The 112,445-nt window shown below is 70.1% G+C and carries 108 protein-coding genes and 3 pseudogenes (1 of these 111 running past the window's edge); 50 read left to right on the plus strand and 61 right to left on the minus strand.

Going from position 1 to position 112,445, the window contains the following annotated elements:
- The first annotated feature begins 1 nt into the window (after position 1).
- Positions 2 to 160, plus strand: coding sequence for an integrase core domain-containing protein (locus QSK26_RS25615; RefSeq protein ID WP_502888750.1), 159 nt, complete (start codon positions 2 to 4; stop codon positions 158 to 160).
- 118 nt (positions 161 to 278) lie between these two features.
- Here the strand turns inward: QSK26_RS25615 and QSK26_RS25620 are convergent, their stop codons facing one another.
- From QSK26_RS25620 to QSK26_RS25640, 5 genes are read right to left on the minus strand one after another with little or no spacing between them, the layout of a single operon-like run.
- Complete coding sequence (locus QSK26_RS25620) at positions 279 to 449, minus strand: hypothetical protein (RefSeq protein WP_285777798.1); 171 nt, start codon at positions 447 to 449, stop codon at positions 279 to 281.
- 17 nt (positions 450 to 466) lie between these two features.
- Positions 467 to 820 carry a hypothetical protein gene (locus QSK26_RS25625; RefSeq protein WP_285777799.1) on the minus strand — a complete coding sequence of 118 codons (354 nt, stop codon included), beginning with the start codon at positions 818 to 820 and terminating at the stop codon, positions 467 to 469.
- Positions 821 to 834: 14 nt separating this feature from the next.
- On the minus strand, positions 835 to 1,509 hold the full coding sequence (locus QSK26_RS25630; protein ID WP_285777800.1) for a DUF2637 domain-containing protein: 675 nt from the start codon (positions 1,507 to 1,509) through the stop codon (positions 835 to 837).
- 6 nt (positions 1,510 to 1,515) lie between these two features.
- Positions 1,516 to 2,904, minus strand: coding sequence for an FtsK/SpoIIIE domain-containing protein (locus QSK26_RS25635; protein ID WP_285777801.1), 1,389 nt, complete (start codon positions 2,902 to 2,904; stop codon positions 1,516 to 1,518).
- A complete protein-coding gene (locus QSK26_RS25640) occupies positions 2,894 to 3,229 on the minus strand; it encodes an SCO3933 family regulatory protein (RefSeq protein ID WP_285777802.1) in 336 nt (111 codons plus the stop codon). Before QSK26_RS25640 ends, QSK26_RS25635 begins: the two co-directional genes overlap by 11 nt.
- A gap of 146 nt (positions 3,230 to 3,375) precedes the next feature.
- On the opposite strand from QSK26_RS25640, the gene QSK26_RS25645 reads away from it, so the two are divergent.
- Complete coding sequence (locus QSK26_RS25645; protein ID WP_285777803.1) at positions 3,376 to 3,765, plus strand: GntR family transcriptional regulator; 390 nt, start codon at positions 3,376 to 3,378, stop codon at positions 3,763 to 3,765.
- 192 nt (positions 3,766 to 3,957) lie between these two features.
- On the opposite strand, the gene QSK26_RS25650 is transcribed toward QSK26_RS25645, so the two are convergent.
- The 3 genes from QSK26_RS25650 to QSK26_RS25660 all read right to left on the minus strand — a co-directional run bounded on the left by QSK26_RS25650 (position 3,958) and on the right by QSK26_RS25660 (position 5,927).
- Positions 3,958 to 5,175, minus strand: coding sequence for a helix-turn-helix domain-containing protein (locus QSK26_RS25650; protein ID WP_285777804.1), 1,218 nt, complete (start codon positions 5,173 to 5,175; stop codon positions 3,958 to 3,960).
- Positions 5,176 to 5,427: 252 nt separating this feature from the next.
- Positions 5,428 to 5,721, minus strand: a complete 294-nt coding sequence (locus QSK26_RS25655) for a hypothetical protein (RefSeq protein WP_285777805.1) — start codon at positions 5,719 to 5,721, stop codon at positions 5,428 to 5,430.
- Positions 5,718 to 5,927: a hypothetical protein gene (locus QSK26_RS25660; RefSeq protein WP_285777806.1), complete on the minus strand. Its 210-nt coding sequence runs from the start codon at positions 5,925 to 5,927 to the stop codon at positions 5,718 to 5,720. The genes QSK26_RS25655 and QSK26_RS25660 overlap by 4 nt, the downstream gene beginning before the upstream one ends.
- 96 nt (positions 5,928 to 6,023) lie before the next feature.
- On the opposite strand from QSK26_RS25660, the gene QSK26_RS25665 reads away from it, so the two are divergent.
- The 5 genes from QSK26_RS25665 to QSK26_RS25685 all read left to right on the plus strand — a co-directional run bounded on the left by QSK26_RS25665 (position 6,024) and on the right by QSK26_RS25685 (position 9,770).
- Positions 6,024 to 6,260 carry a GntR family transcriptional regulator gene (locus QSK26_RS25665; protein ID WP_285777807.1) on the plus strand — a complete coding sequence of 79 codons (237 nt, stop codon included), beginning with the start codon at positions 6,024 to 6,026 and terminating at the stop codon, positions 6,258 to 6,260.
- A 97-nt stretch (positions 6,261 to 6,357) separates the two neighbouring features.
- Complete coding sequence (locus tag QSK26_RS25670; protein ID WP_285777808.1) at positions 6,358 to 7,182, plus strand: DUF6461 domain-containing protein; 825 nt, start codon at positions 6,358 to 6,360, stop codon at positions 7,180 to 7,182.
- Positions 7,183 to 7,442: 260 nt separating this feature from the next.
- Positions 7,443 to 8,066 (plus strand): hypothetical protein, encoded by a 624-nt coding sequence (locus tag QSK26_RS25675; protein ID WP_285777809.1) that lies wholly within the window; start codon positions 7,443 to 7,445, stop codon positions 8,064 to 8,066.
- A 316-nt stretch (positions 8,067 to 8,382) separates the two neighbouring features.
- On the plus strand, positions 8,383 to 9,165 hold the full coding sequence (locus tag QSK26_RS25680) for a nucleotidyltransferase domain-containing protein (RefSeq protein ID WP_285777810.1): 783 nt from the start codon (positions 8,383 to 8,385) through the stop codon (positions 9,163 to 9,165).
- Entirely contained in the window at positions 9,162 to 9,770 is a 609-nt protein-coding gene (locus QSK26_RS25685) for a metallophosphoesterase (protein WP_285777811.1), read from the plus strand. The genes QSK26_RS25680 and QSK26_RS25685 overlap by 4 nt, the downstream gene beginning before the upstream one ends.
- Positions 9,771 to 9,788: 18 nt before the next feature.
- Here QSK26_RS25685 and QSK26_RS25690 read toward each other — a convergent pair whose 3' ends face one another.
- Both QSK26_RS25690 and QSK26_RS25695 read right to left on the minus strand, forming a co-directional pair.
- Complete coding sequence (locus QSK26_RS25690; protein ID WP_285777812.1) at positions 9,789 to 11,222, minus strand: tetratricopeptide repeat protein; 1,434 nt, start codon at positions 11,220 to 11,222, stop codon at positions 9,789 to 9,791.
- A gap of 474 nt (positions 11,223 to 11,696) precedes the next feature.
- The gene (locus QSK26_RS25695) at positions 11,697 to 12,743 is read right to left on the minus strand and encodes a macro domain-containing protein (protein WP_285777813.1); all 1,047 of its coding nucleotides are present in this window, start codon (positions 12,741 to 12,743) and stop codon (positions 11,697 to 11,699) included.
- Positions 12,744 to 13,415: 672 nt separating this feature from the next.
- Here QSK26_RS25695 and QSK26_RS25700 point away from each other — a divergent pair.
- The 4 genes from QSK26_RS25700 to QSK26_RS25715 all read left to right on the plus strand — a co-directional run bounded on the left by QSK26_RS25700 (position 13,416) and on the right by QSK26_RS25715 (position 19,374).
- Entirely contained in the window at positions 13,416 to 14,441 is a 1,026-nt protein-coding gene (locus tag QSK26_RS25700) for a hypothetical protein (protein ID WP_285777814.1), read from the plus strand.
- 645 nt (positions 14,442 to 15,086) lie between these two features.
- Entirely contained in the window at positions 15,087 to 15,425 is a 339-nt protein-coding gene (locus tag QSK26_RS25705; protein ID WP_285777815.1) for a hypothetical protein, read from the plus strand.
- 43 nt (positions 15,426 to 15,468) lie between these two features.
- Entirely contained in the window at positions 15,469 to 18,579 is a 3,111-nt protein-coding gene (locus QSK26_RS25710; protein WP_285777816.1) for a tetratricopeptide repeat protein, read from the plus strand.
- A 144-nt stretch (positions 18,580 to 18,723) separates the two neighbouring features.
- Complete coding sequence (locus QSK26_RS25715; protein ID WP_285777817.1) at positions 18,724 to 19,374, plus strand: HAD family hydrolase; 651 nt, start codon at positions 18,724 to 18,726, stop codon at positions 19,372 to 19,374.
- Positions 19,375 to 19,818: 444 nt separating this feature from the next.
- Here the strand turns inward: QSK26_RS25715 and QSK26_RS25720 are convergent, their stop codons facing one another.
- Entirely contained in the window at positions 19,819 to 20,013 is a 195-nt protein-coding gene (locus tag QSK26_RS25720) for a hypothetical protein (protein ID WP_285777818.1), read from the minus strand.
- A gap of 68 nt (positions 20,014 to 20,081) precedes the next feature.
- Here QSK26_RS25720 and QSK26_RS25725 point away from each other — a divergent pair, with 68 nt between their 5' ends.
- Entirely contained in the window at positions 20,082 to 20,399 is a 318-nt protein-coding gene (locus tag QSK26_RS25725; RefSeq protein WP_285777819.1) for a hypothetical protein, read from the plus strand.
- Positions 20,400 to 20,509: 110 nt separating this feature from the next.
- On the opposite strand, the gene QSK26_RS25730 is transcribed toward QSK26_RS25725, so the two are convergent.
- The 5 genes from QSK26_RS25730 to QSK26_RS25750 all read right to left on the minus strand — a co-directional run bounded on the left by QSK26_RS25730 (position 20,510) and on the right by QSK26_RS25750 (position 24,130).
- Positions 20,510 to 20,836 (minus strand): GIY-YIG nuclease family protein, encoded by a 327-nt coding sequence (locus QSK26_RS25730; RefSeq protein ID WP_285777820.1) that lies wholly within the window; start codon positions 20,834 to 20,836, stop codon positions 20,510 to 20,512.
- Between the two features lie 568 nt (positions 20,837 to 21,404).
- Positions 21,405 to 21,629: a DUF397 domain-containing protein gene (locus QSK26_RS25735; RefSeq protein WP_285777821.1), complete on the minus strand. Its 225-nt coding sequence runs from the start codon at positions 21,627 to 21,629 to the stop codon at positions 21,405 to 21,407.
- A 3-nt stretch (positions 21,630 to 21,632) separates the two neighbouring features.
- The gene (locus QSK26_RS25740) at positions 21,633 to 22,433 is read right to left on the minus strand and encodes a helix-turn-helix domain-containing protein (RefSeq protein ID WP_285777822.1); all 801 of its coding nucleotides are present in this window, start codon (positions 22,431 to 22,433) and stop codon (positions 21,633 to 21,635) included.
- 92 nt (positions 22,434 to 22,525) lie between these two features.
- A complete protein-coding gene (locus QSK26_RS25745) occupies positions 22,526 to 23,266 on the minus strand; it encodes a GntR family transcriptional regulator (protein WP_285777823.1) in 741 nt (246 codons plus the stop codon).
- Positions 23,267 to 23,362: 96 nt separating this feature from the next.
- Positions 23,363 to 24,130: a GntR family transcriptional regulator gene (locus QSK26_RS25750; protein WP_285777824.1), complete on the minus strand. Its 768-nt coding sequence runs from the start codon at positions 24,128 to 24,130 to the stop codon at positions 23,363 to 23,365.
- A 100-nt stretch (positions 24,131 to 24,230) separates the two neighbouring features.
- On the opposite strand from QSK26_RS25750, the gene QSK26_RS25755 reads away from it, so the two are divergent.
- The 3 genes from QSK26_RS25755 (at position 24,231) to QSK26_RS25765 (ending at position 25,789) form a co-directional block, all read left to right on the plus strand.
- Positions 24,231 to 24,623, plus strand: coding sequence for a hypothetical protein (locus tag QSK26_RS25755; protein ID WP_285777825.1), 393 nt, complete (start codon positions 24,231 to 24,233; stop codon positions 24,621 to 24,623).
- A 489-nt stretch (positions 24,624 to 25,112) separates the two neighbouring features.
- Entirely contained in the window at positions 25,113 to 25,544 is a 432-nt protein-coding gene (locus QSK26_RS25760; protein ID WP_285777826.1) for an ATP-binding protein, read from the plus strand.
- Between the two features lie 20 nt (positions 25,545 to 25,564).
- The gene (locus tag QSK26_RS25765) at positions 25,565 to 25,789 is read left to right on the plus strand and encodes a hypothetical protein (RefSeq protein ID WP_285777827.1); all 225 of its coding nucleotides are present in this window, start codon (positions 25,565 to 25,567) and stop codon (positions 25,787 to 25,789) included.
- A 712-nt stretch (positions 25,790 to 26,501) separates the two neighbouring features.
- Here QSK26_RS25765 and QSK26_RS25770 read toward each other — a convergent pair.
- Complete coding sequence (locus QSK26_RS25770) at positions 26,502 to 27,242, minus strand: replication initiator (protein ID WP_352244393.1); 741 nt, start codon at positions 27,240 to 27,242, stop codon at positions 26,502 to 26,504.
- Here QSK26_RS25770 and QSK26_RS25775 point away from each other — a divergent pair.
- Positions 27,130 to 27,426 (plus strand): annotated as a pseudogene (locus QSK26_RS25775) (transposase); the annotation flags it as partial. The gene QSK26_RS25770 and the pseudogene QSK26_RS25775 sit on opposite strands and share 113 nt — an antisense overlap.
- 176 nt (positions 27,427 to 27,602) lie before the next feature.
- Here QSK26_RS25775 and QSK26_RS25780 read toward each other — a convergent pair.
- A complete protein-coding gene (locus QSK26_RS25780) occupies positions 27,603 to 28,574 on the minus strand; it encodes a zinc-binding dehydrogenase (protein WP_285777829.1) in 972 nt (323 codons plus the stop codon).
- A 74-nt stretch (positions 28,575 to 28,648) separates the two neighbouring features.
- Here QSK26_RS25780 and QSK26_RS25785 point away from each other — a divergent pair, with 74 nt between their 5' ends.
- Positions 28,649 to 29,299: a TetR/AcrR family transcriptional regulator gene (locus QSK26_RS25785; protein WP_285777830.1), complete on the plus strand. Its 651-nt coding sequence runs from the start codon at positions 28,649 to 28,651 to the stop codon at positions 29,297 to 29,299.
- 145 nt (positions 29,300 to 29,444) lie between these two features.
- Here QSK26_RS25785 and QSK26_RS25790 read toward each other — a convergent pair whose 3' ends face one another.
- Both QSK26_RS25790 and QSK26_RS25795 read right to left on the minus strand, forming a co-directional pair.
- On the minus strand, positions 29,445 to 29,819 hold the full coding sequence (locus tag QSK26_RS25790) for a VOC family protein (protein WP_285777831.1): 375 nt from the start codon (positions 29,817 to 29,819) through the stop codon (positions 29,445 to 29,447).
- Positions 29,816 to 30,580: an ArsR/SmtB family transcription factor gene (locus tag QSK26_RS25795; RefSeq protein WP_285777832.1), complete on the minus strand. Its 765-nt coding sequence runs from the start codon at positions 30,578 to 30,580 to the stop codon at positions 29,816 to 29,818. The genes QSK26_RS25790 and QSK26_RS25795 overlap by 4 nt, the downstream gene beginning before the upstream one ends.
- A gap of 300 nt (positions 30,581 to 30,880) precedes the next feature.
- Between QSK26_RS25795 and QSK26_RS25800 the strand changes: the two genes are divergently transcribed.
- Positions 30,881 to 32,458 carry a hypothetical protein gene (locus tag QSK26_RS25800; protein WP_285777833.1) on the plus strand — a complete coding sequence of 526 codons (1,578 nt, stop codon included), beginning with the start codon at positions 30,881 to 30,883 and terminating at the stop codon, positions 32,456 to 32,458.
- A gap of 114 nt (positions 32,459 to 32,572) precedes the next feature.
- On the opposite strand, the gene QSK26_RS25805 is transcribed toward QSK26_RS25800, so the two are convergent.
- Positions 32,573 to 33,544, minus strand: a complete 972-nt coding sequence (locus QSK26_RS25805) for a LysR family transcriptional regulator (protein ID WP_285777834.1) — start codon at positions 33,542 to 33,544, stop codon at positions 32,573 to 32,575.
- 79 nt (positions 33,545 to 33,623) lie between these two features.
- Between QSK26_RS25805 and QSK26_RS25810 the strand changes: the two genes are divergently transcribed.
- Both QSK26_RS25810 and QSK26_RS41880 read left to right on the plus strand, forming a co-directional pair.
- Positions 33,624 to 34,205 carry an MFS transporter gene (locus QSK26_RS25810; protein ID WP_285777835.1) on the plus strand — a complete coding sequence of 194 codons (582 nt, stop codon included), beginning with the start codon at positions 33,624 to 33,626 and terminating at the stop codon, positions 34,203 to 34,205.
- A pseudogene (locus QSK26_RS41880) lies at positions 34,118 to 34,339 on the plus strand (MFS transporter); the annotation flags it as partial. The gene QSK26_RS25810 and the pseudogene QSK26_RS41880, both read left to right, overlap by 88 nt.
- A 173-nt stretch (positions 34,340 to 34,512) precedes the next feature.
- Here QSK26_RS41880 and QSK26_RS25815 read toward each other — a convergent pair.
- The 10 genes and pseudogenes from QSK26_RS25815 to QSK26_RS25860 form a co-directional block, all read right to left on the minus strand.
- Positions 34,513 to 34,782: a hypothetical protein gene (locus tag QSK26_RS25815; RefSeq protein WP_285777836.1), complete on the minus strand. Its 270-nt coding sequence runs from the start codon at positions 34,780 to 34,782 to the stop codon at positions 34,513 to 34,515.
- A 222-nt stretch (positions 34,783 to 35,004) separates the two neighbouring features.
- Positions 35,005 to 36,027 carry an HTTM domain-containing protein gene (locus QSK26_RS25820; RefSeq protein WP_285777837.1) on the minus strand — a complete coding sequence of 341 codons (1,023 nt, stop codon included), beginning with the start codon at positions 36,025 to 36,027 and terminating at the stop codon, positions 35,005 to 35,007.
- Positions 36,024 to 36,704 carry a DUF5819 family protein gene (locus QSK26_RS25825; protein ID WP_285777838.1) on the minus strand — a complete coding sequence of 227 codons (681 nt, stop codon included), beginning with the start codon at positions 36,702 to 36,704 and terminating at the stop codon, positions 36,024 to 36,026. The genes QSK26_RS25820 and QSK26_RS25825 overlap by 4 nt, the downstream gene beginning before the upstream one ends.
- Positions 36,705 to 37,015: 311 nt before the next feature.
- Positions 37,016 to 37,486: an aromatase/cyclase gene (locus tag QSK26_RS25830; protein ID WP_285777839.1), complete on the minus strand. Its 471-nt coding sequence runs from the start codon at positions 37,484 to 37,486 to the stop codon at positions 37,016 to 37,018.
- 32 nt (positions 37,487 to 37,518) lie between these two features.
- Positions 37,519 to 38,763: an aspartate aminotransferase family protein gene (locus tag QSK26_RS25835; protein WP_285777840.1), complete on the minus strand. Its 1,245-nt coding sequence runs from the start codon at positions 38,761 to 38,763 to the stop codon at positions 37,519 to 37,521.
- A pseudogene (locus QSK26_RS25840) lies at positions 38,763 to 39,824 on the minus strand (SDR family oxidoreductase). Before QSK26_RS25840 ends, QSK26_RS25835 begins: the two are co-directional and overlap by 1 nt.
- Positions 39,821 to 40,834: a GNAT family N-acetyltransferase gene (locus QSK26_RS25845; RefSeq protein ID WP_285777841.1), complete on the minus strand. Its 1,014-nt coding sequence runs from the start codon at positions 40,832 to 40,834 to the stop codon at positions 39,821 to 39,823. The pseudogene QSK26_RS25840 and the gene QSK26_RS25845 overlap by 4 nt, the downstream one beginning before the upstream one ends.
- Positions 40,835 to 42,026: 1,192 nt before the next feature.
- Positions 42,027 to 43,313: a M1 family metallopeptidase gene (locus QSK26_RS25850; protein ID WP_285777842.1), complete on the minus strand. Its 1,287-nt coding sequence runs from the start codon at positions 43,311 to 43,313 to the stop codon at positions 42,027 to 42,029.
- 20 nt (positions 43,314 to 43,333) lie between these two features.
- A complete protein-coding gene (locus tag QSK26_RS25855) occupies positions 43,334 to 47,158 on the minus strand; it encodes a Pls/PosA family non-ribosomal peptide synthetase (RefSeq protein WP_285777843.1) in 3,825 nt (1,274 codons plus the stop codon).
- Positions 47,159 to 47,366: 208 nt separating this feature from the next.
- Positions 47,367 to 47,930 (minus strand): TetR/AcrR family transcriptional regulator, encoded by a 564-nt coding sequence (locus tag QSK26_RS25860; RefSeq protein WP_285777844.1) that lies wholly within the window; start codon positions 47,928 to 47,930, stop codon positions 47,367 to 47,369.
- Positions 47,931 to 48,008: 78 nt separating this feature from the next.
- Between QSK26_RS25860 and QSK26_RS25865 the strand changes: the two genes are divergently transcribed.
- The gene (locus tag QSK26_RS25865) at positions 48,009 to 48,578 is read left to right on the plus strand and encodes a dihydrofolate reductase family protein (protein WP_285777845.1); all 570 of its coding nucleotides are present in this window, start codon (positions 48,009 to 48,011) and stop codon (positions 48,576 to 48,578) included.
- Positions 48,579 to 48,617: 39 nt separating this feature from the next.
- Here QSK26_RS25865 and QSK26_RS25870 read toward each other — a convergent pair whose 3' ends face one another.
- From QSK26_RS25870 to QSK26_RS25880, 3 genes are read right to left on the minus strand one after another with little or no spacing between them, the layout of a single operon-like run.
- Positions 48,618 to 49,811 carry an ABC transporter permease gene (locus QSK26_RS25870; RefSeq protein WP_285777846.1) on the minus strand — a complete coding sequence of 398 codons (1,194 nt, stop codon included), beginning with the start codon at positions 49,809 to 49,811 and terminating at the stop codon, positions 48,618 to 48,620.
- Entirely contained in the window at positions 49,808 to 50,518 is a 711-nt protein-coding gene (locus QSK26_RS25875) for an ABC transporter ATP-binding protein (protein ID WP_285777847.1), read from the minus strand. Before QSK26_RS25875 ends, QSK26_RS25870 begins: the two co-directional genes overlap by 4 nt.
- A complete protein-coding gene (locus QSK26_RS25880; RefSeq protein ID WP_285777848.1) occupies positions 50,515 to 51,672 on the minus strand; it encodes a peptidoglycan-binding protein in 1,158 nt (385 codons plus the stop codon). The genes QSK26_RS25875 and QSK26_RS25880 overlap by 4 nt, the downstream gene beginning before the upstream one ends.
- Positions 51,673 to 51,817: 145 nt before the next feature.
- On the opposite strand from QSK26_RS25880, the gene QSK26_RS25885 reads away from it, so the two are divergent.
- Positions 51,818 to 52,294 carry a hypothetical protein gene (locus tag QSK26_RS25885; protein WP_285777849.1) on the plus strand — a complete coding sequence of 159 codons (477 nt, stop codon included), beginning with the start codon at positions 51,818 to 51,820 and terminating at the stop codon, positions 52,292 to 52,294.
- Positions 52,295 to 52,321: 27 nt separating this feature from the next.
- On the opposite strand, the gene QSK26_RS25890 is transcribed toward QSK26_RS25885, so the two are convergent.
- The 5 genes from QSK26_RS25890 to QSK26_RS25910 form a co-directional block, all read right to left on the minus strand.
- Positions 52,322 to 53,539, minus strand: coding sequence for a sensor histidine kinase (locus QSK26_RS25890; RefSeq protein ID WP_285777850.1), 1,218 nt, complete (start codon positions 53,537 to 53,539; stop codon positions 52,322 to 52,324).
- Positions 53,536 to 54,189, minus strand: coding sequence for a response regulator transcription factor (locus QSK26_RS25895; protein WP_285777851.1), 654 nt, complete (start codon positions 54,187 to 54,189; stop codon positions 53,536 to 53,538). Before QSK26_RS25895 ends, QSK26_RS25890 begins: the two co-directional genes overlap by 4 nt.
- 59 nt (positions 54,190 to 54,248) lie before the next feature.
- Complete coding sequence (locus QSK26_RS25900) at positions 54,249 to 55,064, minus strand: MBL fold metallo-hydrolase (RefSeq protein WP_285777852.1); 816 nt, start codon at positions 55,062 to 55,064, stop codon at positions 54,249 to 54,251.
- A gap of 99 nt (positions 55,065 to 55,163) precedes the next feature.
- Positions 55,164 to 55,586, minus strand: a complete 423-nt coding sequence (locus QSK26_RS25905) for a hypothetical protein (protein ID WP_285777853.1) — start codon at positions 55,584 to 55,586, stop codon at positions 55,164 to 55,166.
- Positions 55,587 to 55,615: 29 nt separating this feature from the next.
- Positions 55,616 to 56,614, minus strand: coding sequence for a zinc-dependent alcohol dehydrogenase family protein (locus QSK26_RS25910; RefSeq protein WP_285777854.1), 999 nt, complete (start codon positions 56,612 to 56,614; stop codon positions 55,616 to 55,618).
- Between the two features lie 92 nt (positions 56,615 to 56,706).
- Here QSK26_RS25910 and QSK26_RS25915 point away from each other — a divergent pair, with 92 nt between their 5' ends.
- Positions 56,707 to 57,030, plus strand: a complete 324-nt coding sequence (locus QSK26_RS25915; protein ID WP_285777855.1) for an ArsR/SmtB family transcription factor — start codon at positions 56,707 to 56,709, stop codon at positions 57,028 to 57,030.
- 9 nt (positions 57,031 to 57,039) lie between these two features.
- Here QSK26_RS25915 and QSK26_RS25920 read toward each other — a convergent pair whose 3' ends face one another.
- Both QSK26_RS25920 and QSK26_RS25925 read right to left on the minus strand, forming a co-directional pair.
- Positions 57,040 to 57,759, minus strand: coding sequence for a transporter substrate-binding domain-containing protein (locus tag QSK26_RS25920; protein WP_285777856.1), 720 nt, complete (start codon positions 57,757 to 57,759; stop codon positions 57,040 to 57,042).
- Between the two features lie 141 nt (positions 57,760 to 57,900).
- Entirely contained in the window at positions 57,901 to 58,491 is a 591-nt protein-coding gene (locus tag QSK26_RS25925; RefSeq protein WP_285777857.1) for a hypothetical protein, read from the minus strand.
- Positions 58,492 to 58,883: 392 nt separating this feature from the next.
- On the opposite strand from QSK26_RS25925, the gene QSK26_RS25930 reads away from it, so the two are divergent.
- The 3 genes from QSK26_RS25930 (at position 58,884) to QSK26_RS25940 (ending at position 61,295) form a co-directional block, all read left to right on the plus strand.
- Positions 58,884 to 59,666 carry a SigE family RNA polymerase sigma factor gene (locus tag QSK26_RS25930; protein ID WP_285777858.1) on the plus strand — a complete coding sequence of 261 codons (783 nt, stop codon included), beginning with the start codon at positions 58,884 to 58,886 and terminating at the stop codon, positions 59,664 to 59,666.
- Positions 59,663 to 60,871 carry a TolB-like translocation protein gene (locus QSK26_RS25935; protein WP_285777859.1) on the plus strand — a complete coding sequence of 403 codons (1,209 nt, stop codon included), beginning with the start codon at positions 59,663 to 59,665 and terminating at the stop codon, positions 60,869 to 60,871. The genes QSK26_RS25930 and QSK26_RS25935 overlap by 4 nt, the downstream gene beginning before the upstream one ends.
- A gap of 133 nt (positions 60,872 to 61,004) precedes the next feature.
- Entirely contained in the window at positions 61,005 to 61,295 is a 291-nt protein-coding gene (locus tag QSK26_RS25940; RefSeq protein ID WP_285777860.1) for a YiaA/YiaB family inner membrane protein, read from the plus strand.
- Positions 61,296 to 61,298: 3 nt separating this feature from the next.
- Here QSK26_RS25940 and QSK26_RS25945 read toward each other — a convergent pair whose 3' ends face one another.
- Both QSK26_RS25945 and macS read right to left on the minus strand, forming a co-directional pair.
- Positions 61,299 to 61,949, minus strand: a complete 651-nt coding sequence (locus QSK26_RS25945; RefSeq protein ID WP_285777861.1) for a response regulator — start codon at positions 61,947 to 61,949, stop codon at positions 61,299 to 61,301.
- A 37-nt stretch (positions 61,950 to 61,986) separates the two neighbouring features.
- A complete protein-coding gene (gene macS, locus QSK26_RS25950; RefSeq protein ID WP_285777862.1) occupies positions 61,987 to 63,102 on the minus strand; it encodes a MacS family sensor histidine kinase in 1,116 nt (371 codons plus the stop codon).
- Between the two features lie 108 nt (positions 63,103 to 63,210).
- Here macS and QSK26_RS25955 point away from each other — a divergent pair, with 108 nt between their 5' ends.
- Positions 63,211 to 63,924 (plus strand): hypothetical protein, encoded by a 714-nt coding sequence (locus QSK26_RS25955; RefSeq protein WP_285777863.1) that lies wholly within the window; start codon positions 63,211 to 63,213, stop codon positions 63,922 to 63,924.
- Between the two features lie 128 nt (positions 63,925 to 64,052).
- Here the strand turns inward: QSK26_RS25955 and QSK26_RS25960 are convergent, their stop codons facing one another.
- The 4 genes from QSK26_RS25960 to QSK26_RS25975 all read right to left on the minus strand — a co-directional run bounded on the left by QSK26_RS25960 (position 64,053) and on the right by QSK26_RS25975 (position 68,314).
- Positions 64,053 to 65,573, minus strand: coding sequence for a PA0049 C-terminal domain-containing protein (locus QSK26_RS25960; protein WP_285777864.1), 1,521 nt, complete (start codon positions 65,571 to 65,573; stop codon positions 64,053 to 64,055).
- Positions 65,574 to 65,907: 334 nt separating this feature from the next.
- Positions 65,908 to 66,552 (minus strand): hypothetical protein, encoded by a 645-nt coding sequence (locus QSK26_RS25965; protein ID WP_285777865.1) that lies wholly within the window; start codon positions 66,550 to 66,552, stop codon positions 65,908 to 65,910.
- Between the two features lie 522 nt (positions 66,553 to 67,074).
- Positions 67,075 to 67,719 (minus strand): NADPH-dependent F420 reductase, encoded by a 645-nt coding sequence (locus QSK26_RS25970; RefSeq protein WP_285777866.1) that lies wholly within the window; start codon positions 67,717 to 67,719, stop codon positions 67,075 to 67,077.
- 181 nt (positions 67,720 to 67,900) lie between these two features.
- On the minus strand, positions 67,901 to 68,314 hold the full coding sequence (locus tag QSK26_RS25975; protein ID WP_352244394.1) for a DUF5701 family protein: 414 nt from the start codon (positions 68,312 to 68,314) through the stop codon (positions 67,901 to 67,903).
- Between the two features lie 198 nt (positions 68,315 to 68,512).
- Between QSK26_RS25975 and QSK26_RS25980 the strand changes: the two genes are divergently transcribed.
- Positions 68,513 to 69,358 (plus strand): NAD(P)H-binding protein, encoded by an 846-nt coding sequence (locus tag QSK26_RS25980; RefSeq protein ID WP_285777867.1) that lies wholly within the window; start codon positions 68,513 to 68,515, stop codon positions 69,356 to 69,358.
- A 44-nt stretch (positions 69,359 to 69,402) separates the two neighbouring features.
- On the opposite strand, the gene QSK26_RS25985 is transcribed toward QSK26_RS25980, so the two are convergent.
- Together QSK26_RS25985 and QSK26_RS25990 are read right to left on the minus strand one after the other, a co-directional pair.
- Positions 69,403 to 70,311, minus strand: a complete 909-nt coding sequence (locus QSK26_RS25985; RefSeq protein WP_285777868.1) for a helix-turn-helix transcriptional regulator — start codon at positions 70,309 to 70,311, stop codon at positions 69,403 to 69,405.
- 92 nt (positions 70,312 to 70,403) lie between these two features.
- Entirely contained in the window at positions 70,404 to 71,057 is a 654-nt protein-coding gene (locus QSK26_RS25990) for a hypothetical protein (protein WP_285777869.1), read from the minus strand.
- 638 nt (positions 71,058 to 71,695) lie between these two features.
- Between QSK26_RS25990 and QSK26_RS25995 the strand changes: the two genes are divergently transcribed.
- The 3 genes from QSK26_RS25995 (at position 71,696) to QSK26_RS26005 (ending at position 73,862) form a co-directional block, all read left to right on the plus strand.
- Entirely contained in the window at positions 71,696 to 72,175 is a 480-nt protein-coding gene (locus QSK26_RS25995; RefSeq protein ID WP_285777870.1) for a hypothetical protein, read from the plus strand.
- Positions 72,176 to 72,265: 90 nt separating this feature from the next.
- Positions 72,266 to 72,589: a hypothetical protein gene (locus QSK26_RS26000; RefSeq protein ID WP_285777871.1), complete on the plus strand. Its 324-nt coding sequence runs from the start codon at positions 72,266 to 72,268 to the stop codon at positions 72,587 to 72,589.
- An 88-nt stretch (positions 72,590 to 72,677) separates the two neighbouring features.
- On the plus strand, positions 72,678 to 73,862 hold the full coding sequence (locus tag QSK26_RS26005; protein ID WP_285777872.1) for a cation:proton antiporter: 1,185 nt from the start codon (positions 72,678 to 72,680) through the stop codon (positions 73,860 to 73,862).
- A gap of 18 nt (positions 73,863 to 73,880) precedes the next feature.
- On the opposite strand, the gene QSK26_RS26010 is transcribed toward QSK26_RS26005, so the two are convergent.
- Complete coding sequence (locus QSK26_RS26010) at positions 73,881 to 74,678, minus strand: alpha/beta fold hydrolase (protein ID WP_285777873.1); 798 nt, start codon at positions 74,676 to 74,678, stop codon at positions 73,881 to 73,883.
- 68 nt (positions 74,679 to 74,746) lie between these two features.
- Between QSK26_RS26010 and QSK26_RS26015 the strand changes: the two genes are divergently transcribed.
- The 3 genes from QSK26_RS26015 (at position 74,747) to QSK26_RS26025 (ending at position 76,487) form a co-directional block, all read left to right on the plus strand.
- Positions 74,747 to 75,397 (plus strand): winged helix-turn-helix transcriptional regulator, encoded by a 651-nt coding sequence (locus tag QSK26_RS26015; protein WP_285777874.1) that lies wholly within the window; start codon positions 74,747 to 74,749, stop codon positions 75,395 to 75,397.
- 148 nt (positions 75,398 to 75,545) lie between these two features.
- Complete coding sequence (locus QSK26_RS26020; RefSeq protein WP_285777875.1) at positions 75,546 to 75,965, plus strand: CoA-binding protein; 420 nt, start codon at positions 75,546 to 75,548, stop codon at positions 75,963 to 75,965.
- Between the two features lie 90 nt (positions 75,966 to 76,055).
- Complete coding sequence (locus QSK26_RS26025; protein ID WP_285777988.1) at positions 76,056 to 76,487, plus strand: MarR family winged helix-turn-helix transcriptional regulator; 432 nt, start codon at positions 76,056 to 76,058, stop codon at positions 76,485 to 76,487.
- A gap of 183 nt (positions 76,488 to 76,670) precedes the next feature.
- Here the strand turns inward: QSK26_RS26025 and QSK26_RS26030 are convergent, their stop codons facing one another.
- Complete coding sequence (locus QSK26_RS26030) at positions 76,671 to 77,231, minus strand: helix-turn-helix domain-containing protein (RefSeq protein ID WP_285777876.1); 561 nt, start codon at positions 77,229 to 77,231, stop codon at positions 76,671 to 76,673.
- A 59-nt stretch (positions 77,232 to 77,290) separates the two neighbouring features.
- Between QSK26_RS26030 and QSK26_RS26035 the strand changes: the two genes are divergently transcribed.
- The 7 genes from QSK26_RS26035 to QSK26_RS26065 all read left to right on the plus strand — a co-directional run bounded on the left by QSK26_RS26035 (position 77,291) and on the right by QSK26_RS26065 (position 85,379).
- Positions 77,291 to 78,259, plus strand: coding sequence for an alpha/beta hydrolase family protein (locus tag QSK26_RS26035; RefSeq protein ID WP_285777877.1), 969 nt, complete (start codon positions 77,291 to 77,293; stop codon positions 78,257 to 78,259).
- Between the two features lie 272 nt (positions 78,260 to 78,531).
- A complete protein-coding gene (locus QSK26_RS26040; protein ID WP_285777878.1) occupies positions 78,532 to 79,278 on the plus strand; it encodes a CPBP family intramembrane glutamic endopeptidase in 747 nt (248 codons plus the stop codon).
- Between the two features lie 374 nt (positions 79,279 to 79,652).
- Entirely contained in the window at positions 79,653 to 80,135 is a 483-nt protein-coding gene (locus QSK26_RS26045) for a hypothetical protein (protein WP_285777879.1), read from the plus strand.
- 184 nt (positions 80,136 to 80,319) lie between these two features.
- Positions 80,320 to 80,910, plus strand: coding sequence for a 2Fe-2S iron-sulfur cluster-binding protein (locus tag QSK26_RS26050; protein ID WP_285777989.1), 591 nt, complete (start codon positions 80,320 to 80,322; stop codon positions 80,908 to 80,910).
- A complete protein-coding gene (locus tag QSK26_RS26055) occupies positions 80,907 to 81,899 on the plus strand; it encodes an FAD binding domain-containing protein (protein ID WP_285777880.1) in 993 nt (330 codons plus the stop codon). Before QSK26_RS26050 ends, QSK26_RS26055 begins: the two co-directional genes overlap by 4 nt.
- Positions 81,896 to 84,007 carry a xanthine dehydrogenase family protein molybdopterin-binding subunit gene (locus QSK26_RS26060; protein WP_285777881.1) on the plus strand — a complete coding sequence of 704 codons (2,112 nt, stop codon included), beginning with the start codon at positions 81,896 to 81,898 and terminating at the stop codon, positions 84,005 to 84,007. The genes QSK26_RS26055 and QSK26_RS26060 overlap by 4 nt, the downstream gene beginning before the upstream one ends.
- Positions 84,008 to 84,164: 157 nt before the next feature.
- Positions 84,165 to 85,379, plus strand: a complete 1,215-nt coding sequence (locus QSK26_RS26065; RefSeq protein WP_285777882.1) for a cytochrome P450 — start codon at positions 84,165 to 84,167, stop codon at positions 85,377 to 85,379.
- A 67-nt stretch (positions 85,380 to 85,446) separates the two neighbouring features.
- Here QSK26_RS26065 and QSK26_RS26070 read toward each other — a convergent pair whose 3' ends face one another.
- The 3 genes from QSK26_RS26070 to QSK26_RS26080 form a co-directional block, all read right to left on the minus strand.
- Positions 85,447 to 88,956, minus strand: coding sequence for a serine/threonine-protein kinase (locus tag QSK26_RS26070; protein WP_285777883.1), 3,510 nt, complete (start codon positions 88,954 to 88,956; stop codon positions 85,447 to 85,449).
- A gap of 187 nt (positions 88,957 to 89,143) precedes the next feature.
- Positions 89,144 to 90,196: a nitrilase-related carbon-nitrogen hydrolase gene (locus tag QSK26_RS26075; protein ID WP_285777884.1), complete on the minus strand. Its 1,053-nt coding sequence runs from the start codon at positions 90,194 to 90,196 to the stop codon at positions 89,144 to 89,146.
- Entirely contained in the window at positions 90,193 to 91,653 is a 1,461-nt protein-coding gene (locus tag QSK26_RS26080; protein WP_285777885.1) for a purine-cytosine permease family protein, read from the minus strand. Before QSK26_RS26080 ends, QSK26_RS26075 begins: the two co-directional genes overlap by 4 nt.
- A gap of 247 nt (positions 91,654 to 91,900) precedes the next feature.
- Here QSK26_RS26080 and QSK26_RS26085 point away from each other — a divergent pair, with 247 nt between their 5' ends.
- Positions 91,901 to 94,774, plus strand: a complete 2,874-nt coding sequence (locus QSK26_RS26085) for an amino acid adenylation domain-containing protein (protein WP_285777886.1) — start codon at positions 91,901 to 91,903, stop codon at positions 94,772 to 94,774.
- Positions 94,775 to 94,854: 80 nt separating this feature from the next.
- Here the strand turns inward: QSK26_RS26085 and QSK26_RS26090 are convergent, their stop codons facing one another.
- Entirely contained in the window at positions 94,855 to 95,142 is a 288-nt protein-coding gene (locus QSK26_RS26090; protein ID WP_285777887.1) for a hypothetical protein, read from the minus strand.
- 225 nt (positions 95,143 to 95,367) lie between these two features.
- On the opposite strand from QSK26_RS26090, the gene QSK26_RS26095 reads away from it, so the two are divergent.
- The 3 genes from QSK26_RS26095 to QSK26_RS26105 all read left to right on the plus strand — a co-directional run bounded on the left by QSK26_RS26095 (position 95,368) and on the right by QSK26_RS26105 (position 98,505).
- Entirely contained in the window at positions 95,368 to 95,823 is a 456-nt protein-coding gene (locus QSK26_RS26095; protein ID WP_285777888.1) for a hypothetical protein, read from the plus strand.
- Positions 95,824 to 95,956: 133 nt separating this feature from the next.
- Complete coding sequence (locus tag QSK26_RS26100) at positions 95,957 to 97,171, plus strand: FxsB family cyclophane-forming radical SAM/SPASM peptide maturase (protein WP_285777889.1); 1,215 nt, start codon at positions 95,957 to 95,959, stop codon at positions 97,169 to 97,171.
- Complete coding sequence (locus QSK26_RS26105; RefSeq protein ID WP_285777890.1) at positions 97,168 to 98,505, plus strand: HEXXH motif domain-containing protein; 1,338 nt, start codon at positions 97,168 to 97,170, stop codon at positions 98,503 to 98,505. Before QSK26_RS26100 ends, QSK26_RS26105 begins: the two co-directional genes overlap by 4 nt.
- A gap of 29 nt (positions 98,506 to 98,534) precedes the next feature.
- On the opposite strand, the gene fxsT is transcribed toward QSK26_RS26105, so the two are convergent.
- Complete coding sequence (fxsT, locus tag QSK26_RS26110; RefSeq protein ID WP_285777891.1) at positions 98,535 to 101,045, minus strand: FxSxx-COOH system tetratricopeptide repeat protein; 2,511 nt, start codon at positions 101,043 to 101,045, stop codon at positions 98,535 to 98,537.
- 812 nt (positions 101,046 to 101,857) lie between these two features.
- On the opposite strand from fxsT, the gene QSK26_RS26115 reads away from it, so the two are divergent.
- The gene (locus QSK26_RS26115; RefSeq protein WP_285777892.1) at positions 101,858 to 103,810 is read left to right on the plus strand and encodes a tetratricopeptide repeat protein; all 1,953 of its coding nucleotides are present in this window, start codon (positions 101,858 to 101,860) and stop codon (positions 103,808 to 103,810) included.
- On the opposite strand, the gene QSK26_RS26120 is transcribed toward QSK26_RS26115, so the two are convergent.
- From QSK26_RS26120 to QSK26_RS26135, 4 genes are all read right to left on the minus strand, one after another.
- Positions 103,748 to 104,347, minus strand: coding sequence for a hypothetical protein (locus QSK26_RS26120; protein WP_285777893.1), 600 nt, complete (start codon positions 104,345 to 104,347; stop codon positions 103,748 to 103,750). The genes QSK26_RS26115 and QSK26_RS26120 overlap by 63 nt on opposite strands.
- Positions 104,348 to 104,420: 73 nt before the next feature.
- Positions 104,421 to 104,798 carry an alpha/beta fold hydrolase gene (locus QSK26_RS26125; protein ID WP_285777894.1) on the minus strand — a complete coding sequence of 126 codons (378 nt, stop codon included), beginning with the start codon at positions 104,796 to 104,798 and terminating at the stop codon, positions 104,421 to 104,423.
- The gene (locus tag QSK26_RS26130; RefSeq protein ID WP_285777895.1) at positions 104,798 to 106,171 is read right to left on the minus strand and encodes a DUF4158 domain-containing protein; all 1,374 of its coding nucleotides are present in this window, start codon (positions 106,169 to 106,171) and stop codon (positions 104,798 to 104,800) included. The genes QSK26_RS26125 and QSK26_RS26130 overlap by 1 nt, the downstream gene beginning before the upstream one ends.
- Before the next feature lie 248 nt (positions 106,172 to 106,419).
- Positions 106,420 to 107,532, minus strand: a complete 1,113-nt coding sequence (locus QSK26_RS26135) for a methyltransferase domain-containing protein (RefSeq protein WP_285777896.1) — start codon at positions 107,530 to 107,532, stop codon at positions 106,420 to 106,422.
- A gap of 28 nt (positions 107,533 to 107,560) precedes the next feature.
- Here QSK26_RS26135 and QSK26_RS26140 point away from each other — a divergent pair, with 28 nt between their 5' ends.
- The 4 genes from QSK26_RS26140 to QSK26_RS26160 all read left to right on the plus strand — a co-directional run bounded on the left by QSK26_RS26140 (position 107,561) and on the right by QSK26_RS26160 (position 112,010).
- Complete coding sequence (locus QSK26_RS26140) at positions 107,561 to 107,902, plus strand: hypothetical protein (RefSeq protein ID WP_285777897.1); 342 nt, start codon at positions 107,561 to 107,563, stop codon at positions 107,900 to 107,902.
- 324 nt (positions 107,903 to 108,226) lie between these two features.
- Positions 108,227 to 108,832 carry a (2Fe-2S)-binding protein gene (locus QSK26_RS26150; protein ID WP_352244390.1) on the plus strand — a complete coding sequence of 202 codons (606 nt, stop codon included), beginning with the start codon at positions 108,227 to 108,229 and terminating at the stop codon, positions 108,830 to 108,832.
- The gene (locus tag QSK26_RS26155) at positions 108,829 to 109,806 is read left to right on the plus strand and encodes an FAD binding domain-containing protein (RefSeq protein WP_285777898.1); all 978 of its coding nucleotides are present in this window, start codon (positions 108,829 to 108,831) and stop codon (positions 109,804 to 109,806) included. Before QSK26_RS26150 ends, QSK26_RS26155 begins: the two co-directional genes overlap by 4 nt.
- Complete coding sequence (locus QSK26_RS26160; protein WP_285777899.1) at positions 109,803 to 112,010, plus strand: xanthine dehydrogenase family protein molybdopterin-binding subunit; 2,208 nt, start codon at positions 109,803 to 109,805, stop codon at positions 112,008 to 112,010. The genes QSK26_RS26155 and QSK26_RS26160 overlap by 4 nt, the downstream gene beginning before the upstream one ends.
- A 257-nt stretch (positions 112,011 to 112,267) precedes the next feature.
- On the opposite strand, the gene QSK26_RS26165 is transcribed toward QSK26_RS26160, so the two are convergent.
- Positions 112,268 to 112,445 carry the end of a MerR family transcriptional regulator gene (locus QSK26_RS26165; RefSeq protein ID WP_285777900.1) on the minus strand. It continues 665 nt past the right edge of the window, so only the last 178 of its 843 coding nucleotides appear in the window; its start codon lies off the right edge, out of view; its stop codon occupies positions 112,268 to 112,270.

Consider the following 112,445-nt stretch of genomic DNA (forward strand, 5'->3'; position numbering starts at 1 on the left):
GTTGCAGGGTGCGCACCACTGGCCCGACGCCTGGACCGCCCGCCTGGCCGTGTTCCGGTGGATCACCCGCTACAACACGGTCCGACGGCACTCCCGCCTCGGCCAACTCAGCCCGATCGCCTACGAGATGATGGCAGATAGTCTGAGGCCTGCCGCCTGAAATCGGTGTTCGCGTTCATGGGGGAAGCCCCCGGTGCCGTGGCAGTCGTGGCAGGTGTGGTCGTCGCTGGTGAGGCCGGTGCCGTTGCAGGTGGCGCAGCACAGGTGGAGCACCTGGGTCACCGGCTGTTCCTAATCTGCCGGGGGATGATGTCGACGAAGACGCGGTACTTCCCGGTCCGGGCGTGGTCGGGAACGGGATGCGTCACTGAGGTGACGGTGAAGATCTCGCGGATGCGGAACATGCTGTAGGTGATCTCGGCGTGAGTGCCGTCGAGGCGGATGCGCATGGTCAGGTGTCCTTTGGTCAGGCGGCGTGGGTCTGGTCGGTGTCGGTGGTGATGCAGTCGTAGTAGCTGTCGCGGGCGGCGTGCCGGTCGCGGGCGGGGGCGAGAATCGCGGTGATGTCGTAGGTGACCGGTCCGAAGTGGACGGCGGTCCCGTAGTGGCCGTGGGCCGCGGCTTCGGCGTTGATCTGGGTGCCGAGGAGCGCGGCGATCTGGTCCATCTCTTCGCGCATCTGCGGGTCGGTGGTGCGCTTGGGGAAGTAGTGAATGATGGCCTGGGTGCGCGGGACCGGGAGCGCGGGGGTGGTCTCCAGGAAGTCGGCCAGGGCGCGGAGTCCAGTGATGAACGCGGTCCGGTGGTCGTCGCTGGGCATGGGTGGTTGTCCTTTCACAGCGCGTCTGGTGTGAGTTGCAGGTGGCGGAGCAGGCCGGATGCGAGCTGGTGAGAGATGCCGAGGCGGGTGCGGAGCAGGTCGCTGGTGATGGGCTTGCCGTGTTTGGCGCGGTGTTCGTCGATCACGCGCCGGGCGTAGTCCAGGAGCGCTGGGGAGGGTCCCGGAGCGTCGCCCCGTCCGCTGGTGTGGCCGTGTGGGGCGGTTTCGGTGGGGGCCTGGACGAGGGCACTTGCCGGGGATGGCGTGATCGCTGCTGAGGATGCCTCTGGTGCCGGTTGCGGGCGGGGGTCGGCCCCGCGGCGTTCGAGCATGGAGACGGCGATCAGAAAGGCTGCTGCCGGTATTGCGGCTGTGATCCAGCCCCAGGTGGTGGGTTCGGCTTGGTGAAGGTTGGCGGCCAGCGACAGGGTGATCCCGGCGATCAGGACGAGGGTGGGCCAGGAGGTCGGACCGGTCCTTTCGCGTCCGGTCTTCTTGTCGCGTTGGCGTTCGCGGGCGGCCATGACGCAGGTGAGGTCGACGCACACCGCGATGGCCCAAGACATCCAGCCCGTCTGCCCGTGCTCGATCGCGGTGTCTCGGATGTGGGTGAAAGAGCCGGCACCGGCGATGAGCGCCAGGAGCAGGACGGGACCGGAGTCCAGCAGCCAGGCGGCGAGGCGTCGCATCACAACTCAGCCCTTCCGAGGTTCCGGAACGAGATCGGTCATGGGGGTGAGGAACTGAGTGAGGTCGGCATCGGCGACCTCTTCGGTCTGTTCGCCCGCGGTGATCTGCGCCCATGAGGGCGTCAGGTCGGCGTAGATGTGGGCCGCGTGCTCGGCGGCGTGTTCGGAGACGTAGAAGGAACGGGCCCGGTACCACTGGCCGTCCTGGGAGGCGACGATGGCGACGCCGGGTGTCTCGGCGGGGATGGCGCGGGCGGAGTCCAGGGCGGCCGGGTCGAGGTCGCCGAGGGTCATGGTGGCGGTTTCGGGGTCGTTGACGCGGTGGCAGATCCGTCCCGAGCATTGGGCGCGCAGGGCGGTGACGCCGGGGCCGAGGTCGGAGCCGATCCGCTGGCCACAGCAGAACAGGTAGATGCCGAACGCCCGGCCGAGCTGTGCCACGCGTAGGAGTGCGGTGGAGGTGTGGGCGATCTCTTCTTTCTCGCTCTTGTCGGCCATCAGGTACAGCTCGGCCAGCTCATCCACCAGGACCACGACCGGCACCGGCCGCCGCTCCTCAGGAAGCTGCCAGATGTTGCGCGCCCCGGCCGTACGGCAGATGGCCATCCGCTCGACCATTAGGCCCACCAGGTCATCCAGCAGGCCCACGCACTCGACGCGGGAGGTGGCCAGCGCCGACAGGCGAGGCTCGTACGGGGTGAACTCAACGCCCCCTTTGAGGTCGAAGCCCACCAGCGCGACCGGTTGAGGGGCTAAGCCCACGATGAGGGCGTTGGCGAGGTTGGACTTGCCGGATTGGGTGGCTCCGGCGTTGAGCCAGTGCGGCACGGTGCGGAAGTCGATGACCCACGGGGCGCCGGTCTCCAACCGGCCCACCGTCACCTGAAGCAACTCGGCCGACGCGGGCAGTTCCGCGACCCGGACGAGCGGATCCCGGACGGTGGCGGCGAGCGTGACCCGACCGCGCTTGGATGAGGAGACGCGGACGGCGTGCACGCCCCAGGAGTGGGCGAGCCGTTCGGCGACTTCGGCGTAATCGGCCGGGATCTGCCCTTCGAGCAGGCGCAGCGTGACCCGCCAGCCGTACCGGGTAGGCAGTGGCAGCCACATCCACGGCTTGGTGTCGACGGCGATGCGCTGCCATTTGCGGCGCACGCGGACGACGCCGGTGGAGGCGACCAGGCCGGGGACGGTGGTGAACCAGAAGCGATGACGTTTCTTGGTCAGTCCGCAGCCGAGGGCGATCTTGCGCCAGGACGCCCGTACGGAGACGGCGGTGAGCGGGAATCCGACGCACAGCCAGAAGGAGCGGTAGTGGAAGTGGTGCCAGGCCCAGAGCCCGGCCGCTGCGGCGGCCAGGACTCCGAGCACCAGGAGCAGACCGTCAGAGGACACTGGCGGCCTCCACAGGGGAGGGCAGGAGCGCCGAGGCGCGGTAGGAGATGCCCCACCGGCCAGACAGCTCCCACACGTACCCGACGAGCCCGACCGGAGTGACCGTGTCGCCGGGGCTGACGGGAGGCTCGCCGACGACACCGACCTTGAGTAGCTCGATCTTTCCGGCGGTGTCCTCGACGGAGCACAGGACCTCGTAAACCGTGTTGCCGTTCTTGTCGGTCTTGATCTCGCCGGTGTCCTTGTTCACGATGCGCGGGCACGGGGCCTTGACGCAGATGAACTGGAGCCGGGACACGTCGACGGGGATCGGGATGTTGCGCATGAGCTGGAGACCTCCACGAGAGTGATTGTTCTAGCTACTAAGATACCTAGGTATCTAGCTCTATAAACCGATACAGCTAACTTCCTTTCGAAGTTCGTTACAACTTGCCCAGAGACCTAGATGCCTAGAACCTCTACAGTGAACCTATGGGCAACACCGATCGGCGCCGGCCGTACCTGCGGATCGCCGAGGCCATCCGTAACGAGATCGTGGATGGCCGGTACGGCGTGGGGGAGCAGCTTCCCGTGGCCCGGGAACTCGCCAACAGGTACGGCGTCGCCATGATGACCATCGGTAACGCGCTCGCGGTGCTGCGCGACGAAGGTCTGATCGAGACCCGGCAGGGATCAGGCAGCTTCGTGATCGGCACGCCGGAAACCGGCGACGACCGTCAGGCCGTCACCGAGGAGCGTAGTGAAGAGTTCCGCGTGTTGTCCGAGCAACTCCGGGAGATCCGTGAGCATGTACAGAAGCTCAGCTTCAGGCTGGACGACCTAGACGCTCGGACTCGTCGTCCTGATCAACCCGCACAGTGATCCCGAGCGCCCGCCGCTGAAGCTCGGCAAGCTCGGTCGAGATCTCTGCCAGTTCCCGCAGCAAGATCTGTCGCTCGATCTCGTTGAGACCCACGAGTACTGCCCCATTCGTGTAGGCAGGCACGGCGTGCCCTATGGACGATCAAAGGGCGGTGAGCCAAGCGCGGCCAGGCTCACCGGACGAACTCTGGATCAGCCCAGCCTCATCACCTGAGCGAGGTTGGCCACCTCACGCTGGCGAAGATGCTTACCGCTGTCCCTTAGATCACGCACGATGTTGCGGACCAGGGGACGGTTGCGGACGTGCTGTGGAGCGATGCGATCCGCCCTCAGAAGTGCCTCGACAGCCTCGTTCTCCTTACGATTCATGTGGAAGCCCGCCGCAGCACACGTCCAGTAGTGCGCCTGCCGTTCCGACGAGGCGATCTCGGCGATCTCTACCTGTTCGGCGCGTGTGATCACGTCGCGCGGGCGCCCCAGCTCCATGCTGACCTCCACCGCATGGATAGTCGTGTTGACGCGGTTGAACTGGGTCTGGAAGACGTTGCCGTTGGCCGGCAACCGGTCGGCGATGCGCCGGGCCTCGACCAGGTGGCTTTCCGCCTCAGTCTGGTTCCACAGCCGTGCGAACGCCACGGCCGCCCGAAGATGCAAGGCTCCCCACAGCGCTCGCAGCGAGTCGTCACCCCCACCCACGTGTGGCTCAAGCTGATCGAGCGCGGACAGCGCCGCATTCTTGGCCGGATCCAACGAAGCTTCATGAAGCCACACGCCGCACAGATCCCACGAAGCTGCGGCGACGAGCTCGGGTGCCCCCACCTGCTGGGCAGCGACCAACTCCCGTTGTACGGCCGTCCACCCGAGGTCATGGTGCCCGAGAAGATTGGAAGAGACCCGCGCCATATGACAGGCGCGCAGCATCAGCGCCTCTGCCCGATCGCGATCCGGCGAAGCGCCCGAAGTCAGCAACAGCAGATCGGTGATGATGTTGGGCAGGACTTCGCCGAGAGCGGTGAACTTGGCGTCCTGGCGGAGCTGCTCGGCAAGCCGCACGTTCGCTTCCAGGTCCATCAGCGACCGCGGCTCCCGGTTGCCCAGCAGCGCGGCCCCGCCCGGCATCGTTGCCTGCTGAAGCGCCAGACGAAGGCCAGGGATCGCCGAGTGGCCCGAGTCGAGTTCCGCCGTCTCATGGCGGTAGGGCTGGCCCGTCAGTTCGGCCACTTCCACCCCGAGCGCTTCGGCGAGCTGGCCGATGACGCTCATCCGATCAAGCGGCATCCTTCCGTTCTCCACCTTGGAGAGCCAGGAGACCGACCGGCCGAGCTTCTCGGCCAGCGTTGCCTGATCCCAGCCTTTGCGGTGGCGAGCCCGCGCGATGCGCTGCCCCGTCGTCATCTGCTCGGTGGCCATCTCACCCTCTCTCGTCGTCTGGTTCGACGATAAGCCGGGTGATCCGCATCACTGGCAGAAAAACTGCCAGTAGGTAAACGCCTCTAGCCGCAGGCCCGTACTGACCTGCGGAAACAATAAATCCTAAAGTTGTCGCCGTTTGTGCACTGCTTACGGGACAGGTCTTTTCAGGAATTCGCTATGCAACATCTATCACGTTTGTCGGGTCGTCATACCTCCCGGGAATCTGCGGGGACATCTCCGCATGAGCGATCAATAGGCCTGGCCGAGAAGGATGCGCATCCACAACCGCTCGGCGTCGCCGACTTGCAGCCAATCGGTCTCGTGGACGACCACGCTGTCTGATCGGTAGATACGTCGAACGAACACCAGCCCGCCGGCCTGGCACAGCTCATAGCTGATGTTCCGGCAGGAGCAGGTGTGCTCGCGGACCCTGATGCGGTCAGCGCGAGGAGTCGCCTCCTGCCAGGTCAGACGTTCATAGTCCCGCTGCAACGGAGCTACATGCAAGGCGCGACAGGTCTCGGACGCCTCCGGCCTGGTCATCGCCGGTCCTCTTGCCAGCGGAGGAGCGCAATGAAGTCGGGGAGTGCCTCGGCGGCGACGGTCTGCTCAAGCCCTGCCGCGATCTGGGCGTTGGTGAGCCATTCGCCGCGTCGCGTGCCGTAGTAGACGCCGGTGTCGCTGCGGAAGACCGCCCAGGTGGGGAAGGTCTCGCGGATCGCGTCGAGGTTGTAGGCGACGGAGGTCATGACAAGACAGTAGGCCAACCTGTCCTATGCTGTCTACACCATTGCTAGGACTTCCTGTTCTATGTTCGCAGGTGGGGACATACCTAAGGTCGTCTTGTGACCGAATGGGACCCCAGGTTGTACAAGTGGGAACAGATAGCGAACGTCGTCGCCGACCGCATCAAGGACGGCACCTACCCTCCGCTGTCGCTGATCTCCGAAGTGAGGCTCCAGGAGGAGTTCGACGTCGCCCGGGTCACTGTTCGCAAGGCGATGGAAGCACTCAGGGGACAAGGCCTGATCACCACCAAGCCGGGAAAGGGCTCGGTCGTGTCTCCCGCTGACGGGTCTTGATCGCGGAGCGCATTACGACTTTCGAGACGGCGCTGGTTAGCCTGAGCGAGGGCTTGCAGACACTGTCAGAGCCCGCCTGACCGCTAAGTTTTTTGCCATGCCAGATCGTGAGGTCTCCCCGCTACGCGTATCGCAGATCCTCATCTCTAGGGAGTTGAGCCAGCGCATCCGCGCATGGGGAAAGGCTCAAAGAATGGGCGTCAGCGAGCGCGGTCGTATCGCCCCCCAGGTCATCGATGCCTTCCTTACCGCCCACCCCGACGCCTCCGCGACCGCGGGCCGGCTCGAACTGGTCCACGCTGTCGTCCAGGAGCCAGGCGACGGACGCGCGGCCCCCGACGACTACGCCTGGCAAGACGATGAGGCGACGCTAGGTCCTATCTACACTCTGACCTTCGTCCACGCTTTGGACGAGCGCGAGGTCCTGCGCCGCTTCGGGGTTGCGCCACAGAACATCAAACTGCTCACAGATGAGGACGTGTACGAGCGTCTTGAGGCGACCGACGGCATGGGCGACCTGGTCATGACCGTCGGTCTTGGGGCATGGACGGTCGCGCTGGAGAGGGACGCCTGGCAGGGAACGCGTTCCGAGGTGCTTCGAGAGCTGTCGCGGGACGGCGGGCAGGCCATCGCGGTGAGCCGCCATGACTACGCCAGCCACCGCCTGGCCTACGCAGCCGACGGTCAGGTGCTCACCTCCTTCAACCCGGAGTTCCCTTTCACGCGCGAGGGCATCGATCCCGGCCACCTCGACAGGCACTTGTGTGACCTCGGCATCGACCCCAAGGCTGACGATCAAATCGGCAACTGCCTTCCCGCCGCCCTAGCCCTGGGATCAAGGATCAGCGGTGTCATGCTCACTCCCGCGCACCTCGAAGGCCCGCTCCTCGGAGGGAGCGTCACCATCCCGCCCTCGCGCTGACCACCTATCGTGTTGGTTGCCCGCAACGGCCGCACGTGTCATATAGGGCTATCGCAGTATGCGGCGAGCTGGACTGGCGAACCTGTCGAGGCACGCCAGCTCACCAAGATCACTCGAAGCCTGGATGCCGGATGAGAACTTTCTCTCCGTCTTCAAGGGCAGCCCGCCTGCGGCGGCCTGCCGCGCGTCGGGCGGTCGCTGTCCGCGCTGCGGCTCTTCGGCCGGTCGCGGCCAGCACCGCCCGCGCGCCCAATCTCCGGATGAACCGCCAGAAGAAGGCGCATCCAATCGGCAGAAAGCCGCTAAGCTTACACGCCGTGAGCTGGTCACTGAGCCGCCTTAAGCCCCGCGAGCCAGAACTGCTTGATGCGACATTCTTATCGGCTGGACGAGCGCTCTATCTGGCTAACGAATTTGAGTCGAAATGCCAGTTCGTACTAAGGATCTCGAATCTCATTGCAATCGTGGAAGACGATCCAGTCCTGGGCCTACAAGAGGCAATTTCATTGCTTCCTGGCGAAAAAATGCTGGGGCCTACATTGAAGGACCTTACCCAGCATACGTTAGGTGGTTTCGGCTCCCAGGATATTGGCGTTCTCGACAAAGCGCGGAAGGGTCGGAATTTCATTGCCCATGAAGGAGCAGCAATTGGAGTGATGTGGGCTGCAAAAAGCAACCAAATCCTTGATCACATAATCCGTCTGCGTGCTGCCGTTGCAGATCTGGCGCATGGGGATAACTTAATTTCACAGTGGTGTCACGGCATTGAAGAGCCGAAAGAGTCTCTGCCAAGATTCTTCATCGAAGCGTACCCGTCGATGATCGATGAATGGGTCTTTGGCCACTTTGGCGAACTGCTCGATGCCCTTGATTCCGGTGACTAATCAGATTAGGCAGCAGCGCCAGCGCTCGACCACGGCTCTCGATTCCACTCATCTAGTGATCCGGTTGAGGCCGTGACGATCGCCGGCTTCGGTTCTCTCCATGGGGGCTGGGGCGATCGGCTGCCGCGGACCGACTTCGTCGGTCCTTGCCACCGGATGACCAGGCTGGTCAAGCGCGCTGGGAAGCGATGGGCGTGTGGCGCGCGTTGAGAAGCGGTCACTCTGCCACTTCGCCGGGAGTTGGTTGGCGACGCGCGTAGGATTCTAGTCGTTGTTTGTCTCAGAAGCGGGGGCAGGTCGTAGGAGCTGGGGGAACGTGATCCGTGATGATGCGCTCGATGCCCTGCTGGAGATGAACATTCCGGCCAGCGTTCTGGAAGACTTCCCTGAGCTACCTGCAGACGTCGAGGGGTTGTTGGTCTACGGGAGCCGTGCCCGCCGAGACGCCGTGCCCGATTCGGACCTGGATGTGCTGGCCCTGGTGACGACTCAGCGACCCAGCACTGACTCCGGTTACGTGCACGTGAGCTACTACACCCGGAAGCAGCTCTCGACCGGCATCGGCACTCTTTTTGGGGCCCATCTCAAGCGTGACGCCAAGATTGTTTGGGACAGCCACGGCCATCTGACCCGCGCTGTGGAGGACATGGGCGAGGTCGACACCAAGCGACTCCTTGCCCGCGCTTGGAGTCTGTCTAAGCTCTTCACCACCCTGGAGCGAGATTTGCCGAAGTACCTCTCCGGCCTCTTGCGTCAGGCCCGGTACCTGCTACGCAGCTGCCTATACGCACGGGCCATCGCGGATGGTGCTCCCTGCTTCTCAGTGAGGGAGTTGGCCGTCCGGCATGAAGATCCTTACTTGGCTCGACTCCTGGCCTCACGGCAGTCAGGTGAGGCGACGGCAGCAGACCTTGAGCACTGTCTGTCCCGACTGCGCAGGATAATCGGCGAGTTCCCGCCCAACGAACATGGTTCCCTTGAGGCCACAGTCGTCAACGAATGGGGACGTCCCAGCGACATCCTCTCGATGGCGTTCATGGCCCTGGGCGTCACTGGGAAGACCTCCGACTACGCCGAGGTGGAGAAGATTTTGTTGTGAGCGCCGAGATAGCGTTTGTAGGCGACATCCACGGAAATTTGAGCGCTCTCCGGGGGCTATGCGAAGCCCTCGCTGCGCGAGGTGGACCGCACGCGATTTTCCTTGGTGACTACATCAACAAAGGTGCGCAGTCTGCCGAGGTGATGGAAGAGCTCCTTGCCTATTCCGGATCCGGGTACGCGACCCTCCTCAGGGGGAACCACGAGTCAGCGCTGCTCGATGCGTTGGACAACGAAGACTTGACGGCCTTCCTCAAGATGGGCGGAGCAATGACCATTCGGTCGTACGTTGGAACGAAAGTCGGACCCGACGTACTCAGTGAGTTTCGCGCCAGGTTTCCGAGTGAGCATTTAGGCGGGATACGGCGTATGCCCGAGACATACGAGTCGAATGATTTCATCGCGCAGCACACCCCTCCGTCCGCCGTGACGCGCAAGTTCCGGGTGAGTGCACACGTTCCAGTCGGCAAGCTTCCGAGGATCGGCCCCAACTCGGCGCAGCTGGATACCGGTTGTGGGTTCGATTACGGTCGTCTCACGGCTCTACTGTGGCCCAGCCTCGACTACGTCCAGGTTGACGCCCATGGCGCCATCGTGACCAGCTGACGGCGAACCGCCGCTCGGTCATTCGTCCAGCTGATCAAGGAGCCACTGGGCTCGCTGTTCGCCGTCCCTGTTCCCCATCGCCGTGTTCACTTCGAGACAGGCGCGCGCGTGCTCTCCCGCCTCGCGTCCCATACCGGCTGCACGGCAGCATTGTGCAAGCACGAGCAGGGAGATGGCTTCGCCCCGTCTGCTAGCGATCTGCCGGTTCAGAGACAAAGCACGCTCGGCATACGGCATGCCCTCGTCAGGCCGGCCCTGGCGGAGACACACCTGTGCGGCCAACGCCTCGGCATTCGCATGTAGTGCCGTCGGTGGTGTGCCACGCAGAGTCGAGACTACTTCGTTCGCATGAGAAGCCGCGGTTTCCAAGTCCCCCACACGAACCTCAAGCCTTGCCAGATTGACGAGGGACTGGCACACGTCCAGGTCGTTGCCCAAAGCGCGCCTCGAATCGAGAGACTTTTGGAAAGCGCGCCGAGCCGGCCCCAGGTCGCCGATTTTCTGGTGCGCAAGTCCTAGGTCGTCGAGGATCCGACAGCGGACTTTCTGGGCGTAGGCGTCACTCTCGCTAAGAAGTGTTAAGGCTTGCTCGAGCCGTCCTATTGCATCGACGTCGCGTCCCTGCCGACGCAGCACCCCTGCTTGAGCAGCGAAGGCTTCCGCTGCGAGCGGTGCGTACAGGTGTGAGGCTGTACTGACGAAGTGGTCGATGGCGCGCTGCGTCGCGGCGTGAGCCTCGTCGAGCAAACCGTAGCGGGCCAGGAACCGAGCGTAGGCCAGCTGTTCGGCCGGGCCGCCCAACGCGGCTGCCTCCCGGAGGTCCGCCCGTCCAGCCTCAGCCTGACCGAGGTCGACCAACTTTTCGCCGCGCAGGCGCAGGTTCGCAGCCCGCAAGACGTCCTTCCCGGACGACGGCAGCAGGTCGACATGCCTATGGACCTTCGATCCGGCCAGCGCTTTCCAAGCATCGAGGCGGTCAGTCAGCTTCGTCTTGAGCTCACGCATGTCCGCGATGGACTCATACATCATCGCGTGGTGACGGGACATCTGCTCTCGGAGCTTCACGATCCGTTCAGCGGGCGAAGGATGATTGAGAAAGGCCACCCACACGTCCCGCATCGGCTGCTCGGCACGGCCGAGCTCAAGCAGGCCCGTGAAGAGCTCCTCCTCGCTACCGGACGTGTATCCCCACGGACTGCCCGACTCGCTACCCCAAGATCCCTTGAACAACGCGACCAGAAAGTGACTCTCACCAATGAGTTCATTGATTGCCTCCTGTGGCCGCCGGGCAGTTCCTCGCACGCGCTCCCAGCCGACGACTTCGTAGGCAACGTTGCTCTCGCATCTGCAACGAGCGTTGTACTCATCGACGCTGGCGCGAACAACTTCACGCTCGTCTGAGAGATCGCCGGGCGAGGCTAGAAAAATGCGGAGCGGCAACGCGTCAGCCATGGACCCGACGATATCGGGTGCATTCACGAGGCGCCTGCGGGAGAAGAACATATGTGGCCTAATTGAGTGCTCGCAGTCCAAAGCCTCCCGAGCCTCCCAAGAGCTGGGCACTCGCTCGCACGAATCGTGCCCTCTCGCGTTCGGGCGCGCGCACATCCTCCGGGGCATTGAGGGTACTGACGCCAGCGCTAACGACGGTGGCAGATGGCCACGGACGGCGATGGATATGCGGGGATGGGCGCGGTCAGGCCAAGGGATGCCTGTGGGCAGCCCTGAACATTCCTGATCTTGCTACGGATCAGCTGTCAGCGCCCTACTGTAAGCAGGATTTGCGAGTTTGAGCAGAGGAGAACCAATTTGCCCCGGCTCCTGGGCCCGTTTATCGAACCGGACGTGAGAGCTAATCTCCACGTCCGCCCAAGTTCGGACCATCACGTCTTGAACTAGGTCATCGCCGTCGTGGACCGCGTCTAACTAGTTCTCTCTAGAGAGTTCTGGGTCTGCGTCCAGAGCTGATCTACACGCGGCGGCCTGCACGTCGGTGTATGCCAGCAGATAGACAACGCGGATGCGCGACGCCGTGTGGGAACGAAAGTAGGCCACCGTCGCAGCTAGCAGGGAGTTTACGGTCTTGTGCAAGTCGCTGTTGCCCGCGCCGGTCCCAAGAAGAGGCAGGACGACTGAGCGCAGTGTCTCCCCGGCTGTTGCGAGTCGGTCAACCTCGGCGAGGATGTTACGGACACACCGCTCCAAATCCATGACCGGACGGTAACCGGAGCCTGGTTCACCCTCGACGGCAGCGACATGCAGGATCCGCCGGACCTGGTGGCTTTCCTGAAGCTCCCCTGGCCCGGTGACCAGTACCGTGCCAGCCGGCACATGAGAGCGGCCTGTCATGCGTTCGGCGAGTTCCAGGGCGATTGTGTCGCGAACCAGATGGCCGACGTCATCCCTACGGCCGCCGTGGAAGCGAATCGTCGCGGAAATGGTGGGCTCGTCGATGCGTGACATGTCCATCCGGGTATTCTCCGGATTGACCCACACGTCGGTCCCTAGGACATTGGCCAGATTCCCGGTGATTATTCCAACTCGGTGCCGCCGGTCGCCGCGCAACGGCAGTTCATATCTCGTGCACTGGGTGAGAGGGCTCGGACCGTCTACCGGTGGACGCTCGCTAAGCAACTGTCTGTGTAGTGCGGCGTTCTCCCGAGTGGTCTTCTTTAAATTGGCTGCCAGTTCGTCCCATTGGCGCGTCCTAGCCAGCCATGCGAAGGATGCCATCATGAAGAACGCGGCGAAGCCGGCGGCGCCGCCGATCCCGAACCCCAGCGCCCGGCCCTCGGTTAGCGAGTCTGGAAACGCAGAGAATAGAAAGAGTGCCGCAGCCAGAGAGTAGAGAAGAATCACGGGCAGTTGGAGAGCGTACAGTCGCTCGGCGCGACCGGGCGCCGACGACCAGATCTGTAGCGCGATGCCGGAAACGGCGAGTGCCGCGGTGATGACCAAGTGCAGCGGGCTCATCGGTGGCATCGATCCTCTCTGCGTCGTGTCCACGTTGCTCAGTCGCTCCGCGACACTTGTCGGACGCCGATATTATGCGCAGCCGCCCATGACGCAGGTCCTGGAAAACCATAAATATCCGGTCTGCAGGCATTGCTTGCCCCGTGCACTGGCTTCGTGGAGCGGTGCACATGCCCCACTTGCCTGATTACACAAAGTCCGATCGGCAAGAGTTAGGACTTGGAGCTCCGTCTTGGTCATGTCGCGGTGGAGGAGCTTGCCACTGATCCGGTTGAGCTGACGGGAGATCCAGAGATGTTCCTACGCCGACGTCGACGCAGTCCCCAAGCGAGGCGAGCACCTTACCGCAACGCAGTCCGAGGAGGAGCATCAGGGCGTACGCGGCGTAGAGCGGATCATACGTGGCAGGGGCATGAGCACGGTGCCGACCATGGTGTGCGGGATATCCAGAGGCCATCCAAATCCTGCGCGAGCAGGGGTGGGGCGCTCTAAGATCTGCGTGTGGCTTCCGCTCACCGGGCCTCGAGGCCCTGCGGTTCAGCTCCACTTGTCATCGAGCGACGGGGTTCTCCGTCGCCCCGGAACTAGGCTCCGAATTGGCTTGGTCCTGGGCGGCCAGTCAAGCCCCTGTTTTGCCGCCTGTATGCGCTTAAGTGCACTAGAGTTTAGATTGTGCACAAGGTAGACGAGTCAGGTCATGACTGCCTCATCAAGCTTCGTCTCGTTCATAGAGAGGGGGCGTCGATTTTTCTGGTCGACCAAGTCGTCGTTGAGCAGGATGGACGTCACTTCTGGCTACAGCCGCAGTGGATCTACCCGCCACTACTTGGGTTCTGGGAGGGTAGGGCTGGCGCAAGCGTAGGCGTGGTGACGATCGGTCTGAGGAACACTGCCGCCGAGACGCAGATCGAGATCCCGAGTGATGGTCACGTTGTTGCCCTTTCGGATCACGCGCATGTCTACCGGGGCAAGCTCAGGTCGCCGGACGCCCTCAAGCGGCACAAGGCGGGGGCCGCTCGGTTGCGCCCAGACGGCGGTTTCGACCTGCGCTTGTACCACCACACCACAATGGCGGCAAAGATTGCAATCGAATCGAGCGGGGAGGTCCGGGGATCCGCCTGGAACTTCCAGGGGAATAAGCGGCTCGCGAACTGCTCATACGCCTACTTTACAAGTCTGCCGAGTGTCGCGACCGAGGCAGACCTGCATCGAATCGCGATGGCATCGGACGGCAAGTTGCCTCTCCGCCTAGATCAGAGTCTGGACCACGCACCGCCTGATGTGGAGCTTGAGGTGTACCGAGAGAGCACCAGGAACCGCGATCAGACGCTCTGGCTGTGGGTGCCGGCTGAGCATGTCTCGCCGTCGCACATCTTCGTGCACCCGCGATTCACGCTTGAGTATGAAGTTGCGCAGCCATTCATCTACCGCGTCGGCCTCAAGCCTGACGGAGCATATCGGTTTTCCAGGGACAGCGCCTCGCCAGATCAGCCTGACCTGAAACGATTCGACTATGTGATCCTCGGCGACGCTTCGAGCCCCGACGGTTTGGTCGCCCCATACGATGAGGAGAACACCGCTCATACGTTTGAGATCCAGGATCTCGGACCTGAGACCGTCCACAGTTTCTGGCTCTCACACGGGAACCAGCAGCTTTTCTCAGGTGGCGTCGAGAAACAGCAGTTCGCCCAGGAGTGAGCGCCCGACTGCTGTTGTCCTGTTGCCCAGTCGTGTCTGTCGCCACGCGACCACACGTCGGCATTCGCTGTCCGCCGGTAACGCCGATTCTCCGCAGATCTTGCTAACAACACCCCTGGACACCGGTGTACATCTCTGGAGGATAATCAGGCCGTATGAGTCGCTAAGCATGCGCTTCTGACAGCAGAGGACACCCGTGGACGATTTCGAACTGGCTACGGATCAGAAGGCGGCACGGTGGCTGAGGCCGTGACGATCGCGGACTTCGGTACTCGTCGTACGGCCATGGCCGCCGGGTGACCATCGCCGAGGTGACTGCAGCACTGACAGCAACGTCACCACACGCCGACTCATCCGCGTCACCGTCCACGCGCCCCTGACCACGGTCTCGATCAGCCGAGCAGGGTGATTGCTCCGCCTGAAAAGCGGAAGGTCGGGCCTGCCGCGTTGCCTCCGATGCTCGGGCCTGGTGGTCCTGCGCTCCGGGTCGGCTTGCCACCGGATCACCTGCTGAACCGCCGCCGCCAAGCAGGGAAGGGGCGATTGGGTCGCCGAATCAGTATCTGTAGTGATCCGGTCATATCCGGTAATCGCCCGCTGGCTGGTGGACGGTGGTTCATTATGAAGAACATGAGAGGCGGGCGAATGGTGGCGTGGGCCGGCGCGGCGGTGGCGGGAGTCGGTTGCACCCTGGCCGGGGTGCTGTTGGTGCGGGCCGGGCTAGATGACGCCGATAAGTGGGCCAGCATCATCGGCATGTGTATCGCGGCGGCCGGGTTGCCGCTGGCGGTCTACAGCATCGTTCTGGCCCACCGCTCCGCCCTACCCTCTACAACGGAGGAACTGCCGCAGACCCGGGCCCAGCCTAAAGCGCCCCAAGAGGAGGCCGGAGGCGGACCTGTCGTGTCCAACTCCACCATCGAAGGACCCAACATCCAGATCGGCCATGCTGACGGGGACGTGGACATCCGCTATGAGCGCTGAGGCCGCACCCCTCCCCGGCAGGTTGCCCTCCAGCGTCCCGTCGGTGTCCGGCTCGCTGATCGGGGGGCCCAACATCCAGATTGGGCACGCTGCTGGGGATGTGCTGATCGCTCTCGATCGGCCCGGCTACCGGCTGGAGATGCTCGGGGATGCTCCGCCGGTGCGTCTGCCACGTTCTCGGCGCGGTCCCAGTTACCTGCTGGACGTGCAGCGTCAGGTAGTGCCCTACCGGTCCCGCCCCGCCGAGGAAGAGGCCTTGACCGCTTGGCGGGATGTCCCGGATGAACCCGTGTCAGTGATCTTGTTGCATGGCCCCGGGGGGCAGGGAAAGACCCGCCTGGCCGCCCACTTCGCCTCCAGAAGCCACGCCGCAGGGTGGGCGGTGAGCCAGGCGGTGGAGAAAACCCCCCGCCTCCACAACGGCAGTGGCGCCCTCGAGTTGGCCGACAGGCAACCGCTGCTGGTAGTGGTCGACTACGCCGAACGCTGGGACTCGTCCATATTGACCCAAATGATCGACGGCCTAGCCTGGGACCTGCCTGGCCGCACCGTCCGCCTGCTGCTGCTGGCTCGCCCGGGAGAAGACCTGTGGCAGAGCCTATGCGCGCAACTGGACCGTAGTGGCGCCGACCTGGCCGACCCCATCGCCCTGGGCGACTTCACCCCCGCCACCGACCGACCGCAGGCCTACCTCCAAGCCGCCGCCGCGTTCGCCGCACACTTGGAGCACAACGGCCCTGTGCCAGGTCCGCCAGCGGACCTGGACCATCCCGACTATGCCTCAGCGCTGACCTTGCACATGGCCGCCCTGGCCGCCATCTACGCCGCCCAGGAAGAGGCCCCCGCCCCAAATCGGCCAGGTCTGTCGGACTATCTGCTCAACCACGAGATGCGCTACTGGCAGGCGACAACACCCGCTTTCACCTCCCCTGCCGTTATTGAGCGCATGGTGTTCCTAGCCACCGTGTTCGGTCCCCTGGAGGACACTGCCCAGGCACGTAGCCTGCTGCACCGCACCCACCTGGTCGACGGCCCCGCCCAAGCCGGGCTGCTCCTGGACACGCACCGCCGCCTTTACCCCCCTGCAACACCGGCCCGGCCCGGCCACGCGCCCAGTGAGCGGCTGAGCCACAATGGCTGCCTCGCTGGAGGCGGGATTCTGCTGCCCCTACGCCCGGACCGGTTCGGCGAGGACTTCATCGCCCACCACCTGCGCTACCACGCCGTCGAGGCGGCCCAGACCCTGACCACCCTCACTGCTGTTACTGCTGGTAGCTTCAACGACGGGCAGATGGAAGCTGACAGGCTGTCCCGGATGTCGATGCGGCGCTGCCTTATCGTGCTCACCGCCACCGCAGCCCGCCATCCTCAGGCCCGCACGCTGCTACTAGAACTACTGGACCAGCGGCCAGAGCTGGCCCGGTACGCCACCGCCGATCTCGTCGGATTCATCATCGATCACGCCGAGCACTCCCTAGCCATGCGCTTCCATGACGCCCTGCCCGACTACGACACCGACCTGCTCCAAGCCGCCAGCAACCTCGCCCTCCACCTACTGCATACTCTGCCCGCCGATGCATCCCCCGCGTTGCGGGCCCCCCGCCTTTCAGCCCTAGGGATCCGTCTGTCGTACGTGGGGGACATCCGGGGGGCATTAGAGCCTTCGCGGGAGGCGGTGGAGCTCTATCGTCGGTTGGCTGAGGTGGAGCCGGAGGCCTACCTGCCCGGCCTCGCAAACAGTTTGAACAACCTCGGGACCCGGTTGTCGGCGGTCGGGGACATCCGGAGGGCGTTGAAGGCATCGTGGGAGGCGGTGGAACTTTATCGTCAGCTGGATCAGGCGAATCCGGCGGCTCACCTGCCCCGCTTCACGTTGAGCCTGAACAATCTGGCGACCCAATTGTGGGAAGTGGGTGACAAGCGGAGAGCGGTGGAACTCATACGGGAGGTGGTGGAGTCCAATCGTCACTTGGCCGAGGCAGATCCAACGGCCTACCTTCCCGACCTCGCGATGAGCTTGAACAACCTGGGGACTCTCTCCTCGGGGGTAGGGGACATCCGGAGAGCGTTGGGATCGGTGCGGGAGTCGGTGGAGCTTTACCGTCGGTTGGCCGAGGTGGAACCGGAGGTCCATCTACGTGGTCTCGCGATGAGCTTGAACAATCTGGGGAACTGCTTGTCGGGGGTAGGGGACATCCGCGGAGCGGTGGAGCCGGTACAGGAGGCGGTGGAGATCCGGCGACGGTTGGCCGAGGCGGAGCCGAAAGCCTACCTGGCCGACCTGGCGAAAAGCCTGACCACTTTGGGAGCCCGACTGTGGGAGGCAGGGGACAAACACGAGGCGGTGGAACCAGCACGGGAGGCGGTCGAGCTTCACCGTCGGTTGGCCGAGGTGGAGCCAGCGGCCAATCTGCCCGGCCTCGCGATGAGCTTGAGCAACCTGGGGGGCTGCTTGTCGGGGGTTGGGGACAAACAGGGGGCGGTGAGGTCGGTGCGTGAGGCGGTGGAGGTCTATCGTCAGTTGGCTGGAGCGGAGCCGGCGGCCTATCTGCCCAACCTCGCAATCAGCTTGTCCAACCTGGGGGCTCTTTTGTCAGGGGTGGGGGACAAACGGCGGGCGGTGGAACTGGCACGTGAGGCAGTGGAACTTCACCGTCAATTGGCCGAGGCAGAGCCGGAGGCATACCTGCCAGATCTCGCAAGCAGCTTGGCCACCCTGGGGACCTTCTTGTCGGAGGTGGGGGACAAACGGGGGGCGGTGGAACTGGCACGTGAGGCAGTGGAACTTCACCGTCAGTTGGCCGAGGTGGAGCCGGAGGCATATCTGCCTGACCTCGCTCTGAGCCTGTGGACCTATGCACGGGTATGCAACGAGTCTGAAACAGACCTCCCTGCAGGTCTCTCAGCAGCGGAGGAAGCCATCAGCCACTACCGCTGGTTGGCCGGGAAACTCCCTGGGGTCTTTGGCGGCTTCCTGAACGCCGCCCAGAGCACGGCAGCGGAGATCCGGGCCCGGCTTACGCCCGTCATCCGCCGCGATGGCATCGGTAACCTCCTCCGCAACGCCCCGTGCCCGTGCGGATCGGGAAAGAAGTACAAGCGCTGTCATGGCACGACTGGCGGTGCCACGCTGGCGCCGGACAGCGGCGTCTGATCACGGTCTCGATCATCCTGCTGCCGCTCCGCGGTGGTCGACGGCGTACGAGGTGATCAGGGGAGGCGATGGATCCTGATGGAGCCGGTTACTCCACGCATTTGCGGATGATTGAGGAAGGGCGTCCCCATAGGATGAGCCGTTGTGCAGCGGCTCGCTCTCTTCGACCTGGATAACACTCTGGTGGACCTGGACCAGGCGTTTCGGCTGTGGGTCGAGGAGTTCACCGAGGAGTACGGGTTGGGGCGCGAGGTGGTTGACTGGCTGATCGCGCTCGACCGCGCAGGCTACCCCCATCGAGAGACGTTCTTCACGCAGGTGCGTGAGCACTACACCTTGTCTGCCCCGGTCGAGGAGTTGTGGGACGGGTATCGCAGGCGTATGCCCTACCTCGTCCACTGCCCGTCCGAAGTCCTGGCGGGGCTGTCCCGGCTGCGCGCCTCCGGCTGGCTGGTGGCCATCGTCACCAACGGGATGGCCGACAACCAGCTCGGGAAGATCCGGCGGTCAGGGCTCGCCGATGTCGTCGATGCCTGGGCGTTGTCGGGAGCCCAGGGTATCCGCAAGCCCGAGGTCGAGCTGTTTCAGATCGCTGCCACTCGCTGTGGGGTGACGCTCGACGGCGGGGGATGGATGATCGGGGACAACCTCGTCGCGGACATCGCCGGGGGCTGTGCGGCGGGCCTGCGTACGATCTGGATCGACCGAGGAACGTGGCCCGATCACGTCCATGCAGCGGACCATGTGGTCACCGACTTGCTGCAGGCGATGGAAGTCCTGCACAGGCAGCGGTGAGCGCGGCTCACCGGGGGAGTGCCGTACAGCACAGAAGCACAGCAACGCAGCCGCACGCCGCCGGTCCACACCGCCCCTCAGCACACCTCTCAGCAGCCCAAGAAGACTGCGAGCAGGGCCGTGCCCACAGTTCGCATCGAGGGGCGCAGCGTGACGGAATCTGTCAATTTGATCAAGGCGGTTGAGGTGGGCTAATTCTGTGTCGATTTCTCTGTGGTGTCCTTGCCAAGGCCGTCGGACTACGGCAAGTTCACACGGTGCCGGCGCCCGAGCATTCCCGCTTGTGGAGTTGGGTCTCGTTGGCGGGCGCTTGCGTCACCGCCAGTCAGCGCCAGTTTCGTCATGGGCGGCTCCGCCACTAGAGATGCGTGATGGCGTAGCGCCGGAGTAGCGCGGCGTTACGCCTTTCCGTGCTCGTACGGCACCCGCCAAAGCACTTGGTCCTCAGTCGTCGACATCGTCAGCGTCGCCCTCGTAGAAACCCAGGCCTCCGCAACCGGGACACTCGGCGCTGACGCTGGTGGACTCATCGAGTCCGTCTGGGACGTTTACGGTCCCCGTGCCCTCGCAGTCCTCGCACTCGAACCAGTACTCGTCCGGGTCGTCTCCCGGGCCGTCGACGTTGACGCGCTTGCCCACTAATCCTCTTCAGAATCTCGATCTGAATCTAGCGCCTGACAGCGGAAGCACACCTACTCGGTCCCGCCATGACCGGGATGTTGTTGACGATCATGTGCACTGGAATGAACAGAACTTGCGATGCAGCAGCAAACCTCACCAGTTGCCTCGATCCTCGGCTCGATGCGATCTATGACCACCTACTCGACCAGGTCACAAACGGCCCACCGTTACTGCACGGGCCAGATAGCAAGGAAACTGCGGACAAGTACATGGAGAGCTGGATAGCCGCGATCAAGAACCTGGGCGCCGCGGTGGAAACCGATGGCAACGTCGGCCACCAAAGCCACGCTGAGAGCACCTTGGGTGATCCGTCGGCACCTGGTCGAGGCGGCTCAGCAGCCTGATTGCTACATCTGAAAAGCCGAAGGTCGACGGCCCGAACCCGCGGCGCCGAACCCGGTTGCCGCCCTCTTTCACGTGATCATCCGCCTGGCCATGGCCTCGAGGTCGAGGCTCACGACGCCACCATACGGGCCCGTAGCCTCGTGCTCATCCACTCGGCGTACTGGCGGGCCAGCCCAAAGTCCACGTCGGTGAACCACTCGCGCCGTCTTGGGGCTTCGTCGCTGAAGCAGAAGCAGATCTGTCGGAGAATCGTTTCGGCCTTGCCATATCCCTCGAACGGCTCCGACACCCAGTAGTCCTCGATGGTTCGGAGATGCATATGCGCAGGTCGGCGATGCTCGGCCAGCCGTAGTGAGAAGGGTCTGCTGGTCCGGCCAATCTTGATCACGCCGTTGCTGAACAGAACCACGTAGATGACGCCGAGCGTGCCGGTCACGGTGACCTCCATAGGATTGATAGTCGGCTCGGGACGGGACGCTACTCCGGCAGGTTTCCGCTGTCTGGGAAACCGCGAGGGCACAGGCCGAAAGGGCCCACGCCCTGCTTGTCACTCGCGCTATCGGAACGACAGCGGGCAAGCCGCCACGGCTGACGTCCGCTGTTGTGACCCAGGAATCGCAGTTCCTGGCGACGGCAACGTCCCCAGCGCCCTCGGGGATGGCTCGCTCGGCTTGGTGACACGGCGCAGCAGTCATACCAGCACGATCATCGCCGTGGACCGACTGTCTCCGTTGCAGTTCCCGTTGCATTCCGCTCGCGACCACCAGCATCCGCTGATGCCCGCGATGCCCTCTGACCTGCGTGTACGGACATCAGTGGAAGCGCGCGGACACCGCCCAGTGGCCGATACGAGGGCTCGTAATGCGTAGGTCAAGGGTTCGATTCCCTTAGGCGGCTCCACGGTTTGACCAGCAGAAACGCCCCGGACCAGAGGTCCGGGGCGTTTCTCGTGACAGGGATAGTTGACAGGGGAGAGCGTGCAGGCCGGTGCACGCTCTCCGCGATCACTCAAGGGCGAGGCGGCCGACCCCGTCGAACTCGCCGGCCTTCATCCCGCGCCAGAAGGCGAACCACTCCCGGCCGGTGAACCGCAGCACCGGGCCGCCCGGGTCCTTGCTGTCCCGCACGAGGATCATCTCGTCCTGCTCGGCGACCTCTACGCAGTCGTTTCCACCCCCGCTGTAGGACGACTTGCGCCAGACAAGGGAATCACCGTTTTCTATAGTCACTCATTACTCCTTTACGAGGCGGGAGAGGAAGTCTCTCGTATCCGCAGGGGACAATGATGCACCAACTATCCGCTCAAACCGACTTTCGATCTTGGATACGCGGTCTGGTGAATCTTCAAATGTGTCCCCTGCAACACTTTCTACATACGCCACATCTGGATCACACTCCGGGAATCCCAAAATCACAAAGTGCCCTTCTAGTCCAGCATGGATGCCAGCCGAAAAAGGCATGATCTGCAGCGTGATATTCGTACGGCGACTCAGAGCTAGAAGCGCGCCGATTTGCTCCCGCCGTACCGCCGCAGTGGCGACCTGCCGCCGGACGGCCATCTCGTCCAGCACAGCGTGCAACTTCGGTGCGTCCCGCCGGTCCAGGATCGCCCGGCGAGCCATACGAGCTGCCACCCGTCGCTCCACGTCGGCCGCGTCCGCATCGGGCCAGCTGGCCTGGATGACTGCCCGCGCGTACGCCTCTGTCTGCAGGAGCCCGGGAATGAGTTGGGGCTGCCAGGAGCGGATGGTGGTGGCCTCGTCCTCCAGTGCGACGAACGGGCCTGTGAAGGCGTCCCCGTAGCTCGCCCACCATCGCCGCCGGCGGGCGTCGCGCGCCAGCTGCTCCAGCTCGTCCACCCGCTCGGGGGCGACCTGGTAGAGGGCGAGCAGGTCTCCCAGAGCGCCGGGGGCCGGCCGAGTATGGGCCGTCTCGATGCGGCTGAGCTTCGAGGCGCTCCAGCCCACCGTTTTGGCGACCTCTTCCAGGCTTAGGCCCTTAGAGTCACGCAGCGTCCGTAACTCGCGCCCCACCTGCGCATGCGCACGCTGGGTCTATATGAATCGGTCATTTATTATCCATTTGGCTGCGACAAATAGGCGAGGGGTGTCGCGGCGCTGGTACATCATTTCAGCCACAGATCAATGGAGTAGTCCAGTGTGAACCGATCGGCAGGCCGCACGATATCCCGGGCAACCTCGCCGACTCGATCGCCGCACAACATCCGGCGCCGCACGGCCACCACGGGGATGCCCTCGCCGAGCCGGAGGAGCTGTTTCTCCTCTGGGGTCGGCATCCGGGCACCCACAGCCTCCTCGATGCGCGTCACAGGGCGCCCCAGGGAGACCAGGCGGGCGAGCGGTCCGCCGGGCCACGGCCGATCTGCCTCCGCGGCCGCCAGGGCGCCGACCAACTCCGTAGGCATGTAGCTGTGGGCGATCTCCTCGGCGCGGTCGCCGGCGTACCGGACCAGCACCCGGCGCAGCACCGGCGCGCCGGCCTCCACCGCCAGCAGCTCCGCGAGCTCGTCGTCGGCGCCGACGACCCGCCCGGTCACCGTCGTGGTGACGTGCGCCTCGGCGGTAGGGAGGCGGCCATGGGCTACGTCACGGTAGCGCTCCACGTCCAAGCGGCGGACCGGCTGTGCGGATCGGACGATCGTGCCTGCGCGGTAGCGGGTGTCGACGAGGCCGTCCGCGGCCAGCTGTGCGATAGCGCGGCGCACGGTGCCATGGGAGACGCCCCAGGAGTCGATCAGCTCGGCGATCGTCGGCAGCCGGCTGCCGGGCGGATAGGTGCCGTCCTGGATCGCCCGCCGGAGCCTCTCCGCCAGCCGGACAGACACCGGCCGGTCGTCTCGGGGCACTGCTCCTGTCCTTGCCGCTCATTGGATGCGGCTCAGGCTGACAGTCCCTGGTCGGGCGGGCATTTTTGCATGCACAAAGCAGTGTCATCGTGTTTACTACTCAGGCATCGGACGGATGCGGTCTACGCGTACCGCGCGGTCTCCAGGGATGGTGATGGGATCTGCCACCTCAACGACTCGGTTGGCGGCGAGCATCTGTCGCGTGATTGCGAAGACCGGCACGCCCGTGCCGATGCCCAGCATGGCGACCTCTTCGGGGGTGGGCATCCTCACTGCCGTCTCTTCGACGATCTCGTCCACCACGATGCCGAGCGTCCGCAACTGGCCAATGTTCCCGCCGGGCCAGGGTTCGTTCTTCGGGTCGGCTACCGGCGTGCCTTCGACGTCGGCGGCGAGCAGGCAGGAGCGCGACATCTGGCTCGGCTCGCCCTTGGAGTAGAAGACGAACCGGCGTTCCAGCACCCTGACCCCTGGCTCGACGCCGAACAGGTCGGCCAGGTGCGCGGTGGCCTCGACCCACCGGAACGCCTTGTCGAGTCGGTATTGCGACCAGGTGATCCCTTGGTCAGCCGTGAACGAGGTGGCGGGTTCGTGCTGAGGGCCGGCGTCGACGCGGTATCGGTCCATGGAGATGCGCCGGACGGCGGGACGTGCTCGTACGAAGGTGCCGGAACCTCGGCGGGACTCGACCAGGCCCTCAGTGCGGAGCAGGTCGATTGCCCGCCGGATCAGGATCTCCGAAACCTCATACTCGTCGGCCAGAGCGCGGTGGGCGGGTAGACGGTCGCCGGGAGTGAGATCGCCTGAGTGGATCATCTCGCGCAGTTGATCCGCGATCCGCAGATAGGCGTGCGTTTCGGTCACCGACTCTCCAATTTCGTTGTCTTACTTGACAGGAGGCTACATGCTCATGCAGTTCGTATACGAAATCACTAGCTCGTATACGTGATCCTGGAGGGGGCTCGTGCTTGTCCCTCACGACCCGGCCCACGCCGCGCGCCTCACCTACGTGTGGCGTGATGAGCGCTGGCACCTCCTGGACAATCCGCCCACTGTGGTGCTCGTATCCGACACCACGTCCCAGGGCTCTGAATATCCATCTGTGGCGGCTGCCGAGCGCGCGTTCTGGCGTGGCGTCGTCGACAGCATCCTGACTCAGACAGACCGCATCGCGTCCATCACGACGCCCCGGGCAGAGATCGCCGTCGTGCTCGACAAACGATCCCGGGCGGCGCATCTCGTTGAGCGGACGAAGTCCACATGCCTGGCGACGACGTTTGCCGAGCCAGCCGACAGTCTCAGCGCGTGGCGCCAGCGTGCCCGCGAGTTGATCAGCACATGCGAGCACGTTGCATGACGCGGGGCGCCGAGCTCCGCTGAAAAGCGGGCCCGACAGGGCGTGTAGCGACGCCCTGCGGGCCCTTGATCAGGAAAGGACCTCCTGACCCGATGCCTGACCTTACTGGCTCCCGCCGCTTAGCGTCCGCCCGATGCATCCGCATCCGTCACCGCGCTGAGGTGCCCCCGATGCCGATGGGGTGCCGGTGGTGCGGGCATCCGCCGTACGCCCACCGCGGCGAGACGCTGCCCCACCGCCCCCGGCATGACTACGAGCACCCCACCGCGGCGCAGATGCGCGCCCGGATGGTCGCCCGCCGCGCTCGCGGCCTCGTCGGCCGGCTCCCCGCAGCGCCCGCGCCGTCCTCCGTCCGCCCGCCCCAGCCGACGCCGATCGAGGCCGCCGCCACGACCGGCCCGCCCTGGCCCTGCGCCGCGGCGGCGGCCGGCCGCCGGAGATCCCGCTCCCGCCCGGCTGGGCCCACGGCGGCCGTCAGGCGGTGCCGGCATGACCGCCCCGGTCGCCCGCATCGCCACGCGTGAGCTGCGCTGGGCACTGCGCGCCGAACCCCAGGCGGCCGGGGAAGCGCGGCGGCTGGCTCGGAACACGCTGGGACTCTGGGGGCTGGAACACCTGGACGATGTCGAGCTGGTCGTCGGCGAGCTGGTGGCCAACGCGATCGTGCACGGCCGCGGCCCGGTCAGCCTCGCGCTCTTGCACGGCCGGGACTCCCTGCGGGTCGAGGTGGCTGACCAGCGCCCGGACTGGGAGCCCATGGACTCGGACGCGTGGCCGTCCCTGGACGACGAGCACGGCCGCGGGCTCCCGATCGTGTCAGCCTGCACGGACCTGTGGGGGGTGGAGTACGCCCCTCGGCCCGAGGACGGCAAGGTCGTCTGGTGCTCCTGGGTGATTCCTCGCCCGAGGGCTGCCGAGTGAGCCAGGAGCGCCCGGGGCAGGTGCCCGGCCTGGACGAGTACGGCCGCTACATGGGCCCCTTGCCGTCCAGCGCGATCTCAGCTCAGGCGTTCGGGCCCGCTGAGCGCGATCTGTCCTTGAAGGGCCGCGCGGCGGCGATGGCGGACGAGATCGCTGACGAGCTCAAGATCCCGGCCTGGGTGGTTCACCGCTACCTCAAGAGGGCCCGCGAAGAGTGGGCGGCCCGTCCGGCGCCGCCCGCATAGACCGGCGCGGCGGCAGACGATCCAGGAGCCACCCTCACGGCTCCGCCGCCGCGTCTCAACCGTCCTCCGCGGACGTCAGCCACCAGGCGGCGTCCGCGGAGGACAACCAGCAGAGCAGAATCGAACATGTGAGCGAGCGCACTCCGGTGCGCTTTCTTTTCCACCTTGGAAGGACAAATCCGGAATCTATGAGGACAGCGCCTTATTCGGCTCCGCCGGAGCCGTCGCCATCGCCGGCACCACGATCGGCCTGCCTACCCTGCTGACCGTGGTTGTCGCGGTCGTGCTCGCCGGGCTGGGCGTCTACCGGGTCGCCACCCGCAGCCGTAGGGCCGGCCGGTGAGACGGCGTCGCGCCGGTCTGCGCGCGGCGGCCGCGGGGGTGGTGACGCTCGCGGCCGGCCTCGCCTGGATCGCGATCTACAGGACACGTTCGGTGCCGGGGTGGACGCGTGGGCAGGCGTGTACGCGCTCACCACCGGCGTGCTCGTCGTCCTCCTGGTCGTCACCGTCTGGCCGCGGAGCTTCCGGCACCTGCCGCCGGTGCCCGGCCGCGTCGTCGCCATCGTGCCGAGCTACAACGAGGACCCGACGGCGATTACTGCCCGTCAGGAGATGCCCTGGCGGGGAGTACGTATTTTGTACACATCACTTCTCGACCAGTTCTCTTACGCAGCCGAGAGCACAGCGGCTATGCCGACTTCGAGGGGCGGCTACTCTTCGAGCCGGCTGAGCGCGGCTCGGATCATGATGACGGAGTTGTACAAGGCGAGCTCGTCTTCGCTGGCGCCGCTGGTGAGCGCGGACGCCATGTCGGGTGTTGTGACTGCGGCCTGGAATCGCAGTGCTGCTTCGTAGACGTTATCGATGATCCCGGTGCTCACGGCGGCGGCGAGCACTTCGCGGGCTTCTTCGTAGTCGTCGGTGACGCTCATCTGCGCTGGGTCGGCGTAGATGGCGAACTCGGCGGCGTTGGTGGCGTGATCGTAGAGGGCGTTCCACGCGGGGTCGGGGTCGGGCAGTGCCTCGCTCATGGGCGTCATTCTGCTGCTCACCCAGTGCGTGGTGCTGGGGTTTCGTGCTCTTGGCACGAGCGGGTTGAGAGCAACGCCGATGGGGATGGACACGAGCGCACCGAGAGCGAAGAACATCCACTGTTGGCGGTGTTCGGCCCTGTCGGTGGCTTTGGTTTCGCTGGCAGGGATGTTGCGGATCTTCTCGGCGTCGGACTGGTTGATGGAGAGCAGTTCCTGCTGGCGTTCGGCTGCTTTGGTGGCGTACTTGGCGATGTAGCCGGCGACGGCCTGGTCGGTCAGGTCGCCGTCCATGGTGAGTTTGCGGATGTCGTGCTGTGTGCCCCTGCGCAGGACTGTCGCTGGTTCGCTGGCCGTGGAAGGGGCACGGCTCCGGTCGCGTGCTGGATGGCATGGGGCAGCAGTTCGGCGGTGGCCCAGGCAGGTGCGTGAGCTGGTGATCCCGCCTGATCGAAGCTGGGCGGTGGCGGGCGGGGACGCCAACATCCTGGTCGTGTTCGACGTCGGCTACGACGTGGCGCGACTGGCCTTCCTGCTGGCCGATCTGCCGGTGGAGGGGCTGGGCCGGTTGCGCTCGGACCGGGTGCTGCGCTGCCCGGCGCCCTCCCGCGAGCAGTTCGCGCCGGCCAACCCCGACGGCGGCCCGTTGGACCACCGCCGTGAGGCGGTTCCTGTCGTTCGCGCTTGCCTAGCCGCAGGACCGGCGACGGCGCCTGGCTCGCGCTCGTTGCGGTCACCATGGGAACGCCGGCTACGGGATCATGACATCACGTTGCGGTGTCAACTACCTGATGGCGTGAGCACGATCCTGCCGAACACCTCGCCCGCCTTCATCTTCCGGTGGGCCATGACGGCCTGCTCCAGGGGCAGCACCTCGTGCACCAGCGCGTCCAGCTCGCCGCGGGCCGCCGCGGCGAGCAGTTCGGCGGTCGCGGCGCGCCGGTCGGTCTCCGGCACGGTGTCCGCGCTGAAGGTCGCGAACGACATCGACTTGCGGAATGCCGCGAACAACTCCATGCCGAAGTCCGCCGCCGGGAAGCCCGCGACCGCGCCGACGGCCACCATGCGGCCGTTCGGGTTGAGCTTGGTGAAGAACGACGGCAGGTCCGCGCCGGCGGCGATGTCGATGATGACGTCGTACGCCGGGGGAGCGTCCTCGCCTCCTCCGCCGGAACGGTCCAGGACGTGGGTGGCGCCCAGCTTGCGCAGGCGGTCGCCACGTTCGGCCGACGACGTCGTGACCGCCACCGCACCGGCGCCGCCACGCACCGCGAGCTGGACCGCCATGATCCCGATGCCGCCGGCCGCGCCGCGCACCAGCACGGTCTCGCCGGGGACGAAGTGGGCGTGACGAAGGCCGAAATGGGCCACCATTCCGGAGCTTCCGAGTGTCACCGCGTCGACGGCGGACACGTTCGCGGGGAGGGGGACGAGCGTCGACGCCGGAGCGATCGCCCGCTCCGCGTAGCCGCCGCCCGGGCCGGTGAACGCCCACACGCGCTGACCGGCCCATGACGGGTCGACGCCATCGCCGACGGCGGTCACGGTGCCCGCTATCTCGCCGCCCAGGATGTGGCCTTCCTTGTAGCCGTACGCGGCCAGGGCGCCGCTGAGGACCATGGCGTCGACGCCGGCGACGCCGATCGCCTCGGTGGTGATCAGCACCTGCCCGCCGGCGGGACTCGGGTCGGGGAGGTCGATGACCGCGAGGCCTTCGGGGCTTCCGAACGACTGGATGGCGACTGCCTTCAATGCCGTCTCCTTGTTCTGTCGGGACCCTGGGGACACTAGTGGACGCCCCCGTCCGTTTAGCTAAAGTGAGAACGGTGACCGGCCGTTTGACTCACAACCTGCGCTCCGACGCCCTGGACAACCGCGAACGCATCCTCGACGCCGCCCGCGCGGCGTTCGCCGCCGAAGGTCTGCACGTGCCGATGCGGGAGATCGCTCGCCGCGCCGGAGTCGGCCCGGCCACCCTGTACCGGCGCTTCCCGACCAAGGAGATGCTGGCCACCGAGGCGTTCATCGACCAGATGCGCGCGTGTGAGGTCATCGTCGAGGAAGGGCTGGCCGACCCGGATCCGTGGCATGGCTTCTGCCGCGTGATCGAACGGACCTGTGAGCTGCACGCCCGCGACCGGGGGTTCACCGCGGCCTTCATGTCCGCCTTCCCCAACGCGATGGATTTCGCCGCGAGCCGCGAGTACACGCTGAACGCCGTCGCCGAACTGGCCCGCCGCGCCAAGGCCGCCGGCCACCTGCGTCCCGATTTCGTCCTGGACGACCTGATCCTCGTCCTCATGGCCAACAACGGCATCGACGCCACCTCACCGGCCGGCCGGGTCGCGGCCTGCCGGCGCTTCGCCGCCCTCGCGATCCAGGCGTTCCGCGCATCCCCGGACGCCTCGCCGCTGCCACCGGCGGCCCGGATGGTGCCCGCGATGTCGATCCCCCGACACACCATCGACCGACGCTGAGAAGCGCCGCCCCGGACCAATGGAGCCAGGGCCGCCTGGAATTCCACGTCGAGGACGACGCCGCCGTCGAGAAGCCGGTCATCGAGGCGAACCAGCACGGCTGGAGCCTGATGTTGCCCGACCTGCGCCCGTATGTCGGCGGCTGTCACGTCTCGGTGATGGAGAAGGCGTTGCCGTCGGGGTCGCGGAAGGCGAACATCGGTGGTACGCCGGGCCATCGCAGGATCTCATCGGTATCAACGCCGGCGGCGTTGAGGGCCGTGTGCGCGGCCGCTGCGTCGTCGGTGGTGAACCGGATGGTGATGGGGCCGCGGGTGACGACTTCGGTGGCCTGCTCCAGCGTGACGACGACGTTGTCGCCGACGGGTGCGAGCTCGATCCACCGTCCGGTCGGGATCGACTCGTCGCGCAGTACCGTGAAGCCGAGCGTGTCGACGTAGAACCGCAGCGCTCGGTCCTGGTCGTCGACCGGCACGCTGACGGTTCGGACACCCGTGACGACCGGCTTCGGCGCGGTCATGATGTTTCGCCTCCGTACATGAGCGAGCCTGGCGTGGTGAGTTCCCGGCCCGTTTCGAGCCAGGTCTTGAGCCCGGAGAGGATCATCGGCCAGCCGCCGTAGAGATGCGCGTCGGCGTCCGCGGCGAGTTGGTCGTGTCGGACGACGAGCCTGCAACTGTCGTCGACCTGCTCGATCTCCCAGGTCACCCGGCTGGTGCCCTGGCGGGAGATGTCGTCGTCCCAGATGGCGTGGTATGTCTGCACGAGCCGCCGGGGCGGGTCGACCTCGAGATTCTCCCCTTCGATCAATCCGCCAGGCACGCCGTCGTGCGTGACCCTGTAGGCGGATCCCGTGGCCCAGGCGGATTCCACGCGGGCACCGAACTGGAACCGCGCCCGGGTCTCGGGATCGGTGATCGCCTGCCACAGCCGCTGCGGTGTGGTGCGGATGTAGATCTCGAACACCTTCTCCACACTTGTCTCCAGATCTCGTTTCAGGTCGACGAGGCCGGCCGCCCACGTCTCGGTGTATTTGCTGACCCACCGGTCGTGGATGAGACGGATCGGCACGGGGTTCAGGAAGTGCAGCTTCTCCCTGCCTCGCCGGTCCGACACGACCACACCGGCCTCCTCGAGCAGACGAAGGTGCTTCGCCACGGCGACCCTCGTCATCGCGAACCTGCTCGCCAGCGCGTTCAGCGACTGCCCGTCCTGGCGGAACAGCTCGTCGAGCAGCTCCCGGCGCGTCGGATCCGCCAGCGCCCTGAACACCTCTTCCACACACTCGACGATAGGAAACCAAATGGTTTCATGTCAAGCCTGGCGAGGCGTGCCGACGGGTTCCAAGCCCTGTCAAGGCGCTGAGGGTGTGGCCGGAGCGCCCCGTTATGGCCTCCTTGAGTGCTCTTGTTGTGCTCTCGTCCTGACGTTTGGATCTAGGAGGGTGCTCTTCTGTGGTGGGTCACAAGCGGCGGGTTCTGGCCGCCTCACCCGTGCCGCCGCCTGTTCCGCCTGGCCCGTTCCTCTCGTAGTGCGCAGGTCGTCGGCCTGCGTCATTTGCCAAGAGAAGGAGTCGTCAGCATGACTGCGCTGACCTACACCGTCCTCACCGACCCGGCGTCCTTGGAGGCGTCCGTGGATGGGCGGTCTCCGTCCACGGGGACGGTGTATCTGATGGTCACCAACACCGAAAAGACGGTGCCCTGGTTGAGGATCGAGGTGAAGGTGCCGGTGGGTGACGGCGCCGGTGACCTCACCCGGGACATCAGTACGATCAAGCCGAAGGGCGAGTACACCGACACCCAGTCGGGCCCTCAGGCGGACACCCAGCCGGTGATCGTTCAGCCGCAGGGGACCAACGTCTTCCAGGTCACCCCGCAGAGCGGTCGCATAGAGGGTTTCGAGCCCGGTGACTACATATTGCTGACGCTGGAGAACGTCACCGTCGCCCCCAACGCCGGGGTGGCCGTGCTGATGGTGACCGAGACCACCAGAACCCCTAACGGGTGGCAGGTCAGCGATGCGGCGGTGCCGTTGGTGAAGGCCGCTCCGAAGGAGATTCCGCCGCCGCGGGACTTCCGTCCGGACAAGGCCATGCTGGACGCCGGAGACGGTCTCACGCTGAACTGGGACGGGTCCGACGACTTCAGGTACGAGATCCGGTTCCCCGGCGGGCAGGTGAACATCGCCCCGGGTAGGCATGACTGGTCGCCGGCCGAGGCCCCGAAGCGGGCTACCACCTACATTCTCGTCGCCACCGACCCCACCACCGGGCAGCAGCACTTCCTCACCACGACCGTTCAGGTGCGTTATCCCGTACTGGAGACGCTCACCGCCACCGTCGGCATCGACACCCCCTGGGTCCAGGGGACGGCGAACAAGGGGCGTGTCACCTTCACCGACAACGGGGTGGAGATCTTCAACAACTCCGGCGGGAAGGGGACCGTCGAGGCGGACAAGGCCCTCCTCAACGGTGTGAACACGGAGTGGGTCCAGGGGAGAGACTCCGACGACGGGAAGCTCACTTTCCCCAAGGATGGGATCAATGTCCGTCAGGGGAGTGGGGCGTGGGGGAACGTGCACGCCGACAAGGCCGACGTCAACGGTGTGAACACCGAGTGGGTGCAGGGGAGAAGCTCCGACGACGGGAAGCTCACTTTCCCCAAGGATGGGATCAATGTCCGTCAGGGGAGTGGGGCGTGGGGGAACGTGCACGCCGACAAGGCCGATCTCAACGGTGTGAACACGGAGTGGGTGCAGGGGAGAAGCTCCGACGACGGATGGATCAGCTTCCCCAAGGAAGGGCTGAACGTGTATCGGGCGGGCATCCACAAGTGGGGAACCGTGTTCTCCAAGCAGGGCCGGACGGCCTCAGGAAAGACCAGCCCCGGGCAGGGCTGGAGAGCCTACGCACCCGACTCCATCTGCATCGACGTCGACACCACCGCAGGCCAGTTCACCGGTAACCCCGTCTACCTCACCTCCATCGGAGGCGCCGGCGGCATGCAGTACGACCTGGTCGGCACCAGTGCCGTCTACGACATCACCGCCAACAAGTTCAGCGTCTACCTCAAATGGCGCGACGACCGCGAGCTGACTCCCGCCATGGCCCAGCAGTTCGGCTGGTACGTCAACTGGACCGGCTACGACGCTCCGTAGAGCGCGGCCGAGCGCGTTATAGGTATCAACGGGCGGCGGCGCTTGCGCGTCGTCGCCCGGCCCTGCGCCGGCAGGGCTGCATCAACCCAGGCTCACCGAGCGTGGCCGGCCAGGTCATGGGCTGGGCGCCGAACATGCCTGGTAGGTGGTGGCCGGCAGCTCGGACAGGTCCGGTTGCCGGTCGGCTGGTGCCGACCGAACGGCGCTCTCCAAGGCAGGGGCCATGTCCAGAGCATCGAGGAACGCGGCGGCGGCCGGAGAGGGGCGCAGGGAGCTCCAGATCAGGTGTTCCACCCGGGTGGGGGGATCACGGAGTTCGACGACGTGCACGTGAGGGAGTTCGGTGACGAAGGCGGCGGGCAGCAGGCCGATGCCCAGGCCGAGGCGGACGAGGCGCGCCATGAGGTCCGCGTTCGTCACCTCAAGGGCGACCTCGCGGCTGACGCCGGCGGCGGCGAACGCCTCGTCCGACTGAGCGCGTGCGGCCGTGCCGGCGGGAAAGTCGACGAACACCTCGCTGGACAGCCGGTGCAGGTCCACGTCGGCCTCGTCGGCCAGCGGGTGGCCGGGTGCGACCACCGCGACCAGTTCACCCTGTGCCAGGGCGCGGCCCCGGACGCCCTTCGGGCGCACGCTCGGCGGCAGGCCGAGGAACGCGATGTCCAGGGTGCCCTGCTGTACCCGTTCGGTCAGCTCGTCGCTCGACCCCACGCGCAGTGTGATCCGCACCTGCGGATGGCGGACCTGGAAGCTTTTCAGCGCGCTCGCCAGGTCGACCGCCGTGACGGTGGGGATGGTGCCGATGGCGAGCCTGCCGCGGAGCTCTCCGGAGGCCGCCGCGACCTCGGCGCGCGCCCGTTCGGCGGCGTCGAGTGCCTGCCGAGCGGCGGGCAGGAACGCTTCGCCGGCGGGGGTGAGGCTGACCCGGCGGCTGGTGCGGTCGAAGAGCCGGGCGCCCAGCTCGCGTTCCAGCCGGGCGATCTGGTGGCTCAGCGCGGACTGGACGACCCGGCAACGCTCGGCGGCACGGGTGAAGTTCGCCGTCTCGGCCACCGCTACCACGTAGCGCATCTGCTGTAGCTCCACAGATCCATCGTGTATCACGATCGCCACCTTGACAAATATGCGTTGGACTCATAGATCTACGTGTCCGAGGCTGAGTGGCATGACGAACGCAGTCGGGTCGGCCACACCGCGCCAGGCGTGCCACGCGCCGCTGAGCCGCGGGTTGCTCCTCCTGATGGCCGCGGCGACGGGGCTCTCGGTCGCCAACAACTACTTCGCCCAGCCGCTGCTGGACCTGCTCGGCCGGGAGCTTCGGCTCGGCGCCACGATGGCCGCACTGCTCGTCACGGCCGCGCAGGTCGGTTACGGGCTGGGGCTGATGCTGCTCGTCCCGCTCGGCGACCTGGTCGAACGCCGCCGGCTCGCCGTCCTGCTGTACGCGGCGACCGCGGTGTTCCTGCTGGTCTCGGCGACCGCGCCGAACGGGCCCATGCTGCTGGCCGGGACCGTGCTCACCGCGTTCACCTCGGTGGCGGCCCAGGTCGTGGTGCCGTACGCCGCCACGCTCGCGGCACCGGGGCGGCGCGGCCGGGTGATCGGCATGGTGATGACCGGCCTGATGCTGGGCGCCCTGCTGTCCCGCACGGTATCGCGCTGTTCCGCCACGAACCCGTGTTGCGGTGGCGGGCCGGCATCGCCGCCCTGTCGCTCGCGTCGTTCCAGGTGCTGTGGACGGCCGTGACCTTCCTGCTCGCCGGTCCTCGGTACGGCTGGTCCGAGGCGGCCATCGGGCTGCTCGGGCTGGTCGGCGCGGTGGGCACGGTGACCACGGTGGTGGCCGGCCGCCTGGCTGACCGCGGCCACGTGCAAGGGGTCACCGGGATCGGCACCGCCGCGCTGGCCGCGTCCTGGCTGCTGATCGGCGCGGCCGAGAGCTCCCGTGTCGCGGAAGCGGCCCCCTCTCTGACTGCCCGGCATCGGTCAGCTCGCCGAGGTTCGGCGGCAGGCCGTCAGCACGCCGTCAGTGCCGGCCGATGTCCGTTGCCTCGTCACCGGCCGCCGTCCCACCGGTCGCCGTCCCAGCGTCCGCCGTCCCACCGGTCGCCGTCCCACCGGTCGCCGTCCCACCGGTCGCCGTTCCAGCGATCGCCCCTCCAGCGGTCGCCGTCCCACTGGTCCGGGCGCCCGGGGTCCTCCTGACTGCTCGCGGCCGCCTTCGCGGGGCCGTGAGCCGACGTGGCCATGGAAGTGCCGGCCGGCCACAGTGCGAGCGTGCTGAGGGACACCGCCCCGAGCACCTGGAGTCGCTTGCTCTGCATGCTGTCTCCTCCCGATGAGGACTCGAAGCCCTCGAACGAGGACCCGGAATCCGAAACCGGTCACCCACGCATCTTCCCGACATGTCGCCCAGGATTCGCCTCATCTCTCCGTGCGGCAGCCGGTTGAGCTGGGTGTTTGCGTAACCGGGCGGTCTGGGCGGCGGAACCACCACGCAGTGTTGACCAGGCCGGGATCGGCACCGTGACCCGAACCGTCCGCCATTACCTCGACATGCGGAGAACTGGGGCCAACACGGTCCGTACGCGCTGTGCCAGCACGGTTCGTACGAGTTGTGCGGCCCGCTCGATGGAGGAGCCCCGGATGAAAAGGAGATCGGTCGACATCATGATCAGCGAAAAGGAGAGCAGCCCCATCAGCAGACCGATCCCGGCATGCATGCCCATCACCGCGACGAGTCCCACCCGCCTCGCGACGCTGTTCAACATCAGCAACGGGAACGTCAACTGGACGAAGACCGCGGCATAGGTGCCCAGCGTGACCAGGAGGGCGTTGTCGTAGATCAGCCGGCTCAGCCCCGGGAACGGCTGCACCTCCTCGATGCGGAGCGCGTAGTACAGCGCCGTCCCCTCCTGCCAGGCGCCTCCCTGAACCTTGAGCAGGCCGGTGTTCATGTACATGAGGCAGACCTGGATCAGTGTCGCGAGAAGCGCGGTGTTGTGCAGGACGGTGGCCACCCGCCGGCGCAGGCCGCCCGTCCCGGGATCGGGGGAGGCCGACAGCCTTGCCGCCCGCTTCGCGTCGAGCGACCAGCGGGCCGAGAGATCGGCGAACGACAGGTAGATCAGCACCAGCTGCATGACGTCGTCACCGCCGTCGAGCACCCATGGCTGGCGGTGCCGCCAGGACCACACCATGATCGCCAGCAGCGGGGTCACCCAACGTGTCCGCCAGCCCACCAGGAAGAGCGCGGCCAGGACGATGAACGCGTGGTAGAGCACCTCGAACTGGACCCCGGAGTCGGAGAGGGCGAACAGCGAGAACGTCCTGTCCTTCGCCAGGCTCTCCCTGAGCGGGCCGCTGGACAGGGGCGACTCCGGGCCCCACAGCAGGCGGCGGTCGCCGTAGTTGAGCAGGAGAAGGCCCAGCAGGATGAGGCCATAGCCGATACGCAGCAGGGCCAGGCCGTACACCCCGTAGCGAATGGTGCTGACCCGCTCCACCACGTCCAGGACACACCCGCGTATACGGCCGGGCATCCGTGGAAAGGCGGGCTCGTTCCTCACTCGTGCGCTTCTCTCCAGAGTTCAACCGCCTCTGCCGTCACGGGGGTCGCTTTCCACCACGCGAATTCGCTGTGGCTCGTCGTGTCGTCGGCGCTGTTCCGGTCCGCGAAGCGCGGATAGAAGTCAGTGGTGATTCGTACCTGGACCGCCGTCACCCCGTCGCCCCACCGCGCGCGTGCCGCCATCGTCGCGATCGCCGTCAGGTGGCGCACCGCCAGGGCCTGGAAGGCGGGGTCGGGGGGCTGCCGCGCCTCGGCGGCCTGCGCCTCGGCTTCGGCCTCCCCGCTCACGGCGGACGGTTGCACGCGGGCGTCCGCCATCATCTGACGACCGCCGCCCACCAGCCGGGCGATCCGCCGCGGGAGCGCGGTGCCACGGACTATGTCCAGTTGGGGCGCGGTGATGTCCAACCAGCCGGTCTGTCTCTCCGCGCCCCCGGAGTCCCGGACCTTCGCCCGGACCAGGACGCGGGAGTTGTAGTCGACCGGGTCGGGCGCGAAGAGTTCCCAGTTCTGCCGGAAATAGGGATTGATGTAGCCCTCGACGACCGGAGCGCTCATCGCGGAGATCGCATTCCGGGGCGCGACGAAGAGGAACACCGCCACGAAGTGAAAGACCAGAAAAAGCGCGCACCCCAGGTACGTCAAGAGGACGACCCAGCGCTTCCAGCCGGACAACGCGGCATCCGGGCCCCCGGGAGCGGACGCCCCCGTGAGCGGAGGCCGTTCAGCCATGGCCCACGTTCATGAAGTCACCGTCTCCCTCCGGGCCGTCGGGCGGGCGTGGTCCCGCCACCCGGCCCGCGTACCGTCCCCGCTCGGGCACCACGATGTCGTTACCCGGACCGATCCCAAGGAGAGAGCACATCTCCACAAAGCATCACGAAGGATCGCCTGTTCGCGGCGTGACGCGGCTTGTCGCCAGGGCGATGAGCGGGGCGGGCCGCCATGCGGATCCGGTCCGCTCACCGCCGCCGGAGCCGGTCAGGTCAGGTCACCATGATGGCGGGTGTCTCGGTGACCTGGTTCACCTCGCCGAACAGTCCGCGCAGGATCTGCAGGATGTTGCCGGACAGGGCGGCTGAGGCGACCGGGTCGAGGATCTCGGCCAGCGACGGGATGCCCAGGTCGAAGGCGGCGGTGAAGGTGACCGTGCTCCCCCCGGTGGCCGGCTCGACCAGCCACGTCCCCTCGAAGGTCATGAAGTCCCCGCTGACCTGGGTGAACGAGATCGACCTCGTGCCCGGATCGAAGGTGTCCCGCTCGGTCCACCTGAGCAGGCCGTTGCGGAAACTCACCGTCCAGTCCGACAGGTGGGTGTGCGCGTCTTCCTGGGGGTGCACGACGACCTCGTGCACGGTGGCGGTGAGCTCGGGGTAGCGGGCGAAGTCGCCGACTCTGAGGTAGGCGTCGCCGGGGTCGGCGTCCCGGACGAGGACCTTCACGGTGACATGGCGCATGGTGAACGAACTCCGGTTTCGTGGTGGTAGGGCTAGGCGCGGGACACGACCGCGCGCAGGGCGCTGTCGAACGCCTCGTGGAAGAACGCGAGGTCGCTCTCCTCCAGTACGGCGGGCGGGGTGAGACGGAGCACACGGGAGGCGTTGAGCGAGTGGTTCACCAGGACCCCGCGTGCGAGGAGGTCCAGGACCAGTTCCCCGACGTCGGCCTGGGTGGCGAACTCCAGCCCGATGAGCAGGCCGCGGCCCCTGACCTCGGTGACCCGGCCGGGTGCGTGCCGTTCGCAGGTCCGCCGCACCTCGGCGAGCAGCCGAGCGCCGATCTTCGCCGCCCGGTGTACCAGGTCCTCCTCCTGCAGCACCTGGATGGTGGCCAGCGCGGCGGCGCAGGCCAGCGGCGAGCCGCCGAAGGTGGAGGAGTGCAGGAACGGGTCCCGGCCGAAGGGCTCGTAGACGTCGGCGCGGGCGACCATCGCCGCCACCGGCACGACGCCTCCGCTGAGGCCCTTCCCGGTCAGCAGCATGTCCGGGACGACCCCCTCGTCCTCGACGCCCCACCACGAGCCGAGCCTGCCGAGCCCGGTCTGGATCTCGTCCACGACCAGGAGCGCGCCGTACTCGGCGCACGCGTCGGCGACCGCGCGCAGGTAGCCCCGCGGCGGGACGACCACGCCGCCCTCGCCCTGCACCGGTTCCAGCACCACGCAGGCCCGGCCCGGCCGCTCGGCGAGCGCCGCGCGCAGTTCCGCCGCGTCGCCGTACCCGACGTGCGTGGTCTCGGTCAGCAGCGGCGCGAACGGCTGCTGGTAGAGCGGGTTGGCGGTGACGCTGAGCGCGCCGATCGTCTTGCCGTGGAACCCGGAACGGGCCGAGACCAGGGCGGTTCTGCCGTGCGCCCGGGCCAGTTTGATCGCGGTCTCGGTGGCCTCGGTGCCCGAGTTGACGAAGTGCACGTAGTCCAGGCCGGGCGGGGTGACGGCGGCGAGCGCCTCCGCGGCGCGGGCGGTGACCGGTTCGGCGAACACGCGGGTGGCCAGCGGGTGCAGGTCGAGCTGCCGGTGTACGGCTTCGATCACCCGCGGGTGGCGGTGGCCCAGGATGAAGACACCGTATCCACCGAAGTCGAGGAACCGCCTGCCTCCGGCGGCGGTCACCCAGACGCCGTTCGACGCCGTCTCGACGATGTCGCCGAGCAGCCTGCTCAGCGCGGCCCGCCCGGTGCTCAGGTGCCGCCGGTAGAGCTCGATGGTCTCGTCCGGGGCCGTGACCTGGGCCATCAGGCCACCGCCCCGTTGCGTGCGGCGGTCGCGGCCACCAGGACGCCCTGCCGGTGCGCCCAGTACTCCACCGACCTGATGAACGCCTCGCGCAGCCCGGCCCGGTCACGTGCCAGGCCGGGGCCGATCTTGTCGAGCGTGCTCGGCAGCGCGGTCTCGCCCTGGAAGAGCAGCATCAGCTCGGTGAACACCTTGAACCGGCGGCGCTGGGCGTGCGAGGCGACCTCGGCGAGCAGCGGCATCAGCAGCCGGTCCACCGACTCGGCCGGGACCATCCGCGGGCGGTCGGGGCGCAGGCCGAACCGGTGGGCCACGGCCACGCAGCCGTCCACCATCTCGATCAGCGGGAGCGCGCTCTCCCCGGCGGTGAGCCAGTGCTCCTCGCCGGTCTGCCCGGCCCGGACCAGCATCCCGACCGCCCGGGCGGCGACATCCTGCGGAACGCAGTCGATCAGCGAATCGGGGGCCGCGGGCACCACCGGCACGGCGTTGAGCACGATCGACCCGGCCACCTTGTGCAGCCCCTGGAACGCGCTGATGTGACCGTCCGCCGTGTCGCCGATGATGATCGACGGCCGGACGATGGTGGCGGGCAGGCCGCTGTCCCGCACCGCCCGCTCCGCGGCGATCTTGGAGGCGATGTAGGCGGCCGGACCGCCCGGCCCCTGGTCAGGCGATTCGCCGGCATCCGGCGGCCGGGCCACGAAGGCGGTGCTCACGTGGTATTACGGCACCGCCGCCCGCGCGGCGAACGCGAGCATCCGCCGGGTGCCGCCCAGGTTGGTGGCGAAGATCGCGGCCCGCTTCGCCTGCCAGCCGGTGGCCGCCGCCGAGTGCACGATCAGATCGACCCTGCGGCCCAGCTCGGCCACCTGGTCCGGCGCGAGTCCCAGATCGTCCCGGCCGAGGTCGCCGACGACCTCGGTCACCCGCTGGTCGTTGAGGGGTTTCCGGTGCCGCAGGCAGACGAGGTCGAAGTCGCCCGCCAACTCATCGATGAGGGCCTGCCCCATGACACCGCTTCCGCCGGTGAGCAGAAGCGTGCCGTTCTTGCCGCTCATGATCGTCCTTTCTCTGGTTCGGCCGGGATCGACGGGTCCCGGAGCGCGGATGGCAGGAAGCGGCGCAGGATCGCGCGGGCCAGCGGGTTCAGGTGTGCCACGGCATGGGTGCGGGAGACCAGTCGCGCGCCCATCTCGAGTTTCGGCGTGTAGTGCGTCTGGGTGAGGTTGACGCTCGCGCAGCCCCGGGAGATCGCCAGTTCGATCGCCCGGTAGTGCAGGTTGTGGTAGACGAAGGCGTTCGGCGCCGCCGCGTAGTCCAGGCCCACCCGGAGGGCGACCAGTTCCGCGTCAGTGATCATGCACAGCAGGAAGCCGGCCAGCCGGTCCCCGTCGTGGCAGGTCACCGTGACGGTGTCGGGGGCGGCGGCGAGGTCGGCCAGCAGCCGTGCCGTCCAGACGTCGAGCCGGTGGTCGGCCCGGTCCAGTACGTGCTGGTAGAGGGGGAGCATCTGGTCGGTGAGGTGGCCGAAGTCGGTCGTCACCGCCAGCCGCAGGTTTGGGTGTGCCGCGAATTTGCGGATCTTGTGGCGGGCGTTGCGCCGGGGCTTGGCGGGCAGGCCCGCCAGGTACTCCTCGAAGGAGGAGCAGGTGAGCGTGATGATCGCGTCCGGCAGGCCGGCGACGTCGAAGAAGCCGTGTTCCCGGAGGGCTGGACGGAGGTCGTCGAGCCCGGTGTCGGCGAAGTCCTTGAAGATGACGCAGCGGGTGCCCTCCTGCCGCGCGTGGCTCATCACGGCGGACACGGCTGCGGCGGCGGCGGACTCGGCGCCGGGCTCGGCGAGCAGCCGTCCTTCGCCGATCAGGTTGCCGCAGAAGGTCACGTGCAGGCGGAGCAGGGCGGGGAACAGCGTGCGGATAGGCGCGAGCAGCCACTCCGGGGTGTCCCCGGCGATCTGGTCGAGCCGCATGGCGCGATAGGTGCAGGTGGGCAGGATGGCGACGACACGCTCGCCGTCGCGGATCACGACGTAGGCGTAGGTGTCCGGGCCTATCCCGCCCTCTTCCATGGCGCGGAAGAAGGACCGGGTCCAGATCGGGTCCCCGGCGGGGGCCAGCCGTGCCCAGTCCGGTTCCGGATGCCGGTGACCCCGGGCACGATCTCGGCCGTGTACGGCGGGTGCGGGCTCACCGCGTACTCCGCCGGTCGCGGGCGGTCGGCGACGCTCACGGCTCGCCCGCGTCCTGGCCGGGAACCGGCTGCCCGGTGTCGTTCTTCCAGTCTTTCCAGGGAATGGCTTGATTTCTGCCCGGCGACCCCGTGGGGGCGGCAGCCGAAAGTCCGACAACAGTGAACATCTGTTACCTTCGCGTGAGCGTTGAATCCATGGGAAACTCGCCCAGCAGAAAGCTCACTCCGCCGATATCCGGATGTGATGGCATGCCGCTGGGAGCGCGCATCGAGGGACTGGCCTGCCCGGTCGGATTTTCGGTCGTCCGCCGGTGTTAATCGAATGAGTTCGTCAGGCGCGAGTGCTGCGCTGACTGAACGGCCGACTAGTGAACGCGGTTCAGTCTCTCCGCGAGGATGGGAATCTGTCAACTACCGCTTTCATAAGAAAGCGCGATTGACGCCGAAACGCAGGTTGTGGATGATGACGTTCTCCAGATATTTGAAGTCCCGTCTTCCGCCGGCCGCTCACCCGGCGATGGATCGTTCCTTCGGAATCGCCGCCGTGTGCTCTTCGATGTTAGGACGGCGGGCTTGGAGCGTACTTGTCGCCGGCGCCTGCGGTTCACGTGCGCGGTTCCGCCCCGGGCCGGATGGCCGCCGGAGCCTGGCCGGTCGGCCGCTGTACGGCGCCGGGCCGCGCGGCCGTACCCAGCGGAATCGGTTTAATCCGGGTGTGTCACCGATCGCCTACCTGCGGCAGCGGGATGTCGAGTCGGAAATATCCTCTTCTTGTCCTTATGAGGACACAGAAAGTCCTTCGTTCCCTTGTCGCACTCAGGTTGGGTAGAGCGGGGTGTGCCCTTCGCCAAGGAAGTGGGCGACGGGCCGGCGGCTTTTATGGTCTCGGGAAGGCGCGTATTTCGGCTCGGGAAGCGGTGTGTCACCTCTTGCGCCAAGAGTTCGTCACTATGCGTTCGACGGCACGTTCCGTGCGCCGAGAAGCAGCGGGGGAGGATCTGAGTAGTCCGCCCGGCCATATCTCGAAATAGATAGTGCTGGATACTACTTTCCATTTCCGGGGCGAGGCGTCAAAGGGGCGGCAGTGCCTCGCTGTAAAGCCATGCCGAGAAGAATTCGTCCAGCGATTCGGGGGTGTAGCGGGCGGCCAGGTCGGTCAGCATGCCGGTCGTGACGACCCCGTGGCTGTAGGCGTCGGTCCAGACGCGCAGCATCGACATGAACGCCGGACCCCCGAGCGCGCGGCGCAGGGCGTGGAGAGTGAGGGCGCCGCGCTTGTAGACGCGGTCGTCGAACAACCGTTTCGCCCCGGGATCGGCGAGGACGAAGCCGCCCGGGCGCGCGGCGAGCCTGCCGTGCCATCGCCTGGCGTGGGCCTCGGCGGACTCGCCGCCCGAAGCCTCCGACCACAGCCACTCCGCGTAGGTCGCGAACCCCTCGTGCAGCCAGATGTCCCGCCAGTGCGCGAGCGTCAGGCTGTTGCCGAACCACTGGTGGGCCAGCTCGTGCGCGACCAGCCGCTCGCTGCCGCGACGCCCGTCCATGTGGTTGGCCCCGAAGACCGACATCCCCTGCGCCTCGACGGGGATCTCCAGCTCGTCCTCGGTGACGACCACGGTGTACGAGGGGTAGGGGTACGGGCCGAACAGGTCGCCGAACACCCGCATCATCTGGTCCTGGCGGCCGAGGTCGTGCCGCGCCCTGGCCGTCAGCGCGGCGGGGGCGGCGAGCCGCTGCGGCACCTCCCCCGGCAGTGAGGCGAGTTCGTAGCGGCCGATCTGCACGCTCGCGAGGTACGCGGCGGTCGGCTCGGCCTGCCGGTAGAACCAGGTCGTCCGCGAGCCGGACCGTCTGGTCGAGACCAGCGAGCCGTTGCAGACAACCGTGTACGGCGAGGCCGTCGTCACCGCGATGTCGTAGGACGCCTTGTCGGAGGGCCGGTCGTTGCACGGGAACCACGAGGACGCGCCGATCGGCTGGCTCGCGACGATCACCCCGTCGTCGAGCTGCTCCCAGCCCAGCCCGCCCCAGGGGCTCGGCACCGGCCTGGGGTTGCCCGCGTATCCCACCTCGACGGTGAAGGTCCTGCCCTCCGGCAGCCACGCCGCGGGGGTGACGCGCAGCTTCTCGCCGCGGTGCGCGAAGCGGGCGCGCGCGCCGTCCACGAGCACGTTGCCGACGCGGAACGGACCGAGGTCGAGGACCACCTGTCTGAGCGGCTCGGTCGCGACCGCCGTCAGGCGTGCCGTACCGGCGAGCCGGTTGGGGACCGGGCGGTAGTCCAGCGCCAGATCGTAGTGCCTGACCTGGTAGCCCTGGTCGCCCCGCTCGGGAAAGTAGCGGGTGCCCACGGTCACTGTCCTCCCCTCGACGCCGTTCACGCGGCGGTGCGCCAGGCCGCGACCGGGTTGCCGTACCAGCGGGTCCGCGCGGGAATCGAATCGCCGCGCATCACCAGGGACGCGGGGCCGATCGTGGTGTTGCTCCCCACCGTGGCCGCGGGGAGCACCACCCCGTGCGGGCCGAGCGTGGAACCTTCCGCCAGCTCAACAGTATCGACGCTCATGATCCGGTCGTGGAACAGGTGGGTCTGGAGCACGCAGCCCCGGTTCACCGAGGTGCCGTCGCCCAGGCTGACCAGGTCGACCTCCGGCAGCCAGTACGTCTCGCACCACACGCCGCGGCCGATGCCGGCGCCCAGTGCGCGCAGCCACACGTTGAGCGGCGCGGTGCCCAGCCACGGCGTCGCGAACCACGGCGCGGCCAGCACCTCGATGAAGTTGTCCGCCAGCTCGTTACGCCACACGAACGAGCTCCACAGCGGCCGGTCACCCGCGGCGATCCGACCGAGCAACGCCCATTTGGCCGCGACCGCGACGGCGCCCGCCACGATGCCCGCACCCGCGAACACGAGCCCGCCGAGCAGCGCGGCGACGGCGAACCCGGCCCCCGCGAGCCACATGATCGCCGCCGCGGCCAGCACGCCGACGGCGACCGTCGCCATCGCCGGGACCAGGCGGCACAGCTCGACCAGCGCGCGGATCACCCGCAGCCGCCGAGGCGGGTCGTAGGTGCGGTCCGTGTCGGCGAGCTGGGCCACCCGGCGCAGTTTCACCGGCGGCATCCCCAGGTAGGACGTTCCCGCCTTGGCCTTCTTCGGCGTGGCCGACAGGACCCCGACCAACCCGTCCTTGGGCACCTTGCGTCCGGGCGCGGTCATGCCCGAGTTGCCGACGAAGGCCCGTTTGCCGATCCGCGCGTGGTCCACGCGCATCCGCCCGCCGGCCAGCTCGTACGGCGCGATCATGGTGTCGTCGGCGAGGAACGCGCCGTCGCCCACGCTGGTCATCTTCGGCAGTGCGAGCACCGTGGACAGCTCGGCGTGCCGTCCCACCTTCATGCCGAGCGCGCGCAGCCACGGCGGCGTGAACAGGCTGGCGTACAACGGGAACAGCCACACCCGTGCCATCGCCATCAGCCGCTCGGTCGCCCATGCCTGCCAGGCGGGACGGCTGTGCACGGGGTGGTCCCCCGCGCGCAGGCCGATGCCGAGCAGGCGTACCAGCGCCAGCAGGAGCAGGGCCATGGCGGTCATCGACGCGAGGGTGGCGACGGGCACGGCGAGAAGGGCGGGGCCGAGTGCCGCGCCCAGGGTGGCGCTGCCGCGTACGGCGGCGCCGAGCACGGCCAGCCCGGGGAGCGCGGCGGCCAGCGGGACCAGGCTGAGCAGCAGAGCCGACGCGCCGTAGACGATCGTCCAGCGGCGCAGGCGGGGCGGGCGGGGGGCGGGCAGGGTGGCGCGGCCCTGCCGCGTCGCGGGGGCGCCCGCCCAGCGCTCGCCGGCCGGGACCGGTCCGCTGACCGAGGAGCCGGGGGCGATCCGGGCGTTCTTGCCGATCCTCGTGCCGGGGAGCAGGGTCGAGCGGGCGCCGACGCCGGCCCCCGCCCCGACTCTGATCTCGCCGACATGGAGCCGGTCACCGTCCAGCCAGTGGCCGGTCAGATCGACCTCGGGCTCGATCGAAGCCCCCTTGCCGAGCCGGAGCATGCCGGTGACCGGCGGCACCGTGTGCAGGTCGGTGTTCTGGCCGACCTGCGCCCCCAGCGCCCTGGCGTAGTGGGTGATCCACGGCGCGGCCGACAGCCCGGCCACGCCGAGCACGGCGGTGAGCCGCTCGGCGAACCAGATCCGCAGGTGGATCGAGCCGCCGCGCGGGTACGTGCCCGGCCGCAGGCCGCGCAGCAGCAGCCGCGCCGAACCGGCGGCGAGGGCGAGGCGGCCGAACGGGGTCACGAACAGCAGGATCCCGGCGACCACCCACCACCAGGAGACCGCCGGCGTCCAGGGCAGCGCGAGGAGGTTGCCCGCGGCTGCCACGCCGACCACCCAGGGCATCGCGCGGACCGTCAGCAGCGGCACCATGAGGGCGGTCTGCAGCAGCGACGCGCGGCGCGGCATCGGTGTCACCCGGCGGTCGTGCGCCGCGGGCGTGCCCAGCTCCTCCAGGCGGCCGGCGAGCCCGCGCAGGGTCGGGTGGTCGTACAGGTCGGCGACCGCGATGGCGGGGTAGCGGGTGCGCAGTGCGGACACCAGGCGTGCGGCTGCCAGGCTGGTGCCCCCGGCGGTGAAGAAGTCGGCTCCGGGGCCGGCCGCCCGTTCGCCGAGGATCTCCTGCCATCGCTCGGCCAGCCAGCGTTCGGTCTCGCCGAGTTCCGCCTCTTCGGTGTCGTCCGTCTCGACCTCGATCGGCCAGGGCAGCGCGTCCCTGTCGATCTTTCCCGAGGTCTTGGTGGGCAACTCCGCCACGACGGCCAGGCGCGGCACGAGCGCCGCCGGCAGCGTCCGGGCCAGTCGCTCACGCGCCGGCCCCGGGTCGAACCGCGTGTCGCCCGGCATGACGTATCCGACCAGGAGCTGATGACCGCCCGCGGTGGTCCGCACGGCGGCGGCGGCGCCCGCGACCCCGGGCAGCGCGCGCAGCGCCGTGTCCACCTCGCCGAGCTCGATGCGGCGCCCCCCGAGCTTGATCTGGTCGTCGGCGCGGCCAACGAATATCAGGCCCTGCGGGTCGGCGACGACCAGGTCGCCGCTGCGGTAGGCGCGCTCCCAGCCGAGGGCGGGGAGGGGCGCGTACTTCTCGCCGTCCTTGACGGGATCGAGGTAGCGGGCAAGGCCGACGCCGCCGATGACCAGCTCGCCGGTCTCGCCCATGGCGACGGGCTCACCGCCGGGACCGACCACGGCGAGGTCCCAGCCATGCAGCGGCAGGCCGATGCGGACCGGGCCGGGCCCGCCCAGCGGCGCGGCGCAGGCCACCACGGTGGCCTCGGTCGGGCCGTAGGTGTTCCACACCTCGCGCCCGGGGACGCTGAGGCGTCCGGCCAGTTCGGGAGGGCACGGCTCCCCGCCGAAGATCAGCAGCCGCACGTCGTCGAGGGCCTCCGGCGGCCACAGGGCCGCCAGGGTCGGCACGGTGGAGACGACCGTGATGCCGTGTTCGACCAGCCACGGGCCGAGGTCCATGCCCATGCGGACGAGGGCGCGCGGGGCCGGGACCAGGCAGCCGCCATGCCGCCAGGCCAGCCACATCTCCTCGCAGGAGGCGTCGAAGGCGACCGACAGCCCGGCGAGCACGCGGTCGCCGGGACCGATGGGGCGCTCGCGCAGGAACAGCCGGGCCTCGGCGTCCACGAACGCGGCGGCGCTGCGGTGGGTGACCGCGACCCCCTTGGGCCTGCCGGTGGACCCGGAGGTGAAGATGATCCACGCGTCGTCATCCGGGCCCGGCGGTCCCATGTCGGCCCGTGCCGTACGGCGGCTGGTGAGCAGGTGGCCCTCGCCGATCACGGCACACACGTCCGCCTCGCCGAAGACGACCTCGGCGCGCTCGTCCGGGTCGTCGGCGTCCACCGGCACGTACGCGGCGCCGGCGGCCAGCGTGGCGAGGATCGCGACATAGAGGTCGGCGGTACCCGAAGGGATGCGGATGCCCACCCGTTCGCCGGGCCCCACCCCGGCCCCCCGCAGCGTCGCCGCCAGGGCGGCGACCCCGGTGCCGAGCTCCGCGTAGGTCAGCCTGGTCCGGCCGTCATCGACGGCCGGCGCGCCCGGATGCAGCCGGGTCGTCTGCTCCAGGATGTCCAGGAGGGTACGGGTGGACGATGCTCGCCCATCGGACAGAAAGACGGCGTCAGGCCGCAAAGCTCACCCCAAGCGTCAACGAGGCGGCCCCGGGTCGACCTGACCGGTGCTTCCCCCTGGAAGATCAGGGACCTCGGAGGCGGGCCGCCGTGACGCTCTGCGCCACTTTTTACATGAACATCTTCCGAACAAGCATATATTTCCTTGCCGAGCGAACTCGCGTTTGCTAAAGACGCCCGTCCCGACGTCTCGCGGGTGCCCCACGGGGTCAGAGCAGCCCGTCGACCAGTGCCTCGACCACCTCGTCGGTGGGGGTGCCGGGGTCGATGGGGACGGTGAGGCGGTCGAAGAGCAGGCCGTCGACGGCGTAGTGGAACAGCGCGATCTCCGCCGGGCCGCCGGGCAGACCGGCGGCCTCGTTGTAGGCGACGTCGGCGCGGAAGCCGTCCAGGAGGACGCCCCGCATCAGGTCCGCGACCTCGGGGCGCCGCGCCGCCTCCAGCCGCAGCTCGAACCACGCCAGCGTGACCTCCGGGTGGGCGCTCAGCCTGCGGATGATGTCGCGCAGGTGGCGGGCGAACGACGCGCGGTCGGGCGGATGGGAGGCGAGCTCGGCGAGCACCTCCGGATCCGGGGCGAGGCGTTCGCCGATCCGGGCGACCAGGCCCTCCAGCAGCTCGGCGCGGGAGCGGAAGTAGTTGGACGTGGTGCCGGTCGGGGCGCCGCACTCGGCGTCGACGGCGCGGTGGGTGAGACCGCGCGAGCCCTCGCGTGCCAGCACCGCGATGCCGGCGTCCGCCAGCTTCGCCCGTCGTTCCGCGTTGCGTGCCACGGCATCGAGGCTAGTACAACCACGACCGATGTAGTACATTCCCTTCAACCACTACAACTGCTGTGAATGGAGTCGGGGATGCGAGAGCTCACCTACTACGTCGCGGTCTCGCTCGACGGCCGGATCTCGGGCCCCGGCGACGACTACTCGGCGTTCCCGGTCGAGGGCGACCACATCGAGATGATCAAGCGGGAGTACCGCGACACCCTGCCGGAGGTGGGGCTGCGGATGCTCGGCCTCACCGCCGACGGGTCGCGGTTCGACACGACGCTGATGGGCTGGAACACGTACGCCGCGGGCTTCACACACACCCGCGACCCGTACCCGCACACCCGCCAGTACGTCTTCTCGCGCACCCGCGGCCCGGACGACGTCCCCGGCGGCATCACACTGACCGGCGAGGATCCGGTGGACGTCGTCCGGCGGCTCAAGAAGGAGGAGGGCACCGGCATCTGGCTCTGCGGCGGCTCCCTGCTGGCCGGCGCCCTCGCCGAAGAGATCGACAGGCTGGTCCTCAAGGTCAACCCGACCGTCCTCCAGGAAGGCACCCCCCTCTTCGCCGCCCCCTACGCCCCCCACACCTTCCGTCTCGAACGCAGCACGCCGTACCGGTCCGGCGTCGTGGTCAACGAGTACGTGCGGGGATAGCCCGCTGCCCGGCGGCGGCGGACGTGCTCGCGGAGGCGGTCAGACGGTGGCGAGGGCTTCGGCCGGGGTGAGGCGGGCGGCGCGGCGGGCGGGGTAGAGGCCGGCGAGGGCGCCTATGGCGACGGCGGCCAGCACGCCGCCGGTGATGGCCTGGACGGGCAGCGCCAGGGGCCAGCCCTGGGACGCGGCGTAACCCAGGCAGCCGGCCAGCCCGGCGGCTACCCCGGCCAGGCCGCCGAGCGCGGAGAGGGTGACCGACTCGGTGAGGAACTGCAGCCGGATCTGGCCGCGGGTCGCCCCCAGCGACCGGCGCAGCCCGATCTCCTGGCGGCGTTCCAGTACCGAGATCACCATGATGTTGGCGATGCCGACCCCGCCGGCCAGCAACGCGACCGCGCCCAGCCCGAAGAACAACGCGTTGAAGGCGCGGCCGGCGGCGGCCTCGGCGGTCAGCGCGTCCGACGGGCGGCTGACCTTCACCTCCTCCGGATGCTCGGGGTTGACGGTGTAGGTCAGCCTGTCCCGGACGAACTGCACGGTCTCGTCGGTGGACCGCTCGTACAGCGTGGTGGCGTACCCGTCGAAGCCCAGCTCGGCGGCGTAGGACCAGCCGATCAGCGCCGACCGGTCGATCTCCGGGGCGAGCCTGACCGGGTCGAGGATCCCGATCACCGGGAACCACCGGCCGGAGATGTAGACGTGCTCGCCGGCCCGTTCTACGCCCAGCCGGGCCGACGCGGCCGAGCCGAGCACCACCGCCGGATACCTGCTGGTGGCGGCGTTGAGGAACGCCCCGGACCGGACCCTGCCGCCCAGCGCCTCCAGCAGGTCGGTCCGGGTGGCCTGCACGGCGACGCCGCCGGTCCTCGACGTGGGGATCCTGTCCGTACGGCGCACGGTGGCGTCCGGCACCAGCCCGACCGCCGTCACCCCGAGCACCCCGGGAATCCTGGCCACCATGTCCTCCGCGGCGGAGGGCAACCTGGCCTCCTCGCCGAGCAGCGTCGTGCCGGACTCCACGGTGAGCAGGTTGGTGCCCAGCCGCCGGATCTCCTCCATCAGCCCGGCCATGCTGATCGTGCTGATCCCCACCAGCCCGACCATGGCGGCGACCCCGATGGCGATGCCGAGCGCGGACAGCACGGCGCGCAGCGGCCGGCCGCGCAGCCCTTCCAGGCCGACCTTCGCGAGGTCGCCCGCGCGCAGCCGTACCGGTTCCGGGAGTTCGGTCATGTGAGCGCCTCCGTGTCCACCGTCCGGAGGTCGGCGTGGATCCGGCCGTCCCGGACCTCCAGCCGCCGGGGCAGCCGGGCCGCGACCTCCATGTCATGAGTGATGATCACTACCGCGGTGCCGTCCCGGTTCAGCTCGGTCAGCAGGTCCAGCACGCCGGCGCCGGACGTCGAGTCCAGGTTGCCGGTCGGTTCGTCGGCCAGCAGCAGCGGCGGATCACCCACCACGGCCCGCGCGATCGCGACCCGCTGCCTCTCGCCGCCGGAAAGCTGGTGCGGCCGATGGGCCAGGCGGTGGCCGAGCCCCACCCGTTCGAGCGCGGCCCGGGCGAGCCGGCGCCGCCCGCGCGGCGGCACCCCGTGGTAGAGCAGTCCGGTGGCGACGTCGTCCAGCGCCGTCAGGTGCGGGGTGAGGAAGAACTGCTGGAACACGAACCCGATCCACCGGGCCCGTACCGCCGCCAGCCGCCGATCGGGCAGTTTCGCGACGTCGTGCCCCTGGATGAGGACCCGGCCGGAGGTCGGCGCGTCCAGCGTCCCCATGAGATGGAGCAGGCTCGACTTACCCGACCCCGACGGGCCGACGATCGCCACCAGTTCCCCGGGGTGGACGGCGAGCGACACCTCGCGTACCGCTCGTACCCCGCCGGGATAGTCCTTGGTGACGTTCGCCAGCTGGATGACCGGCGTCCGGTTCCCGGCGGTCACGAGCGTGGCACCTGCACGTTCATCCCCGGGGTGAGGGCGCCGCGCACCTCGACCCGGTCCCCGTCGAAGATGCCGAGTTCGACCGGGACGGAGCGGGTGGCCCCGGCGGAGTCCACCACCTTCACCGAATAGTCGCCCTCGGCCGAGGCCAGCAGCGCGTTGATCGGCACGGCCAGCACCTTCTCGTGCACGGTGCTGGAGAACCCGACCGTGACGGGCGCGCCGTCGAGCCCTCCGGCGCTGCTCGACCTGTCCAGGGTGATGTGGACCGGGATGGTGGCGTTCTCGGTGCCCTCTCCGGTCTGGGAGCGGGCGTTGGTGGCGCCGGCGGTGGCGACCGAGCCGACCGAGGTGATCCGCCCGGTGGCGGTCCGCTCGCCGGGCAGGGTGATCCGGACCGCGGCTCCCTTGCCGGCGATGTCCTGGTCGTTGACCGGCAGGTGCACCGTGACCACCCGTTCGGTGCCGCCGGCGGTCAGGATGACGCCGTCGGCACGGGCGCCGGGGACGGCGTTGAGCTCGGTCACCCGGAGCGGGCCCGGCTGCACCACCGCCGCGTCCATCCCCAGCACGCCGGTCCGGGGGACGTTCAGGTCGTCCTGCCAGTCCATGACGGCCCGCGCGGTCGCCCAGGTGAAGGCGCGGTCCACGGTCATGTCGTCGCCGTAGCCGAGCGCGTCGAGGTTCCGCTCCAGTTGCAGCACGTCGCGTCCGGACATCCCCTGCCGCAGGTCCCGCCAGAACGGCGTCGCCCCGTAGAACAGCGGGACGGCGTGGCCGTCCACCCCGTACACCCGTTCGCCGCGCCGGATCACGTCGCCGGGGTCCGGCAGCCACGTGATCCGCCCGCCGCCGCCCAGCACGGTGAAGTCACCGGCGTATCCGAGGGTGCCGTCCACGTCCCGCACGTCGACCATGTCGGTGCGGACCACCGGAGCCGTCGGCAGCGCGGGACCGGACGGCGGCGGCGGGCTCTCAACGCCCCGCAGGACGTACATCCCGCCGGCCAGACCGGCCACCAGCAGCGCGACCCCGCCCAGCAGCAGCCCGCGGCGCCGCCGTGGCCGCAGGATGTCGCCGGGCGGGGCCTTCCGCTCCGTGGACACCCCGATCCCGGAATGCAGCATGACCAGCCTCCCGCCGATCGACGTCATGGCGGCCAGCCTGGACCCCGGCCGGTTTCTCCGAGGTGACCGCAACCGTTAACCGGCGCCTTATCGGCGGGCCCCGGACGGTGTAAGGGATCGGTTAACGCCGGTGGTCACCGTGCCGAAACCGGGCGGCGCTCATGCTGGCGGCATGAGAAGACGCTGTCTTGCCGTGGCGGCCCTGACCGTCGTCACGCTCGGACTCACCGGGTGCGCCGACGAGCAGACGGGACGCAAGCCGCTGTCGCAGGACGAATACGACAGGGCGCTGCGGTACGCCCAATGCATGGAGAAGCACGGCATCGAGGTGCCTATCCCCAATCCAAGCGGAGGGCCTCCCCTCGGGGGTGCGAGGACGGCCGACCCCCATGACCCGAAGCAGGCGGCCGGCCGGGCCGCCTGCGAGCGGCTGGCGCCGCCGATCATGGCCGACAGGGAGCCGCCCCAGGAACTGGTGGAGCACGCCCTGAGGATGGCGGAATGCCTGCGCGAGCGGGGGATCGACGCCAAGGACCCCAGACCGGGCAAGGTCGAGCTCAGCGTCGAAGAGCGCCCGGGAGACACCCCGGAGAAGCTCAGAGCGGCTTTCACCGTGTGCGGTGAGGAATTCCCCGCCCCGCGGGAGTGATCCCCCTTCGCGGTGGCCGGGCATCGGTCACCCGGCGCGGCCGGTCGCCTCGGGGAGGGCCACGGTGACGGAGAGGCCGCCGTCCGGGTTGGCCGTCGCGTGCACGGTGCCGTCGTGGGCGTGGGTGATGGCGGCGACGATGGACAGGCCGAGCCCGGCGCCGTCGGCCGAGCCGGTCCGTGCCGGGTGCAGCCTGCGGAACGGCTCGAAGAGCTCGCCGATCCGGTCGGGCGGGACGGGCGGGCCGGTGTTGGAGACCACCAGCCCGGCGCCGGGGGACAGCTCGACCAGGACGTGCCCGCCGGGATGGTTGTGCCGGATCGCGTTGTGCACCAGGTTGGCGGCCAGCCGGGCGAGCAGCACCTCGTCCCCGGCGACGGTGACCGGACGCGTGGTGCCGGTGAGGGTGACGCCGTCGCGTTCGGCGAGCGGCAGGTGGTCCTCGATGACCTGATCGACCACGGCCGCGAGGTCCACCGGGGTCCGGGTGTCGAGGCCGCGCTCGCCCTGGGCGAGGAGCAGCAGGCCCTCGATGAGCCGTTCGGACCGCTGGGTGTTGCGCAGCAGCTCGGCCCGGATCCCGGCCAGCCGGTCCGGCGAGGGGTCGGCCAGGCCGACCTCGATGGCGGTTCGCTGGATGGCGAGCGGGGTGCGCAGCTCGTGGGAGGCGTCGGCGACGAAGCGGCGCTGGCCGGCCACCGCGTGTTCCAGCCGGTCGAGCATGGCGTCGAAGGTGTCGGCCAGCTCCTTGAGCTCGTCCTGCGGGCCGGTGAGCGCGATGCGTTCGTGCAGGGTGGACAGCGACAGCCGGCGGGCGGTGGTGGTGATGCGGTGGAGTGGCCGCAGCAGCCGCCCGGTGAGCCACCAGCACACCGCGAACGCCAGCACCGTGATCACCACGAGGGTGACCAGGGTGACGATCCGCTGTGAACTCGCCAGGCTCTCCTGGAGCTCGGTCCGCCCGTCGGCCAGGAGTCTCGGGCCAGGCGGCGGAACGGCCTGCCCGGCGTCGTGCGGGAGGACCGCGCAGGCGGGCGGACGCGGGTCACACGGGTTCGCGCTCGCGCCCGCGCCGAGGCGCTCCTCCGCCCGTTGTACGGGGTGATCCTGCACCTGCCGGCCGACGATGATCTGCTGGAACTGCTGCGCGGCCAGCAGCACCCCCAGGCTGATGACCGTGAAGGCGCCGCCGTAGATCAGCGTCATCCGGGCCCGTACCGAGCCGTGCGACGCCGGCCACCTCACAGCCGGTATCCGCTTCCCGGGACGGTGACGATGACGGGCGGGTCGCCGAGCTTGGCGCGCAGCTTGCTCATCGTCACCTTGACGACGGTGGTGAACGGGTCGGTGTGCTCGTCCCAGGCGCGCTCCAGGAGCTCCTCGGTGCTGACCACCGTGCCCCGCGTCTGCATCAGCACCTCAAGCACCGCGTACTCCTTACGGGACAACGCCAGGTAGCGGCCGTCGCGGTGGGCCTGCCGGCGCGCGGTGTCCAGGGTGATGTCACCCCATTCCAGCACCGGAGGCAGCGGCGGGCCGGTCCGCCGGGCGAGCGCGCGGATCCGCGCCACCAGTTCGGCGAAGGCGAAAGGCTTGGCCAGGTAGTCGTCGGCCCCCAGGTTCAGCCCGTTGATCCGCTCGTGCACGGCGCCGGAGGCGGTCAGCATCAGCACGCGGACCGGCTCCCCGCGCCGGACCAGCTCGCGGCAGATCTCGTCGCCGTGCACCTGGGGCAGGTCCCGGTCCAGCACGAGCACGTCGTACTCGTTGACCGCGAGGCGTTCCAGCGCGGCGGCCCCGTCGTAGGCGACGTCGACCGCCATCGCCTGCTCGCGCAGCCCCTCGGCCACCAGATCGGCGAGGACGCGCTCGTCCTCCGCCACCAGAATCCGCATGATCCCATTACCGCAGATCCGCGATAAGAGACCGGTTAACGTTCCGGCGGCCACCGTCGTCACGTACGCGGCGGCAGCGGGATCCACTCGCCGTGCCCGGCGCCGCGTAGCACGTGGGACAGGCCCGCGTCGTCGAAGGCGCGGTCGAGGTCGGCGCGTCCCTGGGTGAAGTGGGCCCAGCCGTCGTAGTGGGCGGGGATGACGACGGGCACGCCGAGTACGGCGGCCGCGGCGGCGGCGCGTTCGGAGGTGAGGGTGAGGGGCCTGCCGCCGTCCTTGGCGGGCACCCGGGCCGCCCCCGCGAAGAGCACGGCCACGTCGATGGGCGCCACGCGACGGGCGATCTCCGCGACGGTGCCGATGGAGGCGTTGTCGCCGCTGACGTAGACCGTGGGAAGCCCTTCGCCCGACAGCACGAAGCCGGTGACCTCGCAGTTCACGTTGCCCTCTTCGTCGCGGGCGCCGTCCTCGGGGCCGTGCACGGCCGGTACGGCACGCACGCGCAGGTGTCCCGTGCCGTCCGCCCGCAGCAGTTCACAGGTGGTCCACGGGGTGAGCCCGGCCGCGGGCGGTCCCAGGCGGCGCGCGGTCGAGGGGCCGGTCAGCACGACCGGCGCCGCGAGGGCGAACGCCCGGCCCCGGTCGTCGAGGTTGTCTGGGTGCACGTCATGGCTGACCAGCACGGCGTCGACCGGCCCGATCTCCTCCTCGGACGCGGCGGGACCTTCGAGTTTGGTGAGATACCCCTTGGGGCCCGGTGCGTCGAAGGTGGGATCGGCGACGATCCGCAGCCCGCCGATGTCGATCACCGTCGTGGGCCCTCCGACCACGGCGACCGCGCACTTCTGCCGCTCAGCGCCGATGCGATGTGTCATGACTGACTCCCCCGAGTGACGGCCGATACCGGTACGTAACACTTATGCCCATGTAGCCGTCGATCCGCGCCCGGCTGTCCCGATCCCGGGCGGGGACGGTCAGCGGAGGTCGGTCGGCGCCGGAGCCGGTCGGGCGTCGTCGTCCGGGGCGGCCGGGGTGCGGCGGGCGGCGTGGATCAGGAAGGGGGCGGTGGCGAGCATGCCCATCGTGCCCGCGAGGGCGCCGACGGACTCCGAGGCGTGCTCCCGGATGAACACCCCCAGCACAGAGCCGGCGGTGCCGCCCAGCGCGGCGAACACGAGGAGGACGGCGCTCACCCGGTCGAGCAGCACGCCGAGCGGCAGCAGCAGCACGAAGGCCGCCAGGCCGGGCCACAGTAAGTCGCCCACGTTGAAGTCGCTCTCCTGCACGGCCATGAAGAGCAGCGCCGTGAAGGAGAAACCGGGGACGAGCGAGAGGCCGGCGCTACCGGCGAGGAACAGGGGGAACCCGCGCGGACGGATCAGACTGGGGGAGATCATCCCCACATCCTCGCGCCAGGCGGCCGGGATCAGCGGGCGACGGTGACCACGATCTTGCCGAACTGGGTGCCGGACTCCATGTGCCGGTGCGCCTGGACGATCTCCTCCAGCGGGAAGGTCCGGTCCACCACCGGGCGGAAGGCCCCGCTGCGCAGGCCGGAGGCGACGAACGCGGCGGCGCGCCGGAGCCGTGCCGGATCTCCGGTGATCTCGTGCACCGTGTAGGTGCGGATGTTCAGCGCGGGCATGCCGAGGTCGAATCCCGGATGGGGCGTCGGCTGCCCGCTCAGCATGCCGTACAGGAACAGCGTCCCGTCGGCGGCGACGGCCCTGGCGAGGTCCGCGACGCCCGGTCCGGCGACGGCGTCGAGCACGTACTCGGCGCCCTGGCCTCCGGTGAGGGCCAGCACCCGGCCGGCGACGTCCTCCTCGTCGGAGACGATCACCTCGGCGGCTCCCTCTTTGAGCAGCCGCTCCTTCTTGGCGCCGGTGCGGGTGACGGCGATGGGGGTCGCGCCCACCCGCACGGCGGTGTGGATCGCGGCCAGGCCGACGCTGCTGGAGGCCGCGTTCAGCAGCACCGTGTCACCGGCCCGCATCCCGCCCACCTCCACCAGCGCGCCGTACGCCGTGAGGTACGGCATCCACACCGCCGCGCCGGACACCGCGTCCACCCCGTCGGGGCGGGGCAGCAGCGCGGTCGCCGGCACGATGGCCCGCTCGGCGTACACGCTGTAGTCGTTCTGGGAGAAGGCCGGGATGACGCTGACCGCCTGGCCCGCCGCGAACCCGGTCACCTCCGGGCCCACCGCCTCGACGACCCCGGCGGCCTCGGCGCCGAGCCCGGCGGGCAGGCGCCTGACCGGCTCGATGTACTGGCCGCTGCGGAACAGCAGCTCGGCCCGGTTGACCCCGATCGCGTCCACCCGGATCCGCACCTCGCCGGGGCCGGGGTCGCCGGTGTCCAGGTCCTCCAGCCGCATCACCTCGGGCCCGCCGATCTCGTGGAACCGCACCGTCCTCGCCATGCCACCGTCCTTCGCTCGCTGTGAACGCGGTCCACTGTGACCCAGAAGTACGATCGCTGTCAAACTTTGATGAGTGCCGTACTATTGGCCTCATGGGACGTACGCCGCCGCACCCGGACGTGTCGCAGTTCGATCTTCAGCTCGTGCTGGAGGCCCTCGTCGATCCGGTGCGCCGGAGCATCGTCAGCCAGCTCGACGCCGCCGGAGAGGACCGTGCCTGCGGCTCCTTCGACATGCCGGTCAGCAAGTCCACCGCCACCCACCACTTCAAGGTGCTCCGCGAGGCCGGCCTGATCCGGCAGTACTACGTCGGCACCTCGCGGATGAACGCCCTGCGCCGCGCCGAGATGGACGAGGCGTTCCCCGGCCTCCTCGACGCCCTCACCGCGCGCCGGACCGCCGTGGCGCGAGGGTGAGCGTGCCGGTCACGGGGTGGCGTTCTCACACGGGTCGAGTTTCAGGGGTTTGTGCGCGACCGGGTTCTCCGGCTGGAGCTCCCGCTCCAGGAAATCCCCCCAGTAGCCCTCGTTGAGGAACGTCCTCAGGTGCCGGGTGAGGAGATCGCACTGCTGCCTGGACTGATCGGGCAGGCCGATGCCGTACTGCTCCTCGGCGCCGAAGGTCAGTCCTTCGACGACGCGGGTCGCCGGTGTGCTCCGGGCGAAGCCGCGCAGCACGAGCTGGTCGGTGGAGAACGCGTCCACCTGCCCGTCCACCAGCCGCCGCAGGCAGTCCTTCAACGCCGTCTCGACGGTGAGCGTCAGCCCCTTCCCGTCGTGCGGCCGGAGTTGCTCCTCGGACGTCGTGCCGCGCGCGACGCAGACGTTCCTGTCGCCGCCGATCAGGTCCGCGTGGGTCCTGATGCGCTCGTCGCCCTCCCTCACCAGCACGCCCTGGCGCGTGACCATGTACGGCCCGGCGAAATCGATCTCCTTTCGCCGCTCGTCCGTCATGGAGAACGTGGAGATCACCATCTGGACCTGGGAGCTCTTCAACGCCTCGATCCGCTCCGCCAGTGTCAGGTCCAGGAAGGCGACGTCCCTGCCCAGCCGGTTGCCCAGCCATTCAGCCAGGGCGATGTCGAAACCGGTGCGCCGATTGGGTCCGGGCTCGAAGGTGGACCAGCCGGGATGGTCGGTGGTCACGCCAATGTAGATCGGATTGCCGAAAAGGGGCTGCGCCGGTGGCGGATCGGGCGCGCAGGCGGGGACGAGAAGGAGCAGAAAGGCGATCAGCGCGGCTCCTCGGCGGACTCGAATCACCGGCGTGCTCCCTTGTCGGTTGTATCAGTTGTAGAGGACCGCTTCGGTGACGGTCAGGTTGACCGCGCACCCCGGATCGGCGAGATCGACGACGACGCGTGCGCCGGCCTGCCGTTCCGCGCCGGCCAGTGACAGGTGGATCTCCGCGTCGGAGGTCGTCGTGATTGTCATCCCGTGCTTGCCGTCCACGGTGGGCGTCACGGTCAGCGTGGCGGGGCTGACGCAGTTGCCGACGGTGGCCGGATTCACCAGCCTCAGCCTGAGGGCGAGCATGTCCCGCCCGGAGTTCACCGCGCCGACGTCGCCGGAGGCGGCCGGCAGGGCTATCCGGGCTTCGTCCATGTCGCGCATCTCGTGGCCGTTGTGCACCGCGACCAGGTCGGTGATGTTGCGGTCGGGCTTGTGGATGAGGAACCACCAACTGGCCGCCGCGGCCAGGATGACCACCGGCACCGCCGACAGGGTCCACTTCAGTCCGGGCTGGAGCGAGAGGGTCGTCGCCTCCGCCTTCTGGAAGTAGATGGTGATGAGGCAGCCGGCGACGCCGACCACCAGGGAGAGCGTCTGGGAGATCTCGGCGCCTTTCGCGCCCATGGTGAGCAGCAGGATCCCCATGACGCCTGTCGCCGCACAGGCAGGGATGAACCAAGCCCATTTCGCCGCATGGCGACGACGGGACGCTCGCGTCATCACGCAGTTCCGCCTTTGCCGGGTCGGCTCCCGCGATGCCGACATCCCCGTGGAATCGCACTGGAATTACATACTAGCGAGACGGTGTGTGCGATGCCGACTATTTGTCCGCCGCAAATGTGAAACGGCTGGAAAGCGGTAATCTGCGCACGTCGGGGACCTGGAAAGTGATCCCTCCCGATCCTGATTTCCGACTGGACCGCTATACCGGGAGCCCGGTCTGCGGCCATTCACGGTATGAGAGCCGTTCGCGTTCCGGTACGCCGAGGCGGGGAGGCTGCCCGGGTCCCTCGTGACGGGGCGCCCCCCACGAATCGGTGGGCGGTCAGAGCGCCGCCCGACTGCTCGCCGTGAGCTCCCGGATCAAGGTCGTGGTCAACCTGGACGGCTCCTACAACCCGAAGACGCCGGCGAAACCGATCGGCAGGCCGCTCATGATGATCGGCAACCCCAGGCAGCAGCCGGCCGCCGTCCCCATGCGCCGGTGCGGAGCCGGATCCCACTCGCCGCCCTTTCCCGCGCGGATGCAACAGTTCGCGGGACCGCGTGCTCTCAGGGGTGAAGGACGACGAAAGGCGAAGCAGGTGGAAGCAGATCCGCGGTTCGCGGGGTTCGTCGCCGAGCGTGGCGACGCGCTGTTGCGCTACGGCTACGTGCTGGCCGGAAACCCGCACGACGCGGCGGACCTGGTGCAGGAGGCGCTGCTGAAACTGCGCGCGGCCTGGCCGAGGATACGGGCCAAGGACAACCCCGAGAGCTACGTCCGGACGGTCATGGCCAGGTCGCACATCGCCACGTGGCGGCTGCGGCGTCACGAGGTGCTCGCCTGGGACCTGCCGGAACGCGGCTACCAGGACGCGCTGGCCGACGGCGACGAGCAGGCGATGTGGGTGGCGCTGGCCGGGCTGCCGCGCAAACAGCGGGCGGTGCTCGTGCTGCGCTACTACGAGGGGCTGAGCGACGTCGAGATCGCGGCGACGCTGGGGATCTCGCGGGGGACCGTACGAAGCCAGGCGTCGCGGGCGCTCGGCAAGCTCCGCGACGCGGCGCCGGCCGGTGTCAGGGAAGACGTATGGACCGAGCAGGGAGGGCGGCGATGAGCGGTATAGAGGACACGGTGCGCAGCACCTTGCGAAGCGCGGCGGAACGGGCGCCTCGGTCGCCCGGCGCGCTGGCGGGCGGGCTCGAAGTCGCCTACCGGCGGCGGCGACGCCGTTCCCAGGCGCTGATCGCGGCGGCGGCCGTGGTCGTCATCGCGGGCGGGGGAGGTGTGGCGCTGCGGATGACCGGCGGCCAGGAGGGGTTGCCGGCCGCCAACCCGTCCGGCGTCCCTTCCGCCGTGGTGACCACCGAGGGACCACCCCCCGAGCCGGTGGAGAAGGTGTGGCCGCAGGCCGTGTGGAAGATCCCCGCCAGGGATCCGGAACGGCGGCAGCTGCGTCCGGTCGCGTTCGTCGACGACCGGACGATGCTGGTCGAGGCATGGCGCGCCTTCGGGAAGACCGAGGTGATCTACGCCTACGACCTGGCCGGCGGCGAGCTGCGGAAGATCGCGGACGTGCCGGACCCGGCGGGGACCGTGCTCGGCACCGACTTCGGCGTCGGAGACGGGCAGGTGGCCTGGTGGACCAGGACGAGGGACACGGTGCGCCTCTGGGCCGTCCCGCTGAGCGGTGGCGAGCCCCGGCCGCTGGGCGACCGCAAGGTGGAACATGACGACATCCAGCCGTTCGGGGGCCTGGATGTCGTCGGCGGCAAGGTGGTGTTCTCCCTGTCCTCGGGCGGCGTGTTCAGCGTCCCGCTGGCCGGCGGGCAGGTGACGGAGGTGCCGGGGGGCGCCGGTCTGCACCTGCTGGCCTGGCCGTGGGCGGGTACGCCGGGCGCCGGCGGGGCGCGCGACGAGCCGCCCTTCAGCCGCCTCGTCAACCTGGAGACCGGGCAGACCAGCACGGCTGTCATCCGCCAGGGCGAACAGGTGCTCGCCTGCGGCGTGCGGTCCTGCACCGTGACCACGCCCGACGGCAAGGCGTACACCCGGCTGCGCGACGGCTCGGGACAGAAGGAGATTCCCGTCGGCTACCAGATCCCGGAACCGCCGAGCCAGGACCGCTTCTTCGTCCGCAACCTCACGGGCACGACCCCGGGCATCGGGCTCTACGACCTGACCACCGGCACCCTCGCCGACCTGGGCATCAGGACAGAGGCGTACCGGGGAGAAATCCCGGTCGCCGACCGCTCCGGCCGTTTCATGACCTACGAACTCAAGTCCGGCCGCTACGTGATCGACCTGTCCAGGATCCCGTAGCCCCTCCCACCCGGCCGGTACGGCGTGCGACCCGGCACGCCGTACTCCGGCCCGGCCGTCGCAGCCGGGGTACTCAGGCAGGACGGGTACGCGTACTCAGGCGGACGGCCGGGCCGTGCTGGACCCTGGAGGCATGAACAAACCGCTCCAGCCCAGCCTGACCTCCGCCTACTTCGCGCAGTGCGTCATCTCGTTCGGCGCGGCCCTCGGCGGCGTGGCGCTCGGGATCGTCTACCTGCCGGTGGACCCGTGGATCCGCGCGTTCCTGGCGGTCGCCGTGCTGTACACGGTGACGTCGGCCTTCGGACTGGCCAAGTGTGTGCGTGACCGGCAGGAGCTTGCCCACATGTCGACCCGGGTCGACCAGGCGCGCCTGGACAAGCTGCTCTCCGAGCACGATCCCTACAAGGTCGACAGCGTGTGAGGCTCATGCCTCGTCGAGGCCGCGCTCGATCGCGTAGCGGACGAGTTCGACTCGGTTGTGCAGCTGGAGCTTGTTCAGCGTGTTCTGCACGTGGTTCTGCACGGTCCGGTGGCTGAGCACGAGCCGTTCGGCGATCTGTTTGTAGGACAGGCCCTTGGCGACGAGGCGCAGCACCTCGGTCTCCCGGTCGGTGAGGCGTGGCCCGTCGTCGGACGGCTTCTGCGTGGCGAGACGGCGGAACTCGCCGAGCACCAGCCCGGCCAGTCCGGGGGTGAAGACCGGTTCCCCTTCGGCCGTGCGCCGGACGGCGTCGAGGAACTCCTCCCGGCTCGCCGACTTGACCAGGTACCCGGAGGCCCCAGCCTTGACCGCCTCCAGCACGTCCTCGTGCTCGCCGCTCGCCGACAGCACCAGGATGTGCGGCGGGCGGTCGGCCGCGGCCAGCCCCCTGGCCACCTCCACGCCGGGCAGGTCGGGTAACCGCAGATCGAGGACGACCAGGCCGGGGCGGGTGGCGGCGGCGACGCGGAGCGCCTGCCGGCCCTCGCCCGCGGTCGCCACCACCTCGTATCCGGCGTCCGTCAGGTCGCGGGCGACGGCGTCTCGCCACATCGGGTGGTCGTCCACGACCATCACCCGCAGAGCTCCGGTCATGCCGTAACTGTAAACCGGTCCGCCGTCGCGGCCAGGGCTATCCGCGCGCGGGAGGCCCGGCGGGGACGGTCAGCTCGACCTCGGTTCCCTGGCCGGGTACGGAGGTGACGCCGACGGTGCCGCCGAGCCCGGCGATCCGGCCCCGGATGGACTGCGTGACGCCGAGCCTGCCCTCGGCCGCCGCCTCGGCCAGGCGCCCTGCGGGGATGCCGGGACCCTCGTCGCGCACGGTGACGGTGATCCAGCCGTCGTCGTGCTCGGCGAAGACCCAGGCTCTCGCGTCCTCGCCGCAGTGCCGCCGGACGTTGTCCAGCGCCGCGCCCACGGCCGCGGTGACCTCGCGGGCCTGACCGGCGGGAAGCGGCAACGGGGTGGCGGGCGTCGAGACGGTGACCGTCGCCGACGTGTACCGGCGTAACCGGGCCCCCAGGTCGCCGTCCTGGTCGGCCGCGGCCGGCCCGCTGCGGATCATCTCGCGCACCGCCGCCTCCTGCTCTCCGGCGAGGCGTCCCAGCTCGGCGGCCTCCCCGCCGATCTCCAGCCCGCGGCGTTGCACCAGCGCCAGCACCTGGAGGACGGAGTCGTGGATGCCGCGGGCGAGCTGCTCGCGTTCGCGGCCGGCCACCTCCATCTCGATGGCCCGTTGCAGTCGTTCCTCCGCCTGTTTGGTGAGCCTGGCCACGTGGCCGACGACAGTTCCGGCGAGGATCAGCAGCACGGCCCCGTTGACCGGGACGGAGAGGTCGAAGCGGTCCAGACCGCGCAGCCACAGGTCGCCGAGCGCCAGCAGGATCGCGACGAAGGCACCTGCCCGCCGCCCGCCGTGCACGCCCCAGGCGAGAGCGGGCCCCGCCACCCAGGTGGCCGTGACCGGCATCACGCCCGCCGGCCCGGCGCCGGGTCCCTGGACGTACGGCGAGGCCATCAGGCACCCGAGCGTGACCAGGACGTCCGCCACCAGCAGGAACCGGCTTCTGGCCGTCGAGTACGCGAGGGTGGTGGCCGCGGTCCAGCCTGTCATGACGCCGAGAAGGAGCCAGCCGGCGACCGGGTGCCGGTAGCCGCCCGCGCCGGCCAGCAACAGTGCCGCGTAGCCCAGTGAGGCGATGCGGTAGACCGCGATGGCCCGCCAGAACGACCCTTCGATCTCCATACGGCCCCATCACGCTCGATCGGCGCTGTTCCCGTAGTTCACGACTATATGGTGACGCGCGGTGCAGGCGGCCGGGGTCGGCGGGCGGCGGCGAGAAGAATGTGGTGCATGAGCTTTCCGATGGGCGGTGCCTCGCTGGACTACTACCTGATTCTTGGGGAGGCGGGGGGCGGGGATCCGCTGGGGCGGGCGGAGGGGATCGCGGTGGAGGAGTTCGTGTTCGCCGCGGATCACACGGCGGCCGGGGTGGACGGGGCGGGGTGGACGGCGGCGGACGGCGGCTGGTGGAGTTCGGCGGCCTTCACCCGGGCGATGCGGTCCGATCCGCGGCTGCGGGCCCGGATCGTGCCGGCTGCGCGGCGTGACGCCGAGTCCGTCTACCGCAGGCTCGGCGGGGGAGATCTGCCGGGCGAGGCGGGCCTGCGGGGCCGCTTCCTGGACCGTCAGCCGTTGGCCGGCTCGGCTCCGCTGGATCTCGGCGCGGGGGAGGTCCCGGACGGGTTCCACGACAGGCGGGTGTATCGGATCCTGTTCGCGGGTGACCCGGGTGCGGGCCGCCTGCCGTACCTGCTGGGTGTCTGGGGCATGACGCCGGCCGGTGATCCCAGCGGACGCCTGGTGGGCAGGGCCGGGCGCAGGACCGGGGACGACCTGTTCGGCTGGGAGCTTCGCCGGATCGGTCCGGGGGTGGCGTGGTGTGTCGATGTCACCGCCTGCCTGGCCGGTCCGTCCGGTGACGCCGTCGGGCCGCTGCTGCGCGAGCTGACCGCCGCCATGCGGCACGCGGGCCTGATCCCGGTGACGATCGAGCGCTTCACCTGATCTTTTAGGCGGGCACGAACCACCTGTTCGTGGCCTGGGAGACCCTCACCCACGCAGGCAACCCAGGCTGATCACGTGAGAAGGCTTCCGTGGCGGGGGACGCCACGGAAGCCTTCATGCGCGTCCGGTCAGGACGTGGTGTCGGCGACGACGTGGATCAGGTTGCGCGCCTGGCCGGCGATGGCCAGCCGCCACGCGTCGAACGTCGCGTCACTGGGGATGAAGTCGGTCTCGAAGTGCTGCATGTCCGGGGTGTGGATGTGCCCGGCCGGGATGTCGAGGCCCATGCGGTCGCGCAGGAGCGTGTTCCGGTAGGCGCTCTCGTTCGACAGGTAGTTGCCGCCGCCGCCGCTGTAGGAGCACGACCCGGGGTCGGGCGGGATCGGGGCGGTCGCCGGCGGGTACTCGACCGGCGGCGGGTTGTTGCGGGTCACCCGGTCGGTGGCGGCGCAGTCGGTGAACTGCGTGTAGTTGGTGTGCCAGACCACGCCGAAGGCGACCGCGGGATCCGGCCACGTGTCACCCGGCGGGCGCGGGATCGAGGCCCCCGTGTTGGCGCGGATCATCTCCTCGACGGGCAGGGTCGCACTGGTCCACTGCGGCGGGTTGGTCAGGCTGAAGGTCCCCGGGCCGCCCCAGCGTTCCACCACGGTGCTGTTGCACTCGTTGTTGTTCACCGCGAGCTGCGGGACGCCGTTCACCGCCGGGCATCCGCGGTAGTTGTCGTTGCCGAGCGAAACGCCGTGGTAGCGCGCGTTCCACTGCTCCAGGTTGAACACCGCGCCGCCCGCCTGGCTCACGGTGATCGACGCGTCCACCCGCTTAGGGCCGGGACGCATGAACGGCCCGACGGTGTCCTCCAGATAACCGCGCTGGAACTCCGGGTAGCTCACCGGAAGCGTGTAAGCCTCGACGCGCGCCGTCTTGCCGTTCTTCGTCCGGTACGTGGTGCCGTCGAGGGAGAGCGCCGTCGCGCCGGACGGGTTGCCGTGCCGGATGTTGTTGCCCACGGTGCCCGGGGCGGTGCCGACCGTGCCGCCGTCGAGCGTGTAGGGGTCGAAGCCGCTCATGATGACCCGCTTCACCCCCTTGCCGGCGGGGAAGTCGATGTCGAACATGCCACGGGAGGCCCGGTCGAACGCGGTGATCAGCTCGGTCCTGTCCCGGTCGGACAACCGGAACTCCGGCGTCCACTGCCGCAGGGTGAGCGTCGACTGCAGGCGGGTCCAGTAGAGCGGCCGGTCGTCGCTGTAGGGGAGGTCGCCCTTGATCCGGCCCTTGTTCTGCGCCCGCCGTACGGCGTCCTTCCAGAGCGCCTCGCCCTGCTGCTGGACTAGCGACGTGGCGGCCTTGAGGCTGTGCGTGCGGCACAGGGCGCGGGTCAGCTCAGGGCCGAAGTCCTGGAAGCCGGCGCCCTCGATCATCTGCTGGGCGAACGTCCGCGACTGCGGCACGGCGGGGTTGTCGTTGTCGGGGAGGACGAAACCCAGCCGGTTCTCCTCCACCGAGGGCGTCACGCTGGAATCGAGACAGCCGGCACCGTGCGCGTCCTGCGCCGAGACCGGTCCGGCCGCGGCGAGGACGGCCGCGGTCACGACCGACATGGCCAGCACGCGGGCGGCGGCGGACTCTGGTCGTAGCAACTTCATTCTGAGCGCTTCCTCCTCATCGGCATTGCTCCCCGAGGGGCATCTGCAGCCGAGGTGAACTCCACTTGTGCGTTGAGGGATGCCGGGCCGGCAGTGCGACGCGAACCCGGCGTGCTCGTGGGTGGCCCTCTGGGCAGGCGGGACCCGTCGCGGGTTCGCGTGTCGGCAGAGGCTCGGATCGTAGGGGCGCGGGTGGCCGTTCGATTGCGGTGACGAGGTCGGCGTTCGCGGACCTGGGGGTCGAATCGTGGACAACCTGGAAGCTACGAGTGATCAGCTCGAAGATGGCCCGAACCTACAGAATCGTTGAACAATCCGTCAAGGGGACAACACCTCACATGGTGGGGCGTGCCCGCAGGCCCAGCCGTACGGCGGTGGCGAGCGTCCCGGCGGAGAGCAGCGACGCCAGCAGTACGGCGGTGCCGTAGGTCTCGAACCAGTCCGCGCTCCAGCCCAGGAACGGCAGGTAGACGGCCGCGAAGCCCAGCGGCACGGCGGCCAGGACCCGTGCGTCGCGGAGCCGGGGGGAGGATCCGCGCACGAAATGCATGCCGACCCCGCCGGTGACCATGAGGAGCACCCCCGCGACCCGGCGCACCAGCCCCAGGGCGTTGTCCGCGTCCACGACGACCAGCGTGACCGGCCCCGCGAAGTCGTCCCCGTTCACCACCACGTACAGGCCCGCCATCAGCAGCAGGGCCGAGATCGTGAATCCCGCCGGGGACCCGCGCAGCCATCCGGCGCTCCCCACGGCGACGAGCAGCGCGGCGAGCACGGCCGTGCCGAACTCGGGGCCGACGAGCTCGCCGGCGCCGGGCAGCGGCATCGCCGACCGCTCGGACAGGTCGCCCCCGTTGCTGCTGAGGCCGAGCCGGTGCCACCGTCCCGCCACGTCGCGTACGGCCACGCCGTCGCTGCCGTTGGCGACCGCCACGACGTGTCCCCCGGGCAGGGGGAGCACGGCCAGCGCCCTCGACACCGCCGGGTCCGCGCCGCCGAAGTCGTGGCGGGCCTGGTAACCGCGGTCCAGCCGCTGCTGCCGGCTCGCGGAGATCTCCCCAGGCGGTCGCCCACGTCGCCCCGGCGTCGATGGACCGCTCGACCTTGAGGCGGGAAGGGGTCAGCCGGTAGCAGTGGCGGGGCTCGCCGGGGACGCACGCGCGGGTACGGGGCGGCGCGGAGGGGCGGCCGGACCGGAGCCGCCAGGTCCGGCCCGCGTCGCCGCTGGCGAGGGCGCCGCCGGAGTCGACGTGCACGACGATCGTCCCGCCGAGCGCCTCCACGTGCCACGCCGACGGGGCGGGCGGGACGGCGCCGGTGGCCGTCACGGACGGCGGCGGGCACGGCGACCAGCCACAGTGCCGCGTCCCGCCGGCGTCGATCGTTCATGTTCGCCTCGCTCGTCCTCGGTTCCCGAGATGAGACGATCAAGAACGCCGGATCGTTCGGGTGACCGGTGCCGGATGTCCGCCGGGACGGCCCGGGGCGACGGTCGCGGGTGTCAGGCGGCTTCGGCGGACACGGCCCGTTCGAACTCGGGCCGGCTCATCGACGCGCCGAACACCGGGCCGCCCGGTTCGAGGAGGCGGCCGTGCCGCAGGCCGTCCAGCCGGACGGCGTCGTAGCCGACCCGCTCGACGACCTCCGCCACGAGGTCCACGGCCCCGGGATCGTCACCGGCGACGCCGAGCGCGCGGCGGTCCGGCGCGCCGGCCGGGCGGAGTTCGGCTTCGAGCTCGTGGTAGCCGGTGTGGTTGAAGGTCTTGACGACCGTCGACCGGGCGAGGCGACGCTGAACGATCTCGCTGCTGCCGTATCGGCGATCCTCGAACAGCTCCTGGACGCCGTCGGTGGGCGGCCAGTAGTTCATCGTGTCGATCACCAGCCTGCCGGCCACCAGGGCGGGGTCGAAGGCCGCGAACCGGTGCAGCGGGATGGCGAGTACGACGATGTCGGCGTCCTCGACCGCGTCGGCCGCCCAGCGCGGCTCGGCTCCCGGGATCAGCACCTGGGTGATCAGCGCGATCTTCGCGGGGTCACCGGAGGCCGCGATCGTCACCGGGTGCCCGGCGGCGATCGCGACCCGCGCGATCGCCGGGCCGACGTGCCCGGCGCCGAGTACGGCGATCCGCGGCCGCTCACTCATGTGGATCATCTCCGGTGGAAGGGGCGCGGAGGTCGTACTCCGGGGTCCGCGGGACGACGGGCCGTCGCCGACCCTACCTCGCGCTCAGCGGCGGCGCCGGGCCGGACGGTCCCTACACGGCGTTGCGGCGAGAAGCCGGGCCGGACGGTCCACACGCGGCGCCGCGGCGGGCGGGCGTCCGCTACGCGGCGTCGTGGCGGGTGCTCGCGGAGGCCATGCCGAGCCAGGTGTGTGGGTTGCCCGCCCAGCACCAGCCGAGCTTCGGGGACCGCTCGCTGATCCAGATCGCCGGGACCCGGCGGTCGCCGGAGCGTGAGCCGCCGAGCGAGAAGCACTTGTTCCTCACCAATATCTGCGGGAAGTGCGTGATGAGCGCGATGCCTTCCTCGATGGTGAGCAGGGTGCGGTCCCGCCCGGCGATGACGTCCATGGCGTCGTTGGGCACGGCGCCGCAGAACTCCTCGCCGCGCTCGACGTCGAACAGCAGATAGGCGTGCTGCCCGGGCGGTGCGGCCTCCTTGGTCGTGACGAACCGCTCCAGGGCGCCGGGTTCGAAGGAGCGGTCGACGAAACCGGGCCGCTTCCCGCCGTGCAGCGACCAGGCTGTTCATGGAGCGGGGTGCCGAGATCGCCGTCGTCGTCATCGAGGAGGGGGGACCTTCTGGAGCCCTCTCTCGGCGGCTACGCGCTCGCGAGATAGTCACTTTCCTCTAGGTACCTACTATACCGGCGGTGTTAGCGTCTCCGGCGTCCCGCCCGATCGGGCGTGGACGACCATGAAGGGGAGCTAGTCATGATCGTTATCACGGGGGCGACCGGGAACGTCGGCCGGCCGCTCGCCCAGGCCCTCGCCACCGCCGGTGAGCGGGTGACGGCGGTGTCCCGCGGTGTGCGGGACGTGACCGTGCCCGAGGGCGTCCGGCACGAGCGGGCGGACCTGACCGACCCGGAGAGCCTGCGGGCCGTCCTCCAGGGGGCCGATGCGTTGTTCTTCCAGGACACCGGCACCAGTGCGCACCTGCTGCGCCCGGCGGACATCCTCGACGTCGCCAAGGCGGGCGGCGTCGAGCGGGTCGTGCTGCTGTCCTCCCAGGCCGTGGAGACCCGGCCGGAGACGGTGTCCCACGGGGGCGTCGGACAGTCCATCGAGGACGCCGTACGGCGGTCGGGCATGGAATGGACGATTCTGCGGCCCGGCGGCTTCGCCTCCAACGCCTACGGCTGGGCCGAGTCGGTCCGCACCCGCCGGACCGTCGCGGCGCCGTTCGGCGACGTCGCCCTGCCGGTCATCGACCCGGTGGACATCGCCGACGTCGCCGCCGTGACCCTGCGCGAGGACGGGCACGCCGGGCAGGTCTACGAGCTGACCGGGCCCGCTCCCAGCACGCCCAGGCAGCGGGCCGCGGCGATCGGCGACGCGCTCGGCGAGCCGGTCCGGTTCGTCGAGCAGACCCGCGACGAGGCCCGCGCGGAGATGCTGCGGTTCATGCCCGAGCCCATCGTCGAGACCACCCTCGCCATCCTCGGCGAGCCCACCCCCGGCGAGCGGCGGGTCAGCCCCGACGTCGAACGCGTCCTCGGCCGCGCCCCCCGCACCTTCGCCGACTGGGCCCGGCGCAACGTCGCCGCCTTCCGCTGAACTGGTCGGCGTCGGCCGCCCTGCCGGGTCCGGGTGCGGGTGGTTCAGCCGACGACGGAGAGCAGGCGGAGTTTCTCGTGGCTTTCCGTGCCGGGGGAGGCGGTGTAGACGACCAGGAGCTGCGACTGCTCGGGATCGACGAGGGTCTGGCAGTGCAGGTCGAGGAGGCCGAGCTGGGGGTGCTGGAGACGCTTCTGCGGGCAGTACGGGCCGGTTATGGGGTGTTCTCGCCATAGTGCGGCGAACTCCGGGCTGTCGGCGAGCAGGGCGGCGACGAGCTCCGCGGCCCGCGAGTCCTTACCTTCCCGCGTGTACACCTGGTGCAGGGTCGCGGCGAACAGCCTGCTGTGCAGGGGATGGTCGTCCTCCGGATGGATCAGGCGGGCGGCCGGGTCGGTGAACCACCGGTAGTGCATGCTGCGGGCCGGTCCGGTGTGCACGCTCTCGTCGCCGATCAGCGCCGCGGACAGCCGGGTCTGTCGCAACGTCTCGCCGAGATGGGTCACGACCTGGGCGGCGGCGTCTTCCAGCCCGTCGAAGACGCGCATCATCCCGGGGGAGACGTGATCGGTGCGCAGGGTCCGCCGCGGTGTGGCGTAGCCGGCGAGGAGGAACAGGTGGTCGCGTTCCTCCAAGGACAGGCGCAGGCCGCGGGCGAGGGCGGCGAGCATCTGCTCCGAAGGGTGCGGGCCGCGCGGCTGCTCCAGCCTGCTGTAGTAGTCGACCGACATGTCGGACAGCACGGCCACCTCCTCCCGCCGCAGCCCGCCGGTCCGCCGCCGCCTGCCACGCGGAAGCCCCACGTCCTCGGGCCGCAGCGCTTCCCGGCGCGAACGCAGGAAGTCGGCGAGCCGCTCCCGGTCCATGACGCCCCCCTCTCCACGGACACCGTCCAGGATCCCCACGACACCGTCCAGGATCCCCACGACACCGTCCAGGATCTGCACGGACACCGTCCAGGATCGCCGACGCGGGCATCCGTATCCAGGTACCGACGATGCGATGACGCACGTCACAGCGAAGCCGGACACGTGGCCCCCGGGGGCTACTCGGTCGCCGGTGTCCCGGGAGGGGGCCACATGGTGGCGATCCGGCGGGCGGTGGCCAGGTACGCCTGCTCCACCGCCGGCGCGAGGACGACGTCGGCGCCCGGACCCGCGGCGGCGAGGTGCTCGCGCAGCAGGATGGACTCGGCCGTGTCGGCCAGGTCCAGCAGCCCGCTGATCCGGGCGGCCACGGTCACCAGCCCGGCCCCCGCCCCGGGCCCGCGCCCGGCCTCCAGCGCCTCGCGCACCACGCCCATGTCGTACCCGTCGGCGCCGGCTGCGCCCGCGGCGTTCGCGGTGGTGGCGAGTACGGCGGCGCCGAGGCCGGCGGCGGTGGCCGACAGGGTCGCGACGTCCAGCGGGTCCACGTCGACCAGGCGCAGCGGGACGAGTTCGACCCGGCCGCCGGGGGAGTACAGCCGTCCCGCGAGCCCGGCGGCGACCGCGTACCTTCCCTGGCTGGGCGCGACCGCCCGCCACAGCCGGCGCAGCGAGACCAGCGCCGCCCCGCCCGCCAGGGCGCCCGGCAGCACCGCCCCGGCGTCCTCGGCGGCCCGCAGCCTGACCAGCACCCCCTCCAGTTCCCCGACCGCGCGGACGAGTTCCTCCCCCAGGTCGGGCACCAGGACCACCCGGGTCCCGAACCCGCTCATCCTCTCCCCCCGGCGGGCGGCCCCGGCCACGCGGGGACGAGAGCGGGCGGCGAACCGGGCGGAGGCGTCACACCCGCGACGGTACGCCCTGCCCCGCCGGACAGCCGCCCCTCCGCCGAACACGGCGGTCTCTCGGAGATGGTCGCGGGGGACGACCGGTGCGATCCCGCCGCCGGGGAAGCAGGCGCGGCCGGGGTTCAGGTGAGGTCGATGGGGAGGTCGACGGTGAGGCCGGGGACGGCGACGCCGGTCGTTCCGGGGTATTCGGCTTCGGCCGCGGCCCGGGCGGTCGCGGGGGCCGTGCCGGGTACCCGGGATCGACGAGCAACCGGAACCCCTCGTGCTCCACGAGGTACGCCCCGCACGCCCACCCCGCCTCCGGCCACACCCCACCCCCGCCGAGAACCGTCAGCAGCATCCGTGCACTCTAACCTCCGGCCGTACGGCGGCGCCCTTGCCGGTGCGTGTGACGCCGAGCGAGCCCGACCGCCGGGCGTCCCCGACCGCCGGGCGTCCCCGACCGCCGGGCGTCCCCGACCGCAGGGCGGGCACGGCGACGGGGAAGGGGGGTAGCGTGATCGGGCGGAAGGCGTCCATGGCGGGTGGACGGCTGGTGACGCAGAGCATCGGGAGGTGCCGTGACGGATACCAGGGCCACCGGCTACGACGGCCTGGCGTCCCGTTTCGTCCCGGAGGATGAGTTCCGCGCCTTTCTGCTGGCGTGCTTCGGGCTCGCCGGGCACGAGTTGTTCCTCGGCCACGCCGACCGGCTCGCCGAAGATCTGCGTGACGTGCCGCCGGAGGTGAGGTTCCCTGCGTTCTGCACCTATCGGGAGGTCAGCGGCCATTTCGCGATGGGCTACGACGTCGGCGTCGAGGGGTACCTCGTGGACCGGGTGGGCCGCAGGGAGTTCACCGAGCGGTTCGCCGCCCGCTTCGACGCCTATGTCCTGTACGGCGACACCGAGCCGCCGGGACTGTGGACGGTGATCCTGCCGGACGGGAGCCGCCTGTGTGCCGCGATGGAGGAGGGCGAGGACGACAGCTTCGTCCTCGACGCGGCCACGGCACCGGTGCCCGGCCTGCCGGAGGTGCCGGTGATACCCGGCCTCGGCTGAAGGCGCAGGTAGCCCGGTGTATCCGTAAATGTACGAATTGTCGTCTATAATGTTCTGGACGGCGACCAGGAAGGCGGGCACCGTTTGCGAGTGAGGACCTCACAGAGCGTGATCGGCGCGCTCCTGGCCCTCGCGGTCCTCGTGCCGGCACTCGCACTTGCGATCTTCGCCGTCACCGTCGTCCCCGGCTCTCCGGAAGCGCACCACAGCCGCCCCGGCGTCACCCTTCCCGACGGCGGCGTCCTGCCCGCCTGCCACGCCGGTTCCTCCGCCGTGGAGCCGCCCTGCCCGGCGGGCGCGTTCCTGCCCGTGCCCCGCGCCCGGCCGGCCGTACCCGCGCCGGTCGAACCCCGCGCGGAGATCGCCCCCACTCCCGCCGATCCGCGCGGTCCTCCCGTATCCCTCGGTTCTTGACCCTTTCCAAGATCGAGACCGGAGGTCGACGTGAAGTCCGACGAACGTGGTTGCCGCATGCCCGCCTTCTGCCGTGAAGGAGAGTGCCGTGGCACTGGGTGACGCTCTCGTCGCGCTGGGCGGCGCGTTTCTCGCGGCCGGGATCATCGGCCGCCTCGGCAGCAGGATCGGGCTGCCGACCATTCCGTTGTTCATGCTGGCGGGCATCGTGTTCGGCCCGCACACGCCGGGGCTCGCCCTGGTGGACGACCCCGGCGAGCTGAAGGTCATCGCCGCGCTGGGGCTGATCTTCCTGCTGTTCTACCTGGGGCTGGAGTTCTCCACCGACGACCTGGTACGCGGCGGGGGCAGGCTGGTCGCCGCCGGGACCGTGTACATCGTGCTGAACGTCGGGGGCGGGCTGCTGTTCGGGCTCGCGCTCGGCTGGGGGTGGCGCGAGGCGCTGGTGCTCGCCGGGGTGATCGGCATCTCCTCCTCGGCCATCGTCACCAAACTGCTGGTGGACCTGGACCGGCTGGGGAACCCGGAGAGCCGTCTCATCCTCGGCATCATCGTGGTCGAGGACGTGTTCCTGGCCCTCTATCTGGCCGCGTTGCAGCCGGTGCTCGGCGGCGCCGACAGCGTGGCCTCGGCGGCGCTGTCCTTCGGCCGGGCCTTCGCCTTCCTGCTCGTGCTCGCCGCGGTGGCCCGGTGGGGCGCACGTCTGGTGTCCCGCCTGGTGCACACCGAGGACGACGAACTCCTGGTGGTCAGCTTCGTGGGGCTGGCCGTGCTGGTCGCCGGGGTGGCGGAGGAACTCGGCGTGTCCGACGCGATCGGCGCGTTCATGATCGGCCTCATCCTGGCCTCGACGCGGTCGGCGCCGAGGATCCGCAAGCTGGTGCACCCGCTGCGCGACGCGTTCGCCGCGCTGTTCTTCTTCGCGTTCGGGCTGGCCATCGACCCCGGTGACGTGTGGTCGGTGGCGCTGCCGGTCACCATCGCGGTGCTGCTCACCGTGGTGCTGAACGTCGCGGCCGGGGTCATCGCGGCCAGGATGCACTCCTTCGGCCGCCTGCAGGCGGTCAACGTGGCCCTCACCGTGCTGTCCCGCGGCGAGTTCGCGCTCGTGCTGGCCAGCCTGGCGCTCGCGGCCGGGCTCGACGGCAGGCTCGCGCCGTTCATCGCCGGATACGTGCTGGTGCTCGCCCTGCTCGGCCCGATGGTCGCGGCGAGATCGGGATGGCTGGTGCGGATGGTGACCCGCCGCCGGGAGGAGGTCCCGGCGGCGTAGTCCCTGCCCGGGAGAGGGTCAGGTGTGGAAGAAGCGTGCGAGCACAGGGGCGAGGATCTTCGCGTTGACCGCGTGCTCGTGCGTTTCCACCGTCCCGCGTTCCGCGCCGGGGACCGCGGCGGCGATCGCGTCGGCGGCGTCGCCGAAGAAGTCGATGGTCAGGCCCGGCGTGTGCGGGTCGGTGCCGGCGCCGGTGAGCGCCAGCGTCGGCCGGGTGACCGTCGCCAGCCAGGGCGGCGGGGGCCCGTCCCCCAGGCAGGCGGCGTCGTGGCCGAGGGTGGGCGCGAGGTCCAGCAGCGCGGGCCACATCGGCGAGGCCGCCGCCTCCTCGACGCTCTCCTCCGGCGCGCCCGCCAGCCGCATGAACAGCCTGAGCGCCTCGTCACGCCGCCCGTCGCCGAGCGCGTCCCGCAACCGGGTGACGTACTCCTGCCACACCCGGACCGCTTCGTCGCCGACCTGGTAGGGCACCTCGTACACGACGACCCGGCCGACCGGCAGCCCGGCCGCCACGGCAGCCAGCACGAGCGCCCCGCCGGAGGAGGCGCCGAACAGGTGCGCCGGCGCGCCGACCTCGTCGATCAGGGCCGCGAGGTCCTCGACCTCGCGTTCCGGCGCGTACGGCTGCGCGTCGCCGCTGCGGCCCCGGCCGCGACGGCTGTAGTTGACGACGGTGAACTCGCCGGACAGCTCCGTGGCCAGCGGCGCGTTCTCCGATCCGTCGTCCAGGGCGCCGCCCACCAGGATGACGACCGGGCCTTCGCCGGACCTGTCGTAGGCGATCGATGTACCGTCACGCGATGTCACCTGCGGCATCGCCGCTCCCTTCCACCGGTAGATTCCTAATATAGGAGTAATCGCTCCTAAAATGGGAGGAGTGCGCGATGTCGGGATCAAGGACGTACGGGGATCCGTGCGGCATAGCCCGCGCCCTCGATCTCATCGGCGAACGGTGGGCGCTGCTGGTGGTCCGCGAACTCGTGTTCGGCCCCAAACGGTATGGGGATCTGCGCCGGGGGCTGCGCGGGGTGAGCCAGAACGTGCTGTCCCAGCGACTGCGCGATCTGGAGGAGGCCGGGGTGGTCGCCCGGTGCGTCCTCGGGCCGCCCGCCGCGTGCCGGGCCTACGAACTGACCCCGCGCGGGCGGGAACTGGAGCCGGTCCTGCTGGCACTCGGCCGCTGGGGCAACCCCATCCCGCCCGCGAGCACCTCGGCGACGGAGCTGAGCCCCGACGCGCTGGCCGTCGCGCTCAAGTCCACCTTCGACCCCGGCGCCGCCGGCGACCTGCGCGGCCGTTACCAGCTCCGCCTGGGGCTCGACGCCTTCCACGCCGACGTCCGGGACGGGCGGCTCCAGGTGGCCCGGGGCGAGATCGGCGGCGCGGACGCGACCCTCACCTGCGACGTGCCCACCCTGACCGCCCTCGTCTTCACGGGCGGCGACCTCGGCGACGCCGTACGCACCGGAGCCGCCGCCGTCCTCGGCGACACGGCCGCCCTGCGGCGCTTCCTCGGCTCCTTCGAACGCCCCTGACCCGCCCCCGGGTCACCACCAGCTCGCCGGCCGGATCGGCGCACGCCTGGGCGGCCCCCGCCCCCACCGACTTCACCGCCGACTTCACCGCCGCCGTGCTGTGTCCCGGCAGGGAAGGCCGGGCGGGGCAGGGATGTTGACGGTGGGCATGGAGGATCGTTTCGCGGATCAGCGTGTCATCAACCGGCTGCTCGTAGAGTCGCGGGTCTGGGCCTTCGTCGGGCTCGGCGACGATCCCGGCCGCACGGCCTACGGCCAGGCCCGTCTGCTCCAGGGCCGGGGCAAGCGGATCATCCCGGTGCATCCGGCCGCGCGGACGGTGCTCGGCGAGCCGGGGTACGCGTCGCTGGCCGAGGTGCCGGTCAAGGTAGACGTCGTCGGCGTGTACCGGCGGTCCGAGTTCGCCGGGCAGGCGGTGGACGAGGCGATCGCGGCCGGCGCGGGCGCGGTGTGGCTGCCGCTCGGCGTGATCGACGAGGCCGCCGGCCGGCGCGCCCTCGACGCCGGGCTCGACGTCGTCATGGACCGCTGCCCCGGAGTCGAGTGGGCACTGCGCCGCAACGTCTGAACGGTCCCGGGTGGGGGCCGGAGCCATGTGAGCGCCAGTGCGGGCGTGGTGGGGGCTTTCCGCGTGGTCGAGGTGGGGGAGACTGGGCGGGTGACCAACGAGAACGGCACCCCCGGTCCGCCGCTGACGAGTCCGTCCATCGTGCTGCTCACGCTGGCCCGCCGCGTCGAGGTCGAGCTCAACGCCGCGCTCGCGTCACTCGACCTGACGGTCGGCAGGCTCGGGCTGCTCGGTCACATCGCCGGTGTCCCCGGGGCGTCGTTCAGCGACCTGGCGAGGATGTCCGGGATCACGGTGCAGAGCGTGCACACCGCGGTGAAGGGACTCGCCGCCGCCGGGCTGGTCCGCGACAACACCGCCCGCGCGGGCGCGGCCTCGGCCATCGAGATCACCCCCGACGGCGCCCGCCTTCTGGAGGCGGCCAAGCACGCGGTGACCAGCGTGGACAACCTCCTGTTCGGCCCGGACGCGGACCCGATCCAGCAGCAGATAGCCGCCGCCGTGGCAGAGATCATTGCCTGAGCCGGTTCTTCTTCGGTAGTGGCAGCGGCGGGCGATGGCTCATCCGCTCTGCCTCATCGGTGACTCAGGGGCCGGCGATGGCCGGATTTCGCGGCAAATCGTCCTGGTCGCCCGGCTGGTCGGCATCAAAGACCTGCGGGCGCGTCGCGGCGTCCCGGATCGCCCGCGCAGAGGTCGCCGAAGTCAGTCGGCCGTCCGCTTGGCGCCGGCATCCGGCCCGGGGCTGTCCGGCACGACGACGAGGCTGACGATGCGACGGGTGCGGCCGTCACCCTCGGCGTGGCTGACCCGTGCGAGGACGGCGCTCTCGATCTCCTCGATCATCGCGGTGAATTCATCGTCGGTCAGACATACCGCCGCCTGCCGGTAGACCACGCCGTCCGAAGCGGGGTCGGCGTTCTCGTGGTCGAGATAGCGGCCGAAATCTGACATCAACGATGCCGCGAACGTGGTGAACGCCCGCTGGTGGTCCTCCCGCGTCATCGCCGCCCGCGCCGCGGGATCGACCACCGCGTGCTCCGGGCGTACCCGGTAGCTGCGCTCCACCGTGCCGCGCACCCGTCTCGTGTCCACCACCTCCAGCACGCCCGCGTCGGCCAGCACGGCGATGTGCCGGTACATCGTCGCCGGCGGGATGTCGGGCAGGCGCTCTCGCAGCTGTGCGGTGGTCATCGGATCGGTGTCGAACAGCGTTTGCAGGATGCGGATCCGGACGGGATGCAGGAGAAGGTCTGCGGTTGCCATGCACCGATTTTCTCACATACGATAAAGTTATCAAAGTTGATAACGATGGGAGTTGGGGCATGCGGGACGTCAACATGACAGCCGCCGCGGACGACGGACTGTCCCTGGTCGGCACGCTGACCCTGCCCGCGGGCCCCGGCCCGCACCCGGCCGTCCTGCTGCTGCACGGATCCGGGCGGCTGGACCGGGACGCCAACGCCGGCCGGCTGCGCATGGAGCTCGGCCCGCCGCTGGCCGCCGCGCTCGCGAACAGGGGGATCGCCACACTCCGTTATGACCGGCGCGGCGTCGGCGCCACAGCCGGCGACTGGCGCGCGACCGGATTCGCCGACAACCGGCGCGACGCCGCCGCCGCACTCCGGGCCCTGGCCGCGCGGCCCGACATCCGGGCGGACGCCATCGGCGTGGTGGGACACAGCGAAGGCGCCGTCCATGCCATGTCCCTCGGTGCCCGTCCGGAGGTGGGGGCGGTGGTGCTGCTGGCCGGGTTCGCCCGCCCGGGTGAGGACGCCCTGCGCTGGCAGGCCGGGATGATCGCCCGCGATCTTCCCGCGCTTGTACGGCCGTTGTTGCTGCCGGTCCTGCGCGCCCTGGCCGCCCGGCACCTGGTCCGGATCAGGACGACCGGCGCGGACGTGACGCGCGTCGCCGGGATGCCGATGAACGCCCGGTGGATGCGGGAGCTGCTCGACCACGACCCGCGCCCGGACCTGGCGAACATCAAGGTCCCCGTCCTGGCGATCACCGGCGGCAAGGACATCCAGGTCGACCCCGCGGACCTGGACGAGATCCGCAGGCTGGTGCCCGGTGAGGTCGAGGTGCACCGAATCCCCGACCTCACCCACGTGCTGCGCCGTGATCCCGGTCGCCCATCGGTGCGCTCCTACCCCCGGCTGCTGCGACGGCCGGTCGACACCGACGTGCTCGCGCAGGTGGTCGGCTGGCTCGCCCACCGGCTTCGAGGAGCGCCCCAGGAGATGCGCGCCACAGGAGTGACAAATCATCCTGACGGGATGCTGAATCCCTGAGTCAAACACCTGATTCGACTCTTCCGACCGGTAAGGCGTCGACTGGTTTCCGCCGGGCTCGTCGCCGACCGTCGAGAATACTGCAACCGTGGTTTCCACTCGCCTCTCGCAGCAGGAATCAGAAATTCCTTGATGCGATGCCCTTGAAAGGGAATATCGTGACTACCGCACCCCCCACTCGTCGGCAAAACGGCCTTGCTCTTTTCTGGGCTGTAACGTTCGCGGTGAGCTGGGCTTCATGGCTTACCGCGATCACACTCGGCGGATCGGCGATGAGTTTCCCCACTGTCATTCCTCACCTGCTCGCCGGCTTCGGCCCGACGGTCGGCGCGATCGTGATCCGGGCGCGCCGCGCCCGCCGCCGTCAACCCGTCCCCGCTCACACGGTGAGACTCCGGCTGAGCACGCGGCTGTTCTGGGTGCCGCTCCTGCTGGTGGTGGCATCGGCGACCGTGCTGGGAGCCGCGCTGCTCGCGCAGTTCCTGGGTGGGTCCGCAGTGAGCTTGACAGCGGGGCAGAATCTGATCTCGACCGTCGGCGGGCCCGTGGCGTTCTTCGTCAGCATGCTGATCGCCGGCCCGTTGTCCGAGGAGCCCGGTTGGCGTGGCACGGCATATCCGCGCCTGCGCGCTTCGTTGAGCCGCTTTCAGGCCGGTCTGCTGCTGGGCGTCGTCTGGGCGGTATGGCATCTGCCGCTGTTCTTCGTCCCCGGAACCGTTCAGGCCGGATTCGGGCTGTTCAGCTGGAGCGGGCTGCTGTTTTCGATCAGTGTCATTCCGATGGCGCTGCTGACCGGTTACGCCTATGAGCGCGCCGGGGTCGCGGCGTCGATCGCGGTTCACTTCGGCGTCAACGCGACAATGGCGCTGTTGGGCGTCAGTTCGCCCATGACGCTGGCATTCGTCGTGGCGGTGCAGGTCATTGTTGCGCTCGCACTGCTTACCTGGCAGCGCGAGCGCCGGGTGGACTCGCTGGGCGATGTGGACCCTCACCCACGCCGGATCGTCACCAACTCGTAGCGTCAGATCGGTCGAATCCGCGCCCGATGTTCATCGCCCACTGCAGGCGTGCCGTACCCCACGCGGGCCGGGTCCGGCCCGCGCGTCGCGCCTGCTCGACTCCCGAAAGGCGGAACCCGCCGAGCGCCTGCAGCGTCTCGGCGGGTTCCTCGGCCGCATGGAGGTGCGACCCCATGTCAAACCCCAAGACAACGTGGCATGCCCTCGTGTCCGCGCTCGCCCAGGAGCAGGGCATTCTGTCCGCCCGGCGTGGCATCTGCGTCTGAGAGGCGGAGCGGATGGCCGGAGCGGCCCTGGAGAGGCCCACCTTCAGCCAGTCTGAAGCTTCTGTGTTAGGCTTCAGGCTGCCTGAAGGCTATCTCAGGGAGAAGTCCGTGGAAGATGTGCTGCTGTCGCTGCATGTGCTGGCCGGCATCGTGTTCGTGGGGGGCTCGGCGGTCGCGGCGAGCCTGTTCCCGCGTTACGCGCCGGTCGCCGTGGCCGTCCCGTCCGGCGCGGGGGCGCCGCCCGTCGCGGGGACGGGGGAGCCGGGGGATCGGAACCGGGCCGTCGCCGTCGTGTTGCACCGCATCACCCGGGTCTACGGCATCTTCGGTGTCGTCGTGCCCGTCGCCGGGATCGCCCTGGGCGTCGTCCAGGGCCGGATGGGCGAGATCTGGATCAACATCGCCATGGTCCTCACCGTCGCCGCGGGCGCCCTGCTGGCCATGGTGATCTATCCGCGGCAGGGTGAGGCGCTCAGTGACCCCGACGACGGCCGGCGGCTGCGCTCGCTCTCGATGTTCGCCGGGATCTACAACCTGCTGTGGGCGGTGGTGGTCGTGCTGATGATCGTCCGCCCGGGAGCCTATCCCTGACGGCTGTGGAGTCGGCGGCTTCGCCGTCCTTCGTGGTGCTGTCGGTCGGAGGTTCTGGGGCGTTACGTCCCCTCGTGGTGCTTTCTTGGTTGTCACGTGGAGAATGCTCCCGTTAGCCTCGACCAGTAAACGGAGACCTCTCCGATCTAGTACGGCACACAGAAGACGGACGTGGCCACGCGTGATGGAAACCAACTCCTCCGCCATCTCGCTCCGTGTGAACGGCGAGACGCATGCCCTCACGGTCGACAACCGCACCACCCTGCTGGACGCCCTGCGCGAGCACCTCGACCTGACCGGCACGAAGAAGGGCTGTGACCACGGGCAGTGCGGCGCCTGCACCGTGTTGCTCGACGGCCGGCGGGCCACCGCCTGTCTCCAACTTGCCGCCGCGGCCGACGGGCGTACGGTCACCACGATCGAGGGCATGGCCGACGGTGACCGGCTGCATCCGGTGCAGCAGGCGTTCCTCGACTTCGACGGTTACCAGTGCGGTTACTGCACGCCGGGGCAGATCTGCTCCGCGATCGGCGTGATCGAGGAGCATGCCGCCGGCTGGCCGAGCGCCGTCACCGCCGATGTCCGGCCGGAGGCGGGACCGCCGCCGCTGGACGCGGACGAGATCCGCGAGCGGATGAGCGGCAATCTGTGTCGGTGCGGGGCTTACGTGTCGATCGTGCGTGCGGTCGCGGAGGCGGCGGCCCAGGTGGCGGCGGGCCGCGAGGCCGCGGGTGGCCAGGGTTCCGGCGCGGGTGGGACGCGGGTGACGGCATGAGGGAGTTCCGGTACGGCCGGGCGACCGGCGTCGCCGAGGCGGTCGCCCTGCACGCCGGGAACCCCGAGGCCCGCTTCCTCGGCGGCGGCACCAACCTCGTCGACCTGATGAAGAGCGGTGTGGAGAGTCCCGAACTCCTGATAGACGTCCGCGGGCTCCCGCTGGACCGGATCGAGGTGGCCGGCGACGGATCCCTGCGGATCGGCGCGACCGTGACCAACAGCGACCTCGCCGCCCATCCCGAGGTCAGGCGGCGTTACCCGGCGCTCGCCCAGGCGGTGCTCGCGGGCGCGTCCGGCCAGTTGCGCAACATGGCCACCGTCGGCGGGAACCTGCTGCAACGCACGCGCTGCGGCTACTTCTACGACACGATCCAGCCGTGCAACAAGCGGCGGCCCGGCAGCGGCTGCCCGGCGGTCACCGGGGAGCACCGCAACCACGCCATCCTCGGCTGGTCCGAGCACTGCGTCGCCACCCACCCCTCGGACATGGGCGTGGCGCTCGCCGCCTTCGACGCCGTCGTCTCCGTGCACACCGCGGACGGACCGGCGCAGCTGCCGCTGCCCGACTTCTACCTGCCGGTCGGCGACACCCCGCACCGCGAGACCGCGCTGCCGCCCGGCGCGCTGATCACCGGCGTGACCCTGCCGCCCGCCCCGGTGGCGGCGAGGTCCCGCTATCGCAAGGTCAGGGAGCGCGCGTCCTACGCGTTCGCCAACGCCTCGATCGCCGCCGCCCTGGACATCCGCGACGGCGTCGTACGGGAGGTCCGGCTCGCCTTCGGGGCGGTCGCGTCCCGGCCGTGGCGGGCGGGTACGGCGGAGCGGACGCTGACCGGCGGACCGGCGACCGCCGAGGCGTTCGCCGCCGCGGCCGACGCCGAACTCGCCGCGGCCAGACCCCTGACGCACAACGAGTACAAGGTGCCACTGGTCCGGAACCTCGTCGTGGCCATGCTGACCGAGCTCGCCGAGGAGGCCGCCCGATGACCGCCCCTTCCCTGGCGCCGGGCCGTACCGGCGTCGTCGGCACCGCGCGGACCCGGCTGGAAGGGCGGGCCAAGGTCACCGGGGCCGCCCGTTACGCCGGGGAGGTGCCGTTCGCGGAGCTGGCGCACGGATGGGTGGCGACGTCGTCCGTGGCCCGCGGCCGGATCCGGTCCATCGACACCGAGGCCGTTCTCGCGATGCCCGGCGTGCTGGCCGTCCTGCACCACGGGAACGCGCCGCGGCTGCGGCCGGGCGTGGGCCTGTTCGGGCCGGACGCGACGCTCCAGGTGCTCCAGGACGACCGGGTGCCGCACGTCGGCTGGCCGGTGGCGCTGGTGGTCGCGGAGACCCCGGAGCAGGCCAGGGCGGCGGCCGAGGCGCTGGTCGTGACGTATGACGAGGAGCCGCACGACGTCGCCTTCTCCGCCGATCACCCCGGGGTGTACACGCCGGAGGCGCGACCGCCCGCCCCGCCGGATGTGGAGCGGGGGGACGTGGACGCGGAGCTGGCCGGGTCCGCCGTGGTGGTGGACGAGGAGTACACCACGCCCGAGGAGTACCAGAGCCCGATGGAGCCGCACGCCGCGGTGGCCCGCTGGGAGAACGGCAGGCTGGAGGCGATCGACTCCAACCAGGGGTCCTACGCCATCGCGCAGTACATCGCCCAGTTGTTCTTCCTCGACGCGGCCTCGGTGCGGGTCACGTCGGAGCACGTCGGCGGCGCCTTCGGGGCCAAGGGGGTGCGCCCGCACCTGGTGTTCGCGGTGATGGCCGCCACCATGCTCGACCGGCCGGTCCGGGTCGTGCTCACCCGGCGGCAGATGTTCACGATGTGCGGGCTGCGGACTCCGACGGCGCAGCGGATCCGGCTGGGCGCGGACGCCGACGGGCGGCTGCGGGCGGTGGACCACGAGAGCGTCTCGTACAGCTCGGCCATCCAGGAGTTCGTGGAGCAGAGCACGCGGCCCACCCGTGTCCTCTACGCCACGGACGCGCTGCGCGCCCGGACCAGGCTGGTCCGGCTGGACGTGCCGACCCCGACCTTCATGCGCGCCCCCGGCTGGGCGCCCGGCTCGTACGCCCTGGAGTCGGCGATGGACGAGCTCGCCGAGCGGACCGGCCTGGATCCGATCACGCTGCGGCTGCGCAACGAACCCGCCGTCGCGCCCGCCTCCGGCCTGCCGTTCAGCAGCCGCAACCTCGCCGCCTGCTTCGAGGAGGGCGCGCGCCGGTTCGGCTGGCCGGACCGCGACCCGCGCCCCGGCGTGCGCAGGGACGGGCGCTGGCTGGTCGGCACCGGCGTCGCCGCGTCGGCCCACGCGGCCATGACCGCCCCCTCCACGGCCACCGCCACCGCCGAGGCGGACGGCACCTTCACCGTGCGGATCGCCGCCGCCGACATCGGCACCGGCGCCCGTACCGCGCTGCACCAGATCGCCGTCGACGCGCTGGCGGCGCCCCCGGAGGCGGTCCGGGTGAGGATCGCGGACAGCGACTTCGGGCCCGCGCAGTTCGCCGGCGGCTCCATGGGCACCGCCTCCTGGGGCTGGGCGATCACCGAGGCCGCCGCCGCCCTCCGGGAGCGGCTGGCGCTCGCGGACGAGATCCCGGCGGACGGCATCACGGTCCGCGCGGACACGTCCGAGCTGGTCCGCGCCCGGCAGCCGGTGGAACGGCACGGCTTCGGCGCGCAGTTCGCCGAGGTCGCGGTCGATCCGGCCAGCGGCGAGGTGCGGGTACGGCGGCTGCTCGGCGTCTTCGCCGTGGGCCGGGTCGTCAACCCGCTGACCGCCCGCAGCCAGCTCGTCGGCGGCATGATCATGGGCCTGTCGATGGCCCTGCACGAGGAGGGCGTACGGGACACCGCCTCCGGCTCCCTGGTGAACGGCGACCTCGCGGGCTACCACGTGGCGTCGAACGCCGACGTGCCGCCGATCGAGGCCGACTGGGTGGACGACCCGGACACCCACAACCCCACCGGAATCAAGGGCCTCGGCGAGATCGGCATCGTCGGCACCGCCGCCGCCGTCGCCAACGCCGTCTGGCACGCCACCGGCACCCGCCAACGCCACCTCCCCATCCGCCTCGACCGAACACTCACCCGCTGACCCTTGACCCGCTGACGCCTGACCCGCTGACCCTTGGGACGCGGCCTCCCGCCCGCTGCCCTGGGAGTCGGCGGCCCCCGCGCTCCACTGATCTTGATCTCGGCCCCGGGACGACGGATGATCCGATGACAGGCGATACGTCACTTAGGGGAGTGTCATGTCGATCGGTGAGACGTATGACCCGCTCGGGAGTCATCTGCTCGATCCCTACCCTTTGTACGACCGGGCCAGGGACGAGGAGCCGGTCTTCTGGTCGCCGGCGGTCGGGGCCTGGGTGGTGACCAGGTACGAGGACCTGCTCAAGGTGTTGCGGGACCCGGAGACGTACTCGTCGGTGAACCCGTTCACCCGGGCGCTGCCGATCGGGGAGGAGGCGGTCGCCGAACTGGGGAAGGGGTATCCGCACCACCCGGACCTCATCCAGTCGGACGGGGAGACGCACGCGCGGCTGCGGGCGCCGATCGCCGAGGTGCTCAAGGCCGACCGGGTGGCGGCGCTGGAGCCGTACATCAGGGAACGCGCGGAGGAACTGGTCGAGGGGTTCGCCGGGGACGGCGCGGTGGAGTTCATGGAGCGGTACGCGGTGCCGTTGCCGTGCTCGACGATCGGGCGGCTGTGCGGGTACGACGACGAGCGGGCGAAGGTGGCGTACTCCTCGCTGCTCGCGTTCACCACGTTGCAGTCGACGCACCTGACGCCGGAGGAGGAGGTCGAGGCGGCGCGGTCGGGGGTGCGGCTGCAACGGCTGCTCGGCGAGCTGGTGCGGGAGCGGCACGCGAACCCGGGGACCGACGCGATCAGCACGGTGGTCCGGCTCAGCTCCGACGGCGGGAAACCGCTGGAGTACGCGGACGAGGCGGCGATCGTCGCCAACCTCGTGCAACTCATGATCGCCGGGCACATCACCACGGTGCCGCTGCTCGGCATGGCCATGGTGCTGCTGCTCACGCACCGGGAGCAGTGGGAGCGGCTGTGCGCCGACCCGGCCCTGATCCCCGGCGCGGCCGAGGAGATCCTCCGGTACGGCACGCCGGCCAGCGGCCTGTACCGCGACACCACCCGGGCGGCCACCCTCGGCGGCGTCGGCCTGCCGGAGGGCGCCCGGGTGGTGCTGCGCTTCAACGCGGCCAACCGGGACCCGGCGCGGTTCGAGCGGGCGGCCGCGTTCGACGTCGAGCGGAAGCCGGGGCGGCACCTCGCCTTCGGCTGGGGCGTGCACTACTGCGTGGGCGCCGGGCTGGCCCGCAGGCAACTGGAGATCACCCTGGAGACGCTGACCGCCCGGCTGCCCGGCCTGCGGCTGACCGCGCCGGTCACCTTCCGCCCCGTGCACGACCTGCGGCACCCGGAGGCCGTCCACCTGGCCTGGTGAGCCCCGCGGCCGGCCCCGCCGGAGGTCTGCGAAACGCCCATGATGTCGCAGGTCCCGCCCGGGAACGTCAGGACCGGCAGACGGGGCGGTAGGGCACGCCGGGGAGGTGGGCTTGCCACTCCTGTTCCGACAGGTCCCGGCCCGCTCTGGCGCAGACGGCGGCGGTCAGCGCCTCGGGGGTGACGAGGCGGGAGGTGGGCAGGTCGTTGCCGTCGAGGGTGAGCAGCCGCCGGCCGTCGGGGGAGAACGCGAGGGCGGTGACGCGTGCCACGCTCTCGGTGACGGGCCGGCCGAGCGGTCTGCCGTCGGCCGTGTCCCACAGGGTGACCTCGGTGTCCTCGCCCGTCCCGCGCATCGTGGCCAGCAGGTCGCCGCCGGGGGTGAGGGCCAGGTCGGTGATGTCCCGGGTGGAGCCGCGCAGGGTCAGCTCGCGCGGGCCGGCGGCGCCGGGCTCCCACACCGTCAGGCGGCCGTCGGCGTCGCCGGGGGCGTAGAGGGCGCCGCCGGTCGCGATCCGCACGGCGCGGGAGTCCTCGCCGAGGACGGCCGGGCCGCCGAGCTCACCGGTGGCCAGGTCGGCGAGCCGGATCTCGTCGCCGTACACGACCAGGGATCGGCCGTCCGGGGTGAAGGCGATGTCCGAGGCATGCTCCCGGTCCAGTTGCCAGCGCGCCCGCCCGTCGCGGAGGTCCCACAGGACCACCCGGAAACCCACGCCGCGTTCGGTCTCGTGCGAGGCGAGCGAGGCCAGCAGCCGGCCGTCGGAGCTGAACCGCATGCGGTCCGGCCAGCTCGTGTGGCCGCCGGTCAGCAGGGCCCGCCGGGTGGCGGTCCTGGTGTCCCAGACGGTGATGTCCGTGTCGTCGATCGTCCTGCCGGTGTACGCCAGGAGGCCGCCGTCCTGGCTGAAGGCGGACGAGAAGATGCCCAGCGACCCGGTGACGGTCCCGGGCGACGGCCCGGCGGAGCGCCAGCCGTCCGTCTCGACGAGCCGGATCTCGCCCGTCGCGGGGACCCGGCCGGCGATCAACCGGCCGTCGGGGCTGAGCGAGTTCCAGCCGCCGGCTCCGGCGAGACGGGAGAGGTCGAGCGTGACCACGGTGTCGCCGGACAGGTACCGCAGCGCCTGGCCGTCCGGATCGAAGGCGGCCTGCGGCGCCGTCGCCGAGATCGCGTGGTCCATCAGGAGCGTGTTGGTGTCGTCGAGCCGCCAGATCCGCACGCTGTTCTCGGCCACCGACGCGATCAGGGTGCCGTCCCTGGAGAACCGCAGAGTGGGGGTGCCGCCGGAGCCACCGCCGTTCCACTGCTCCAGCCGGAACTTCTCGGCTCCCGTCCCGGCGTCGTACAGGATGATCACGTCCTCCGTGCCCGCCGCGATCGTGCCGCCGTCCCGGCTGATCGCCAGGACGCACCCGTCGCACGCCTTGACCGGTGTGGTGAGCCGCCCGCTCGGCAGCGCGGTACGGGAGAGCCCGCCGTCCAGGTTCGCCGAGATCACCCCGGTGCCGTCGGGGACCGGCAGCGCGCCGCAGCAGGTGCCGGTGCCGGTCACCTTCCCGGTGCGCGTGTTCCACGCCGTCTCCCCCTGGCCCCTGGCGACGACGAGGACGTCCTCGGACTCGCCGAAGGTGATGCGGAAGTCCAGCGTCCCTCCGGCGGGGTCGATCGGGTAGGAGCCGTCGAGCTGTTTCCCGGCCCGCAGGTCCCACAGCCGGATCCCGTGCCGCGCGGTGGCGACCGCGAGCACCCGGCCGCTGCCGTTGAGCGCGGCGGCCAGCACCCGGGAGCCTTCCGTGCCGAGGTTCGGCACGCCGCCCGCCGGGGCTCCGGTGCGCACGTCCCACGCCCTGGCCGCGTCGTCGCCGACGCTGACCAGGATCCGCCCGTCGCGGCTGAGCACCCGGGTCGCCTGGGCGGCCGGGTCGCTGAAGGCGCGCAGCTCGGGCTGGGTGATCGAGCCGGTCAGCGCCTGCCTGGCCTCGGCGACCGGGCTCAGCCGCCAGGCCGCCACGCTCAGCAGCATGGCCTGCACGGGATCGGTGGTGCGCAGCCCGTCGGCGACGCCGGCGAGCCTGCCCGCCTCGGCCTCGTTCCGCTGAACGGAGACGACCTGCCCCTGCCACACGGCGATGCCCCCGGCGACCAGGGCGGCCACCAGCAGGATCACCATCGTGACCAGGACCAGCCGGTTCCGCCGTGCCCGGCGGCGGGTCAGCGCGGCGCTCTGGTCGAGGAAGTCGCGTTCGACGGGGGTGAGGGTGATGTTGCGGCGCAGGGTCGCCGCCCAGTGCAGCGCGCCGTCCAGGCCGCTGCCGTGCAGCAGGTCGGCGTCCTTGCGGCCCTGGCGGTGCCAGCGGCGGGCCGCGACGGCGATGTCCCGATGCGCGGCCAGCCCTTCGCGGTCGGCCGCGATCCAGGCGCGCAACCGGGGCCAGGCGTGCGGCGCGGCGGGCCGGCTGAACGCGACCTCCTCGCCGTCGCTCACCAGGTAGGCGAACGCGCGCAGCACGCGTTCCACGCTTTCGGCCTCCTGCGCGGGACGGCCGCCGAGCAGTTCCTCCCGCGGCGCCCGGCGCGCGACGAGGTCGCCGTCGTCGGAGACGGTGACCAGCCGTAGGAAGATCTCGGGGACGATCTCCCGGTCGGCGGGGGCGAGGGAGGCGTAGGAGTCCTCGGCGATGGTGCCGAGCGCCGGATCGACGGTGCCGGCGGCGCCGACGCCGCCCGCCTTCCTGGTGCCCTCGGCGAGCAGCCGGGGCGTGTCGAGCCCGGCCTCCGAGCTGAGCAGGGCGAGCAGCAGCTCGGGCGCGGTGGGCCTGGCGGTGGGCTCCTTGGCCAGCGCCGCGCCCACCAGGTCGCGCAGCGAAGGGGGGAGCGGGCCGAGGTCGGGGGCGACGGACAGCACGCGGTGCATCACGGCGCCGAGGGTCTCGGCGCGGAACGGGTCCTCGCCGGTGGCGGCGAAGAGCACGATCGCGCCCCAGGCGAAGACGTCGGCGGGCATGCCTGCCCGCTGCCCGGTGAAGACCTCCGGCGCCATGTAGGTCGGCGTGCCCGCGGCCATGCCGGTGGCGGTCAGCGACATCTCCAGGGTCCTCGCCACCCCGAAGTCGATCACCCGTGGCCCGTCCGGGCCGAGCAGCACGTTGTCCGGTTTGAGGTCCCGGTGCACGACGCCGGCCTCGTGGATCGCGGTCAGCGCCGTGGCGATCGCGGTGGCCAGGCGGTGCAGGTCGCCGCCGTCGAACCGCCGTCCGCCCGCGATCGCGCCGCGCAGCGTGGGCCCCTCGACGTACTCGCTGACGATGTACGGCCGGTCGGCCCCCAGGTCGGCGTGCAGCACGCGGGCCGTGCAGAAGGACGCGACCCGCTGGGCGGCCGTCGTCTCCCTGGTCAGCCGGTTGCGCAGGTCGGGATCGCTCGCGGCGTCGCCGTACAGCACCTTGACCGCCACCCGCCGCCCGCCCGGGTCGTACGCCTCGTAGACCACGCCCTGGCCGCCGGCGCCTAATCGCCCGGCCAGCCAGTAGTCGCCCAAGCGTTGCGGATCACCATCGATGAGCGGTTGCCCCACGTTCTCCCCTTACCGCGTCCCTGTCGGTGTTCGACGCGACAAAGGGGAGCAAAGTTGGCACGAGATCCTGCCCGGTTTCACCTGGCCGGATTGACTGCGGGCGTGCGGAGGAGAGCGGGCATCCGCACCGAGCACGTCGCCGAAGGGCTACGCCTGCTCACCCGCGCCTTCCACGCCCTCGCCTGACCTACCGGCCTGCGGGACCGTCGCGGGGCCCGGGACCTCGGTCGGCGGCGTCGTACAGCCCGGGACGCCCGGCCGGTGCGGACTGGCCGCCGGGCGGCGCGCCGTGCCCGGGTGGGGGACCGTGCCCGGGTGGCGGGGCGTGGCCGGGTGGTGGGTTGTGCCCGGATGGTGAGGCTGGGCCGGTTGGCGGGGCGTGGGCAGGTGGTGGGTTGTGTCCGGTTGGTGGGGGGTGGGCGTACAGGTCGGGGCGGCGGTCGGCGTGGACGTCGTTGTGTGCGCTGATCCGCTTGTCGTCGGCGGCGGCCAGGTCGCAGCGGGCCAGGGCCGTGCCCGCCCGTCCGAACAGCGGGCCGGCGAGGGGCCAGCCGTCCGGATCGACGATCACCGTGCCCTCCGTCCAGTCCACGTCGCGCTCGGTGCCGGTCCGGTCGGCCACCGCGACGAACACGCGGTTGGTGGCCGCGGCCGCCTGGACCTTGATCATCTCCGCCGGCCGCTCGCCGTCCGGCCGGGGCAGCCGCGGCCAGTTGACCGGCGCGCACAGCAGCCGCGCGCCGCCCAGCGCGGGCAGCCTGACCCACTCGGGGAACTCCAGGTCGTAGCACACCATCACCGCGAGCAGCCCGTGGGAGGTGCCGACCACCGGCGGAGCCGCCGAGCCCGGCGTGAAGATCAGCTTCTCCCGGTCCCACAGGTGCGCCTTGCGGTAGAGCGCCCGCACCTCCCCAGCGTCGAGGAGCACGGCCGAGTTCCGGAGCCGGCCCTCGGCGTCGAGCTCGCAGAACCCGCCGACGAGGACGACGCCGAGCTGGCGGGACAGCCCGGCCCACTCCGCCACGGTCGGCCCGTCGGCGGGCTCGGCCAGCGCGCGCGCCTCGGCGGCGTCGCCGAACGCGTAGCCGCTGCTGGCCAGCTCGGGGACGACCACGATCCGGGCGCCCGCCCCGGCGGCCGACTCCACGGCGTGCCGGACGCGCTCCCGGTTGCCGGTCACATCGCCGACCGCCAGCGGGACCTGGCAGCAGGCGACGACGACCTCCTCGGCGTCGCTCATCCGCCCGCCGGCCCGTCGGCGGGCAGCGCCGCGCCGAGCCGCTCCCGGCTGGACCGTACGACCGCCAGCTCGCCGGCGCGGTCGACCCGGGAGGAGAACAGGTAGTACAGGCCGCCGGAGACCACCAGGCCGACCAGGAACGAGACGTCCGCGCCGCCGATGGCCGCGGCGATCGGGCCGGTGTAGAACGTCGTCGCGAAGAACGGGACCATCGCGGCGAGCCCCGCCCAGTAGGCGACCAGGCCGCGCCACGCCCACCTGCCGTACAGGCCGTCCGGGTTGAAGATCTCGGTGATGGCGTACCGGCCGTGCCGTACGAAGTAGAAGTCGACGAGGTTGACCGCGGTCCACGGCACCAGGAAGTAGAGCATCAGCAGCACGAAATCGTTGAAGCTGCTCAGATAGTCGTCCGGGATGGCGAGCGTCGCCACGTAGGCGATCACGGACACCGCGACCACGCCGATCACCCGCGCCTTCACCGTGGCCCTGACCGGCCGGAAACCGTCGATCCCGCTCACACTGGTGAGCATCGCGCCGTAGGCGTTGACCGCCATGATGCTGACCAGCGCCGGCACCGAGATCAGCACCACGAACGTGCCGAAACCGGAGAACAGGTCGTTGCCCACCTGGCGCACGCTGCCGATCGCGTCCGGGTGCGGCAGCCGGCCGGCGAGCAGCGCGCCGAGCGACATGAGCCAGACGGCGGAACCGGCCGCGCCCAGGTACGTCCACCAGATGACGCCGCCCGACCGGGTGTTCTCCGGCAGATACCTGGAGTAGTCGGACACGTAGACCGCGTAGCTGATCTGGTAACCGGCGGCGGCGGAGAACTGCACCAGGAAAGCCGTCCAGCTCATCCCGTGCCCCGCGATCACCGGCTGCCCGTGCAGGTGCACGATCGCCCAGACGGTGAGCACCCCGAACACGACGATGAGCAGGTACGTCAGCCAGCGCTGGACGAAGTGCAGCAGGTCGTGGCCGACCACGGCGAGCACGATCGCGACGGCGACGAGGACGGGGTACCAGAGCCAGGTGGCGCCGGGGAGCACGGTCCGCAGCGCCTGGGTGGCGAGCACCGTGTCGAACACGATGAACCCCACGTACACGAAGACGACCGCGGCGAACGGGAAGATCGCGCCCCGGGTGCCGAACTGCGCCCGCGACTGGATCATCTGCGGCAGGCCCATCCGCGGCCCCTGGTTGGCGTGGAAGGCCATGAAGAACGTGCCGAAGCAGGCGCCGAACACGATCGCCAGCACCGACCAGCCGAGCCCGAGGCCGAGGGACGGCCCGACGAAGCCGGTCACCATGGTGACGAGGACGAAGTTGCCGGTGAACCAGAACGGTCCCTGGTGCCACACCCTGCCGTGGCGCTCACCCGGCGGAATGTAGTCGATCGAGCGTTTCTCGACGGCGAGGGTGCCTCCCCGGTCGCCGTGCGCCGTGTCGTGTGCCATGCGACACCCTTCGCCGTGCCTGGCCGCCGGCCCGGTGCCGGGCAGGCTGTATCCACCATGTCACTTTGCGGTACCGCAGGTCAGCCCGCCAAAACGGCCAGCGGGGCGGCAGCGGGTGGACGAGTCGGCCAACCGGCGCCCGGTGCGGTCGGCCCGGCTGCCATCACAGCCGCCCGGTGGCGCCGTTCGCCGGGAGTTGTCATGGGGGCGCCCGGATTTGTCGGCCTCGGTCTTTAGGGTGCCGTCCATGACCGTGATCTCCGACTCCACGACGGCCTGGGAGCGGGTCCGCGACCTCGTCACCGACCGCAGAACCGCGGACCTGGCCGACCACGTGCTCGCCCTGAGCGACGACCAGCGGGCCGAGGTGGCACGCCGGCTGCCCGAGCTGCGCGGGGAGCTGCGCGAGGCCGCCGCGAGACGGTGGGACGACGACGGCGGAGACGAGTGGGACGAGGGGGATCCGGAGCCGGCCGACGGGATCGGCGGGTACGGCGAGGCACTGCGCGTCGCGGGCGCTGGCACCCTGTCCGGGGCCGCCGCCACGGTCGCCTGGCTGACCCGCCGCGAGTTCGCCGTCCGCCGCGGGTTCCCCTTCCGTCGCGGGTTCGCCTTCCGCCGGAGCGGGCCGGATGAGTGGAGCGGGCCGGGCGGGCGGAGCGGGACCGGCGGGCGGAGCGGGATGGAGGACGTGCTCCGCGTGCTGACCGCTCGCCCGGCCGCCTGGCAGGCCGACGTGGCCGCGCGGCTGGCCGGGAAGATCCGCACCGCCGACGACCGCAACGCCCCGCTCGCGCTGGAGCTGCTGCGGGCCTGCGGCGCCCCGCCGCCCGAGCACGACCCGCTGGTGACCGCCTGGCTCAGGGCCCGGCCGCGTGCCGACGATCCGCTGATCGGCCCGCTGCTGCCGCGGATCTTCGAGGCCGAGGGCGCCGGGCGGGTGCTGCGCGAGGAGCGGCTCGAACCGCGGCCCACCGGCTGGCTGGCGCTGATCGGGCGGCTGGAGGCGGCCGGGCGGGTCTCACGCGCGGACCTGCTCGACGGCTGCCTGCGTCGCTTCCTGCTCGGCGGGGACGCCGTCGGCCTGCGCTTCTTCGTCCGGCTGCACCGGATGCTGGACCCGACGCCGCGGGAGGTCGCCGCGCGGACGCGCGACTACCTGCGGCTGCTGCCCGCCGCGCCGGGCACCGTCGCCGAGCTGGCGCTCGAACGGCTCCGGCGCGGCGGCCCGTACGAGAGCGCCGACGTGGCCGAGGCCGTCGGCGCGCTGACCTTCCGCCCGGAGGCCAAGCTGGCCCTGGCGGGCCTGCGCTGGCTGGAGGAGGAGCCGCCGCCCGCAGCCGAGGCGGCGCACGCGCTGGCGGCGGCCTTCGGGCACGCCTCGTACGAGGTCCAGGGGCGGGCCGCCCGGCTCGCGCTCAGGCACGCGGCCGCCCTCGCCCCGGCCGGGCAGGTCATCGCCGAGGCCGTGCCGCTGCTCCCGGCGGCCCTCGGGACGCGGGTCGCCGCCGCGTTCGGCGGGGAGGCGGCGGAGCCGGAGGGCACCGAGGCGTTCGTCCCGCCGCCGCTCGCGCCCGTCGTGCCCGAGCCGTTCCCGGAGCCCACCGTCCGGCTGGGGCGGAGCGTGTACGAGTGGGTGGAGTGCGAGCGGTGGCTGGCGGCGTTCGTGGCGCAGGCCGCCGGTGACCGCGAGGAGCTGCGGCGGACGCTGACGGTCGAGTTCGGCGGCGCCTATCCCGACCTGTCGGACGAGACGAGCTGGGTCGATCCGAGCAAGTGGATCGCCGGCCTGGCCGGGGAACTGGTCACGTCCACCCCCGAGCAGCCGGTTTCCGGGCCGGGGCCCGAGGCGGTTGCCGGGCTGGGATCCCGGCCGGGGCCCGAGGCGGTTGCCGGGCAGGGGTCCTGGCCGGGGCCCGAGCCGGGGGCCGGCGAGTCCGGTGCGTTCCTGGGCGGCATCTTCTCCTCCATGCTGAGCGCTTTGCTGCAAGGGGCCGGACTGCTCGGCCCGGCGGCGGACTCCCGCCATGGGAGCCGGCTCCCCCGGCCCGACGACGTCTCGCCGCCGCACTTCTTCCTGTTACGCAGGTTCAACGAGCTCTACCTGGCGCTGCGGAAGGGCACGCTGCCGCCCGTGCTGCTGGCCACGCCCACGGTGCTGACCGGCCACCTCGATCCGGACGTACTGGTGGACCGGCTGGCGGCGTGCGCGGACGCCGGTGTCGAGCCGCCGCCCGCCGACCTGGCGCAGGCGCTGCTGCGGCTGCCCAGGGGCGCGCACCCCGGTGCGGCCGGGCGGGCGGCCGGGCTCGGCTCGCGGGCCGCCGCCACCGCCGCCCGGTGGATGGCCGGGGGCGGGCTGCCCGACCCGGAGACGGGCCTGCGGTGGGCCTACCTGGACGGCGCCACCGACTACTTCTACGACGAGCGCGAGCCCGGGTACCGCGTCTGGGAGCTCCGCCTCGTCCCGGCGCTGCGAGCCGCGCCCACCGGCCACGACCTCCTCGACGAGCTGCTGCGTCAGCCGCCGCGCCACCGCTGGGACGACCACGGCCGGGCCATGCACTGGTGGGCGGCGATCCTGCCCTCGCACCGTGAGGTGGTGGCCGTCAACTTCCTGCCGCATCTGGGCCACCACCTCGGCGTCCACGCGCCGTGCGCGCGTGCGCTGATCGACGCCGACGGGCCCGCCGGTGACGCGACCGCGCTCGTCCTGGCCTACTTCGTGGCCGCGCGGGATCCGCAGGCCGTCTCGCTGCTGGTGCGGATGGCGGCCAGGGGCGGGCTGCCGGCCGAGACGGTGGGGCGGCAGCTCGCACTGCTGATGCGCCGCACGCATGTCGAGCCGCGCCCGGTCGTCGCCGTGCTGGCCGAGGCCGCCCGGGAGGGCGCGCACGCGGAGGTGTGGCGGATGCTGACGAGCCTGCTGCCCGTCCTGCTGCCCGCCCGGGGCGAGCGGCCCTCCGTGGCGCACGTCGAGGCGATGACACTCGCGGCGGACGCCGCCGCCTGGGCGGGCGCGCGCGGCCCGATCCCCGAGGTGACGGCGCTCGCGGCGGGCCCAGGACGCAACCGGTTCACGCGTGCGTGCACACGGCTGCGCGACCAGCTCGGCGGGTAGCGCGAGCCTCCGGCCGCGTCCGCGCCGGCGGGGGCGGTGGCGTGGGGCGTCGCGGTCCGGTGGGTGGGGTTGGGGCGGGGCTATGGGGTGAGGAGGGTGCCCCAGGTCGTGGCCGCGGTCAGGGCCAGGGCCAGTGTCGAGCAGGTGACGGAGACGCGGAGGCGGTGGGCCGCGCCCACCCGGGCGGACAGCAAGGCGAGGCCGCCGGAGACCAGCACGGCGGCCAGGGCCGAGACGGTCAGCGCCGCGATCCGGCTTCCGGACAGCTCGGCGGCCGGCGGCTGTACGGCGAAGCCGCCGGTCACCCCGGCGAGGACCGCCAGCACGGCGAGCAGCCCGCCGGCGATCCGTCTGGCGAGAGTCGTCACGTGGGCCCCCTGTTCGGCGTCGTCGTTCAGGGGGGCGGGTCCATCGTGATGCCGTCCCGCGCGCCACGGCATCGGGATAATCCCTGGTCAGAGTCCTGACATGGCCCTGAGACGGGCCAAGGGTCAACCCTGGGCCATTTGGGCGAAATGCGAAATACAGCCCGTGTATCGGGGATGTGCTTGAGATCTTTGCGTTGCCGTACCTGATCTTCCCTACCATCCCAGGTGTCTTACGGCGCCGTGCAGGGGCGGTTCGAGGCGGGCAAGGTGGACAACTCCTTCTCGGCCTACGACGCCGGCGGCGTGCGGTGGCTGGTGATGACCCTGGAGCTGTGGCCGCGTACCGAGGTGGTCAACTGGGCCGGGAACGTCGTCGCCGCCCGCCACTCCAACACCACCGACCCGGTGCGCCTGGTGGAGATCGACACCAGGGCCGACTCGCTGCGGACCTGGATCTACGGGCCGTACGACAACCGGTCGTTCACCGAGTACGACCGCTCCTTCGCCGGCCTCGGCCTGGTGCGTTGGCGGTCCCCGCGACGCGGCGGCCGGGAGACCCGGCGCGGGGTCTCCCGGCCGCCGCTTTTCACCCGCCCCGATCGGGCCGAGCCCTTCGCGGACGGGGACGCCGACCTAAAGGAAACGGAATTGGCGGCGCCCGGAGCGCGCAAAACAGCATGACGCATCACTCGTCGTTAAACAATTCCTGACTTGACCCGCGCGATGGTGCACAATCAAGAGGATGGCGCGACGGCGCGCGAGGGTCCCGGACGTATCGTCACGGAGGTCGAGCGTGACAGCAGGCCATGAGCTCGTGCACGACGGGCACGCACGCGAATGGCCTTCGACGCTGGACGTGGACGCCCTGCGGGCCGATGGCTGGCGGCCAATGCCGTTCCGCGAGTTCGTGCTGAAAATTCACAGCCGATGCAATCTGGCGTGTGACTACTGCTACATGTACGAGATGGCCGACCAGAGTTGGCGTACCCAGCCTCTCCGGATGAGCGCCGACGTCATCGAGCGCACCGCGCTGCGCATCGCCGAGCACGCCCGATCGCACCGGCTCGCGTCGGTGGACGTGGTGCTGCACGGAGGGGAGCCCCTGCTCGCGGGCCCTGCTCTGATCGAGCGGGCGGTGACCTCGGTACGCGGGGCCGTGGGGGCCGGTGTCAGGGTGGGCGTCCACGTGCAGACCAACGGAACCGCGCTCGACGTGCGGTTCCTGGAACTGTTCGACGCGTTGGACGTCAGGGTGGGGGTGAGCCTGGACGGCGACCGCGTCGCGCACGACCGCCACCGGCGGCACGCCGGCGGGGCGGGGAGTCATCAGGCGGTCGTCGCGGCGCTCGGAACGCTGTCGAAGGAGTTTCGCCGCATTTACAGCGGCCTGCTGTGCACCATAGACCTCCGCAACGACCCCATCGCCACCTATGAAGCGCTGCTGGCACTCGAACCTCCGAGGATCGATTTTCTCCTCCCGCACGGAAACTGGAATTCTCCGCCGCCCGACCGCGTTCCCGGATCGCCGGAAACGCCTTATGGCGAATGGCTCGCCGAAATCTTCGACAGGTGGTACGCCAGGCCGCGCAGGGAAGTGCAGGTAAGACTTTTCGAGGAGATCATTCATGTGCTGCTCGGCGGCGTTTCCAACAGCGAGATGATCGGTCTCGCCCCGGTCGGCGTGGTCGTCGTGGAAACCGACGGGGCGATCGAGCAGTCCGACATGTTGAAATCGGCGTACCCGGGTGCCGGCCGGACCGGCCTGCACGTGTCACGCGATTCTTTCGACGACGTGCTCACCCGGCCGCCGATCGCGGCCAGGCAGATCGGCGCGCTCGCGCTCGCCGGCGAGTGCCGGTTGTGCGACGTGCGTGAAGCCTGCGGCGGCGGCCTCTACGCGCACCGGTACCGGCGGGGCAGCGGCTTCGCCAACCCGTCGGTCTACTGCGCCGATCTCTACCGGCTGGTGACCCATGTCCGCGACCGGCTGCGACACGACCTCCTCACGCGGTCGCCCCCGGCCGGATGATCATCCGTTCCCCCCGGATCCCCGACGACGTCTTCGCCGCCCTCGCCCGTGGCGCCGGAGGGGCCGGCGCCGCCCGCGTGCTCGGCGCCGTGGAGGACGGCAAGCGCCTGCTCCTGCTGCGTGGCGTCGTCGAACGGGCCGAGGCCGTGCGTCATCCCGCCGCCGGGCAGGCGGCCGGCGCCTACGACCGGCTGGCGGCGATGCAGCGGGAGTCGCCCGCCGCCGTCGATCGGGTACTCCGCCATCCGGCGGTGCGGGCATGGGCCAGACGCACGGTGATCGACCTGGCGAAGGACGCCCGGCTCGCCCGGCCCGGCCACCTCGCGGCGCTGGCCGCCGCGGCCGCCGTCCACGCGGGCGCCCGGCACTCGATCGAGGTCACCGCGTACGGCCCGACGCTCATGCTCCCGTCCCTGGGCGAGGTCGAACTCGGTGCGGAGGGGCTCGGGAACACCACCGTGGTGGTGAGTTCCGGCCCTCGCGGAGCCGTGGTCACCAGTGATCGTGGCCAGGTGGTGGTGCCGGGCGACCCGTACCGGGACGCCGAACGCTGGAGAGGGCTCCGGACCCTCGCGGTACGGGCGGGGGAAGCGGCCCTGACCCTGGTCGTCGACGACGTGGATCCCTACCGGATGACCGACATGTCAAGCGTCGCCGACCGGCTTTCCGCGCGCGAGTTCCACACCTGGTGGACGTACCTCGACGCGGCCTGGCGGATCCTCACCCGGTGCCACTGGACGACCGCCACCGAGATTCGCGCGGTGCTGAACGTGCTGACCCCGCTCAAGCCGCCGCCGCGAGGCCAGACCAGCGCGACCGATCCCCATCTGTTCGGCGCCGCCGCGCTGTCCCGCCCTTCCGACGGGCTGGCGTTCGCCCTGACGCTGGCGCACGAGGTGCAGCACGCGAAGCTGGTGGCCCTGCTCGCCGCCGTCCCGTTGACCGAGCCCGACGACGGCAGGCGGTACTACGCGCCCTGGCGGGACGATCCGCGTCCGCTGGGCGGGCTGCTCCACGGGGCGTACGCCCATGCGGGGGTCAGCGGTTTCTGGCGCCGTCAGCGCTGGCGGGAACAGGGCGCGGCGGCGGAGCGCGCGCACGCCGAGTTCGCCCGGTGGCGAGCCGCCGCGCTCGCGACCGTGCGGATGATGGAGGCCACCGGCGGGCTCACCCCTTCCGGCGTACGTTTCGTGCGCACGCTCGGAGGCACGCTGCATGCCTGGAACCGCGAGTGGGTGCCGGAGAGGGCGGCACTTCTCGCGCGCCGGGCAGCCGAACGGCACCTGGCCGACTGGCAGGCCCGGAACGGCGCACCCGAACAGCTCCTCCGCTGAGAGCACCGCGGCACCGGCCGCCGGGGTGACTAGATGGGCGGCGGGTCGAAGTCGAAGTCGAGATGCCGGATCTCCTTGGCGATGAGCGTGTCAGGGTGATCCGGCCCGAGCAGGCGATCGTAGGCCGCGAACGTCGGCCCGGCGAGGCACTCGGCCTCTTCGACCCGGTCCTGCCTGCGGAGAATGGACACCAGGTTGGCCGCGCACCCGAGCGCCAGCGGATGCTCCTCACCGAGCAGGGTGCGCACCCGGGCCAGCGTGTCCTCGGACAGGAGGCGGGCCTGCTCCAGGTCGCCGAGCGCGGTCAGATCGCTCGCCAGGTTACTCGCGACCGTGAGCGAGTAGTGATGATCACGGGTCAGCTTGGCGTCGAGCCCGGCCAGGCTCTCCGCGTTGAGCCGGCGTGCCTCCACGGCGTCGCCGCGCACTCGCTGCAACAGCGCGAGATTCCCGACGCATCCGTAGTTGTAGGGGTGATCATCGCCGTACACGGTGGGATAGCGGACCACCGTGTCGCGGGCCAGCTTGTGTGCCTCGTCGATCTCGCCCAGGGTCCTGAACACGTTGGTGAGGTTCATCGCGGCGGCCAGGGTGTCCGGCTGGTTGTCGCCGAACAGGCGCTTGCATCGCTCGAAGGTGTCCGACGCGATCGTCAGGGCCTCGTCGTGCTGACCGTTGCGGCGCAGCGCGATCGAGTAGTCGATGGCGGTCCTGAGCGTCCAGACGTGCTCCCGTCCGAGCTCGCCGACGCTGTAGTCGTAGGCGTCCTTGCCGAGGTCGACGGCATCGGCGTATCTGCCGCACTGCCGGACGGCCCGGGAGAACCCGTTCCACGCGCAGACGAACGACACTGCGTCGACGCCGCGGGTGGCGTTGCTCTGCTCGGTGAAGGTGCGCTCCTGCAGGTCGCGGGCCTCCTGGTAGCGGCTGACGAGGCCGTAGTCCAGGGCGAGGTTGTTCATCGCGAACAGGGTCGGCGGGCTGGTTTCACCGTAGACGCTCACGTGGCGGCTCAGGGTGTCCTCGTCGTGCCGCAGCGCGTCCGCGAACTTGCCGCGTGCGCGGAGGTCGGCGCCGAAACCGTTGGCGATGGCCAGGGTGTGCGGTTCTTCGGGGCCGAGGTGCTGCCGCGCCTTGTTCAGCGCGATGCCGTCCACCTCGTACGCCGCGGAGAACAGCCCCAGGTAGCGCAGGGCGTTGCCCAGATGGCGCTGGGCGAGGATGACGCTGCGGTCGGCGGGGCCCGAGTCGAGGGTCCAGCGGTCGATGAACCGCTCGGCGAAGATGCGGGACGCTCTGCCGTCGCCCGCCCGGTAGAGGTACCGGACCATCTTGTTGCAGAAGGTGCGGACCAGCGGATCGGGGCAGGACTCGATCTCGGCGGGAGCCAGGTGCGCGACCAGCTCGCGGTAGCGGGGCCAGGTGGCCTCGTTGTCGGGCTGCTCGGGCGCGGCGCACATGAGCAGCAGGTGGACGGCGTGCCGGAAGCGCTCCTGCTCCTCGGCGGTGAGCTCGCCGCGCACCAGGGCCTGGATGAGGCGGTGAACCTGGAAGGTGCGGGTGTCCGGATCGATCTTGGCGAGGGCGAGACTGCCGATGAGACGCAGGGCGCGGGACCGGACGAGCGTGTTCGTCAGGACGTCGCCGAGCTTGGGGCCGCCTTCGCGGGTGCCCCAGCGGAAGACGTCGACCGGGACGGGCTCGGGGCCGAAGAACGCACAGCAGCGGAGCAGGTCGACCGCTTCGGGGAGCTGCTGCTCCAGCTGGGCCACCGACAGCCGCCAGACGGCGGTCATGGAGCGCGGGTATTCTCTCGGCCGGTGCTCCTCAAGGACCTCCGGCATCTGCTCTTCCAGCAGCGTGAGGTATTCCTCCACGGACATGCCGGTGGTCGCCTGCATGGCGCCGGCCTGCTCCAACGCCAGCGGGAGGTCTCCGAGCTCGCGCGCCAGCCGGGCGGCGTCGGTGGTGCTGATCGACCGGGACACCCGCTTGTGCAGGAACTCCACGCTCTCCCGGCGGTCGAACACGTCGACCGAAACGGTGGGGACGGCTTCCTTCCACTCCTGGTTGCGCGATGTGATCAGCACGTGCCCCGGGCCGCGGGGGATGAGGCGGTTGACCTCCTCCGGCTGCTCCGCGTTGTCGAACACGAGCAACCAGCGGCTGTAGGGCTCGCCCTTGCGGAGGGCCTCCAGGACGGACGCGGCGGCGTCTTCGACGCCCTGTGCCTTGGCGGGCGGCAGGTCGAGCCTGGGCGCGAGCGCGGCCAGCGCCGAATGGATGAGCTCGGGCCGGTCGGCCGGCATCCACCAGATCAGGTCGTATGCGTCCTGGTAGCGCCACACATACTCGATCGCCACCTGGGTTTTGCCGACCCCGCCCATGCCGTGCAGGGCGTGGGGCAGCACCGCGGTGACGTCGGATATCCCCTTGTGAAGATTTTCGAGGAGGCTGTCGCGCCCCGTGAAGTTCTTATTCCGCTGAGGAATCTTGGGGTCCAGCACCTTGGGGACCTGGCGCCTCTCAGAACCGGCCATGGCCCACCTCCTCTCCGCCGCTGGCAATTCTAATCGCTGGTCTCGTGGCCGCCCGCTAAGGCATATCCAAGACTCCGTGGCGATTTTGTCGCCGGGTGCTCATCGTATGGCACCCGGCCGTGCGGGGCGACAGAAGGGCGACGCTCCTTTAAGCATTACGGACAACCTTAATGATGTCGAGAGCTTGCACGCGAAGCGGTCATATGTCTTTATGTGGATATCAGTGTATTTATCATCCAATTTTGGACATAACCCCCAATGGGGGATAAGGGTGTCCTGATGGTCCCTAGGCAAGGGGGCGATCGAGGGGGATGCTATACAGGGCGTTAGTCTGACGTCCTGCGGTGTGCGCAAGGGGCTGCGACGGGAAGGGCGACGTGCTTGACGGAACACGGCGAATCCAGAAGTATCCGGCCGATCACACTCGGTGTCGATCTACCTGAGTCGACCCCCCTGTCGTTGGATGATCTGCGCGCCATCGCCAAGAGTGATCCATCGGCTTTCGGGCAAGCTCTGCAGCGTGTGCTCGCGGAGGGCGAAAGTGAATCGCGACTCGGCTTCAATTCCGCGCTCTAAGCTCGTGGTCCTGCGGGCACCGAAGCCGGTTCCGTGCGATTCATGCGACCATCCGTCCGTGCCGGAGGGTAAAGGAGCGTATTTTGCCATAAACTCCTTGGCCGTAATTTGCCATCCATTTCCTGAAACGCTCAATGCGCGGCTGCGTGGACGACCTATGCTTCGCGGGAAGCATCTGCCGTGTGCGCGGTGTCGAGCCCTGTAGTGGGTTCATCATCCACGATGGGATCCCTGTCATGACGGTGAACGTGATGGCCAACGCCATGGACCGATATCCATATGTTGGCGTCCGTCCCTATTCGGCCGAGGAGGAAGGCTGCTTCTTCGGGCGTGCCCGTGAGGCGGCCGAGCTCGTGGATCTCTGGCGGGCCGAGCGCCTGGTCGTGCTCCACGGGGGCGCGGGAAGCGGCAAGACCTCCCTGCTCCATGCGGGCCTGCCGCCGTGGACCGGCGGCGGAGCCGTCGACGTTCTCCCGATCGGGCGTTTCGTGAACCGGTCGCCCCTCCCCGTGGCGGCGCTCCCGGAGCACAATCCCTACACCCTCGCGCTGCTCACCCTGTGGTCTCCCGGCGAGCCGGCGAACCGCCTCGCGGGCCTGACGGTGCTGGAGTTCCTGCGACGGCGGCCGGCGCCACGCGATCGTTTCGGACATCCGCTCCTGACGCTGGCCGCGATCGACCAGGCCGAGGAACTCTATGGCGGCCCGCCGGAGCACGCCGGCCATCGGGAGGCGTTCCTCGCCGAACTCGCCGAGGCGTTGAGCGAACTGGACCACCTGCACGTCCTGCTGGCCGTACGGGACGAGTACCTGCCCGAGCTCATGTCCGGGCAGGCGCGCCCGGCGCTGCCCTTCCCGCTGGGACCGCTCACCCGGGACGGGGCGCTGGAGGCCGTGGCCAGGCCGATCGAGGGCACCGGGAGATGGTTCGCCGACCGGGTCGCCGAGAACATCGTCGACGACCTCTCGGCGGGGACAGGCTTCGTCGAGCCGACACTTCTCCAGGTCGTGTGCTCCCGGCTCTGGAACGCCCTCCCGGACGACGTCGAGACGATCACCGCCGACGACCTGGCCAGATATGCGAGCGTGGACCGCTCGCTCGCGGCGTTCTGCGGCAGCGCCGTGGCCGGTGCCGCCGAGGAACACGACGTCTCCGCCCTGCAACTCGCGGCATGGCTGCAACGCAACCTGACCGGCGTCCGGGCCGGAGGCGCGGTGTCGGAAGGGGCGGCGGAGGCCGAGGGCGTGCCGAGCCGCGTGCTGCGCGACCTGGAGGACCGGCACCTGCTCACCGTGGAGGCGGGCGCCTACCGGCTGCTGGCCGCCCCCTTGGCGCGGGCGTTCGAGCGGATCGACGGCAAGGACCTGGACGCCTGGGCGGTCGAGCCCCGTGACCGGCTCGACGCCGCGGGCGCGGCGCTGGCCGACGGGGAACTCGCGCTCGCGGAACGCCGCCTCGAGCTCGCCCTGCGGGTGAGCGACGAGTGGGATCTCCGCTTCCGCGCCGAAGCGGAGTCTCTCGGCGGGGACATCGCCTTCGCCCGGAACGAGCCCGCACGCGCCGAGCAGCACTATCGGGCCGCGGCCTCCCTCTACGAGACCCTGCAGAACACCCGGGCCGTCGCCGTACTGCTGGTGGCGATCGGCCGTTCACTGGTGGCACAGGGACGCGCGGCCGAGGCGATGGACAGCGTGCGTGCCGCGGCCGACCGCCTGCCCGGTGACACGTTCGTGCACACGGAGCTGGCGCACGTGCTGTGGCGGCTCGGCCAGAACCGCACCTCCCTGACCGTCCTGCGTGAGGTGATCGCCACGGATGTCAGCGGCGGCGACGCCCTCCGGGTCCGCGGCGAACTCCTCGCCGAGCTGGGGGAGGCCGAACCCGCGCTGCGCGACCTCGACCGGGTGCGCGGCCACCAGTCGTCCCGGGTGCGCGCCGCGCGTGCGCTGGCCCTGGCCACGCTCGGCCGCCTGCCCGAGGCGAGGGCGGAGGTCGGGATGGCCCTCGCGTCCGTGGGCAGCGACGGCCCCGCGCTGCTGTGGGCCGCGCGGGTGAAGGCCATGGACGGGGACCCGGCGGCCGCGATGGACCTCGCGGAGCGCTCGTTGTCCGCCCACACCCCGTTGTCAGCGTCGCAGCGTGACATGGCCCTTCGGTTTTCCGCCGTCGAGACCGGCCGCGACGACTGACGGCGGGTCGATCGCCGCCTTGCCGGCCGCGGCCGTATAGAACTCCGCGATGCGCTGATCGAGCAGCCCGAAATCGGGAACCGTCGTTATCTCGCCACTGCGCAGTTCACCGGTGTCGTGATCGTAGTCGAGGCGGGTCGAGCGAACCACCTTTCCCGTGAGGTCGCTCCCCTCCGCGCCGAGGTTTCTCGCGGCGGTTCCCACGACACCCGGTCTCAGCAACGCGACCTGGTACGCGTGCGTGAGCACGAGCGCCGCCTGTTCCTGGATCGAATTCAGATGCGCGTTCATATCCACCCAGGGACGCTGCGCGGCGATCTCGACCTGCATGCGCAGGCGGGCGGCGCCGGCCAGCAGCTCGGCGAACGCCTGGTGACACTCCTGTTCGCGCCGCTCCTCCTGCTGGCGCTCGGCCTGCCGTTCCTCTTTGCGGAGATTCGCCCTGTTGGTCAGCGTCACTCCGCCGAACGCGCTGAGCGCCCCGAGGATCACTCCTCCGGTGGAGATCATTGTCGTCAGAATGGAGGCGTCCACCATAATTGGATGGTGCCACCTGAATGGCCTGCGCGAGATGGCGTCCTGACAAATGTGCCGGCTTCGGGAAGCAGCGTCATCGGGCACGGGAATAGGTGAGCGGAACCGGCGTACCGTCGCTGGTCTTGAGCGCCACCGGCCCGGCACGCAGCACGTCGATGATGCGTTCGAACGCCGCCTTCGGATCGCCGTCGCCGAACGCGCAACGTTCGCCGCCGGCCACGCAGAGCCGGAAGAACTCCTCCAGCGTCTGCCTGCCGGCGACATCGCTGCCGATGCGGCTCGACGGCGTGGTGCTCGGCGCGCCCGTGGGGCGCCGCTCGGGGTGGACGACGCTGTCGAAGACGAACCGGCCGGTCCTGCCCGTGAACATGTTCGCGTAGACCATGCCGAGATAGGTGCCGTACGACTGGCCCAGGTAGTTCAGCCGCTCTTCTCCCAGCGCGGCGCGCATCACGTCGAGGTCACGGGCGATCGCGACGCTGTGACGTGGTCCAGCAGCGTGCCGCTCCGCTCGCGGCACAGCCTCGCGTACCTGGTGTCGGCCGCAGCACGGACGCGCCGCTGCGCCGCGGTCACCGGCACGTTCAACACGTCCCGAGCCAGCGCCGCCGCTTCCGCGGCGTTCTCGAAGCACCGGACCGCCGGCACGCTACGGCCCGTGCCGCGCGGGGAGTGCCCTGGAGCATCGGCCCCCGCGCGCGGGGATCGTCCCACGAGCTCCGACGTCCAGCGGGACCACGTGCCGTCGGCCCCGCGCGTGCGGGGATCGTCCCGGCAAATGTCAGCCGCTATACGATCATAAGTACGTGCCCGCGCTCGCCACGGGCCGCTCTGCCGTCGAACAGTCAACGGCGCGATCCGAGCTGGAGACAGGAAGCTGATTCCCAGCTCAGAGCCTGCTTGGCGGCTGGTCGCGATCAGCAGATCCAGCAGGTCCAGGGCATCGTCGACCGACCGGGCGGTCAAATGCACCACGGTGGCCAGCAACGTGGCGAGCTTGCGCTCCTCACCGTGCCGGTCGATCAGCGTGGCCTTGCCGTCCATGCCGTAACGCCACAGCCCGGCCATCCGCCGGGGCGGGATCACCGACACGTCCACCTGCGCCACCCCCAGCGCGGCGATTTCGGCCACCCGCTCCAGAGCCTTGTCCATCTGCGGTCCCGACGCCTTCATCACCGGACGCCGCAACCGCTCCAGCGTGGAGATCCTCCCACCGGCGGGTACATCCAGGAGTTCGGCCAGCGCCCGGCGCTGCCCACCGTTGAGCAGCCCATGCAGGGTGTCCCACAGGCGCATGGTGGCCTTCTCTCGTTCCCGGGCCACCAACCGCGCCACCTGATGCACCCCCGGCATCAACACCGGGCGGGCGCGCAGCTCGACCACCGCCGCGTCGAACAACGCTTTGGGACCCTCGCCCGTGGTGAACGCGCGCGCCGCGATCCACTGCGCCAGGTCCGCTTCACCCTCGGGGAAGGCGACCCACCCGTCCGCCTCCTCGATCTCCCCGGCATGGCTGCGCGCGGTTCCATCACGCTGTCCGTACAGCGTGATACACGAAGCATCGGTGATTCCCAGCTGCTGAGCGAGATAGTCCACCACCTCGACGGGGACCTGGCGGGGGTCGGGCAGAAACCGCCGCAAGAACCGGGCGACACCGAGCTGGACGGCGAAGCCGAGCCGGTTGTGATCTCTGCGCTTGCTCTCGATCGCCTCTCGGTCAGCGTCATCAAGGAAGAAGTACTTCTCCAGCTCCGTGCGTGTGGGCGCCCCCTGAAACGAGGCGAACCCAGCCGCTTGCTCATCCGACAAGAACTCAACCGGCACCGCGAGCCTCCACCAGGTCTATGACAAGACCTCCGAAGGTTCTGGCAACGATCACTGACCGGTCAACCGGGCATCACCAGGACAAACGCTTAGCGCACGATCCGGTTCCGATGTTCCTCAGACCCCGGCGTGCAGGGCGTCCCCTTGATCGGGAAGGCCGGGCCCTGCTCCTCCGGCGAGGGGAGCAGCAGGACACCGGCCCTGCAGAAGAACGGGAGCAGCCAATGACGGCATGGCTCTGGGTCGGTTCACCGGATCTCGGCGTGCCAGGTTCCGTTCATGAGCGAGATACGCCCGTCGGTGTGAATGTGCACGGCCGCGCCACGCACCGGCAGAGTGCCGTCCATGGCCGCGCGGTGGCGTGCGTCGTCCACGAGGTCCCACAGGCGATGGGGGCCGCCCTGATGCACGACTGGAAGCGCGTCCGGGGCGCCGGACGCGCGGGCCCAGGAACCGTCAGGGTGGACGAGGCGCGCGACATGCTCACCGTCACGGCCCACGATGAAGTGCGTCTCGACCCCGGGAATGGTCAGTTCCAGCATGGTGGCCAGGTGACGGGCGCGGCCGATGTCCACGACCGGATACCGGCCTGTGCCGCAGGACTCGCCGTCGAGTTCCCACGTCTCCACCAGCCGCTGCCGGAGCCGCGGCGGATACCCATCGCCTGTTCGTGCGGCCATGAAGGTGACCGGCTCCCATGCCACGCGTCCGACCGCCGTGCCGTCCTCGACCTTGTCCGCGACGATCAGCAGGCTGGTGCGGGACAGGACGGTGACAAGCCGGCCGCCCGGCCGGAGCACGGCCAGCCAGCTCGGCGGGATGGGCCGGACGGCCACCATGGAGACGATCCGGTCGTAGCTGCCCGGGATCGGCCCCGTTGCGTCGCAGGCCAACATCGCCGGATGCAGGTCCTGCTCCTCCAGCCGCCCAGCCGCGACATCGACGAGGTAGGGATCGATGTCCACGCTGGTGACGTGCGCGTCGCCGAGGGAGCGGGCCAAGAGCGCGGCGCTGTATCCCGATCCGGTCGCGACGTCGAGCACGTCGGCCCCATCGTAGATGTCGACGGCCTGGAGCATGTCCACGACCAGGCCCGGGTGAGTGGCCGACGACGTCGGCCGCACATCGTCCAGGGTGTCGCCGGCGGTGGCGTGGTCGGCGTGCCGCGTGCCGACCCGAGTGACCAGGGTCTGGTCGTCGTATGCCGCCGGCAGCCATCCGGCCGGGTTCTGCGGTCCGTCTCGTAGTTCCCAGCCGCCGCGGTCGGCTGTCTCCCACCAGCGGGGGACGAGCAGGTGACGCGGCGTGGCCGCGATCACCGGCCGCCACCGGGAGCCTTGCGGGGCGACGCGGCTGGCCAACTGTCCAGCGTGATCCTGCCATGTCCGCATGGGCTCCCCTTTCCTTGCTGTGTTCCCGAGCGCCGACCCGGGAAAGGGGCTGCGGTTCAGCGCCTGCCTGTCCCGTTGCATTTCGTGCACTTGGCGCAACGCCGCCCGCTGTTTCGGCCGCGTCGTCGTCGATCTGGGTCAGGACCTGGTGATCGCCGCAGTGCAGCAGGAGCGGGCCGGGCACGCCGTGGCAGAAGACCGCCACCGGCCCGCGCCCGTTGAAGCCCCGGGTCCGTATCACGCCATCGCCGGGAAGGACCTCGACCCGTTCGGCCCGGGCGTAGAACGCCGACCTCTCGACATGGAGGGGCTGTGCTGGTCGAAGATGACCCTGAGATAGTCACCGGGCACCAGGGCGTGCGCGTCCATGCGGTGGCGAATGATTCGATCAGGCATCCAAAGGGCTCCGGCTGGTCGGCTGGGCGTTCCGGGAGGAGGGCCTTGGGCCCGCGGTGGGATGCGGGGCAGGTCCGCCCCCGGACGGGATCGCCTGCCCCCTCGGACAGTAGCCGGTGGCGGTCGTGGTCGCCCTGCGGACACAGAAGACGATCAGGGGTGGTGCGGGCGAGCCGGGACCCCTTTCGCTCGGTTTTACGCCTGACTTCGTTTGATGGGCGCTACCCGGCGACACCGGCCGGGCGACACGCGGGCGAAGGGTAACCAGATGGACGAATCGACACATGAAGGTCCGCCGAGCCGCAGGGCTTTCCTGTCCCACAGCCTGACGGCCGGGGCGGGGCTGGCCGCTCTGGGCAGCGCGGGACCCGGGGTGGCCGAGGCGCGGGCGGTCGTGGCCGATCCGCCGGAGACCCTGCCGATATCGCTGACAGTCAACGGGCGGCGGCGTACCCTGCGTGTCGACCCGCGTACCAGCCTGCTGGACACGCTGCGGAAGGATCTCGGGCTGACCGGTCCCAAGAAGGGATGCGGCCAGGGCGCGTGCGGCGCCTGCACGGTCCTCGTGGACGGCGGGCGCATCCTCTCCTGCCTGACCTTCGCGGTGATGTTCGCCGGCACCGAGGTGACCACGGTCGAGGGGCTCGCGGACGGGGACCGGCTGCACCCGGTCCAGCAGGCGTTCATCGACCACGACGGGTTCCAGTGCGGCTTCTGTACCTCCGGGCAGGTCGTCTCGGCCGTCGGCCTGCTCGGGGAGAATCCCCGGCCGTCCCGCGAGGAGATCAGGGAGCTGATGAGCGGGAACATCTGCCGCTGCGCCGCCTACCCCAACATCGTCGACGCGGTCGAGTCGGCCGCGAAAGGACGGTGACCGTGCTCCCCTTCCACTACACGCGCGCAGGTGACATCGCCGAGGCGCTGCGGATCCTCTCCCGGGACGAGGGTGCCACCCTCATCGCGGGGGGCACCGATCTGGTCACTCTGATGCGAGACGGGATCAGGGCGGCCTCGCATCTGGTAGACGTGAACGGGCTGGGCCTGGACGAGATCCACTGGCTGCCGGAGGGCGGCGTGCGTATCGGCGCGCTGTGCCGCAACGCGGTGGACGACGCCCGGCTGCGCCGGGAGTACCCGGTGCTGGCCGAGGCTCTGCGCTCCGGGGCGTCGCCGCAGATCCGCAACCGGGCCAGTGTCGGCGGCAACCTGCTGCAGCAGACGCGTTGCACGTACTTCCGGCTGCCCGAGTTCGCCTGCAACCGGCGGACCCCGGGGGCGGGCTGCTCGGCCATCGAGGGCGACAGCCACCTCCAGGCGATCTTCGGGGCGAGCCCGCAGTGCACCGCCGTGCACCCGTCGGACTTCTCCGTCGCGTTGCAGGCGCTGGACGCGGTCGTGCTGACCGAGGGGACGAGGGGGCGGCGCAGGATCCCCGTCGACGACTTCTTCCGGCTGCCGGGAACCACCCCGCACCTGACGACCGAGCTGCGCCGCGACGAGCTGGTGGTGGGGGTGGAGCTGCCCGGTGGTCCCCTCGCGGCCCGTTCGCATTACGTGAAGTTCCGCGAGCGCGCCTCCTACGCCTTCGCCCTGGTCTCGGCCGCTGTGGCGGTGGAGGTGCGCGGCGGGACGGTGCGTTCGGCCAGGGTCGCGCTCGGCGGTGTGGCGGCCAAGCCCTGGCGTTCGCCGGCCGCCGAGGAGGCCCTGATCGGCCGCCCTCTCGACGAAGAGGCCGCCGCCGCCGCGGGTGACGCCGCGGCGCGCGGCGCACGGCCGCAGCGGCACAACGGGTACAAGGTCGAGCTGGTCAGGCGCGTCGTGCGCCAGGCCCTGAGCGAGCTGGGGTGACCGTGGCGATCGGAGAGCCGGTCCGCAGGGTGGAGGCCAGGGACAAGGTCACGGGGGGTGCCCGCTACACCGAGGACGTACGGGCCGCCGACACCGCGTACGCGGCGCTGGTGGGCAGCGCGATCTCGGCGGGGAGGGTGCGGAGTATCGACGCCCGGCAGGCCGAGCGGGCTCCGGGCGTGCTGACGGTGATCACGCACACCAACCGGCCGGACTTCGCTGCGCAACCGCCCACCCCGTACACCGCCGAGGGGCGGATGCCGCTGGCGGATGACCGGATCCATTACGCCGGGCAGTACATCGCCGTGGTGGTGGCGGAGACCCAGGAGCAGGCTGACCACGCCGCCACCCTGGTCCAGGCCGACTACCAGCGGACGAGCCCGGTGCCGACCCTGGACGCGGCTCTGCCCGCCGCCTACATCCCGCGCCAGAACGGGCTGGTGCGGTTCCCCTCGGAGTATCGGCGGGGGCACGCCGAGACCGCGCTGGCCGCCTCTCCCGTACGGCTGGAGCAGGAATACCGCACGGCCACGCTCAGCCACGCCCCGATGGAACCCTCCTCGACGCTGGCTTACTGGGAGGGCGACCGGCTGACGATCTACGACTCCTCCCAGGCCGTGCACACGCACCGGGCCCTGGTCGCCACCGCCTTCGGCCTGCCCGAGGACCGGGTACGCATGATCTCCTCCTTCGTCGGGGGCGGGTTCGGCAACAAGTCCTTCGCCTGGCCGCACGTCTTCATCGCGCCGATGGCCGCCAGGGTGGTGCGCCGTCCGGTACGGGTGACGATCAGCCGCAAGCAGGTGTTCACCGGCACCGGCCACATGGCCGCAACCGTGCAGGCCGTACGGCTCGGCGCGGACCGGGAGGGACGCCTGCGCGCACTGATCCACGACAGCACGAACCAGACGTCGTTCATCGACGACCGGCAGGAGGGCGCCGCGGGCACCACGCCGTACATGTACGCCATTCCCGATGTGTACGCCAGGATGCGCGTGGCCAAGGTGAGCACCGGCACGGGCGGGGCGATGCGCACCCCCGGGGACAGCGCGGGCGCGTTCGCGCTGGAGTCGGCGCTGGACGAGCTGGCCTACAAGATCGGCATGGACCCGGTGGAGTTGCGCCGCCGCAACCACGCCGACACCGACCCGGTCTCAGGGCGTCCGTGGAGCGGTAAACGGCTGCTGGCCTGTTACGAGCAGGCGGCGGAACGGTTCGGCTGGGACCGGCGGAAAGCCGAGCCCGGCTCCATGCGGGACGGCGACGACCTCGTCGGCTACGGCATGGCGGGCGGGCAGCGGATGGAGCACCAGAGCCGCGCGCGGGCCACGGTGCACCTCTCCGACGAGGGAACCGCGGTGATCCGCAGCAGCACGGTGGAGATCGGCGGAGGCGGGTTGACCACGCTCAGCCAGGTCGCCGCGGAAGGGCTGGGGCTCCCGGTCGGGGCGGTGACCTTCGAGCACGGCGACACCGACCTGCCCGCCTCGTCGCCCACGTTCGGCTCGCTGACCTCTGGCAGTGCCGGTTCGGCGGTCAGGCTCGCGGCGCAGGACGCGCTTCGCGCCGCGATCGAGCTGGCGGTGGGCGACCGGCGGTCGCCCCTGCACGGCGCGGACCCCGACGACGTAGTCGCCCACGAGAGCGGCCTGCGCCTGCGGGATCGGCCGGACAGGGCGGAGTCCTACCGCGAGCTGCTGCGCCGCAACCGGGTGAACAGCCTGCGCGGCGACGGCGACTTCCAGCCGGCCGGGGAGACGGCCGGGTACGCCATGGCGACCTTCGGCGCGCATTTCACCGAGGTGCGGATCAACCGCCACCTGCCCAGGGTCCGGGTGGTACGCCATGTCGCCGCGTTCTCCATCGGCCGCGTGCTCAATGCCAGAACGGCGCGCAACCAGGCGCAGGGTGGCATCATCATGCGGCTGGGCGCGGCCCTGATGGAGAGTCAGCGCCCGGACCCGGTCTCGGGCCGCTTCATCTCCCCCGCGCTGACCGACTACCACGTACCTGTCAACGCCGACATCGGGGAGGTCGACGTCCTCTTCGTCGGGGAACCGGATACCAACGCCAATCCGCTCGGGGCCAGAGGGCTCGGCGAGATCTCCGCGGTGGGGATCTGCGCGTCGGTCGCCAACGCCGTCTACCACGCCACGGGCAGGCGGGTCAGAAGCCTGCCGATCACCCCCGACAAGCTCCTGTGACGATCCGCCGGTCAGCTCGTCCTCCGTTGTGGCCGATGCCGCCTTGGCCGGCGAACGCGAGGGCGTGGACTATCTCGCCGATTCTCAGACCGGGCGGGTAGGCCCACGGCCTGACGTCATGGTCGAAGGAGTTCGCGGCCCAGCTGCGGGAGGCGATCGAACGGCACGTGGCCGGCCGTAGGATGACGCCGCCGCCGGCGGCGCTGAGCTGGGAGAGTTGTCGGGCCGGTCGAACGGCAGCGTGGGGGGCGTACTCGTCATGGCGCGGGTGCCTCTCCGTGGGGGCCGGATGTCTTCCGGGGTTCGGCGGGTTCGGGCGTTCTCCGGGATCGACCGGGCGGCTCTCCGTGGGCCATGAGCCGGACCGCCTGCCGTATGACCTCGGCCTGGGCGGGGGACAGGTCGTCGAGGAAGGGGTCGAGCGCCTCGACCTCC

Origin of the sequence: Microtetraspora sp. NBRC 13810 (genome assembly GCF_030268685.1) — a bacterium.
In the GTDB taxonomy this organism is placed as follows: Bacteria; Actinomycetota; Actinomycetes; order Streptosporangiales; family Streptosporangiaceae; genus BSRQ01.

What these genes read in the sequence shown, in the direction of transcription:
- QSK26_RS25620 (WP_285777798.1), bottom strand. Translation starts at nt 449, where the DNA reads ATGCGCATCCGCCTCGACGGCACTCACGCCGAGATCACCTACAGCATG.
- QSK26_RS25625 (WP_285777799.1), bottom strand. Translation starts at nt 820, where the DNA reads ATGCCCAGCGACGACCACCGGACCGCGTTCATCACTGGACTCCGCGCC.
- QSK26_RS25630 (WP_285777800.1), bottom strand. Translation starts at nt 1,509, where the DNA reads ATGCGACGCCTCGCCGCCTGGCTGCTGGACTCCGGTCCCGTCCTGCTC.
- QSK26_RS25640 (WP_285777802.1), bottom strand. Translation starts at nt 3,229, where the DNA reads ATGCGCAACATCCCGATCCCCGTCGACGTGTCCCGGCTCCAGTTCATC.
- QSK26_RS25645 (WP_285777803.1), top strand. Translation starts at nt 3,376, where the DNA reads ATGGGCAACACCGATCGGCGCCGGCCGTACCTGCGGATCGCCGAGGCC.
- QSK26_RS25650 (WP_285777804.1), bottom strand. Translation starts at nt 5,175, where the DNA reads ATGGCCACCGAGCAGATGACGACGGGGCAGCGCATCGCGCGGGCTCGC.
- QSK26_RS25655 (WP_285777805.1), bottom strand. Translation starts at nt 5,721, where the DNA reads ATGACCAGGCCGGAGGCGTCCGAGACCTGTCGCGCCTTGCATGTAGCT.
- QSK26_RS25660 (WP_285777806.1), bottom strand. Translation starts at nt 5,927, where the DNA reads ATGACCTCCGTCGCCTACAACCTCGACGCGATCCGCGAGACCTTCCCC.
- QSK26_RS25670 (WP_285777808.1), top strand. Translation starts at nt 6,358, where the DNA reads ATGCCAGATCGTGAGGTCTCCCCGCTACGCGTATCGCAGATCCTCATC.
- QSK26_RS25675 (WP_285777809.1), top strand. Translation starts at nt 7,443, where the DNA reads ATGAACCGCCAGAAGAAGGCGCATCCAATCGGCAGAAAGCCGCTAAGC.
- QSK26_RS25690 (WP_285777812.1), bottom strand. Translation starts at nt 11,222, where the DNA reads ATGGCTGACGCGTTGCCGCTCCGCATTTTTCTAGCCTCGCCCGGCGAT.
- QSK26_RS25695 (WP_285777813.1), bottom strand. Translation starts at nt 12,743, where the DNA reads ATGAGCCCGCTGCACTTGGTCATCACCGCGGCACTCGCCGTTTCCGGC.
- QSK26_RS25705 (WP_285777815.1), top strand. Translation starts at nt 15,087, where the DNA reads ATGGTGGCGTGGGCCGGCGCGGCGGTGGCGGGAGTCGGTTGCACCCTG.
- QSK26_RS25725 (WP_285777819.1), top strand. Translation starts at nt 20,082, where the DNA reads ATGACCGGGATGTTGTTGACGATCATGTGCACTGGAATGAACAGAACT.
- QSK26_RS25760 (WP_285777826.1), top strand. Translation starts at nt 25,113, where the DNA reads ATGACCGCCCCGGTCGCCCGCATCGCCACGCGTGAGCTGCGCTGGGCA.
- QSK26_RS25790 (WP_285777831.1), bottom strand. Translation starts at nt 29,819, where the DNA reads ATGACCGCGCCGAAGCCGGTCGTCACGGGTGTCCGAACCGTCAGCGTG.
- QSK26_RS25800 (WP_285777833.1), top strand. Translation starts at nt 30,881, where the DNA reads ATGACTGCGCTGACCTACACCGTCCTCACCGACCCGGCGTCCTTGGAG.
- QSK26_RS25810 (WP_285777835.1), top strand. Translation starts at nt 33,624, where the DNA reads ATGACGAACGCAGTCGGGTCGGCCACACCGCGCCAGGCGTGCCACGCG.
- QSK26_RS25815 (WP_285777836.1), bottom strand. Translation starts at nt 34,782, where the DNA reads ATGCAGAGCAAGCGACTCCAGGTGCTCGGGGCGGTGTCCCTCAGCACG.
- QSK26_RS25830 (WP_285777839.1), bottom strand. Translation starts at nt 37,486, where the DNA reads ATGCGCCATGTCACCGTGAAGGTCCTCGTCCGGGACGCCGACCCCGGC.
- QSK26_RS25835 (WP_285777840.1), bottom strand. Translation starts at nt 38,763, where the DNA reads ATGGCCCAGGTCACGGCCCCGGACGAGACCATCGAGCTCTACCGGCGG.
- QSK26_RS25845 (WP_285777841.1), bottom strand. Translation starts at nt 40,834, where the DNA reads ATGGAAGAGGGCGGGATAGGCCCGGACACCTACGCCTACGTCGTGATC.
- QSK26_RS25865 (WP_285777845.1), top strand. Translation starts at nt 48,009, where the DNA reads ATGCGAGAGCTCACCTACTACGTCGCGGTCTCGCTCGACGGCCGGATC.
- QSK26_RS25870 (WP_285777846.1), bottom strand. Translation starts at nt 49,811, where the DNA reads ATGACCGAACTCCCGGAACCGGTACGGCTGCGCGCGGGCGACCTCGCG.
- QSK26_RS25880 (WP_285777848.1), bottom strand. Translation starts at nt 51,672, where the DNA reads ATGACGTCGATCGGCGGGAGGCTGGTCATGCTGCATTCCGGGATCGGG.
- QSK26_RS25885 (WP_285777849.1), top strand. Translation starts at nt 51,818, where the DNA reads ATGAGAAGACGCTGTCTTGCCGTGGCGGCCCTGACCGTCGTCACGCTC.
- QSK26_RS25895 (WP_285777851.1), bottom strand. Translation starts at nt 54,189, where the DNA reads ATGCGGATTCTGGTGGCGGAGGACGAGCGCGTCCTCGCCGATCTGGTG.
- QSK26_RS25900 (WP_285777852.1), bottom strand. Translation starts at nt 55,064, where the DNA reads ATGACACATCGCATCGGCGCTGAGCGGCAGAAGTGCGCGGTCGCCGTG.
- QSK26_RS25905 (WP_285777853.1), bottom strand. Translation starts at nt 55,586, where the DNA reads ATGATCTCCCCCAGTCTGATCCGTCCGCGCGGGTTCCCCCTGTTCCTC.
- QSK26_RS25910 (WP_285777854.1), bottom strand. Translation starts at nt 56,614, where the DNA reads ATGGCGAGGACGGTGCGGTTCCACGAGATCGGCGGGCCCGAGGTGATG.
- QSK26_RS25915 (WP_285777855.1), top strand. Translation starts at nt 56,707, where the DNA reads ATGGGACGTACGCCGCCGCACCCGGACGTGTCGCAGTTCGATCTTCAG.
- QSK26_RS25925 (WP_285777857.1), bottom strand. Translation starts at nt 58,491, where the DNA reads ATGGGGATCCTGCTGCTCACCATGGGCGCGAAAGGCGCCGAGATCTCC.
- QSK26_RS25935 (WP_285777859.1), top strand. Translation starts at nt 59,663, where the DNA reads ATGAGCGGTATAGAGGACACGGTGCGCAGCACCTTGCGAAGCGCGGCG.
- QSK26_RS25940 (WP_285777860.1), top strand. Translation starts at nt 61,005, where the DNA reads ATGAACAAACCGCTCCAGCCCAGCCTGACCTCCGCCTACTTCGCGCAG.
- QSK26_RS25945 (WP_285777861.1), bottom strand. Translation starts at nt 61,949, where the DNA reads ATGACCGGAGCTCTGCGGGTGATGGTCGTGGACGACCACCCGATGTGG.
- macS (WP_285777862.1), bottom strand. Translation starts at nt 63,102, where the DNA reads ATGGAGATCGAAGGGTCGTTCTGGCGGGCCATCGCGGTCTACCGCATC.
- QSK26_RS25955 (WP_285777863.1), top strand. Translation starts at nt 63,211, where the DNA reads ATGAGCTTTCCGATGGGCGGTGCCTCGCTGGACTACTACCTGATTCTT.
- QSK26_RS25960 (WP_285777864.1), bottom strand. Translation starts at nt 65,573, where the DNA reads ATGAAGTTGCTACGACCAGAGTCCGCCGCCGCCCGCGTGCTGGCCATG.
- QSK26_RS25970 (WP_285777866.1), bottom strand. Translation starts at nt 67,719, where the DNA reads ATGAGTGAGCGGCCGCGGATCGCCGTACTCGGCGCCGGGCACGTCGGC.
- QSK26_RS25980 (WP_285777867.1), top strand. Translation starts at nt 68,513, where the DNA reads ATGATCGTTATCACGGGGGCGACCGGGAACGTCGGCCGGCCGCTCGCC.
- QSK26_RS25990 (WP_285777869.1), bottom strand. Translation starts at nt 71,057, where the DNA reads ATGAGCGGGTTCGGGACCCGGGTGGTCCTGGTGCCCGACCTGGGGGAG.
- QSK26_RS26010 (WP_285777873.1), bottom strand. Translation starts at nt 74,678, where the DNA reads ATGCCGCAGGTGACATCGCGTGACGGTACATCGATCGCCTACGACAGG.
- QSK26_RS26015 (WP_285777874.1), top strand. Translation starts at nt 74,747, where the DNA reads ATGTCGGGATCAAGGACGTACGGGGATCCGTGCGGCATAGCCCGCGCC.
- QSK26_RS26020 (WP_285777875.1), top strand. Translation starts at nt 75,546, where the DNA reads ATGGAGGATCGTTTCGCGGATCAGCGTGTCATCAACCGGCTGCTCGTA.
- QSK26_RS26030 (WP_285777876.1), bottom strand. Translation starts at nt 77,231, where the DNA reads ATGGCAACCGCAGACCTTCTCCTGCATCCCGTCCGGATCCGCATCCTG.
- QSK26_RS26035 (WP_285777877.1), top strand. Translation starts at nt 77,291, where the DNA reads ATGCGGGACGTCAACATGACAGCCGCCGCGGACGACGGACTGTCCCTG.
- QSK26_RS26040 (WP_285777878.1), top strand. Translation starts at nt 78,532, where the DNA reads ATGAGTTTCCCCACTGTCATTCCTCACCTGCTCGCCGGCTTCGGCCCG.
- QSK26_RS26050 (WP_285777989.1), top strand. Translation starts at nt 80,320, where the DNA reads ATGGAAACCAACTCCTCCGCCATCTCGCTCCGTGTGAACGGCGAGACG.
- QSK26_RS26055 (WP_285777880.1), top strand. Translation starts at nt 80,907, where the DNA reads ATGAGGGAGTTCCGGTACGGCCGGGCGACCGGCGTCGCCGAGGCGGTC.
- QSK26_RS26060 (WP_285777881.1), top strand. Translation starts at nt 81,896, where the DNA reads ATGACCGCCCCTTCCCTGGCGCCGGGCCGTACCGGCGTCGTCGGCACC.
- QSK26_RS26065 (WP_285777882.1), top strand. Translation starts at nt 84,165, where the DNA reads ATGTCGATCGGTGAGACGTATGACCCGCTCGGGAGTCATCTGCTCGAT.
- QSK26_RS26075 (WP_285777884.1), bottom strand. Translation starts at nt 90,196, where the DNA reads ATGAGCGACGCCGAGGAGGTCGTCGTCGCCTGCTGCCAGGTCCCGCTG.
- QSK26_RS26080 (WP_285777885.1), bottom strand. Translation starts at nt 91,653, where the DNA reads ATGGCACACGACACGGCGCACGGCGACCGGGGAGGCACCCTCGCCGTC.
- QSK26_RS26085 (WP_285777886.1), top strand. Translation starts at nt 91,901, where the DNA reads ATGACCGTGATCTCCGACTCCACGACGGCCTGGGAGCGGGTCCGCGAC.
- QSK26_RS26105 (WP_285777890.1), top strand. Translation starts at nt 97,168, where the DNA reads ATGATCATCCGTTCCCCCCGGATCCCCGACGACGTCTTCGCCGCCCTC.
- fxsT (WP_285777891.1), bottom strand. Translation starts at nt 101,045, where the DNA reads ATGGCCGGTTCTGAGAGGCGCCAGGTCCCCAAGGTGCTGGACCCCAAG.
- QSK26_RS26115 (WP_285777892.1), top strand. Translation starts at nt 101,858, where the DNA reads ATGACGGTGAACGTGATGGCCAACGCCATGGACCGATATCCATATGTT.
- QSK26_RS26120 (WP_285777893.1), bottom strand. Translation starts at nt 104,347, where the DNA reads ATGGTGGACGCCTCCATTCTGACGACAATGATCTCCACCGGAGGAGTG.
- QSK26_RS26125 (WP_285777894.1), bottom strand. Translation starts at nt 104,798, where the DNA reads ATGCGCGCCGCGCTGGGAGAAGAGCGGCTGAACTACCTGGGCCAGTCG.
- QSK26_RS26140 (WP_285777897.1), top strand. Translation starts at nt 107,561, where the DNA reads ATGGGCTCCCCTTTCCTTGCTGTGTTCCCGAGCGCCGACCCGGGAAAG.
- QSK26_RS26150 (WP_352244390.1), top strand. Translation starts at nt 108,227, where the DNA reads ATGGACGAATCGACACATGAAGGTCCGCCGAGCCGCAGGGCTTTCCTG.